This window comes from Streptomyces sp. NPDC046303 (assembly GCF_055588085.1).
On record NZ_JBVJFA010000013.1, the window covers coordinates 1 to 110245 of the forward strand.

The following is a 110245-nucleotide window of genomic DNA, read 5'->3' on the forward strand; positions in this document are numbered from 1 at the left end:
TCCCCCCCCCCCCCACCCCCCCCCCCCCCCCCCCCCCCCCCGCACCCCCCCCCCCCCCCCCCCCCCCCCCCCCCCCCCCCCCCCCCCCCCCCCCCCCCGCCCCCGTGCGTGGGGGGGCGGGTCGTCGTCAGATGTGGGAGGTCTTGATGTCGTCCAGGAAGGGCTCCAGGGCCGCCCGCAGGGCGGCCGGCTGGTCGTAGTGGAGGTAGTGGCCGGCGTCGGGGACTTCGGCGTACTGGCCGGCCGGGAGGACGCGGACCATCTCCTGGGCTTCGGCGCGGCCGAGTTCGCCGTCCAGGCCGCGGACGACCAGGGTGGGGCAGCGGACCTGCGCCAGTTCCTCCCAGTGGGCGTCGTGCACCCACGTCTCGCGGGCCGTCAGCATCTGGCGGCGGGAGAAGATCGGGCGCCAGCCGTCCGGGGCCTCGTGCATGACCTCGGCGAAGAAGGCGCCGCGGCCGGGGTCGGGGCGCTCCACGCGGGGGTCGTCCTCGCCGAACCAGCGGCGGGCGGCGTCCTGGGTGGGGAAGGGCAGCGGCCAGCGGTGGAACCAGTCCGCCCAGTCCTGCTGCGAGGCTTCGCCGAGGGCGGAGGCGCGCATGTCGCAGATGACCACGGCTTCGACCAGGTCGGGGCGCCTGGCCGCGAGCTGCCAGGCGGTGAGGGCGCCCATGGAGTGGCCGATCAGGGTCACGGGGGCGAGGCCGAGCTGCTCGACGACGGCCTCCGCGTCGGCCACGAACGCCTCGCGGCCCAGGGCCGTGTGGAGGGCGGGGCCGTGCGGCGGCCGGTCGCTCTGGCCGTGGCCGCGCTGGTCGAGGGCGATGACGCGGCGGTGCTCGCCGAGCCAGCGGGCGGTGCCGGACCAGTGGAAGGCGCGGCCCATCAGCCCGTGGAGTAAGAGCACCGCGGGGCGCGGGTCGGGCGCGGCCGGCCGGCTCCCGGCCTCGGCCTCGGGGTCCGCCTCGCGGAATTCCCAGGCGGCCAGGCGCACGCCGTCGGCCCCTGTCACATCGATGCGCTGTACCACCGCAGATGCACCCCCTTCGCTCCCGGCCAGACTATCGAACCCGTATTCGAAAACGGGCGTCTCGCCGACAACACCGCTCTTTCGAGTGACCTTGCTCAAGGATTGGCCGCCGCTGCCGATGGAGATCCTTTCACCAGGGAGGCGGGCCGCTCGGGGAAGACGGTCCGAAGGGGACGACCTTGAGAGCTCGAGGCTCCAGGTCACCAGGGGAGGACCGGTCCCGGCGCCGCAAGGCGCCGGGACCGCCCACATCCACACGGCAGTCGACCACAGCTCGAACCTCTACACCACGAACATCGTCCGCACGAACGTCTCTGCACTCACGACCAGGACTACATCACCGATCGCCCGGGCGGTCGGGATCCTGCCGGGATTCACGCCCAGGCGTCAGCGCTTCGCCACGAACACGTGCGAGGCGACCTCCGAGTCCAGCTCGGCGGCCTCGCCGCCGCTGCCGACCAGCACCCCGCCCGGGGACTCGGTCACGCTGACCACCGAGCCGGGCTGCACACCCGCCCGCCGCAGCGTGTACATCAGCTGGGCGTCCGTCTGGATCGGCTCCCCGATCCGCCGCACGACCACGGTCTTGCCGTCGACACCCGGGTCCAGCTCGTTGAGGCTGACCATGCCGTCCTCCAGGAACGGGTCCGCCTCGGCCTTCTCCCCCAGCTCCTCCAGCCCCGGGATCGGGTTCCCGTACGGCGACTCGGTCGGGTGGCGCAGCAGCTCCAGCACACGCCGCTCCACCGCCTCGCTCATCACGTGCTCCCAGCGGCAGGCCTCGGCGTGCACCTGCTCCCACTCCAGGCCGATGACGTCGACGAGGAGGCACTCGGCGAGCCGGTGCTTGCGCATCACGCGCGTCGCCAGCCGCCGCCCCTCCTCCGTCAGTTCCAGGTGCCGGTCGCTGGCGACGGCCACCAGGCCGTCCCGCTCCATCCGCGCCACCGTCTGGCTCACCGTCGGACCGCTCTGGTCGAGCCGTTCGGCGATACGGGCGCGCATGGGGACCACACCTTCCTCTTCCAGCTCAAGGATGGTGCGGAGATACATCTCCGTGGTGTCGATCAGTCCGGACATTCGTGCCCCTCGGATTGCGTGCGCTGGCCCTGCCCCCAATTCTGACGCATCAGGCGGACAACCGTCCCGTACCGAGCGTCAAGCCCTCTCCTGGACATCTCCCCGACGGGGCGTGCGCGCCGAAGACGGAGATCCTCCCCGGAATTGACGTCCGTATTGACACGCCCTTGGTCCAGACCGCACGGTGAGCGGCGGACACGGACCCACCCGCCACCCCATCCCGACCCCGGAAGGCCATCGGCGTATGAGCGAGAGCAAGCTGGCCGGTCAGTTCTTCGACGCCGCCATCGGCCTGCTGGAGCGGGTGCGGGACGAGGAGGCCGCGCGGATCGCCGAGGCCGGCACCCTCGTCGCCGACGCCGTGGCCGGCGGCAACCGGCTCTTCGCCTTCGGTGCCGGGCACTCCTCGCTGCCCGCCCAGGACGTGGTCTACCGGGCCGGCGGACTGGCCCTGATGAACTTCCTCGCCGTACCGGGCACCGCCGGCGTCGACGTCATGCCCGCGACGCTGGGCAGCGCGCTGGAGCGGGTCGACGGCCTCGCCGGCGCCGTCCTGGACAGCAGCCCCGCCTCCGAGGGCGACGTCCTCGTGATCATCTCCCTCTCCGGGCGCAACGCCCTGCCGGTCGAGATGGCGATGAACGCCCGGGCCCTCGGCCTCAAGGTGATCGGCGTGACCTCGGTGGCGTACGCGACCGGCACCAAGTCGCGGCACGTCTCCGGCACCTTCCTGAAGGACCACTGCGACGTCGTCCTCGACAGCAAGATCGCGGTCGGTGACGCCGAGCTGAGCCTCGACGGCATCGACGCGCCCTTCGCTCCCGCCTCCACCGTCGTGACCTGCGCGATCATGCAGGCGGTCATGGCCGCGGCGGCCGGCGAGCTCGCGGGCCGCGGGATCGAGCCGCCGCTGCTGCGCTCGGGCAACGTCGACGGCGGCCACGAGTGGAACGGCCGCGTGATGCGGGAGTACGGCGACCGGATCTTCTTCCGCCACTAGGGGGTGTCTGACGGAGGTCCGTGGCGTCGCGATGCCCGGCACGCACTCTCGCCGCACCGGCCGAAAGCCCGAGTACGTCCAGTACGCGGGCATCCGGCCGGCACGCCGAGAGCACGCACCGGACACCGCTCCTTCACCACGGACCTCCGTCAGACACCCCCTAGCCCCCGGCGGCCCCGCACGTCAGGGGCGGCGGGCCTCCGTCCGCGCCGCCAGGTCCAGATCGGCGGCGATGCGGCCCGCGACCTCCTCCGCGTACGCCGCGTCCGGCCCCTCGAAGGCGGCCCGCGAGGGTCCGCGTACGAACGTCACGGCGCCCAGGGTCCGCCCCCGGCTGCGCAGGACCGTGCACAGCACGTGCGCCGCGCCCTCGGGCCAGTGCCGGGCCCGCGCCCACTCCGGGTCCGCCGCCCCGCGCGGAGCGCTCGTGCGCACCGAGCCGATCCGGTCCAGCGCCTGGAGAGCCGGATGCCCGGCCTCGTACCGTACGGGGATCGCCCCGGGCCCCGGCAGCGCGGGCGGCGAGACGGCGGAGCGTACGAGCCGGCGCCGCTCGGGACCGGCCGAGGGGTCCAGTACGTCCAGCAGCGCGTGCTCGGCGAAGCCCGCGAGCGCGAAGTCCAGGCGTACGGCCGCCGCCTCCGCCGGGTCCTCGCACTCGGCGGCGGCCCGGCCCGCACGGTGCAGCTGGTGCGAGCGGAACCGCAGCTGCGCGGTGTCCAGCTGCGTCTGCCGGGCCTCGGTGACGTCCTGGAACAGCCAGCCGACGCCGAGCGGCACCGGCTCCTCCGCGAGCGGTGAGGCCAGCCTCAGGAACCCGCAGCGCAGACACCGCCGCCGCACCCCCTCCGCCGTCCGCACCGACACCCACAGCTCCACCGGGGCGGGCGGCGCCCCCTCGGCGAGCACGTGCTGCAGGGCGCCCTCCAGCTCCTCGACGCCCTGTACGAGCAGGTCCCCGAGCGGACGGCCCAGCAGCGCGGTGCGCCCGGCCCCCAGGACCCGTGCGGCGTGCGCGTTGACCACGGCGGGCCGCAAGTCGACGTCGACGAGGACGACGCCCCACGCGGCGTCCTCCAGCAGGGCCTCGCTCAGCGCGATGGACCGCTCCAGGTCGATCTGCGCGTGGACCTCGCTGAAGGCGCAGTACACCCCGGCCGGTTTCCCGTCCGCGCCCGGCACCCCGGCGGACTGGGTGCGGACCAGGATGCGACCGCCGTCCTTGGTCAGCAGCGCGAACTCGTGCACCTGCCGGCCGGGCACGTCCTGGGCGGCCATGAGCCGGTCGTGCACGTCCTGTGCGTCGGCGGGCCGGACCGCCCAGCCCTCGAAGCCCTTGCGGCCCACGGCCTCGGCGGCGGACCAGCCCAGGAGCCGCTCGGCCTCGCGGTTCCAGTGGGTGATCACGCCGTCGGAGTCGAACGCGCACAAGGCGGCGTCCATCCCGTCCAGCAGCGCTGCGAGCAGATCGTCGTCGGTGGTCTCGTCACGTCCGGAAGCAGTCACCTGGCACCCCCAGCAGGTGTTCGCGTGTGCGGCACGTCACATCATCCCAGTTTCCCCACGTGCACACCCGGGTTTCGGCCGGTCGGCACAACACATCCGGCGCGGAGCCACGCGGCGGCAGTGCGCCGGTCCGCAATGCTCTGACCTGGACTTGTGTTCGGATCCTGACCGACCCTAGCGTCCGGGGCATGGAGGCAACTTCCGTGAAGCGGGCGTCCAAGTACCGCTTCCATCCGACCGGCGTGCAGGCAGCTGAGCTGTCACGGACGTTCGGGTGCGTGCGGAAGGTCTACAACCTCGCTCTCGCGACCCGCAGTGAGGCCTGGGCGCGTCAGGAACGGGCGGCTCACGCTGGCCAAGATGGCTGAGCCGTTGGACGTCGGGTGGTCGCGTGCGCTGCCGGCAGGTGTGGAGCCGACCACGGTCACAGTCTCCCGCGACAGCGCAGGGCGCTGGTTCGTGTCCCTTCTCTGCGACATCAACCCGAAGCACGAACGACCTCGTCAGCCGGTCACGAAAATATTCGCTTGTGGCCTCCGGGACAGGCTCCTAGGCTCTGACGTACACGAGAAGGGAGGTGGTTCCCGAAATGTACGGAAACCGGACGCGTGAGGTGGCTGCGGGCTAAAGCGCCCGTCGTCGCACGCACCCAGTGCGGTGCCCGGCGGGAACGCCAGGCGCCAATCCCAAGCAGTCACCCGATCCGCGGGCTCGCCGGTACGTCCGGCCGGCTTCTCTCACTGCAGGAGAGAATCCCGAGCCCGCGGGTCGTCTGCGTTTTCAGAGCCTGCCTGCCCGGCCTTGGCCGCGGCCCTTCCCGGGACCGCACGGCTACGGGCAGAGGCGCTCGATGTGCCACTTCTCCGCGTCGCGGACGTACCGCAGGCGGTCGTGGAGGCGGTTCTCGTGCCCCTGCCAGAACTCCATCTCGTGCGGGACGACCCGGTAACCGCCCCACTCCGGCGGCACCGGCACCTGCTCGCCCTCCGGGTAGCGCTGCTCCAGCTCCGCGTAACGGCGGTCCAGCTCGGCGCGGGAGGCGATCACCCGGGACTGGTCGCTCGCCCAGGCGCCCAGCTGCGAGCCGTGCGGGCGGGAGCGGAAGTACGCCGCCGTCTCGTCGCGGCCGACCCGCACGGCCGTGCCGCCGACCATGACCTGGCGGGCGATGGGGTGCCAGGGGAACAGCAGGGCGACGTTCGGGTTCTCGGCGAGTTCACGGCCCTTGCGCGAGCCGTAGTTCGTGTAGAAGACGAACCCCCGCTCGTCGAACTGCTTCAGCAGCACGGTGCGGGAGCTCGGGCGCCCGTCGGCGGTGGCGGTCGAGACGATCATCGCGTTGGGTTCGAAGACGTGGGCGACGGCGGCCTGCTGGAACCATCGCGCGAACTGGTCCATGGGATCGTCGGCGAGGCTCTCCTCGGGCACGATCTCGGAGCGGTACTGCCTGCGCATGAGGGCGGGATCAAGGTCCTGATGGGTCACGCCGGTCATCCTGCCGCAGCACGGCGGCCGGGGGTGTGCCGTATGTCACGCTTCCCCAGTCCATCCGGAACGGACAAAATCTTGGGGCCGGTCCGAGGGTCCCCGCACGGATGACCATCGGCCGAGCCGGGCATCAACGGGGATGACCGCGCCGGACCGCGAATCACGCCGGGAGCCGCGCGTGTTCGCACTATCTGAGGAGCCGCCTGATGTCCGATTTCGTACCCGGGCTCGAAGGGGTCGTCGCGTTCGAGACGGAGATCGCCGAACCCGACAAGGAAGGCGGTGCGCTCCGCTACCGCGGGGTCGACATCGAGGACCTGGTCGGGCACGTCTCCTTCGGGAACGTGTGGGGCCTGCTGGTCGACGGTGCGTTCAACCCCGGGCTGCCCGCCGCCGAGCCCTTCCCGATCCCGGTCCACTCCGGTGACATCCGGGTCGACGTGCAGTCCGCGCTCGCCATGCTCGCCCCCGTGTGGGGCCTGAAACCGCTCCTGGACATCGACGAGCAGACCGCCCGCGACGACCTCGCGCGCGCGGCCGTCATGGCCCTGTCGTACGTCGCCCAGTCCGCTCGCGGCCAGGGCCTGCCCATGGTCCCGCAGCGGGAGATCGACAAGGCCGAGTCCGTCGTCGAGCGGTTCATGATCCGCTGGCGGGGCGAGCCGGACCCGAAGCACGTCAAGGCCGTCGACGCGTACTGGACCTCGGCCGCCGAGCACGGGATGAACGCGTCCACCTTCACCGCGCGCGTCATCGCCTCCACCGGCGCGGACGTGGCGGCGGCCCTGTCGGGTGCCGTCGGCGCCATGTCCGGGCCGCTGCACGGCGGGGCGCCCTCCCGCGTGCTCGGCATGATCGAGGAGATCGAGCGCACCGGCGACGCCGTGGCGTACGTGAAGAAGGCCCTGGACAAGGGCGAGCGCCTGATGGGCTTCGGGCACCGCGTCTACCGCGCCGAGGACCCGCGTGCGCGCGTGCTGCGGCGCACGGCCAAGGAGCTGGACGCGCCGCGCTACGAGGTGGCCGCCGCGCTGGAGAAGGCCGCGCTGGAGGAGCTGCACGCACGCCGTCCCGACCGGGTGCTGGCGACCAACGTGGAGTTCTGGGCCGCGATCATGCTGGACTTCGCGGAGGTCCCGGCGCACATGTTCACCTCCATGTTCAGCTGCGCCCGTACCGCCGGCTGGTCGGCGCACATCCTGGAGCAGAAGCGCACGGGCCGCCTGGTGCGCCCGTCGGCCCGCTACATCGGGCCGGGGCGGCGTGACCCGCGGGACATCGAGGGGTACGCCGACATCGCCGAGACGGCCTGACCGGCACGCCGGCAACGGTGAAGGGCGCCGTACCCCCGTGGCGGGGTGCGGCGCCCTCGCGCTGCCGGGCTCAGCCCAGGGTCGCGTCCAGGATGCGGGCCCACTGGGCGACCACGCGGTCGCGGCGGGCCGTGTCGTCGGTCAGGACGTTGGCCAGGCCGAGGCCTCGGGCCATGTCCAGGAGGCCCTGCACGGTCTCGCGTACGCCCGGGACGGACTCGTCCGCGCCCAGCAGTTCCACGGCGATGCGGTGGGTCTCCCGGCCGACGCGGGCCTCCAGTTCGGTGACCCGGGGGCGCAGCTGCTCCTCGTTGGACGCGGCCACCCAGAGCTGGAGCGCGGCCCGGAACAGGACGCCGGTGTACAGGTCGACGAGCGCCTCGACCACGGCGGGGCGGGCGGCCGGCCCGGCGTGGAAGAGCTCGCGCAGCGCGGTGGAGCGCTCCTCGGCGACGTACTCGACGGCGGCGGTGAACAGGTCCTCGCGGGTGCGGAAGTGGTGCTGGGCCGCGCCGCGGGAGACGCCGGCCCGTTCGGCGACGACGGCGACGGTGGAGCCCGCCCAGCCGTGTTCCGCCAGGCAGGAGACGGCCGCCTCGAGGAGGTGGCGGCGGGTGACGCGGCTGCGGGCCTGCTTGGGGCCGGCCGCGCCGGCCACGCCGGCCGCCGGGCTGGTCACAGTGCCCACGACGGGTCCCGGCGCTCGAAGCGGGCGGTGATGCCCTCGCGGGCCTCGGCGGAGGCGAAGAGTTCCGCGGAGAGCCCGCTCAGGCGGGGGCCGTCGCGGTCCAGGGCCTCGCGTACGGCGGCGGCGGTGAGTGCCTTGGTGGCGGCCAGGCCCTGGGGGGAGGCCTTGCGCAGGCCGGCGAGGACGGGTTCCAGGGCCTTGTCGACGTCGTCCGCGTGGAGGGTGAGCAGGCCGATGCGGGTGGCTTCGGCGGCGTCGAAGGCCTCGGCGGTGAGGAAGTAGCGGGCGGCCGCGCGCGGGTCGAGGCGCGGGAGCAGCGGCATGGAGATCACGGCGGGGGCCAGGCCCAGGTGGGTCTCGGTGAACGCGTACGAGGACTGCGGCCCGGCGGCGGTGATGTCGCAGACGCCGAGCAGGCCGAGGCCGCCGGCCCGGACGTGGCCGGTGACGCGGGCGAGGACGGGCTTGGGCAGTTCGGCGATCTCGCGGAGCAGGGCCAGGAAGTCGGCCGGGGCGCAGGGGGCTTTGAGGTCGGCCCCGGCGCAGAAGGTGGTGCCGGTGTGGGTGAGGAGGATGGCGCGGGTCTCCGGGTCCGCCGCGCTCCGGGCGAGGGCGGCGCGGAGCTCTGCGACGAGGTCGGCGGAGAGGGCGTTGCGGTTGGCCGGGGAGTCGAGCGTGAGGGTGGTGATGCCGGTCGCTCGCGCGGTGTGGACGGGTGGGGCCATGTCTCCTCCGGAGGGGTGTGCGGGGTGGGGCGTGGCCCCGTCGGGGGGAGCGTATGCGGTCCCTGGCCGGGGGCGGGGTGGGGCCGGGGCCGGGGTGGGGTGTTGTCCGGGACTCATGATTTATGGCGCCTTGTCCCGGGCTGCGTTGGCTCAGCTTGCCGACGCGCCAACAAATCACGTTTTACGTCCCGGACAACACCCCACCCCGTCCCCGGCCTGGGCGGCTTCCAGGTCCGGGCCGGCTTTCAGTACGACTTGGGGAGGCCCAGGGTTTGGTGGGAGACGAAGTTGAGGATCATCTCGCGGCTGACCGGGGCGATGCGGGCCACGCGGGAGGCGGTGATGAGGGAGGCCAGTCCGTACTCGCGGGTGAGGCCGTTGCCGCCGAGGGTGTGGACGGACTGGTCCACGGCCCGGACGCAGGCCTCCGCGGCGGCGTACTTCGCCATGTTCGCGGCCTCGCCCGCGCCCATGTCGTCGCCCGCGTCATAGAGGTGGGCCGCCTTCTGCATCATCAGGCGGGCCAGTTCCAGTTCGATGTGGGCCGCGGCGAGGGGGTGGGCCAGGGCCTGGTGGGCGCCGATGGGGTCCTTCCACACCTGGCGGGTCTTGGCGTAGTCGACGGCTTTGGCGAGCGCGTAGCGGCCCATGCCGATGGCGAAGGCGGCGGTCATGATGCGTTCGGGGTTGAGGCCGGCGAAGAGCTGGAGCAGGCCCGCGTCCTCGTCGCCGACGAGGGCGGAGTGGGGCAGGCGTACGTCGTCCAGGGTCAGTTCGAACTGCTTCTCCGCGGCTTGGAGTTCCATGTCGATCACCGAGCGGGAGAAGCCGGGGGCGTCTCGCGGGACGATGAACAGGCAGGGCTTGAGGCGGCCGGAGCGGGCGTCTTCGGTGCGGCCGACGATGAGGGTGGCGTCGGCGATGTCCACGCCGGAGATGAAGACCTTGCGGCCGCTGAGGATCCAGTCGTCGCCGTCGCGGCGGGCCGTGGTGGTGATGCGGTGGGAGTTGGATCCGGCGTCGGGTTCGGTGATGCCGAAGGCCATGGTGCGGCTGCCGTCGGCGAGGCCGGGGAGCCAGGACCGCTTCTGGGCCTCGGTGCCGAAGCGTGCGATGACCGTGCCGCAGATGGCGGGTGAGACCACCATCATCAGGAGGGGGCAGCCGGCGGCGCCGAGTTCCTCGAGGACGAGGGACAGTTCGGCGATGCCGCCGCCTCCGCCGCCGTACTCCTCGGGCAGGTTGACGCCGAGGTAGCCGAGCTTGGCGGCGTTGGCCCACAGTTCGTCGGGGTGGCCGCCCTCGCGGGCGACGCGGGCGAGGTACTCGCGGCCGTACTTCTGCCCCAGGGCGGCGACCGCCGCGCGCAGGGCCTTGTGCTCGGGCGTTTCGATGGTGGCGGAGCTCATGACGTCGTTTCCTCCTGGACTACGGCGAGCAGGGCGCCGAACTCGACCTGCCGGCCCGTGGCGGCGTGGAGCGCGGTGAGCGTGCCGGAGGCGGGAGCGAGGATGCGGTGCTCCATCTTCATGGCCTCCAGCCAGAGCAGGGGCTGCCCGGCGGTGACGGGGACGCCGGGGGCGAGGCCCTCGGCGATGCGGACGACGGTGCCGGGCATAGGGGCGAGGAGGGAGCCCGGTTCGGTGCGGTCCTGGGGGTCCGCGAACCGGGGGACGGGGGTGAGGGTGTGGCTGCCGGTGAGCGCCGAATCGACGTAGACCTCCGGCTTGTTCGAATTTTGTTTCACGTGGAACAGGCGTCGGATTCCCTCGACTTCGAGGGTGACGAGGGTGGGGGTGGCGGACAGGACGCGGACTCCGGGGTGGTCCACCGGCTGGTAGCTCACTTCAAACGCGGTTCCCGCCGCCGTGTAGCGGCGGGTCTGGGGCTGGGAGCGGACGTTGCGCCAGCCGCCGAGCCGGGCGGCCAGGGGGGCGTCCGGGGCGGGGGCGGCTTCGGCGAGGGCGGCGGCCAGTGCGGCCAGGGTGGCGTCCGGGGCGCCTTCGGTGAGGGCGGGGAGGTGGCGCTCGTAGAAGCCGGTATCGAGCCGGCCGGCGGTGAAATCCGGGTGGCGCAGGGAGCGTACGAGGAGTTCGCGGTTGGTGGTGACGCCGTGGATGCGGGCTCCGGCCAGGGCGTGGGCGAGGGTGCGTACGGCCTCGGCGCGGGTCGGGGCGTGGGCGATGACCTTGGCGAGCATGGGGTCGTAGTGGATGCCTACGTCGTCCCCGTCGGCGAAGCCGGTGTCGACGCGGACCGTCCCGGGGACCTCGAGGGTGTGCAGGGTGCCGGTCTGGGGGCGCCAGTCCTGGGCGGGGTCCTCGGCGTAGAGGCGGGCCTCGACGGCGTGGCCGGCGGCCGGTGGCGGGGTCGGGGGCAGGGCCGTGCCCTCGGCGATGCGCAGTTGGAGGGCGACGAGGTCGAGGCCGAAGACGGCTTCGGTGACGGGGTGTTCGACCTGGAGGCGGGTGTTCATCTCCAGGAAGTACGGGCGTCCGTCGGCGGTGACGAGGAACTCGACGGTGCCGGCGCCCTGGTAGGAGACGGCGCGGGCGGCGGCGACGGCGGCCTGGTGGAGGTTCTCGCGCAGGCTTTCGGGCAGGCCGGGGGCCGGTGCCTCCTCGATGACCTTCTGGTGGCGCCGCTGGAGGGAGCAGTCACGGGTGCCCAGCGCCCACACGGTGCCGTGGGCGTCGGCGAGGATCTGCACCTCGACGTGGCGGGCGTGCTCCACGTACGGCTCGGCGAAGACCTCGCCGTCGCCGAAGGCCGAGCGGGCCTCGGCGCGGGCCGCGTCGAGGGCCTCCTGGAGGGCATCGAGGTCGCGGACCACGCGCATTCCGCGGCCGCCGCCCCCGGCGGCGGCCTTGAGGAGCAGGGGCAGGTCGGCGGCGGTGGCGGCGGCCGGGTCGACGGGTTCGAGGAGCGGGACGCCGGCGGCGCGCATCAGCTCCTTGGCGCGGGTCTTGGAGGCCATCGCCTCGATGGCCTCGGGCGGCGGACCGATCCAGGTCAGCCCTGCGGCCCGGACCTCGCGGGCGAAGCCGGCGTTCTCGGAGAGGAAGCCGTAGCCCGGGTGGACGGCGTCGGCCCCGGCGGCGACCGCGGCCTTGATGATCAGGTCGCCGCGCAGGTAGGTGTCGGCGGGAGCCGCGCCGGGCAGGCGTACGGCCGCGTCGGCGTCGCGCACGTGCAGCGCGTGCTCGTCGGGGTCGGAGTGGACCGCGACGGTGGACAGGCCCAGGGCGCGGGCGGTGCGGAAGATCCTCACGGCGATCTCGCCCCGGTTGGCGACGAGCAGGGAGGCGATCGGGGTGGTCGTCTGCTGGGGGGTGCTCTGCTGGGGGGTGCTCTGCTGGGGGGTGTGCTGCTGGGGCATGGGCGGGCTCACATCCGGAAGACGCCGAAGCCGCCGCGGGCGCCCTCGACGGGGGCGTTGTGGACGGCCGACAGGCACAGGCCGAGGACGGTACGGGTGTCGCGCGGGTCGATGACCCCGTCGTCGTACAGCCGCCCGGACAGGAACATCGGCAGGGATTCGGATTCGATCTGCGCCTCGACGAAGGCGCGCATTCCGGCGTCCTGTTCCTCGTCGTACGGGAGGCCCTTCGCGGCGGCGGACTGCCGGGACACGATCGAGAGGACGCCCGCGAGCTGGGCGGGGCCCATGACGGCGGATTTGGCGCTGGGCCAGGCGAAGAGGAAGCGCGGTTCGTAGGCGCGGCCGCACATGCCGTAGTGGCCGGCGCCGTAGCTGGCGCCGATGAGCACGGACAGGTGGGGGACGCGGGAGTTGGAGACCGCGTTGATCATCATCGAGCCGTGCTTGATGATGCCGCCCTGCTCGTACTCCTTGCCGACCATGTAGCCGGTGGTGTTGTGGAGGAAGAGCAGCGGGATGTCGCGCTGGTTGGCGAGCTGGATGAACTGGGCGGCCTTCTGCGACTCGGCGCTGAACAGCACGCCCTGGGCGTTGGCGAGGATGCCGACCGGGTAGCCGTGGAGGGTGGCCCAGCCGGTGACGAGGCTGGTGCCGTAGAGGGGCTTGAACTCGTCGAAGTCGGAGGCGTCGACGATGCGGGCGATGACCTCGCGGGGGTCGAAGGGCGTCTTCAGGTCGGGCGGGACGATCCCGAGGAGCTCTTCGGGGTCGTACGCCGGCTCCTCGGCCGGCGGGGGCTCGGCGTGCGCCGGGCGGTGGTTGAGGCGGGCGACGACGCGGCGGGCCTGGCGGATCGCGTCGTGCTCGTCAAGGGCGTAGTAGTCGGCGAGGCCGGAGGTGCGGGCGTGCATGTCCGCTCCGCCGAGGGACTCGTCGTCGCTCTCCTCGCCGGTGGCCATCTTGACCAGCGGCGGACCGCCGAGGAACACCTTGGAACGGTCCTTGATCATGATGGTGTGGTCGGACATCCCGGGGATGTACGCGCCTCCGGCGGTGGAGTTGCCGAAGACGACGGCGACGGTCGGGATCCCCTCGGCGGAGAGCCGGGTGAGGTCGCGGAAGATCGCGCCGCCCGGGATGAAGATCTCCTTCTGGGAGGGCAGGTCGGCGCCGCCGGACTCCACGAGGCTGATGACGGGCAGGCGGTTCTGCCGGGCGATCTCGTTGGCCCGGAGCGCCTTCTTCAGGGTCCAGGGGTTGCTGGCGCCGCCGCGGACGGTGGGGTCGTTGGCGGTGACCAGGCACGGGACGCCCTCGACCGTGCCGATGCCGGTGACCATGGAGGCGCCGACGGGGTAGTCGCTGCCCCAGGCGGCCAGCGGGGACAGTTCCAGGAACGGGGTGTCCGGGTCGAGGAGCAGTTCGACGCGCTCGCGGGCCAGGAGCTTGCCGCGCTGCTTGTGCCGGGCCGTGTACTTCTCGCCGCCCCCGGACAGGGCCTTGGCGTGCTCGGCGTCGAGCGCGGCGAGGCGTTCCAGTGCGGCGGTACGGGCCTGCGCGTGCTCGGGGGCGTGCGGGTCGACGGTGGTACGGAGGCGGGTCATGAGCCGGTCCCCTCCGGGGATGTGGCGGGCAGCCGTTCGGACAGCAGGTGGGTCGGGATGTCGAGGTGGCGGGCGCGGAGCCATTCGCCGAGGGCCTTGGCCTGGGGGTCGAAGCGGTGGCCGGAGGCGACGCCGTCGCCGAGGATTCCGGGGAGGGTGAAGTTCAGGGCGCGGAGGTTCGGGAGCGGGTGGCGGGTCACGGGCAGGGCCCGTGCTTCGGGCAGCAGCTCCTGCAGCAGCCCGACGGTGAGGGTGTGCTCGAGCCAGTGCCAGGCGGCGTCGGACTCCACCCAGACCCCGATGTTGGCGTCACCGCCCTTGTCGCCGCTGCGGGCCCCGGCCACGGCGCCGAGGGGCGCCCGGGTGGTGGTCCCTGCGGGGCTCCCGAACCTGGGGCTCCGCCCCAGACCCCGCTCCTCAAACGCCGGAGGGGCTGAAAGCACAGCCTCGCCGGCTTTTGGGGCGCGGGGGTACGGGGGCGGGGTGGGGGAAAGGCTCCGCGCAGCCGGCACCGGCAGGCGGGTGCCGTCCGGGAGGACCGCTTCGTGGAGGACCGAATCCGCCGGGACCAGGGCCGAGGTGAAGACCCCGTACGGCTGGGCCGGACCCGGCGGGGAGGTCACGTGGAAGCCCGGGTAGCTGGCCAGGGCCAGCTCGATCGCCGCCGAGGTCAGCTCCCGGCCCACCCGGTCCGCGGCCGCGTCGCGGACGACCAGCCGCAGCAGCGCACTGGCCGTCTCCTCGGTGGCGGCGTCCTCGTGGTCGGTGCGCGCGAGGCTCCACGCGGCGTCGGCCACGCCTTCCAGGGCCTCGGCGAGCTGCGCCCGCACCAGCTCCGCCTTCGCCTCGATGTCCAGTCCGGTCAGGACGAAGACCACCTCGTTGCGCCAGCCGCCGATGCGCGTGACGCCCACTTTGAGGGTGTCCGGCGGCGGTTCGCCGACAACGCCCGAGACGCGGACGCGGTCGGGGCCGTCCTCGGTCAGCCGGACCGTGTCCAGGCGGGCCGTCACGTCCGGGCCGAGGTAGCGGGCGCCCTGGGTCTCGTACAGCAGTTGGGCGGTGACGGTGCCGGGCGTGACGGCTCCGCCCGTGCCCGTGTGCTTGGTGATCACCGCCGAGCCGTCTTCGGAGATTTCCGCGAGCGGGAAGCCCGGGCGGCGGACGTCGTGCGCGGTGAAGAAGGCGTAGTTCCCGCCGGTGGCCTGGGTGCCGCACTCCAGGACGTGGCCCGCGACCACCGCTCCCGCCAGCCGGTCGTAGTCGTCCGGCGCCCAGTCGAACCACCAGGCCGCCGGGCCGCTGACCAGCGCCGCGTCCGTGACCCGGCCGGTCACGACCACGTCCGCGCCCGCCCGCAGGCACGCCGTGATCCCCGCGCCCCCGAGGTAGGCGTTGGCGGTCAGTGCGCCTTCCCCGTAGGGCATCAGGTCGTCGCCCTCGACGTGCGCGACGGTGACGGGGACCCCCGCCCCGGCCGCCAGGGCCCGTACCGCGCCGGCCAGTCCGGCCGGGTTGAGGCCGCCCGCGTTCGCGACGATCCGCACGCCCCGCTCGTGGGCGAGCCCGAGCCCTTCCTCGAGCTGGCGCAGGAAGGTCTTCGCGTAGCCGAGGTCCGGGTTCTTCAGGCGGTCGCGGCCGAGGATGAGCATGGTCAGCTCGGCCAGGTAGTCCCCGGTCACCACGTCCAGCGGGCCGCCGGTCAGCATCTCGCGCAGGGCGTCGAAGCGGTCCCCGTAGAAGCCGGACGCGTTGCCGATGCGCAGCGGCCGCCGGGGACCGGGACTCCGCGGACCGGGACTCCGCGGACCGGGACTCCGCGGACCGGGACTCCGCGGACTGCGGCTCATCGGGAGCCCTCCGGAGCGCGGCCGGGGCCGGCCGGGCCCGCGAAGGCCTGCGCGATGTCGAGCCAGCGGTCCGCGTCGGCTCCGGTGGCCGTCAGGTCCAGGTCGGCGCGGTGCGCCCGCTGGGTCACCAGGAGGCAGAAGTCGAGCGCCGGTCCCGTGATCCGCTGCGGGGCGTCCGGGGGCCCGTACGTCCATGGCCCGGAGCCGTCGGGCGCGGTCAGCTCGACCCGGAACTCCCCGGCGGGGGCGGGCAGTGCGCGTACGGCGTAGGCGTAGTCGCGGGCCCGTACGCCGATGCGGGCCACGTGCCGCAGCCGTGCGGTCGGGGTGCGGCGCACGCCGAGCGCGTCGGCGACGTCCTGGCCGTGCGCCCAGGTCTCCATCAGCCGGGCGCTCGCCATCGAGGCGGCCTTCATCGGCGGGCCGTACCAGGGGAAGCGGGTGGCGGGCGAGGCGGCGGCGAGGGCCTCGCCGAGGTCGGTGCGCCCGGAGCGCCAGCGGGCGAGCAGCTCGGCGGGCGGCAGCTGCGCGCCCTCCTCCGCTCCCTCGTCGACGAAGGACTCGGGGGCCTTGAGGGCCTCCTCGACCATGCGGCCGAAGGCGGGGGCGTCGGTGAGGGAGAGCAGGGCGGCCCGGTCGGTCCAGTGCAGGTGGGCGATCTGGTGGGCGATGCTCCAGCCGGGCGCGGGGGTGGGCCGGGCCCAGTCGCGCGCGGGCAAGGCGCCTACCAGGGCGTCGAGTTCCCGTCCCTCCTCACGCAGGTCGGCGCATACGGCAGCGGTGGCATCGACGGCGGCGGACGGATCGGGCACGGGTGCTCCCCTCTCGGCGTGAGGGGAAGACTGGCAGCCCGTAATAAAACAATCAAGCATGCTTGCATGGTTTTCTCGGCGGGTGGCGCGTTCCCGCCACCGTGCCAACCAGCCGCCCAGGAAGGGGAGTTGCGGAGGCTTCCTGGCCGGCGCCGGTTCGCCGGCGGCACGGCCGCGGGACGCATGGGGGGCGATTCCGGCCGTAACCGGGAAACTCGCGATACGTCACCGGATGTCCCGTCGATACTGGACGTTCCGCTCCGGGCCCGGGCGGGCGCAGCACGTTCATGCACTCGACGCAGACGACGACGAAGAGGATGAACTGACGTGACTCCAGCCGCCCGCATCCCGCGGCCTTCCGCGACCCCTTTCTCGCTCTACCCCGAACTCGACGCGAACGCCCTGAACGCCTTCGTCACCGCCCTGGAGCTCGGTGACGTCACCGGCCTGCCCCCCGCCCGCGCCGCCGAGGTCGCCGAGGTCCGGTCCGTCGCCGTCTTCACGCGCGGCAAGGTGACCGGCGCCGAGGGGGACCTGCTCGACGCCGCGCTCTGGCGCCACAACGGGAACCAGCCGCGCCCGCTGATCGTGATGCCCTCGCCGTGGACCAGCCTGGGCTGGCTCGTGTACGCCGTCCAGGCCACCCTCTTCGCGGCCCGCGGCTACAACGTCCTCGCCTACACCGCCCGCGGCTTCCCGGGCTCCGAGGGCAAGGTGGAGGTGGCGGGCCCGCTCGACGTCGCCGACGGCAGCCGGGCCCTGGACCACCTCATCGAGCGCACCGCAGGCCCGGTGGCGGGCATCGGCTTCCTCGGGGACTCCTACGGCTCGGGCATCAGCCAGCTGGTCGCCGCGCACGACACCCGCGTCGACGCCGTGGTCGCGCTGAGCACCTGGGGCGACCTCGGGGAGGCCTTCTACGAGAACTCCACCCGCCACGTCGCGGCCGTACGGGCCCTGCTCGACGCCGCCGCGAAGGCGCGGCTGAGCCGGCGGACGCAGAGCGTCTTCGACAACGTCCTCGCCAACCGCGACATCCAGGGCACCCTGGCCTGGGCGGAGCCGCGCTCGCCCGTCACGTACATCAAGGAGCTCAACCGCCGCCAGGTGCCGGTCCTCTACGCGCACGCCTGGCACGAGACGCTCTTCCCGGCCAACCAGACGCTGAAGATGTTCAACGAACTGACCGGGCCCAAGCGGATGGTGCTGTCCATAGGCGACCACTCCGGCCCCGAGTCGTCGGGCCTGTTCGGCCTGCCGAACCGGATCTGGACGGACGCCCACCGCTGGTTCGACCACCACCTGCGGGGCATCGGGAACGGCATCGGCGACGAGGGCCAGGTGCTCAGCGAGGTCATGTGGACCAAGACCCTCGAACCCCGTCCGACCTGGCCCTCCCTCACCGAGCACATCCACCGGCTGCACCTGGCGGGCAGCGGGGACCTGGCCGAGGCTCCGGAGGCGGGCTGGACGGCGACCGTGCTGTGCGGGGTGGACACCCCGGCGACCGTCGCCGACGCGGTGGTCCTGTCCGGCTACGCGGAGATGGCCGGCCGGCCGAAGGCCTACCCGACGGCCGGGATCGACCGGTCCGTCGCCGCCGTGTGGACCTCGGCCCCGGTGGAGGAGACCACCCGGCTGCGGGGCACTGCGAAACTGCGCGTCACCTACCGGGCGCCCAACCCGGGCTCCGCGTTCGTCGCGTACCTCCTCGACACGGCGCCCGACGGCACGGCGCACCTCGTCACGCACGCCCCGTACACCGACCTCGACTCGCCGCCGGACAGCCTGATCAGCGCGGACATCGAGCTCCAGGCCACGGCGTACGACGTCCCGCGCGGCAACCGGCTGATGCTGGTGATCGACGCCCGCGACCCCTTCTACGGCGACGCCAACCTGCCGCGCGCGACGCTGGCCTTCACCTCACCGGAGGCGACGCCTTCGTACCTGGACCTGCCGCTCGGCTGATCCGCCCGCGGCCGGTCAGGACGGGCGGTCGCCGGGCGCGTCGTCGCCCTCGACGGCCGCCGCGAACTGAAAGGGCGGCTCGAAGGGGCCCATGACCAGCAGCTGGTCCCGTTCTTCCTGACGGTCGACCAGCCGCTGGTACGAAGCGGCGGGGCTCTTCACCAGGGGCGGCGGAACCTCCTTCCGGTCGACGGTCACGAGCATCACGCGGCCGGCGCTTTCGTCGTGAACGCGGCGACGGAACTCCTCCAGCCAGTCCTCGTGGGGCCCGTTCCGGCCGAAGGCCCTGAGCATGGCGACGGCGGTCTGCTCCGCAGGGAGGTCCGACAGGTCCGGCACCTGCATCCGTGCGAGATCCGCGGCCGCCTTCCGGTAGACCTCTTCGTCCTCGGTTCTGAACATCGGCTCTCCTCTGCAGGGCCTGACCGTGGTGGCTGCGCCGGCGTACGGCGCAGCCACCACGTGGGGCCGGGTCAGGTCAGGACAGGGCCCTGATCAGGGGCGGCAGGCAGTCGGCGGCCACGTTGAGCGCGGCCGAGAGCCAGTCCTTGCGTTCCTCCTCGGACAGGTCCGCGGGGAGCGGAAGGTCGATCTTCCCGCCGTCGTAGGCGTGGGAGTCCTTCTTCCAGTCCTTGGTGAACGCCTCGATGGCCAGCGGCAGCCCGATTCCCACCAGCGTCTCGACGAGCCCGAAGAACTTGTCGTTGCCGCGGAACTCGGACGGGATCTTCTGCGCGATCTCCGCGTGGACGCCCTTCGCGGCGCCACCGCTGGGAGCGGCGCTCTTGGTGAGCTCGTCGATCACCGCCGGGATGAGGATGCTGCCCGCTTCGAAGATCGCGTCCCAGAACTTGGGGTTCCCCAGGTTCTCCCAGTTCTGCAGCTGCGGGCGGACCGCCTTGCCCTGTCCGGGAGGGGGGGCCGCCGCGGCGAGGGCGGGGGCGAAGAGGGCGTTGCACGTCTGCACGTCGGAGTACCAGCCGTCACCGGAGACGAAGTCCTTGCCGGTGGTCTTGGTGCTCGCCTTCTTCAGTTCGTCGAGGAAGGCGTCGACGGCCTTGTCGACCTTGGTGGTGGTCATCGCGGATTTTCCTTTCGTTGTGCTTCCTCCCGATCCGGAGGAGGCGGAGGGGGCCTTCGCTGCGCCCGTCGCGAAGGCTGCCGACTTGAGGAGTTCCTCGACCTTCGCGATCATCTCCTTGGTCACCTCGTCCATGGAGATGAACGTCCGGGCGAGGTGTTCCTCGCGGCCCGACGGGGCGAAGAGGCAAGGCTTCTGGCTCATGTTGAGTGCGGCCAGCCGGTCCGCGGCCCGGGAGACCAGCTCCGTGACGGTGATGGCGCCGTCCACCTCTTGCAGGAGCGCGTAGGTGAACGCCGAGAGCCAGTCGGTCACCGAACTGCCCGCGGCGGCGGTCTGGTCCGCCCGGCAGGCCGTGAGCAGAATGCCGTTCAGTTCACCGGTACCGGGGATGACCCCCTTGGGCACGAACGCCTTGCCCGGTGAATTCGCGAAGTCGAAGAGCAGGGACGACTCGTCACGCACGGCGGGCCGGCCGAACGGCTTCACCGCACGACAGGCCGTCAGCGTGTTCGCCTTGGCGAGGGCCTTTTCCGGGGGTGCCGTGAACACCTTGGTCCGGACGAGGCGGGCGGCCTCGTCGATGAAGAAGGTCTTCTCCATGCCCCCGGAGTGGCAGGCGTCGAGGATCACGGTGAGCACTCCGGGCGGCAACCCCGCCGTGCGCCGCACGAGCTCCGTGTCCTCCAGGAACTCGTCGTAGCAGCAGAGGACTTCCGTCATCACGTCGCCCTGGAGATAGCGGTATCCGTGGGACGACTGGAAGAAGACCCGGTGATCGCCCGGCTGCGCCCCTTGGCAGAGCCAGTCCAGGCCGTCTCTGGTGCGGTCCAGGGTGGCATCGGAGTCGTGCAGAACGCGGATCTCCGAATCGGCGAAGCCGAGCTCGCCCAGCAGTTCCTTGAAGGCCGCCGTGTCGGCGATACAGCTGTTCAGGCGGTTTGCCGGATCCGGGTATTCGTCGATTCCGACGAGCAGTGCCCGATCTGTCATCACTGCCCCTTTCTTCGTCGTGCGGATTGTTTGTCACGGATCCGAAGGAAGAATCGTTTGCTCGCCCCGAGAGAAGCGCGGAATCGATTCTCCCGTGCAACCGGACAGCATCTCTTCGCGTCGGCCGGAGACAAAGGCTCTTGCTGAGCACACCTTCATGTTTCGACCCATCCCGTTGCCCGGCAACATGGAAAGGTCGACTACCGCTGACTTAAGAAAGCCGTTGACAGTTGGACATTTCGAGGGAGGCGACCAGGTGCCACGGGCAGGCCAGTCCCGAAAAGCGGCTGACGACGCACTCACCGATCGCATCTCCGTAGGACTGATCACCCGCGCGTTTCCCCCGGAATTGGTGGACGCCGTTGTCGCCTCGTGCGGGCGCACGGAACTCCGGCAAAGGCTGCTGCCGTCTCGAACCACCGTCTATTTCGTCCTGGCGATATGCCTCTTCACGCAGGAGAGTTACGCACGCGTCGCCGAGCTGCTCACCGACGGGCTGCTCTGGGCCGGAGTGGAGCGCACAGCACGCCGGCTGCCGACGACCGCCGCCATCTCACGCGCGCGGGCCCGCCTGGGACCGGAGCCCCTGGCCGGCCTGTTCGCCGAGGTGACCCGCTCGTCCCGCGCCCGTCCGGCGCCCGAAGACCGGTACCGCCGCTGGCAGGTGGTGGCCGCGGACGCCGCGCAGGTCCCCGTCCCGGAAAGCGACGAGAACCGCTCCTGTTACGGAGGGCAGCACCCTGCGGTACCCGCCCAGGGACGGTCGCCGCACCCCCTGCGCAGCCGCCTTCCCCGCGTGCACGTCCTCGCCCTGGGCGAGCACAGGAGCCACACCATCCGCCGCGCGGTGGTGGCACGTCCGCCCGACCACTCCGCCGGGGCCCTCGCCCGGGAGCTGTACGGCGCCCTGGGAAGCGGCGACCTCCTGCTGGCCGACGACGCCTTCGACGATCCGGCCACCCTGGCGGGCGCCTGGGCCACGGGCGCCGACCTGGTCTGGCGGACACGTCCACACGATTCCCTGCAGACCACCGACCTGCTCCCCGACGGCTCCCACCTCGGTGAACTGGCCGGCTTCCCCGGCACCGTCCGGGTCCTCGGCGCGGCCCCCGGCTCGGGCCTCCCCTTCGCCACCACCGTTCTCGACCACCTGGAGGCGCCCGCCCCGGAGCTGATCGCGCTCCACCGCCGGCGATGGCGGCTGCACGCTTCCCTCGCGTCCCTCGGCACCCTGGCACCCGGCAGGCCGCAAGTCCTGCGCTCCCGCTGGCCCGATGGCGTCGAACAGGAGCTCTGGGGCCACCTCCTGGTCCACCACGCGATCCGCAGCCTGATGCACCCGACCGAGCCGTGACGGTCGGCCCTTAAGTCAGCGATACATCCGATTTCCCTCAAGACGGCTTCGTCGCAAGGACCTTGTTCGATCGTCAACTTCACTGCCCCTCCACCGGCGAGAGACAAAAGGCGCAAATAGTGGCATGGTGGTGATGTGAGGGTGAGGTTGCCCCTCGGTTGGGAGGTCTCCCGATGGTTCCTTTGGATCTGGTCGGACTCACCTCGCTGATGAAGCTCACGAGCGGCGAACGCGAGATCGTGATCGGGCTGCTCGACGGACCCGTCGCCACGGATCACCCCGAACTGGCTGCCGGGAGCATCCGGCAGCTGCCCGGCAGCGGCCCCTGCTCACTGCCGGAGAGTGAGGCCTGCCAACACGGCACGTTCATCGCCGGCATCCTCGTGGCACGCCGCGGGGGAACCGCTCCGGCCATCTGCCCCGGTTGCACGGTGATCGCGCGTCCCGTTTTCGATGAGACGCCGTCTGACGGGCAGCGGCTCCCGAGCGTGACGGCCCCCCGGCTGGCCGAGGCGATCTGCGCATGCGTCGATGCGGGTGCGCGCGTACTGAACCTGAGTGCGGGGATGTCACAGCCCTCCGCCCGGCAGGAGCGGGACCTGCACATGGCCCTGAACCACGCGGCCGCGCGCGGTGTACTCGTGGTCGTGGCGGCAGGCAATCAGGGGACGCTGGGCAGCAGCACGCTCACACGCCATCCCTGGGTGATTCCCGTGGTGGGGTACGGCATGGACGGGCAGCCCATGGCGCGGTCGAACCTCGGAAGCTCGATGGGCAAGCGAGGGCTGGGCGCACCGGGCGAGGGCGTGAGCAGCCTCCGTCCGGACGGCGGGCTGCAGACCCGGAACGGCACCAGCGTCGCGGCCGCGTTCGTCACCGGCGCCATCGCATTGCTGTGGTCATGGTTCCCGAAGGCGGACGTCGCGGAGGTCAAGCGAGCCGTGACGGGTGCCGGCGGGCCTCGGCGCACCAATGTCGTCCCGCCCTTGCTGGACGCCTGGGCGGCTCATCACACCTTGTCGGCCACACAGTGAGCGAGGAGCACACCATGAGCGGACACACGGAATCCCGGTCCGGAAGGACTCACGGCAACCCGCACAAAGTGCGCCTGCCCGGGTTCATCAGCGACGAAGAGATCGGCCTCGGAGACGTCATTCGGAGAGCGACGTCCACGGTGGGGATCAGACCGTGCAGCGGGTGCACCGAGCGCGCCAGGCGGCTCAACGACTGGATGGTCTTCTCCCCGCAGGGTTCCGCCGATTCGTGAAGCAACGGTAGGAGGAGGTTCGTGATGGCACAGGCACCAGAACACGTGAGCAGTACCGACCAGCCCACACCCGCTCCAGCGGATCCGCCCGCGCATCGATGTCCTTCGGCCGGGACGGCCGCCGCTCCGCCGGCGCCGCCTTCCTTCGTCTATGCGGTCGGCCAGGTGGAACCACGGTTTCCGGGTCTGGCGGCGGAACGGGAATTCGCGCAGGCCATGGGCCGGATCGAGACCGCCGGCCAAACCGACCGGCAGGCGCTCAAGTCGGTCCTGGAAGACCGGGCCGGCCGGTACCTGGCCCGCCAGATCTGCTGGGTCTTCACGATCGAAGGGCTGGAGACCTACATCCTGACTCCTCGCGACCCCGCCGATTTCGATCTCCTGATCGAGGCGGTGCGGCCTGATCCCGGCGCGCACGACGTGGACGTGGTCGTGGGCCTGCGCGGCCCGCACGCCCCTCCGGACAAGTGCAACGGGCTGATGGTCCCCATCGTGGCGTTCGACCAGCTGTACTCGTTCGACCGCGACGCCCTGATCCGTGAGATCCCCCGACCACAGGATCAACCGGAGGAGAAGTTCCTGGCCACCGCCGCCGAACTCTTCGACAGCATCGGTCAGGTGGCGGACAACGCGGGGGCGACCGATGAGCACCGGGCCCTCAACTACCTGGCGGTTCGCTATCACGCGATCTACACCAGGGCGGCCGCATCACACGCCGCGGAATCGTCCCTCAGCGGAGTGGAAGTCCGGCCCTCGCGCCTGAGCGGCGCACGGAACATCGTGGACGTCATCTTCTCCTACACGCATCGGCGCACCGATACGACCGAGAAGTACTTCGTCCGCGTGGACGTGACCGAGGAATTCCCCTTCCTGGTCACCAAGCTCTCGCCGTTCTACGAGCGGTGAGGCACACCCGACCCTCCCCCCCCTGCAGTGAAGGAGGCAAAGATGACGAATCCGGGATTCTCTGCAGAAGCAACACTCGAACGAAGATCACGATCGCCACTTCTCCGCAACCCCCGGCTCGAGGTCCGGTGGGCCGACGGAGAAGGCGGCATCGTTCCCCAGTCGTACCCGGCCCAGTGCGCGGGCGCGAACGGATACAGCAAGGCCGAGTGCTACGGCGTGGTGGAGGTGTGCGAGGACTGCTGCCAGCGCTATGACTTCGGGTCCGGATACCACGAAGTCTGCGGCACCCCGTACGTCTGCGGGGCCTGCATCGGCCTCCCCTTCTAGCACCACCGAGGGCTGCGCCCGAGTACGCCCGCCCCGCCGGTCCCTCCCCCGGCTTCCGCCGGGAGACCCCCGTGACCGGCGGGGCGGGCGTACGGTCTCAGGGGCGGCGGGTGAAGTCCATCGTCCAGTTGTGGATCCAGGTGGCGCCCTCGTCGGGCGAGAAGAACTGCTCCCAGCGCGGCGACTCCCCCGGCGCCGTCCCCGACCACACGAAGCGCACGCGGACCGCCTTCCCGTCGTGCGTGTCCTCCCCCTCGAAGACCCCCCGCCCGCCGTCGAACCGCCCGGTCACCGGCGGGAACAGGGTGCCGGTGCGGCGGCTGGACCAGTACAGCGACCACTCCTCGCGCTCCCGGTCGAAGAGGCGCAGCGTCAGACCGCCGAAGCCCTTCGTCGGGAAGTCGATCTCGTCGAAGCTGGCGCCGCCGTCGAAGTGGCGCGAGACGCGGGACACGGCCGGGAACTCCTCCCACGCGCTGTCCGCGTCGAGGAAGTCGGCGCGCCAGCGGTTGGCCACGTCCCAGGTGCCGATGAGGAAGTCGAAATCGTTCATGCGAGGACCGTAGGAGCACTCCGCTGACATCCTGTGTCAGTGAAGTCGAGCCGCTTGCTGTCGATCCTGCTCCTGCTCCAGACCCGGGGCCGGATGACCGCCGCCGAGCTCGCGCGCGAGCTGGAGGTGTCGGTCCGTACGGTCTACCGCGACGCGGAGGCGCTGGCCGCGGCGGGCGTCCCGCTGTACGGGGACGCCGGGCACAGCGGGGGCTACCAGCTGCTCGCCGGCTACCGGACCCGGCTGACGGGGCTCAGTACGGGCGAGGCCGAGGCCCTGTTCCTGACCGGAATGCCGGGACCGGCGGCGGAACTGGGCCTCGGCCGGGCCCTGTCGGCGGCCCAGCTGAAGCTGCGGGCGGCGCTGCCGCCGGAGTTGCGCGCGCAGGCGGACCGGATGCGGCTGCGGTTCCACCTGGACGCGCCGGGCTGGTACGCGGAGCACGAGGAGACCCCGTACCTCGCGCAGGTCGCCGACGCCGTGTGGCGGGGCCGGGTGATCGAGGTCCGCTACCGCCGGTGGAAGGAACCCCAGGAGGTCGACCGGCGCCTCGCCCCGTACGGACTGGTCCTGAAGGCGGGCCGCTGGTACCTGGTCGCGGGCCCGGACGGCGCCCGGACCTACCGGGTGGACCAGATCCTGTCGGTGACGGAGACGACGCAGACCGCGGACCTCCCGGAGGGCTTCGACCTGGCGGCGCACTGGCGCCGGACCCAGGAGGACTTCCACGCGCGGCTGTACCCGCAGGAGGCGGAGGTACGCCTCTCCGCGCGCGCCGCGGCCCGGCTGACGGGCGCGCAGGCCCGCGCCCTGACCGCCACCGGCCACCCGGACCCGGACCTGCCGGGCTGGACCCGCGCGACCCTCCCGATCGAGTCCCACGCGCAGGCGGAGTCCCAGTTCCTGTCCCTGGGCGCGGAGGCGGAGGTGCTCTCCCCACCGGCCCTGCGCGCCCGCATCCAGTCCACCCTGTCGGCGCTGACGACCCGCTACGCCCGGCCGGCGCCCGCGCCCGCCGCCGCCGACCCGGACCGCCCCCGCGACACCGGCCTCAGCCTTTGAGGCCCTTGAAGTCCTTGAGCTCGCCGACGCGGTGGGCCCGGTCGTGCAGGGCCCGCACGGCCCGGACCCTGCCGTAGGAGCGGAGCCGTAGGTTCATGACCTCGAAGTGCTCATCGCCCCGCGCGGACGAGAGCATCTCGTACTCGTCCAGGAACCGGCCCCACGCATCGCACGCGGCCTCCACGTGTCCGATGGACAGCTGGCGCTGGGCGAGAAGCCCGTACGCGTGCATCCGGCCCTGCCGCTCGTTCGCGGGCTGGAACCGGATCGACTCCCGCAGCGTGCGCACCGAACCGGGTACGTCCTTGGTCTCGTTCTGCACGTGAGCGACATGGAACAGATAGGCGGTCCGGTCGTACCCGCCGATCGACTCCCGCCGGTCGTCGGCACGCGCGAGTGCCTCCTCCGCTTCCCGGAGCCGAGCGAAGGCCTGCCGCTTGTCCCCCACCATCGCCGCGCCGTGCGCCTGCTGCCCGCGCAGGAAGGCCACGAGCCGTGGCCCGGCCACCGGAGCCGCCTCCGCCGCCGAGTCGGCCAGCTCCAGGGCACGCCGGCCGTAGCCGAGGTTGGACGCCTGGAGAGACATACCGCGCAGGGTCCGGCAGTAGGTGACGTGTTCCTCCGCCTCCCCGGCCAGCTTCAGCGCGGACAGGTAGTAGTCCTGTCCCAACCGGTGCTGCCGCTCGTACATGGCCATCCACCCCGTGAGGTACGCGAGGTCGGAGGCTGCGGCCAGCATGCTCCGCCGCACGGGAGCAGCCGCCTCTGCCTTCAGCCAGGGCCCCACCGTGTTCACGAGAAACGCCGCCGCCATGGGCCGGGCGTGCCCTGCCCCGAGCTCGTCGAGGATGTCCGCGATCCGGTCCGTCATCGCGTGCACGGTGGCAACCTGCGCCTGGCCCACTCGCGTCGTCGCCTTCCCGGGCCTCACCGGCTCCGGCCCCTGGGCCAGCGCCAGGCCCGGGAACAAGGGAATGGCAAGAGCGGCGGAAAACACACCTGCGGCGATCACGCGCCGCCTGGACGGATCCATGTCGGCCCTCCCGAGGTCTACGAGGTCCCGGACAGTGTCGGCCTCATCGCCGCGACCCGGCGGCGTGAGCCCCGCCTCGGCGTAGGTGACCGGCCGGGCCAGCTTCCGCTCGAACGCCTCGATGATCAGCGCTCTGACCTGCGGCCGCGGCTGGTGACCGGCGATCCACTGGGATACGGCGGGCTGACCGTACGTGAGGGTGAGCCCCGCCTCCGCGCCGACGCGATTGACGATCGACGCGCATTGGCTTCTGGACCATCCGGCCTGCTCAAGGAGCGTCGGCAGACCAGCGTTGGGTGTGCGTGAGCGTCGCGCCATGGGCAACTCCCGACAGGTGCATGGCTTGCATGCTTCTCCGACCCCCCAACGGTACCCGCGGAGAGGTTGCGTGCGGTTACCTCTTCACAACGAGCAGTGATCATCGGCCAGTTGCCCACCGACCGGAGAGTGGACATGTGCAGTCGAATCATCCACAGCAGCGCCCAGGGCGTACGCGGCATCGATATCGCGGAAGCGCCCTGGCCCGAGCCCAGCGAGGACCTCCTGGAACGCGCACTTGCCGGCTGGGAGCGCTTCGTCTTCACCATCCAGGAGCCGTCCGATGGCTGAGCGGTACGCGTACGTGCCCCATCGGCTGCTGCGCCGGCGTGTGCGCGATGTCGCGTCCGGCGTCGAAGGGGAGCTGATGACCGTGATCAACGAGAACGTGTCGGAATCGGTCCACCAGCACTGGATGGAGCTGGCCTATATCCGAACCGCGTCCGGCCGCGAGTTCTCCACCGCCGTGGACAACGTCGAGCCGGCCGGATGACAGCCGCTCGGCGTGGACACCCTGTGGACGCGTACCCGGTCAGCAGACCTTGCCCGGCGGGGCCGAGGCCGTGGCGCGCAGGAGGTCGCGCAGGAGGTCGAAGTCGACCTTGGCGGGGTTGCGGAAGCGGAGGCAGGCCTTGCCCATGTCGTGGGGGGCCAGGCGGTCCGCGAAGGCGTCGCGGATGTCCGTGCGCAGCAGGTAGAAGGAGATGTACTGCTTCTGGTTCGCCCAGGCGATCTCCCCGGCCGGTTCGCCGGGGCGGACGTACACGGGCATGCCGTAGGCGATGACCTCCTCGAAGCCCGGCAGTTCCGACAGGCACAGTTCCCGCAGCCGGGTCAGGGGCTCGCGGCGGGCCTGCGGGACGGCGGCCAGGTAGGCGGCGGCGTCCATCAGGCGGCCTGCTTCGGGGTCTGGGACCGGACCGCGCCCATGCTGGCCGCGATCACCAGCGCGATGGCCAGGGCGTCCAGCGCGGACATGGCCTGGTTCAGGACGAGGAAGCCCGCGGTGGCCGCGATGGCCGGTTCCAGGCTCATCAGGATCGCGAAGGCCGGGGCGGGGAGCCGCCGCAGGGCCAGCAGTTCCAGGGTGTACGGCAGTACGGACGACAGGACGGCCACGCCGAGACCCAGTGCGAGGGTGCTCGGGACGAGCAGGTCGGAGCCGGCTTCGAGGATGCCCAGGGGCAGCGACAGCACGGCGGCCACGGCCATCGCCAGGGCCAGTCCGTCCGCCTGCGGGAAGCGGCGGCCCGTCCGCGCGCTGAACACGATGTACGCCGCCCACATCGCGCCCGCGCCGACCGCGTACGCCGCGCCCACCGGGTCGAGGCCGCCGAAGCCGGCTCCGCCGTGCCCGGCCAGGAGGACGACGCCGGCCAGGGCCAGGCCAGCCCAGAGCAGGTTCACCAGGCGCCGCGAGACGATCACCGACAGGGCCAGCGGGCCGAGCACCTCGAGGGTGACGGCCGGGCCGAGCGGGATGCGGTCGATGGCCTGGTAGAAGAGCCCGTTCATGCCCGCCATGGCCACGCCGAAGGCGACCACCGTGCCCCAGTCGGCGCGGAGGTAGCCGCGCACCTTGGGGCGGCACAGGAGCAGCAGCACGATCGCGGCGGCCGCGAGGCGCAGCGTGACCACTCCGGCCGCCCCCGCCCTCGGCATGATCATGACGGCGAGGGCCGCACCGAACTGCACCGAGATCCCGGCCGAGACCACCAGCGCGACCGGGCCGAAGCGGGATCCCTCGGCGGAGGGCGCGGGCGTGGGGGCGGGCGTGGGGCCGGGGGCGGCGGCGGGCGTCGCCGTCGGGGAAGCGGAGGGTGCGGGCATTTATCCAGATTAGTGGGTCGTAAGGAGTGTCGCCGCGTGGCTTGCCTTACACATGCCTGCCCTGCGCATCCCGTGCGGCTTGTCCGCCGTCCAGGCCTTCGGCCAGGAGTTCCGCCAGGTGGCGGGCCCGGACTCCGCCGCCCAGCTGGGCGATCTGGGTCCGGCAGGAGAAACCGTCGGCCTGGACGACCGCGTCGCGCGGGGCGGCGCGCAGGGACGGCAGGAGCTGCTCCTCCGCGCAGGCCACCGACACCTCGTGGTGGCCCGGCTCGAAGCCGAAGTTGCCGGCCAGGCCGCAGCAGCCGCCGCTGAGCTCGCCGGTGAGCCCGGCCCGCTCGCGCAGCCGCCGGTCGGCGGCGTCCCCGAGCACCGCGTGCTGATGGCAGTGGGTCTGGCCCGCCACGGGCCGGTCGAGGCGGGGCGGCTGCCAGTGCGGGGCGTGCTCCTCGAGGGTCTCGGCGAAGGTGCGGACGGCTGCCGCCAGCCGCTGCGCGCGGGGGTCCTCGGGGAGGAGGGCGGGGAGGTCGGCGCGGAGGGCCGCGGCGCAGCTGGGTTCCAGGACGAGGACGGGGCCGTCGGTGTCGCCGAGGGCGGCCAGGGTGCGGCGCAGTACCGTGCGGGCCCGGTCGAGGCGGCCGGTGGAGAGGTACGTGAGGCCGCAGCACACCGGGCCGGCGGGCACGGACACGCGCAGGCCCGCGGCCTCCAGGACGCGGACCGCCGCGTGGCCGGCCTCCGGGGCGAGGTACTGCGTGAACGTGTCCGGCCAGAGGGTGACAGTCGTGACAGGGGTGGAGGAGGGAGAGGACGAGGAGAACGGGGAGGACGAGGAGGAGGAACGGTGTTCCCGGGTGAACGGCCTCCGGGCCAGGGCCGGCAAGGCCCGTTCGCGCGTCAGGCCGGGGACGGGGAACAGCCGGGTCAGGGCGTTCGCCGCCCGCGCCCCCCGCAGGCGGGCGATCAGGCGGAGCCAGGCCGGGAGGCCGCCCAGGGTGTAGTGGGCGAGCGGGCGGATGCGGCCCGCCCAGTGGTGGTGCAGGAACTCCGCCTTGTACGAGGCCATGTCCACGCCCACCGGGCAGTCGCTGAGGCACCCCTTGCAGCCCAGGCACAGGTCCAGCGCCTCGGCGACCTCCGCCGAGCGCCAGCCGTCCCGTACGACCTCCCCCGCCAGCATCTCGTGCAGCAGCCGGGCCCGGCCCCGCGTGGAGTGCCGTTCCTCCCCCGTGGCCCGGTACGACGGGCACATCACCCCCGGCCCGCCCGCGTCGGCCGAGCGGCACTTCGCGACGCCGACGCACCGGGCGACCTCACCGGCGAAGGGGGTCTGCGGCAGCACGGCGAAGCGGAGGTTCTCGTCGAGGCGCGCCGGCCGGACCAGCATCCCCGGGTTCATGCCGCCCGCCGGGTCCCACACGTCCTTGTACGCGCCGAACAGCCGCACCACGTCCGGCCCGTACATCCTCGGCAGCAGCTCGGCCCGCGCCTGCCCGTCCCCGTGCTCCCCCGACAGCGAACCCCCGTGGGCGAGGACCAGGTCCGCCAGGTCGCCGGAGAAGGCCCGGAAGCGGGCCACGCCCTGCGCCGAGACCAGGTCGAAGTCGATCCGTACGTGGACGCAGCCCTCGCCGAAGTGCCCGTACGGGGTTCCGCGCAGCCCGTGCTGCGCCAGCAGCGCGCGGAACTCCCGCAGGTACGCCCCCAGCCGGGCCGGCGGCACCGCGCAGTCCTCCCATCCCGGCCAGGCCATCCCCCCGTCGGGCATCCGCGTCGCCGTGCCCGCCGCGTCGTCCCGGATCCGCCACAGCGCCCGCTGCCCCGCCGGGTCGGTGACCACCAGCGCGTCGAGCGCGTCAGCGCCCCGTACGAGCTGCCGCGCGGCTCCCTCGTCCCGCATCTCCGCGAACAGCCAGGCTCCGCCCCGCGGCAGTCCGACGGCCCCCCGCACCAGGTCCTGCGCCATCCCCTCCACGGTGAGCGGCCGGTACGGCAGCAGCCCGGCGGCCGCGTCCGCCGCCGCGCTCTCGTCCGCGTACCCCAGGACCGCCAGCACCGGCGCGGACGGCGCCTCCACCAGGCGCACCACCGCCTCGGTGACCACCCCGAGGGTGCCCTCGCTGCCGCAGAACGCCCGCGCGAGCTGCACGCCCCGCTCGGGCAGCAGCGCGTCCAGGCCCCCGTAGCCGGAGATCCGCCGGGAGAAGCCGCCCGCCATCCCGGTGCGCAGGAGTGCCAGGTTTCCCTCGACGAGCTGGCGCAGGCCCGGGGGCGCTCCCGACCAGCCCGTCCCGATCCGGTGGGCGGTGCCCCCGTACGCCGTCACCGCCAGCTCGGCCACGTTGTCCGCGGTGGTCCCCCAGGCGACCGAGTGGGCCCCGCACGCGTTGTTGCCGATCATGCCGCCGAGGGTGCAGCGGGAGTGCGTGGAGGGGTCCGGGCCGAAGGTCAGGCCGTACGGGCGCACCGCGTCGCGCAGCCGGTCCAGGACCAGCCCGGGCTGGACCACGGCGAGGCGTGCGGCCGGGTCGACGGAGACGAGGGCGTTCATGTGCCGGGTCAGGTCGAGCACCACGCCCACGCCGGTGGCCTGGCCCGCGATGGAGGTCCCGCCGCCGCGCGGGACGACGGGCACTGCGGCGGCCGCGCACACGCGCAGCGCGGCCGCCACGTCGTCGGCGTCGCGCGGGGCGACGACGCCGACCGGCACGCGCCGGTAGTTCGAGGCGTCCATGGTCACCAGCGCCCGCGCCGCGGCCCCGAAGTCCACCTCCCCGCGCAGCTCCGCCCGCAAGGTCCGCTCGAGTTCCCCGGGTGTGGTCACGGCGTCTACCCTGCCACCGGCCCGGCGTCCACGTCCGTCCACTCCGCATCCCGGTGCGTCTCATCGGGTGGACGCGCCTCCGGGGCGCGGACCGGGACCCGATACGCTCCGCTCGTGGCCGAGATCCAGATTCCCGCTGACATCAAGCCCGCCGACGGACGCTTCGGCGCGGGCCCCTCCAAGGTGCGGACCGAGGCGCTGGACGCCCTGGCCGCCACCGGTACCTCCCTGCTCGGAACCTCGCACCGCCAGGCCCCGGTCAAGAACCTGGTCGGCTCGGTGCGTCAGGGGCTCCGGGACCTCTTCTCCCTTCCCGACGGGTACGAGGTGATCCTGGGCAACGGCGGCTCCACCGCCTTCTGGGACATCGCGACGCACGGGCTGATCGAGCAGAAGTCCCAGCACCTCACCTTCGGCGAGTTCTCCTCCAAGTTCGCCAAGGCCGCGAAGCTCGCGCCGTGGCTGGACGCGCCGACCGTCATCTCCTCCGAGCCGGGCACGCACCCCGAGCCGCGGGCCGAGGCGGGCGTCGACGTGTACGCGTACACCCACAACGAGACCTCGACGGGCGTCGCGGCGCCGGTCAAGCGCGTCGCGGGTGCGGACGCCGGGTCCCTCGTTCTGGTGGACGCGACCTCGGGCGCCGGCGGTCTGCCGGTGGACATCACCGAGACCGACGTCTACTACTTCGCCCCGCAGAAGTCCTTCGCCTCGGAGGGCGGGCTGTGGCTGGCCGCGTTCTCCCCGGCGGCCCTGGAGCGTGCGCAGCGCGTGCACGACTCCGGCCGGCACATCCCGGAGTTCTTCTCGCTGCCGACGGCGATCGACAACTCGCTGAAGAACCAGACGTACAACACCCCGGCGCTGTCCACTCTGTTCCTGCTGAACGAGCAGCTGGAGTGGATGAACGGCCAGGGCGGCCTGGAGTTCACGACCGGGCGTACGGCGGCCAGCGCGCGCCACCTGTACGGCTGGGCGGAGGCGTCCAAGTACGCGACCCCGTTCGTCGTGGACGCCGACAAGCGCTCCGCGGTCATCGGCACGATCGACTTCTCGGACGACATCGACGCGGCGGCCGTCGCCAAGGTGCTGCGCGCCAACGGCATCGTGGACACCGAGCCGTACCGCAAGCTCGGCCGCAACCAGCTCCGTATCGCGATGTTCCCGGCGATCGACCCGGCGGACGTGCAGGCGCTGACCGCGTGCATCGACTACGTGATCGAGAAGCTCTGACGGCGAGCAGGCACGCACGTACCTGAGTGTGTGAGTGCGTGAGCCCCCGGTGACCTGTGGTCGCCGGGGGCTCCCGTGTGTGGGTAGCCGGTTTCCTGTGTCCGCCCACCTCACGGCCGGACGGCAGGCCCGTACGCGATACCTTCAGGAGTTCGGGGCAGGTTGACGGGCCCGGCAATTCTTGGAGGCAGCGGCGTGAGCGTGCGAGTGACGGCGGCCCAGAGCGGCGTGGACCCCTTCGGCACGGCCCGGCTGCGGCGCGGGGTGCTCGACGCCTGGGGGGCGGGCCCGGCCCGCTTCCGCGAGGACGCCAACGCCGAGGAGGACCTGGCGCTCGGCGGCTACCGGGACCGGCTCGTCGTCGAACTGGCGCAGAACGCCGCCGACGCGGCCGCGCGTGCCGGGGTACCGGGCCGGCTGCGGCTCACCCTGCACACCGGCGAGGGCGGGCCCGGGGTGCTGGCCGTCGCCAACACCGGCGCCCCGCTCGACGCGACGGGCGTGGAGTCGCTGAGCACCCTGCGCGCCTCCGCCAAGCGGGAGTCCGCGGGCGGCGGCTCCGGTGACACGGTGGGCCGCTTCGGCGTCGGTTTCGCGGCCGTCCTCGCGGTGTCCGACGAGCCCGCCGTACTGGGACGGCACGGCGGCGTCCGCTGGTCCCTGGCCGAGGCCCGCGAACTGGCCCGCGACGCGGCCGTCGGCAGCCCCGGCCTCGGCGACGAGCTGCGCCGCCGCGACGGCCACGTCCCGCTGCTGCGGCTCCCGCTGCCCGCCGAGGGCAGCGCCCCCGACGGCTACGACACCGTCGTGGTCCTCCCGCTGCGCGATGCCGTGGCCCAGGACCTGGTCGAGCGGCTGCTGGCGGGCATCGACGACGCCCTGCTGCTCACCCTGCCCGGGCTGGACGAGGTCGTCGTGGAGACCCCGGCGGGCCCCGCCCGCACCCTGTACCGCCGCGACGAGGGCCCGTACGCCGTCATCGAGGACTCCCGGTCGGGCACCAACCGCTGGCGCACCGTCCGCCACGGCGGCGCCATCGAGAAGGCCCTGCTCGCCGACCGGCCCGTGGAGGAACGGCTGCGGCCCTCCTGGTCGGTGTCCTGGGCCGTGCCCGTCGACACGGACGGCGCTCCGCTGCGCCCGGCCACCGCGCCCGTCGTGCACGCGCCGACCCCCACCGACGAACCGCTGGGCATCCCCGCCCTGCTCATCGCGACCCTGCCGCTGGACACCACCCGCCGCCACCCGGCCCCGGGCCCGCTGACCGACTTCCTCGTGGAGCGCGCGGCCGACGCGTACGCCGAACTCCTCGGCTCCTGGGACCCGGTGACCACCGCCCTCGTGGACCTGGTCCCCGGCCCGCTCGGCAAGGGCGAGCTGGACGGGGCCCTGCGCGCCGCCGTGCTGCGGCGGCTGCCCCGTACCGCCTTCCTCGCGCCCGCCGCCCCGCCCGAGCACGCCGAGGAACGGGCCGCGCTGCGCCCCTTCGAGGCCGAGGTGGTGGAGGGCGCGGGCGCCGACACCGTACGGGTCCTCGCCGAGGTGCTGCCGACCCTGCTCCCGGCCGGCCTGGAGCGCCGCGCCGAGCTGCGCACCCTGGGCGTGGGCCGGCTGCCGCTCGGCGACGCCATCGAGCGGATCGCGGGCATCGAGCGGACCCCCGAGTGGTGGCACCGGCTCTACGACTCCCTCGCCGGGGTCGACCCGGACCGGCTGTCCGGGCTGCCCGTGCCGCTCGCCGACGGCCGTACGACGATCGGGCCGCGCCACGTCCTGCTGCCCTACGCGGACACCCCGGCGGACCTGGCCCGGCTGGGCCTGAAGGTGGCCCACCCGGAGGCCGCGCACCCGCTGCTGGAGAAGCTCGGCGCCCTCCCGGCCACCGCACGGGCCGTCCTGACGACCCCGCAGGTGCGGGCCGCCGTGGCGGCCTCGATGGACGCGGGCGAGATCTGGGACGAGGACGCGCTGGACCCGGAGGAACTGGCCGACGTGGTCCTGGGCCTGGTCCGGGACGCCGAACTGGCCCCCGGCGACGAGCCCTGGCTCGGCGCGCTGGCCCTCCCGGACGAGGACGGGGAGCTGAGCCCGGCCGGCGAGCTGCTGCTGCCCGGCTCACCGCTCGCCTCGGTGATCCGCGAGGACGAGGTGCCGTACGTGGACGCCGAACTGGCCGCCCGCTGGGACGCCGACACCCTCACCGCGTGCGGGGTGCTGGCCGTCTTCCAGCTGGTCCGCGCCACCGACGTGGTGCTCGACCCGGACGAACTGGAGCCGCGCGAGGGCGACTACGCCGAGCCGGACGACGCGGGTCTGCTGGACGCGGTGGACGTGTGGTGCGAGGACCTCCTGGACCAGCTGCCGGACACCCCGGTCCCGCCGGTGGCCACGGAACTGGTCGCCGTACGGGACCTGGACCTGGTCGACGACGACTGCTGGCCCCAGGCCCTGGCGATGCTCGCCCAGCCCCCGCTCCGCGACGCCCTCACCCAGCCCGTGCGCGTCCTCCTCCCGGACGGCACCACGCAGTCGGTGCGCCCGTACACCGCCTGGTGGCTGCGCGACCACCCGGTGCTCGACGGCCGCCGCCCGGCGGGCCTGCGCGCGGCGGGCGGCGACCCGCTGCTCGCGGGCCTCTACACCCCGGCGGACGCCACCGGCTTCGAGGACGAGCAGGTCCTGCGGGCCCTGGGCGTACGGACCACCGTGCCGGCCCTCCTGGACGAGCCGGGCGGCGCGGCCGAACTGCTGGGCCGCCTGGCCGACCCGGACCGCGAGGTGACGGACCGCCAGCTGCACGGCCTGTACAACGCGCTGGCGGACCTGGACCCCGAGCAGGTCACCCTGCCGGACGAGCTGCGCGCGGTGGTGGACGGCGAGGTCCTGGTGGTGGACGCGGCGGACGCGGTCATCGCGGACGCCCCCGACCTGCTGCCCCTGACCGGGGGCCTGCCCCTCCTCCCGGTGTCCCCCTCCCGCGCGGCCGACCTGGCGGACCTCCTCCAGGTCCGGCGCCTCTCGGAGACGGTCCCGGCGGAGGTCACGACGCCCGGCGAGGAACACGAGGTCCCGGAACCGGTCCGCATCCTGCTGGGCCCCGCGACCCCGTCCACGTACCTCGAACACGAGGAACTGATCGCGGGCGGCATCGAACTGGACTGGCGCCACACCCCCGACGGCACCCTGCACGCCTCCACCCTGGAAGGCGTGGCCGCGGGCCTGGCCTGGGCAGCGGGCCAATGGCCCCGCCGCTTCGAGGTGGCCGCCCTCCTGGAGGACCCGTCCCGGACGGCGGAACTGGCCCGGGACCGGTGGTTCGACTAGGCGGGCGCGACGACGATCCGCAGTCCGGACAGGAGACGCTGAAGATCGTCGACGTCCGAGGTGAGCACGGTCACCTGGCTGCCGCGTTCCGCCTCTCGCACCGCGACGGCGGCCAGGACCGCGTCGATCGCGTACTTGTGGCCGTGCAGGCCGGCTTCCTTCAGCAAGGAGCGGGCCGCGTCGATGCCCGCGTCGTCGGTGTGGACGACCTGGATCTTCGACATCGCCCAGTCCCAGAGCCGTGCCGCCCTGGCCTGCTGTGGATCCCAGGCCTCCAGGGTCGTGAGCGCCGAGGTGATGACCGAGGTCTTGGACTGCCAGGCCTTGTTGATGCGGGCGAGCATGAGCCGGTCACCGCGGACGGCCTTGGACAGCGCCTCGGAGTCCAGGATGATCACCCTTGACCGGAGGGCCGCCTCGGCTGCGTGTCGGCGCTTCACGCGGCTGCCTTCCCCTGGTCCCGGGCCACCTCGCCTCCATGTCTCATCGCGTCGTGCTTGGCGTCCAGCTCAGCGAGCCATGCGTCGGCGGCGCGGAGCTCGTCCTCGGTGAGCGCGCCGTACTCCTCTTGGAGCAGGGCACTCAGCTCGCCCAGCTTGTCGATCCTGACCTGGTTCTCCACGGCCGCGGTGACGTACGCGGAGACTCCGCGCTCGTCCACGGACGCCTTGATGTACTCCAGCACCTCGTCGGGCAAGGTGATGGTGACCTTCTTGGTTGCCATACTCCAACTATGGACAACCGGGAGGGTGCCTGTCATCACCCGGAAGGGTCAATCCGCGCCCCGCCCGCCTACGCCGGGAAACGGCGGTCCACCCACCGGAACGTGAACTCGATCAGGGTTGCGGCGGACGCGGCGACCGCCACCGCGATCCAGGGCATGGTCACGCCTTCCAGCTTCAGCTGGAAGAACTCCTGGAGCCACGGCACGACCAGGACGATCAGGAAGGCGGCGCCCATCGCGCCGACCAGGCCGACGCGCCACCACGTGTACGGGCGGGCGATGATCGCCAGGACCCACATCGAGGTGAGGAAGAGGGCCAGGGTGGCCGCGCTGGTCTCGGCCTTGAGGGAGTCGGGGCCCGTGTAGTGGGAGCGGGCGATCAGGTACGTGACGAAGGTGGCCGTCGCCGCGACCGCGCCGCCCGGGATCGCGTACCGCATCACCCGTTTCACGAAGTGCGGCTTCGCCCGCTCCTTGTTCGGCGCGAGGGCCAGGAAGAAGGCCGGGATGCCGATGGTGAGGGTGGACAGCAGGGTCAGGTGGCGGGGCAGGAAGGGGTATTCGACCTGGGAGCAGACCACCAGGATGGCCAGCAGCACCGAGTAGACCGTCTTCGTGAGGAAGAGCGTCGCCACGCGGGTGATGTTGCCGATGACCCGGCGGCCCTCGGCGACCACCGAGGGGAGGGTCGAGAAGCTGTTGTTGAGGAGGACGATCTGGGCCACGGCGCGGGTGGCCTCGGAGCCGGAGCCCATGGAGACGCCGATGTCGGCGTCCTTGAGGGCCAGGACGTCGTTGACTCCGTCGCCCGTCATGGCGACCGTGTGGCCCTTGGACTGGAGGGCGCCGACCATGTCCCGCTTCTGCTGCGGGGTCACGCGCCCGAAGACGGAGTGGGCGTCGAGGGCCTGCGCCATGCCGGACTGCTCGGTGGGGAGCTTGCGGGCGTCGATGGTGTTCTCGGCGCCCGGCAGGCCCAGCTTGCCGGCGACGGCGCCGACCGAGACGGCGTTGTCCCCGGAGATGACCTTCGCCCTGACGTCCTGGTCCTCGAAGTAGCGCAGCGTGTCGGCGGCGTCGGGGCGCAGCCGCTGCTCGAGGACGACGAGGGCGGTCGGCCGGACCCCGGTGGCCACGTCCTCGTCGTCGAGTTCGAGGGCGGAGCGGGCCAGCAGCAGGACGCGCAGGCCCTGTTCGTTGAGGTCGTTGATCTCCTCGAGGGCGGGGTCCCCGGTGGGGAGCAGGACGTCGGGGGCGCCCAGCAGCCAGGTGTTGTTCTCGCCGTCGTCCTCGCTGAAGCTGGCGCCGCTGTACTTGCGGGCGGAGGAGAAGGGCAGGGACTCGGTGCAGCGCCACTCCGCGCTGTCGGGGTAGGCGTCGATGATCGCCTGGAGGCTGGCGTTGGGGCGCGGGTCGGACTCGCCGAGGGCCCCGAGCACCTTCTTGACGTACGAGGGGTCCGCGCCGCCGAGCGGGCGGAGCTCGGTGACGTCCATGCCGCCCTCGGTGAGGGTGCCGGTCTTGTCGAGGCAGACCACGTCGACGCGGGCGAGGCCCTCGATGGCGGGCAGCTCCTGGACCAGGCACTGCTTGCGGCCGAGCCGGATGACACCGATCGCGAAGGCCACCGAGGTGAGCAGGACGAGCCCTTCGGGGATCATCGGGACGATGCCGCCGACGGTGCGGGCGATGGAGTCCTTGAGGTTGGTGTCCTTGACGATCAGCTGGCTGATGATGAGGCCGATCGAGGTCGGGATCATCATCCAGGTGACGTACTTGAGGATGGTGGAGATGCCGGAGCGCAGCTCGGAGTGGACGAGGGTGAAGCGGGAGGCCTCTTCCGCCAGCTGGGCGGCGTAGGCCTCGCGGCCGACTTTGGTGGCGGTGAAGGCGCCGCCGCCGGCGACGACGAAGGAGCCGGACATGACCTGGTCGCCGGGCTTCTTCAGGACGGGGTCGGCCTCGCCGGTGAGGAGGGACTCGTCGATCTCCAGGCCGTCGGCCTCGCCGACGGCTCCGTCGACGACGACCTTGTCGCCGGGGCCGAGTTCGATCACGTCGCCGAGGACGATCTCGGAGGTGGAGATCTCCGCGGTGCGGCCGTCGCGGCGGACGCTGGGTTTGGCCTCCCCGATGACGGCGAGGCCGTCGAGGGTCTTCTTGGCGCGCAGTTCCTGGATGATGCCGATGCCGGTGTTCGCGAGGATCACGAAGCCGAAGAGGCTGTCCTGGATCGGCGCGACGAACAGCATGACCACCCAGAGCACGCCGATGATCGCGTTGAAGCGGGTGAAGACGTTGCCGCGGATGATGTCGGCGGTGGAGCGGCTGCTGCGGACGGGTACGTCGTTGACGTCTCCGCGCGCCACGCGTTCGGCGACCTCGGCGGTGGTCAGGCCGCCGGGCTTGAACCGGGGCGCGGGCGGTTGCACCGGGTGCACGGGGTCCAGCTCGGCCCCCGCGTCGATGGCGCCGCCGGCCCGCTCCGGACCGTCCTGATCGATCTTCGCCCGCTGCGTCATGCTTTCGACGGTAAGGGCGGTTCGAACGCTTCACCCGCCGAGAAGTCCGAAGATCCGACTTCGGGATGACCTCAATCCTCCCCTGGTCCCACTGACGGCAGGTGTCAGTGGACGCCTCCTACCGTGCGGGCCATGGACCTCATCGTCGAACTGCGGCAGTACACCCTGCACCCGGGAGCACGGGAGACGCTCATCGAGCTCTTCGAGCGGGAGCTGGTCACCGGACAGGAGGCGGCGGGGATCACCCTCGGCGGCCGGTTCCGGGACCTGGACGATCCGGACCGCTTCGTCTGGCTGCGCGGCTTCCCGGACATGGCGGCGCGCGAGCGGGCGCTCCGCGCCTTCTACGACGGCCCCGTCTGGCGGGCCCACCGCGAGGCCGCGAACGCGACCATGCGGGACTCGGACGACGTGCTGCTCCTGCGCGGGCCGGGATTCACCGCGCCCGGCGCCGAGGGTCCGGTCGTCGCGACCGTCTGCCACCCGCTGGACCCGGAGGCCTTCGCCGGCCACTTCGAGCGGCGCCTGCGGCCGGCGCTCGCCGCCGCCGGATCCGCTCCACTGGCCGTGCACCGCACGGAGCACGCGGAGAACACCTTCCCTTCGCTGCCGGTCCGCACGGGTGAGGACGTCCTCGTGTGGTTCACGGCCGGGGAGGCCGTGCCGGCGCGGCAGCCGGCGGACCTGCCGGACCTGCCGGACCTGCCGGACCTGTCGGACCACCTGCGCAGGCCTCCGCAGCGGCTCCGGCTGGAGCCCGTGCGGTACCGGGGCTAGGGCTAGGGCTGCGGGTGGGGGTCCGTGTCGGCGGTGCGTTCGGCGGCGTGGCGCTTGAGGGCGGCGTCGCGGCCGCGGACGTACCAGATGCCGATCAGGCCGAGGAAGCCGCCGGCCGCGCAGGTCCAGACCCACCACAGCAGCCCGCGGTCGGAGAACCACCCGTAGAAGGGGAGCTGGACGACGAAGAGGACGAACCAGAGGATCGTGCCGCCGGTGATGGTGGCGACGACCGGACCCTCAAGGGGCTCGGGCGCCTCGTGCTGCGGGGTCCATTTCGCCATGCGGCCAAGTCTAGGCGGCTCGCTCCGCGCCCTGCCCCCGCCTGCGGTCTACGCGCGGAGATGGACGCCCCTTCGCTCATGTGTTCATACTGAAACGGTTTGGGCGCGGCCCATTTTCTTCGTATGAACCACCCAATGAGGACCGTATGAGCACCCCTGCCCCGGCCCCCGCCCCCGCAGTCAGCGCCCCGGAACCCGGCCCTCGGGAGACCTCGGTCCTCGACCGCCACTTCCGGATCTCCGAGCGCGGCTCGACCCTCGCCCGCGAGGTGCGCGGCGGCTTCGCCACCTTCTTCGCGATGGCGTACATCATCGTGCTGAACCCGATCATCCTGGGCAGCGCGAAGGACATGTACGGACACCAGCTCGACGGCGGCCAGCTCGTCACCGCCACCGTCCTGACGGCGGCGTTCTCCACGCTCCTGATGGGTGTCATCGGCAACGTCCCGATCGCGCTGGCCGCGGGCCTCGGCGTGAACACGGTCGTCGCGCTCCAGCTCGCCCCGCGCATGAGCTGGGCCGACGCCATGGGCATGGTGGTCCTGGCCGGCTTCGTGGTGATGCTGCTGGTCGCGACGGGCCTGCGCGAGCGCGTCATGAACGCCGTCCCGGTGGGGCTGCGCAAGGGCATCGCGATCGGCATCGGCCTGTTCATCATGCTGATCGGCCTGGTCGACTCGGGCTTCGTCACGCGCATCCCCGACGCCGCGCACACCACCGTCCCGCTCCAGCTCGGCACGGGCGGCCACCTGCACGGCTGGCCCGTACTGATCTTCGTCGTCGGGGTGCTGCTCACCCTCGCCCTGCTGATCCGCAAGACGCCCGGCGCGATCCTGATCTCCATCGTGGTGATGACCGTCGCCGCGGTCGGCGTCCAGCTCGTCGCCGAGCTGCCGGACGGGGCCTGGGGCCTGACCGTCCCCGCCTGGCCGGGCAACCCGGTGGCCGCCCCCGACTTCGGGCTCGTCGGCCAGGTCAGCCTGTTCGGCGGCTTCGAGAAGGTCGGGGTGCTGACCGGCGTCCTGTTCGTCTTCACCGTGCTGCTGTCCTGCTTCTTCGACGCCATGGGCACGATCCTGGGCGTCGGCGACGAGGCGAAGCTGATCGACAAGGAGACCGGCGAGTTCCCCGGCATCAACCGGGTCCTGCTGATCGACGGCCTGGCCGTCGCCTCGGGCGGAGCCACCTCCTCCTCGGCCACCACCTGCTTCGTGGAGTCCACGGCCGGGGTCGGCGAGGGCGCGCGTACCGGGCTGGCGAACGTCGTGACCGGCGGCCTGTTCACCCTGGCCCTGTTCCTGACCCCGCTCGCCACCATGGTCCCGTCCCAGGCGGCCACCCCCGCCCTGGTGGCGGTCGGCTTCCTGATCCTGGCGGGCTCCGTCAAGGACATCGACTGGAACGACTTCACCATCGCCGTCCCGGCCTTCCTGGCCATGGTGACGATGCCCTTCACCTACTCGATCACCAACGGCATCGGCATCGGCTTCGTCAGCTTCTGCGTGCTGCGCGCCGCGACCGGCCGGGGCCGTGAGGTCCCGGTGGCCATGTACGCCGTGTCGGCGGTGTTCGTCTTCTTCTACGCGATGCCGGCCCTCGGCCTCACGTGAGGAGCCGCATGAGGGCTCACGTCAGCCCGTAGAACTTCTCCGTCTCGTCGACGGCCGCCTTGAAGCGTTCGTCGAAGTCGTCGCGAATGAGCGTCCGGACCACATAGTCCTGGACGCTCATTCCGCGTTTGGCGGCATGAGTCCGGAGCCTGTCGAGGAGCTCCCCGTCTATGCGCATGCTGAGCACATGTGTCCCCATGCCGAAAGACTCGGGGCAGAGGGGAGGCGCGCGTGTCACTTTCCGCCGCCGACTCACCCGTACGAGTGACGGCCGATATGCGTTGTTCTTTAGCTAGAGTAATGAGTTACTCTAAAGACATGCGTGACCTTACCCATGGCGACGATGCTGCCGCCGTGAACGACCTCCGCTCCGCCGTCATGCGGCTGGGCCGGCGCCTGAAGCACCAGCGCGTCGACGAATCGCTGAGCCCCACCGAGATGTCGGTCCTCGGCACCCTCGCCCGCTGCGGCCAGGCCACGCCTGGCGAGCTGGCCCGGCGGGAACACGTCCAGCCGCCGTCGATGACGCGCATCGTCGCGTTGCTGGAGGCCAAGGGACTGGTCACGCTGGAACCACATCCCGATGACCGCCGCCAGAAGGTGGTCCGCCAGACGGAGGAGGCCGAAGCGATGCTCGAAGAGAGCCGCCGCAAGCGCAACGCCTTCCTCGCCGGGCTCGTGGAGGAGCTGACCGAGGACGAATGGGCCACGCTGCGCGAGGCCGCGCCCGTCCTGGAGAAGCTCGCACACCTATAGGAACGACGCCAGGAGGCGAACGCTTTTGAGTACGGGAAACGGAGCAGACTCCGCACCCGGCCACATACCCACCCCCGACACCACCCCCGCGGGCAAGACCCCGGGTGCACCTCCCGGCGGCAGCCGGGGGATGTTCAGCTCGCTGAAGATCCGGAACTACCGGCTCTTCGCCACCGGCCAGGTCGTATCGAACACGGGCACCTGGATGCAGCGCATCGCCCAGGACTGGCTGGTCCTCTCCCTGACCGGGTCGGCTTCCGCCGTCGGCATCACCATCGCCCTGCAGTTCCTGCCGATGCTGATGTTCGGGCTCTACGGAGGCGTACTCGCCGACCGGCTGCCCAAACGGCCGCTGCTGCTCACCACCCAGAGCGCGATGGGCCTGACCGGCATCGCACTGGCCGTGCTCACCATCGCGGGACACGTCCAGGTCTGGCACGTCTACCTCGCCGCGTTCCTGCTCGGCATGGTCACCGTCGTCGACAACCCGGCCCGGCAGACCTTCGTGCCCGAGATGGTCGGCAAGGACCAGCTCGCCAACGCCGTCAGTCTGAATTCGGCCAACTTCCAGTCCGCGCGGCTGGTCGGCCCGGCGATCGCCGGTGTGCTGATCACCGCATTCGGCTCCGGCTGGGCCTTCCTGCTGAACGGACTGTCCTTCGCCGCGCCCATCGCCGGCCTGCTGATGATGCGGACGCACGAACTGCGCCCCGCCCCGCCCCGGCCCCGCGCCAAGGGGCAGCTCCGCGAAGGCCTGCGGTACGTCGCCGGGCGGCCGGAGCTGATCTGGCCGATCGTCCTCGTCGGCTTCATCGGCACCTTCGGGTTCAATTTCCCGATCTGGCTGTCGGCGTACGTGAGCGAGGTGTTCCACGGGGACGCGGGCACCTACGGGCTCTTCAACACCCTGATCGCGGCCGGCTCCCTGGCGGGCGCGCTGCTCGCCGCCCGGCGCGGACACTCCCGCCTGCGGCTGCTGGTGGCGGCGGCCGTGCTGTTCTCGGTACTGCTGGTCGTGACCGCCTTCGCGCCCGGCTTCTGGCTGTTCGCGGCGCTGCTCGTGCCGATCGGCCTGTTCGGCCTGACGGTCAACGTGACGGCCAACTCCAGCGTGCAGATGGCGACCGACCCCGAGATGCGGGGGCGGGTCATGGCCCTGTTCATGATGGTCTTCACCGGCGGCACGCCGCTGGGCGCCCCGCTGCTGGGCTGGATCACGGACACGTACGGGGCGCGGATCGGCATGGCTGCCGGCGGCTTGGTGTCGCTGGCCGCCGCCGTTTCCATCGCGGTGGTCCTGGCGCGGGTCGGGAACCTGCGGCTGAGCGTGAACCGCCACGGCGTCACCTTCGTCCCGGCGGTCCGCGACCGCGAACTGGTCCCGGCCGCCTGACCCCCGGCCCGGCCCCCGGAGCCCCGGGAGCCGGGCCGCAGCACTAGGCTCGGCCGTATGAGACTGTTCGCAGCCGTGTTGCCTCCCGAGGCGGCCTTGGACGAGCTGGCGGCGGCCGTGCGGCCGTTGCGGGACGACCGGTTGACCTGGACCGGCGAGCCGGGCTGGCACTTCACGCTCGCCTTCATGGGCGAGGTACGCGACGAGCTGCTCCCCGACCTGCACGCCCGCCTCGCCCGCGCGGCGACCCGCACCGCACCGTTCGCGCTGCGCCTGCACGGCGCCGGACACTTCGGCGAGCGCGCGCTGTGGATGGGCGCCGCCGGGGACATCGACGCGATGCGCCTGCTCGCGGAGCGGGCCGACGCCGCGGCCCGGCGGGCCGGGGTGTCCATGGAGCAGCACCGCCGCTACACCCCGCACCTCACCCTGGCCCGGTCCCGCGAAGGCGGGACCCTGCGGCCCTGCCTCGACGCCCTCGCGGGCTTCGAGGGCACCCCCTGGCGGGTCGACACCCTGTCCCTGGTCCGCAGCAACCTGCCGGTCAGCGGGATCCCCGGCGAGCAGCCCCGCTACGACACCGTCGGAGCCTGGCCCCTGGAGGGTTAGGAGCGCGCACGCGCACGGGAAGCGGCCTGCCCCTCGGGGACAGGCCGCTTCGCGAGCCGGCGGTTACCAGCCGGCGGAACCGATCTCCTTGCGGGCGCCCAGGCCGCCCTGGCCCGTACCCGGGTAGAGGAACAGCTTGCCGGTCGAGTTCTCGACCGCGACCAGGTCATCCGACAGGTTCGAGTTCAGCAGGTCGCCGCCGATCAGGTCGGACATTCCGTTCCAGCCGCCCGAGCCGATCTGGATGCGCGGGCTCAGGTAGCCGTTGGCGCCGGGGTACATGAACAGCTTGCCGGTGGACTTCTCCACGGCCACCAGGTCCTGGCGGCCGGAGTTGTTGAGGTCCATGCCGGTCAGGTTGGACATGCCGTTCCAGCCGCCCGAGCCGATCTCCTTGCGGGCGCCGAGCGCGCCGCCGGACGTACCGGGGTAGAGGTAGAGCTTGCCGGTGGCCTTCTCGACCGCCGCGAGGTCGGCTATCGCGTCGCCGTTCAGGTTGAGCCCCGTCAGGTTGGACATGCCGTTCCAGCCGCCGGTGCCGATCAGGACCCGGGCGCCGCCCGAGGAGATGGTCGAGTCGTCAGCGCCCTTGTACAGCCACAGCTTGCCGGTGGACTCCTCCACCGCCACGATGTCGTCCTTGCCGTCACCGGTGAAGTCGCCGCCGGTCAGGTTGGACATGCCGTTCCAGCCGCCCGAGCCGATCAGGACGCGGGAGCTGCCGCCGGCGATGGCTCCCGTGGAACTGCCCTTGTACAGCCACAGCTTGCCCGTGGAGGCCTCGACCGCGGCGACGTCGATCACGTTGTCGCCGTTCAGGTCGGCGGAGGCCAGGTCGGTCATGCCGGTGCTGCCGGCGGTGCCGTCACCCGGGCCCTCCGGCTTCGGGTCCGGGGTCGCGGTCGCACAGTTCTTGCTGGTCAGCGACTTCTCCCACTCGCCGTAGCCGCTGAACGTGCTGCCGTTGAAGGTGGTGGTCAGGTACGTCGTGTTGTAGCGCTGCTCGTAGTGCAGGTGCGCCCCCGTGGAGTTGCCGGTGCTGCCGACGGCGCCGATCTGCTGGCCCCGCGCCACGGTGGCGCCGCTGGAGACGCTGAAGCTGCTCAGGTGGGCGTACAGCGTGCTGTAGCCGTTGCCGTGGTCGATGACCGCGTACTTGCCGTAGCTCTCGTTGCCCTTGTCCCTGAGCGTCACCCGGCCGCCCTCGCTCGCCACCACCGGCATGCCGTAGGTCGAGCCGCCGTGGGTCCAGTCGATCGCGGCGGGGGTGGGGCTGTGGTGCCCCCGGGAGGCACCCTGCCAGCTCTCGCCGCACCGGAACGGCATCTGGAACAGCGGGCGGTCGCTGGTGGCGGAGAACGCGGAGGCGGTGACCTCACCGTAGGACGCCGGGAGGCCCATCTCCTCCAGGGTCAGCGCGGGCAGGTCGGTGTGCGGGTCCTCCGGGCCGTCGGCGACGGCGCCGCCGGTGGAGAGGGCCACCGCGGTGAGCGTGGCGCAGACCAGACCGGTGGCGATGCGCACGCGCCGGGTCATGAACCGGGAGAGCGCGGAGGAGCGGGCGGAGTCGGCGGAGTGGGCAGAGTTGGCGGAGGAGACAGACATGGGATGCGTCCAAACCGGCACGGGCGTGCCAAGGGAGGGTCGGTGGAGTGAAGGGGTGTCGCGGAGGAGAGGGGTGCGCGGGGGGCGGTACGGGCTACCAGCCCGCGGTGCCGATCTCCTTGCGCGCGCCCAGGCCCGTGCCGGTGCCGGGGTAGAGGTAGAGCTTTCCGGTCGCCTTGTCGGCGGCGATCACGTCGTCGTACCCGTTCGAGGTGAAGTCGCCGCCGGTCAGGTCGTTCATGCCGTTCCAGCCGCCGGAGCCGATCTCCGTACGGGAGTTCAGGCCGGTGCCGTTGCTCTTGTAGAGCCAGAGCTTGCCGGAGGAGCTCTCGGCGGCGACGATGTCGGCCTTGCCGTCGCTGTTGATGTCCATGCCGATCAGGTCGTGCATGCCGTTCCAGCCGCCCGAGCCGATCTCGACGCGGGTGCTGCCGCCGCCGATGGAGCCGGCGCCGTTGCCCTTGTACAGCCAGAGCTTGCCGGTCGTGGTCTCGACGGCCGCGATGTCGGCCTTGCCGTCGCCGGTGAGGTCGCCGCCGACCAGGTCGTGCATGCCGTTCCAGCCGCCGGAGCCGATCTCCTTGCGGGCGTTCAGGCCGGTGCCGTTGCCCGGGTAGAGGTAGAGCTTCCCGGTGGACTCCTCGGTGGCGATGATGTCGTCCCGGCCGTCGCCGGTGAAGTCACCGCCCGCCAGGTTGGACATGCCGTTCCAGCCGCCCGAGCCGATCTCGACGCGAGCGCTGCCGCCGGCGATGGTTCCGGTGGAAGTGCCCTTGTACAGCCAGAGCTTGCCGGTGGAGGCCTCCACGCCGACCACGTCGTCCACGCCGTCGCCGTTGAGGTTGGCCGCGACGAGGTCGGTCATGCCGGTGGGGGCCGGGGGCGGGGTGGTGGTGGCCGGGTCGTCGACGATGTTGGTGTAGCGCACGGGGTAGAACGGGCCGTAGCCCGAGTAGTACGGGTAGTCGTAGACCCGGTAGTGCACGCCGCTCGGGGTGAAGTCGAAGCCGTAGTACTTGGTGTGGTCGCTGTTGGCCCACTTCTCGAAGAGGACGATGTGGCCGTCCGCACCGGCGTCGTTGTCCAGCAGGGCGTCGCCGGCCTTGAGGTCGGCCTTGCCGATGGACCGGACGAGCCCGCGGGGCTCGAAGGAGTCGGTGGTGGGTGAGCCGTCGAGGTCCCAGGCCATCGAGACGTAGCCGGAGCAGTCGGTGCGGTAACCGCCGTACGTGGCCGAGCCCTTGTAGACCAGGCCGGCGTTGACCCACGTCCTGGCGCGGTCGATCACCTTGCTGCGGGTGATGGTCGTGGCGGTCGAGGAGTACGCCGAGGCTCTGAAGTCCCCGTCGAGGCCGATCTCCGGGCCCTGTCCGGTGCTGCCGTAGTCCGGGTCGTCGGTCGTGGTCTCGGCGATGGCGGCGGGTGCGGCGGTGGCCGTCTCCATCGTGACGACCAGGCCGGCGGCGACGGCGCCGGCCAGGACGGTGGCCACGGCAGCGTGGCGGGCATTCCGTATGTTCACGGCATTTCGGGCGGCTCGGGGCATGGCGGGGCTCCGGTGGTGGCTCGTGGGTGGCTGAGAGCGCGCTGCTCGACCAGCGGCAGAGGCGTACGCGGCGGTGCGGTGCAGCGAGCGGCGCGGGGGGACAGCTGCCCTGCAGGTGCAGCGGTCCGGATCCCGTGTCGCGTGTCGGGGGCGGCTTGCGCCCCGGTGACAGGCACTAGATTCGCCGCCGCCCGGAGCGGGCGGAAGGGGAAGCCGCTGGCCCCAACGGGCCATGGCCGGACCAGTCCAGGGCGCCGCGAGGCCCGGACGAAAAGCGCCCGGCCGGATCACGTGGGGTGATCCGGCCGGGCGGACGGGGTGCGGACTATGGGGAGGACGTAAAGGCCGGGGGCCTACACGCGCGCGGGAAGCCAGCCCTGCTGTACCGCGCGGACACCGGCCTCGAAGCGGCTGCGGGCGCCCAGCCGTTCCATCAGCTCGTTGGCGATGCGCCGGGCCGTACGCGAGGACACCCCCAGACGCTTGCCGATCGCCTCGTCCGTGTGGCCCTCCGCCAGCAGCCGGACCGCCGCCGACTGCTGCGCGGTCAGCCCGTGCGGGCCCAGGACCGCCACCTCCGCCAGCGGCTGCGCCGAAGCCCACGTCGACTCGAAGAGCGCGCACAGGGCGACGAGCATCCCGTGCCCGGTGAGGACGACCGCCCCGGCGGAGGAGTCGTCGCTCACCGGGATCAGAGCCGTCCGCCGGTCCACGACGAGCATCCGGGTCGGCAGCGACGGCGCCGTGCGCACCTGGCCGCCCAGCTCCGCGAGCCAGTTCGCGTGCTCGACGGAGGGGCGGTTGTTGCGGACGCTGTCCAGGTACACGGTGCGCATCCGCACCCCCCGCTCCAGCAGCTGCCGGTTGAGCGGGCGGGAGGCGGCGAGGGCGGACGCGCTGAGCGTGGCGTCCGGGGAGAACGCGAGCAGTTCCTCCCGGGTCTCACGGGTCAGCGCGACCAGCCGGTCGCGGACCGCGTCGAGGCCGATGAGCTGCTCCACGCCGGGATGGTTGCTGGCGGGCCGGAGTTCCGAGTACTCGGAGATCAGCCGGGCCGCGGCCGCCCGGGATGCCTCCAACCGCTGCTGCTGGGCGGCGAGTTCGGCCTGCCCGCGGGCCATGAGGATCTCCATGCCGATGTCGGGTGAGACCGCGCGCAGTCGGCCGCTGTCGTCGGCGGACGGCTGGACCAGGGCCAGTTCGCTGAGCAGGTCCAGGGCCTCGCGTACGTCGTCCTGTGTGGACCCCACCGCGGCGGCGAGCGCCGCGACCCCCGACGTGGGCGCCATGAGCATGGCGCGGTAGACGGCCTCGGCTCTGGCGTCGAGCCCGAGTTCGGTCAACATGTGGTCCCCCAACCTCAGTGTGTGACTGTCGCGGTGATCATCTCAGAGGGGTCGCGAGCTGGACAGATGCGGCCACGTCCGCAAGCGGCCGGCCGTGTTGGCGGTTGGGCGGGGCCCGCACGGGTGACCGTAGAAGCATGTACCTCGTCCACGCCCGGCTGTGCACGATTCCCCCGGCCGAAGTCCCCGACGACCTGCGCGAGGCGGCCCGTGCGGGGCTGGCGGCGCGGGACCGGGTCGAGCACCTGGCCGTGCACCCGCAGTCCGCACACCACTTCACCCTGGGTTTCTATCTGCTGTCGGACTCCCTGGAGGAGGCCGAGCAGCGGGCGGAGGCCGTCTGCCGGCGCCTCCTGGGGGCGCGCGTGCTGCCGCCGGCACGGCTCCTGGGGGTGGGCGTACCGCTCATGCCGGTGGGGCTGATCTGAGCGGTGGCCGGCCGGCGTGTGGACGCATCCGTCCAGGGACGGTTTGGGCCAGCCGCAGGCCCTTCTGCGGCGGCGCGGGCCCGGCTTAGCTGTGTCTCACCGGAAAGGACGGCGCCACCGCGGGGCGCGGGACCGGCCGGGACCACCACAGCCGCTTGCCCGAAGGGAACCGGACACCATGAGCATCACCCGCATCGCCCAGGCCGCCGCGGTCGCAGCCCTCGCCCTGGCCCTCGCCACCCCCGCCGCGGCCGCCGCCGCCCTCGCGGCACCGGCGCAGTCCCCGGTCGTCGCGACGACGAACGACATGAGCTGGCAGTAGCAGTAGCCGGCACCGGAAGGCCGCCGGCCCGGCGGCGTGAGCCCCACCACGGCACAGCCCCCGCGTCAGTGATGCGGGGGCTGCCGCGTTAACCTCGAACGGTGGATCCGAAGACCAGAAACCGTGTCATGGCCGGTGTGCTCGTGCTGATGTTCGCCGTCGTCGCCGTGGCGGCCGCCCTGGGCCAGTAGCCCGCCCGCCGCACGCTCGGGCCGGGGCGGCGGCCGCGGCGGCGGCCGCTGCGGCACCGGATCACCAGGCGAAGGCCTCCGGGGACGGACCGGGCCCGGGGAAGATCTCGTCCAGCCCGGCCAGTACCTCCTCGGCGAGCTCCAGTTCCAGCGCGCGCAGCGCGCTCTCCAGCTGCTCCGCCGTACGCGGGCCGACGATGGGGCCCGTCACGCCGGGCCGGGTGAGCAGCCAGGCCAGCGCCGTCTCGCCGGGCTCCAGGCCGTGCTTGTCGAGCAGGTCCTCGTACGCCTGCACCTGGGCCCGTACCGAGCTGTTGGCCAGCGCGTCCGCCGACCGTCCGGAGGCGCGGCGGCCGCCCTCGGCCTCCTTCTTGACGACCCCGCCCAGCAGGCCGCCGTGCAGCGGGGACCAGGGGATGACGCCGAGGCCGTAGTCCTGGGCCGCCGGGATGACCTCCATCTCCGCGCGCCGCTCGGCGAGGTTGTAGAGGCACTGCTCGCTGACGAGTCCGACCATTCCGCGCCGGGCGGCCGTCTCGTTGGCCTGGGCGATCTTGTATCCGGGGAAGTTGGAGGAGCCCGCGTAGAGGATCTTGCCCTGCTGGATCAGTACGTCCACGGCCTGCCAGATCTCCTCGAAGGGGGTCCGGCGGTCGATGTGGTGGAACTGGTAGACGTCGATGTGGTCGGTCTGGAGCCGCTTGAGGCTGGCCTCGACGGCCCGGCGGATGTTCAGCGCCGACAGCCGGTCCTCGTTGGGCCAGGTCTCGCCCTCGCGGGACATGGAGCCGTAGACCTTGGTGGCCAGGACCGTCTTCTCGCGCCGGCTCCCGCCCTGCGCGAACCAGGTGCCGAGGATCTCCTCGGTGCGGCCCTTGTTCGCGCCCCACCCGTACACATTGGCCGTGTCCACGAAATTGAGACCGGCGTCGAGGGCGGCGTCCAGGATCCGGTGGCTGGTCGGTTCGTCTGTCTGCGGACCGAAGTTCATCGTGCCGAGGACGAGTCGGCTGACCTTGAGTCCGGTGCGTCCGAGCTGCGTGTACTTCATGGGGCACAAGCCAACTGCTTCGAGTCCACTCCAGGCAAGGGCCTGCGGGTTGGCTAGGTGGTCGCCGGCCGGTAGGGGCCGCCGATGCCCCAGGCCTGGTGGAGCACCGCCGCGAACTCGCCCGCCAGGCGGTGTTCTCCCGAGGCGTTGGGGTGGGTCCCGTCGTAGGTGTCGCGGTGGATGTCGTACGCGTCCGGGCGGGCGCCCAGCAGGATCGGTGAGGCGGCGGTGGTCAGATCGGCCACGGCCTTCGCCAGGAGCTCGTTGAAACGGGCCACCTCGGCGGCGAAGGGGGCGTCCTCCTCGGCGCGGATGTTCGGTATCACCGGCAGCAGCACCATCCGGATGCCGGGGCGGGCCTCGCGGGCGGCCGCGACGAAGCGGCGCATGGTGGCGGCGGTGTCGTCGGCGCCCGTGTAGAAGCCGAGGTCGATCAGGCCGAGGGAGACCAGCAGGACGTCGGCGCGGCCGGCGCGGGCCGCGGGGCCGATCAGCGGGGCCATGTGCTGCCAGCCCTCGCCCCAGCCGGCCAGGTGCCGGCGGGCGTCCGGCGGGAAGTCCGGGTCGGCGTAGGCGTGGCTGGTGGGCGCGTCGGCGGCGGTGTCGTACAGCTCGGTGCGCGGGCCGACGATCTCGTAGGGCCCGCCGGGGGTGGAGCACAAGTGCTGCCACATCCGGTAGCGCCAGGTCCAGTCACCGGCGCGTCCGATGGTCATGGAGTCGCCGACGAACATGAAACGCATCCGGTCATCATCGCGGATCACCCGACCCGGGCCCCTGTGATGCCGGACACGCCGGGGCCGGAGCGGGCGGGAGCGGGCGGGAGCGGGCGGGAGCAGGCGGGAGCAGGCAGGACCGGAACGGAGCGACCTGCGGCACCGGACACCACGGACCCGGCGTGATCCGACGGACACGGCCCGCGGGCTGGCAGGCTGGGGGGCATGCGCATGCTGCCGTTGACGTCCGCCTCCGCCGCCCTGGTGCTCGCCCTGCTGCTGCCGTCGTCGGCGGCGCTCGCGGCCGAGGCTCCCGGCGTGTCCTCGTTCACCATCACCGACCCGCGGATCAAGGAGTCGAGCGGACTGGCGGCCAGCCGGATCCACCCGGGCGTGTACTGGACGCACAACGACAGCGACGACGGCCCGTACGTCTACGCGGTGGACTCGGCGAGCGGCAAAACGGTGGCGCGGGTCACCCTGACGGGCGTCGGGCGTCCGCGGGACGTCGAGGCGATCTCACTGGGGCCGGACGGGCAGTTGTACGTCGGTGACATCGGGGACAACAAGGACGGCACCTGGGACCACGTGTGGATCTACCGGTTCCCGGAGCCGAAGCAGCTGGGTGATGTCACGGTCAAGGCCGCGCAGTTCACGGTGCGGTACGCGGACGGGCCGCGGAACGCGGAGGCGCTGATGGTGCATCCGGTGACGGGGCGGGTGTACATCGCGAGCAAGCACGAGCGCACGGGCGGGCTGTACGAGGGCCCGGAGCGGCTGTCGGCGGGCGGGGCGAACGTGTTCCGGCGGGTCGCGGACGTGCCGTGGGTGACGGACGGGGCGTTCTCCCCCGACGGGAGCCGGCTGGCCCTGCGGGGCTACTTCGCGGCCCGTACGTACCCGTGGAAGGACGGCCGGCCGGAGGGCGAGGGCGAGCGGGTGGACGCGCCGTGGCAGGGGCAGGCCGAGTCGGCGACGTACACGGCGGACGGCTCGGCGCTGATGTTCGGCGCGGAGGGCGAAGCCAGCCGGGTCGTCGCGGTCCCGCTGGCCGGCGCGTCCGGCGCCCCGTCGGCGTCCCCGCAACCGGGGTCACCGGCGGACGCGGCTCATTTGCCGGAGCCGCCGGGCGGCTTCGGCAAGGGAGCCGCGGTCCTGGCGGCCGCCTTGGTCATCGTCTTCGCCGCCAAGCGGCTGTTGCGCCGCCGGGGACGTGCCGATTAGCAGGCTACGAGTGGCCCAGGTCCGCCGCGGGAAGGTCCGCCGTGGGGACCGAGCCCGTGTCCGGGGACGGGCGCAGCAGGAACTCGTCCGTGGCCATCGAGTCGAGCACCGGCGGCGCCGGCCTCAGCGGCGCCGGCATGACCGCCGCCTCCGAGTGGCCACCGCACCCGTACGAGAGCGAGACCAGCCGCCCGTCGGCCGGGCTGAACTCGTTCGCGCACACGCCGAAGGCCTGCCCCAGCGAGCCGCCGATCGCGACGAGGAAGCCGCAGGAGACACAGGACGCCGGCGCCGCCTGCGCCATCGGGGTCTTCGCGCCGAAGGCCTCGTCCCAGCGGTCGGCCGCGCTGTGCAGCCCGTACCGCGAAAGGACCCGGGCCCGGCGCATGCCGAGTTCCTCGGCGACCGAGGTGATCGAGCCGCGGACCGGGACCACCGTGCGGTCGGTGACGTCCGCGTCCTCCGCCTCGACCAGTTCGGCCATCTCGGTGGAGACCACCGAGTTCGGCGGCGGGGCGTCCTCGCCCGACCAGCCCGGCTCCAGCCGCAGGTCCTCGGCGTCGGTGGGCAGCAGGTCGCCCGGGCCCATGTCGCCGGGGCGCAGCCGCTCGCTCCACGGCACCCATTCGGGGGCGAGCAGCGCGTCCTCGCCGGGGAGCAGCACCGTTTCGTCGAGCGTGACGTTCTTGGCGCGGGAGGCGCGGGTCACGGTGACGGCCCAGCGCCAGCCGCGGTAGCCGGGCTCCTTGGCCTCGAAGAAGTGCGTGACGACGCGGTCACCCTCCGCCACGGCGGAGACGTGCTCTCCCACCACACCGGGGAAAGCGGCTTCCTCGGCCGCCGCACGGGCGAGTTCTACCGCCTCGACGCACAGGCGGTCGGGGGTACGCGGGGTACGGCTTCGCGTCGTCGCAGCACTCACTGGTCTCGTTCTCTCCTACGCCGTCTCACGAGTGCGCCGTCCGTACTGTCGTCCACAACGACCCGTCGGTCCTGTCCGTACGTGGAGCGGGCGGAGCGGACCAGAGGGCCGCGTCGACGTCCGCACCCGATCGGACTCCGGGCGCACCTTTATGCGATCCATTCTGCGGGATCGCGAAGAGGCGCGCGGCCAAGAGCAACCGCCGGTGGCGCGCTACGCACGCTACCTCCTCCGAAGCCCCGGGCCCACATGCAAGGTCCGATTCGCGGAGAAGGCCGCGCGCGGAGGACGCCCGCGACGCGCCGGGAGGGGTCCGGGAGGGACCTGTGGGGCACTATGGCCAGGTGGCACCCGTACGGTCGTCCCGCGACGGCTCGGGACCGGCCAGGCGGGCCGGCCGGGCCCTGGGGCGTGCCCTGCACCTGCCCATCACCGGTACGGCGCGCGGCATCCGGCGCGCCACGCACGCGCACGGGGCCGGCGAATCGGGTCTCGGCAAGCTCATCGAACTGCACGCCATCAACGGCGCCGGCGACATGATGATCACGGTGGCGCTGGCCTCGACGGTGTTCTTCTCCGTCCCCACGGACGAGGCGCGCGGCCGGGTGGCCCTCTACCTGGCGATCACGATGGCCCCCTTCACGCTGCTGGCCCCGGTGATCGGGCCGCTCCTGGACCGGCTGCCGCACGGCCGGCGGGCCTCGATGGCGGCCGCGATGCTCGCGCGGGCGCTGCTGGCGCTGCTGATGTCGGCCGCGGTGGCCACGGGCGGCCTGGAGCTGTATCCGGCGGCGCTGGGCGTGCTGGTCTCGTCGAAGGCGTACGGGGTCGTGCGCAGCGCCGTGGTGCCGCGGCTGCTGCCGCCCGCGTTCTCGCTGGTCAAGGCGAACTCCCGGGTCACGCTGGCCGGGCTGCTGGCCACGGGCGTGGCGGCGCCGGCGGGTGCCGGGCTCCACCAGATCGGCCCGCAGTGGCCGCTGTACGGGGCCTGCGCGATCTTCGTCTGGGGCACCTTCGCGGCGTTCACGCTGCCGCACAAGGTGGACGAGGCCAAGGGCGAGGGGCGGGCCCGGCTGTCCACGCACGAGGCGCACTCGCGGCGGCCGGGGCTGCGGACGGTCAGCCGGTCGGTCCTGTGCGGCCTGCTCGCGAACGCGGCGATGCGCGGACTGTCCGGGTTCTTGATCTTCTTCCTGGCGTTCCTGTTGCGCGAGCATCCCCTGGCGGGGCAGAGCGCGGCGGTGTCGCTGGGCATCGTGGGCGTCTCGGCGGGCGTGGGCAACGCGTGCGGCACGGCGGTGGGGGCGTGGCTGCGGGCCAGGGCGCCGGAGGCGATCATCGCGGCCGTGCTCAGCCTGACCCTCGCGGTCGCGGTGCTGGCGGCGGCGTTCTTCAGCGGGCTGTTCATGGCGGTGCTGGGCGCGACGGCGGGCTTCTGCCAGGCGCTGGCGAAGCTGTCGCTGGACGCGATGATCCAGCGGGACGTGCCGGAGGCGGTCCGTACGTCCGCGTTCGCCCGTTCGGAGACGCTGCTCCAGATGGCGTGGGTGCTGGGCGGGGCGATCGGGATCGCCCTGCCGCTGCACGGGGTCCTGGGCATGTCCGTGGCGGCGGCCGTGGTCGCCGCCGGCACGACCATGGCCTACCGCGGCCTCCTCGGCGCCCCCCGCCACCACCCGGGCACTCCCCGCCCCCGCGTCGCGTAGCCCCGCCCCCCACGGCTGAATGTGCCCGCGAGTGCGCAGGCGCGGCGCCGCCGCCGGGGGCCAGCCCCCGGACCCCCGCGCCTCAAACGCCGGCGGGGCTGACATTGCCCTGCGGGCAATCCAGCCGCCCCTGGCGGCCGGCATCCGCCAAATCCACCCCCGCCGGCGCTTGAGGCGCGGGGTCTCCTTCAGCCTCGCCGGCGTTTGAGGCGCGGGGTCCGGGGCGGAGCCCCGGGAAGCCCCGGCGCAGCCCGGGGCCACTCGCGCCACGGCGCTACACCCAAACCAGCCCCGCCGGCGTTTGAGGCGCGGGGTCCGGGGCGGAGCCCCGGGAAGCCCGGGCGCAGCCCGGGGCCGCTCGCGCGGCGGCGCGGCGCCCGAGACCCCGTACAGCGGCGCAGCCCAGCGGCGCGGCGCCCGGGACCCCGTACAGCGGCGCAGCAACGCCGCACCCGGGACCCCCCGTGCAGCGGCGCAGCCCAGCGGCCCGATAGCCTTCGGCTCATGACCGCACCGCTTTTCTCGGGTAGGGCCCGCCGCAGCGTCGCGGCCCTCGGAGCCGTGTCCGCCGGCCTCCTCCTCCTCTCCGCCTGCGGCGACAAGCCGACACCGCTGGCGACCGTGACGGTCGGCACCTCGTCGGTGTCCGCCGAAGCCGCCTGCCACGAAGGCACCGAGCCGCTGTCCATGGACAAGGTCCAGGACTGTCTCACCAACCTGAAGGACGCCAAGACCGTCGAGTACGCCCGCGGCGACACGCTGCGCCTGGGCGTCGAGCCGGACGTCGTCGAGGACGGCAAGAAGTGGCAGGCGGTCCTGGACGGGCAGCCCATCACCGAGCCCTCCTCGAACACCTACCGCAGCTTCCCGGGCGCCGACGTCTTCGCGACCGGCGGCCAGGGCGAGGCCCCCGCCTCGAAGAAGCTCGCCTTCGTCCAGGTCGGCGAGGACGGCAAGCCGCTCTCCGTCTGGACCTTCAACCTGAAGCTCAAGTAACCGGGCGGCCCCGGTGCGCGCGCTCGTCGTGACCGCGGTGGCGGCGGAGGCAGACTCCGTCGCCGCCGGGCTGACCCCTCATCCGGACGCGCCCGGTCCTGAGCCGCGCACCCTCCCCGGCGGTTATCCCGTCACCCGCCGGGACCTCCCGGGCATCGCCTTCGACGTGCTCGTCGCGGGCGTCGGTCCGGCGGCGGCCGCCGCCGGGACCGCCACCGCCCTGGCCCTCGGCCCGTACGCGCTCGTCGTCTCGGCCGGCATCGGCGGCGGGTTCCAGCCCGCCGCCCCGCCCGGCTCCCTCGTCGTCGCGGACGCGATCGTCGCCGCCGATCTGGGGGCCGAAACCCCCGAGGGCTTCCTGGACGTACGGGCCCTCGGCTTCGGGCACAGCGTGCACCTGCCGCCCGCCGAGCTCGCCGCGCGTGCCGCCGAGGCCACCGGGGCGCTGCTCGCGCCCGTCCTGACCGTCTCCACCGTCACCGGCAGCACCGCCCGGGCCGCCGAACTCGCCGCCCGGCACCCGATGGCCGGGGCCGAGGCGATGGAGGGCTTCGGAGTGGCGGAGGCGGCCGCCGCGCACGGGCTGCCCGTACTGGAGATCCGCGCCGTGTCCAACGCCGTGGGCCCGCGTGACCGTGCCGCCTGGCGGATCGGGGACGCGCTCGCCGCGCTCGCCGACGGCTTCCGCACGCTGGGGCCCGTACTCGCGAACTGGGGAGAACGCCATGAGCACCGGTGAACCGCTGAAGATCGCCTACTCGCCCTGCCCGAACGACACGTTCGTCTTCGACGCCTGGGCGCACGGCCGCGTCCCGGACGCGCCCGCCCTCGACGTCACCTTCGCGGACATCGACCTCACCAACGGCATGGCCGAGCGCGGCGAGCTGGACGTGCTGAAGGTGTCGTACGCCGTGCTGCCCTGGGTGCTCGATGAGTACGCGCTGCTGCCCTGCGGCGGGGCCCTGGGCCGGGGCTTCGGCCCGCTCGTGCTCACGCGTGAGCCGGGCCTCGACCTGGCGGGCAGGACCGTCGCCGTGCCGAGCGAACGCTCCACCGCCTACCTGCTGTTCCGGCTGTGGGCGGCGGACGTGCTCCCGGCCGGGGTCGGCGAGGTGGTCGTACTGCCCTTCAACGAGATCATGCCCGCGGTGCGCGACGGCCGGGTGGACGCCGGACTGGTCATCCACGAGGCCCGGTTCACCTATCAGGACTACGGGCTGCACTGCCTGGCCGACATGGGCGAGCACTGGGAGTCCACGACCGGGCTGCCGATCCCGCTCGGCGCGATCATCGCCAGGCGTTCGCTGGGCGCCGCGACCCTGAAGACGCTGGCCGAGTCCGCCCGTACGTCGGTCCGGATGGCCTGGGATGACCCGGAGGCCTCCCGTCCGTACGTACGGGCCCACGCGCAGGAGCTGGACCCGGCCGTCGCCGACCAGCACATCGGGCTCTACGTCAACGAGTTCACCGCCGAGCTCGGCGACGACGGCTACGCGGCCGTGCGCGGGCTGTTGACGCGGGCGGCGGCGGAGGGGCTGGTACCGGCCATCGCACCCGGCGCCCTGGCCTTCCCCTAGCCCTGCCGCGCCCCTCGGACCGGCCAACATCACAGCGGGACCAGGCCCGTTGACAGTATTCTTCCTGCGCATCGCGCACCAGGACGGCAATGGGGCCGGGCCTGCGGTGGGCACCGGGGGGAGAAGGCGTGACCGGCGGGGACGAGCGGCCGCGGGTGCTGCTGGCCGACGACGACAAGGCGATCACCAGCCAGCTGGCGCCCTTGCTGGAGCGGTCCGGCTTCACCGTGGAGGTGGTTGCCGACGGCGAGGCCGCCCTGCGCGGCGCCCTGGCCGTACCGGGACCGGACCTGGTCGTGCTCGACGTGCAGATGCCCGCGATGGACGGCCGTGAGGTGCTGCGGCGCATCCGCCGGTCCGGGACCTGGGTTCCGGTCGTCCTGCTCACCGAGTTCGGGGAGTCCGCCGAGCGCGCGATGGCGCTGGAAGAGGGCGCGGACGACTACCTCAACAAGCCGTTCGATCCGTACGAGCTGACCGCCCGGCTCCGCGCGGTGCTGCGCCGCTCCCGCCGCGGGCAGCCCCCGCTGGCCGCGGCGCGGACCCTGCGCGCCGGGGAGCTCCGGATGGACCGTACGGCCCGCCGTGCCCGGCTCGGGAACCGGGAACTCGTCCTCACGCCGAAGGCGGGCGCCCTGCTGGACTACCTGGTCACCCACCCCGGCGAGCTGCTCTCCAGGGAACGGCTGCTGGAGGTCCTGTGGGGCTGGGAGACCGCCAGTACCACCCGCGCCGTGGACAACCGGATCGCCGAGCTGCGGCGGGCACTCGGGGACGATCCGGCGGCGCCGGTCTGGATCGAGACCGTCACGGGCCAGGGCTACCGCTTCGTCGCTCCGGTCGAGGGCGGGGCATGACCGGACGGATACCCGGCCGGCTGCCCGCCGCGGCCGTGCTCCTCGCCGCCGGGGCGGCGGTCGCCGTCGCCGCGCTGCTCGTGCGCGGGGTGACGGTGTACGTACGGTTCGCCGCGGTGCTCGGTGTCGTGGTGCTCGCCGCCGCGCTGGCGGCAGCGGCACTGGTCGTCGTCCTGGTGCGCCGGCGTACGGAACGGCTGCGCGCGGCGATGGCGGAGCGGGACCGGGAGCAGCACCGGCGCTTCCTGCGGCGGCTCGACCACGAACTGAAGAACCCTCTGACGGCGATCCGGATCGGGCTCGCCAATCTCTCGGCGGCCGGTCTGGACGGGCCGGCCCGGGCCACGGCGGCACGCGTGGACGAGCAGGTGCTGCGGATGGTGCGGATCACCGGGGACCTGCGCAAGCTGGCGGCCATCGAGGACCAGCCGATGGAGCGGACCCCGGTGCCGCTGGCGGAACTGCTCGAAGCGGCCGGGGAGGCCGCCTCCGAGCTGCCGGGCGGTGCGGACCGCAAGGTCACCGTGTCCGTGCCGGACGTGCCGTGGCCGCTGCCGCGGCCGCCGGGCGACGCGGATCTGCTGGAGCTGGCGTTGCACAACCTGGTGGCGAACGCGGTCAAGTACAGCGGTCCCGGGTCCTCGCTGGTGCTGCGCGCCTTCGAGGAGAGCGAGCACGTCGTGGTGGAGGTGGCCGACAGCGGCCAGGGGATCCCCGCCGACGAACTGCCGTACGTCTGGGGCGAGCTGGTGCGGGGCAGCGAGGTGCGGGACATCCCCGGGAGCGGGGTGGGGCTGGCGCTGGTCCAGGCGGTGGTCTCCCGGCACCACGGCGAATGCGAGATCCGCAGCCGTCCGGGTTCCGGCACGGTGGTCCGGATGCGGCTGCCCCTGGGGTGAAGCGCGGCCGTCCGTACCGCCACCGCCCCCGCCACTCGTACTCGTACTCGTACTCGTACCGGTACGGCATGTCGCAGATCCGGCACACGACGGCCACCCCGGTGCGACAGCCGCTTCCTATCGTTCTTTTCAACGGACTCGGTCAACAGACGTCAACAACACACGGAGTTGGTACTGCAATGCGCATCAACAAGCTGCTGCCCGCCGCCCTCGTCCCCCTGGCGCTGTCGGCCACCGTCGCCTGCGGGGTGGAGACGTCGAATTCGCCCGCGGACAAGCCGGCCGGCCAGACGCAGTCCGCGAAGCCCACGGAGGCGGGCGGCAGCGCGGCCCCCGCGAGCAGCTCCGCCCCCGCCGGCAGCTCCGCTCCCGCCGCCGGCGGCGCCCCGCTGAAGATCGACGGGACGGGCGTCGTCGGCGGTTCCACCGACTGTGCGGGGCGTGATGTGCTCGTCGACGGCCAGGCCGTGGTCGCCGATCTCACCGGCACCTGCGGAAAGCTCACCGTCAAGGGCACGGGCAACGTGGTGAACGTGGAGAAGGTCGCGGCCATCACCGTCAGCGGCACCGCCAACGTCGTGACCTGGGGCTCGGCCCCGGACGGCGGCGAGCCGAAGGTGTCGAACTCCGGAACGGGCAACACCGTCCTGCGCAAGTGACCGCGCGTGCCGGTCGGCCCCGCCGAGCCGATGCTCAGCGGGGCCGACCGGAAAACGGGTGCGGGGGCTCAGACGTCGAGCTGGTCGGCCACCGCGCGCAGCAGGCCGGCGATCTTCGTGCCGTGCACCTTGTCGGGGTAGCGGCCGCGCTCGAGCATCGGCGTGATGTTCTCCAGGAGGGTCGTGAGGTCCTGCACGATCGAGGCGAGCTCGTCGGGCTTGCGGCGCTGGGCGGCCGCCACGGACGGTGCCGGGTCCAGGACCGTCACCGAAAGTGCCTGGTCACCGCGCTGACCGGCGACGACACCGAACTCGACGCGCTGGCCGGGCTTGAGGGAGTCGACCCCGGCAGGGAGCACCGACGAGTGGACGAAGACGTCACCGCCGTCGTCGCGGGAGAGAAAGCCGAAGCCCTTCTCGCTGTTGAACCACTTGACCTTGCCGGTAGGCACGTCCGTCCTCTGTCCTTGTGCTCGTCGGGGTCCGGAGTGCCGTGGAACGGCTCCGGATAACAGTGCAGCGGGTCAACTGTGACCCGCCACCTCAAGGCTAATGGTCGAGGGCCCGGTGACAAGACGTTCCCCGGTCCTTCGCCGTCGGCCACCTCAGGCCAGGGAACTACCCTGGTGGGGTGACTGTTACTCCTCCTGCCGACGAAGCACGGCCCGGCGACGCCCTGGTGAAGGCCGGCGGCATCGTTTTCATCGTGGGCGCCGTGGCCACCCTCGCGACGATGGCTCCGCTGTTCCTGGACGTCGACCCGTTCCCGTCGTACGCGTGGGCCGTGTGCATGCTGATGGGCGTCGGCTTCGCGATCTCCGCGGCGGGTGTGCTCCGCTCGGCCGCGGCGCAGCGCCGGGCGGCCCGGGCCTCGCAGGCGTAGCCGGGGCGAGGGCCCACGGCCACAGCCCGCGGCCACAGCGCTAGGGGGTGGCCGGCTGCCGGGCGGCGACGTACTCCGCGAGCCACTGCGGCAGCTCGGTGAGGTCCGCGAGCACCACGTCCGCCCCCGCCGCGCGCAGTTCCGGCTCGGGGCAGGGCCCGGTCGGCACGACCACGGACAGCGCGCCGGCCGTGCGGGCGCCGCGTACGTCGCCCACGTGGTCGCCGACGTAGACCTGCGCGCCGTACTCGCGCAGCGCCCCGGCCTTGGCCTCGGCCCACAGCCAGCCGATGACGGCGTCCGGCTCGATGCCCAGGTGAGCCAGGTGCAGGCGGGCGTTGGGCTCGTGCTTGGCGGTGACGACGATCGCGCGGCCGCCGAGCGCCTGGACGGCCTCGATCGCCTCGCGGGCGCCCCGCATCGCGGGGGTCGGCTCGATCGCGTATGTGGGATAGATCTCCCGGTAGCGGTCCGACACGGCCGGGATCTCGGCCTCGGGGAACCAGTACGCCAGTTCCTCCTCGAGCGGCGGCCCCAGCCGGGTGATCGCCGCGTCGGCGTCGATGAACGTGCCCGTCTCGGCCGAGAGTGCCTGGTAGGCGGCCTTGATTCCCGGGCGCGAATCGATGAGGGTCATGTCTAGGTCGAAGCCGACGGTGAGGTCCATACCCGCCATTGTGCCGAGGCGGACCGGCACCCGGGCCGACAGCGGGCCGACAACGGGGGAACGTAGACTTAGGTTTGCCTTACAAGATCATGAAATAGGTGACATGTCTGCACCGCCCGCCCTCCGGCGTGCCCTGACGACCCGTCGTATCGGGTGGACGGCAGCCGCCTTCGCCGCGCTGATATGCGCGGTGGTCCTCTCCCTCTCCGTCGGGGCCCGTCCCGTTGCGCCCTCCACGGTGTGGGACGCCCTGGTCCACGGGGCGGGCGGCCCCGATGCCGACGTGGTGCGCAGCCTGCGCGTCCCCCGCACCCTGATCGCCCTGATGGTCGGTGCGGCCCTGGCGCTGGCCGGGACCGCGCTCCAGGGCATCACGCGCAATCCGATCGCCGACCCCGGCATCCTCGGCATCAGCCAGGGAGCCGGGGTCGCGGTCGTCTGCGCCATCGCCTTCGCGGGGGTGCACACGCTGAGCGGGTACGTGTGGTTCGCCTTCGCCGGGGCGGCGGCGGCCTCGGTCGCCGTCTACGCCATCGCCTCCGGCGGGCGCGGGGGCGCGACCCCCGTGAAACTGGCGCTGGGCGGGGCCGCGATCAACGCGCTGCTGGTGTCGGTCACCACGGGGGTGCTGACGACGAAGGCCTCGGCGCTGGACGAGTTCCGCTTCTGGCAGGTCGGCTCGGTGGCCGGACGGGACCTCCAGGTGGTCCACCAGATCTGGCCGTTCCTGCTGGTGGGCGTCGTCCTGGTGGTGTCCGTGGCCCGCGGCCTGGACGCGCTGGCACTCGGCGAGGACGTGGCCAGGGGGCTCGGGCAGAACGTGGCCGCCGTACGGATCGTCGGCGGGCTCGGGGCGACCGTGCTGACCGGGGCCGGGGTCGCGGCCGCCGGGCCGATCGCCTTCATCGGGCTGGCCGTCCCGCACATCGCGCGCGCCGTCGTGGGCGGCGACCACCGCTGGGTGCTGCCCATGGCCGCGCTGATCGGGCCGGTGATGCTGCTCGTCGCGGACGTGACGGGACGGGTCGTCGTGCCCCCGGGCGAGGTCCCCGCCGGGGTGATGACGGCGCTCATCGGGGTGCCGTTCCTGGTCACGCTGGTCCGCCGCAAGGCGGTGGCCGCGTGAGCGCCGTGCCGTTCGGATACACCCTGGTGCGGGCCGGGCGCGGCTCGTTCCTGCTGCACCGCCGGGCCGCGGCCGCGGCGCTGGGCCTGGCCGCCGTGCTGGCGGCCGTCTGCGTCGTGTACCTCTCGGTCGGCGAGTCCTTCACCGCCCCCGGCGAGGTGGTGAAGGTGCTGCTCGGGCAGCCGTCCCCGGACGAGCTGGTCGTCGGCACCCTGCGGCTGCCCCGGATGACGGCCGGGCTGCTCGTCGGCCTGGCCTTCGGCGTCGCGGGCGCGCTGATCCAGACCGTGGCCCGCAACCCGCTGGCCTCCCCCGACATCATCGGCATCAGCCAGGGTGCGGGCGCCGTCACCGTGGCGGCGCTGACCTTCGGGGTGACCTCGTACGCCGTCCTGCCGTACCTGTCGGTGCTCGGCGGTCTCGTCGCCGCCGTCCTCGTCTACCTCTTCGCGTGGCGCGGCGGCCTGCACGCGACCCGCTTCGTCCTGATCGGCATCGGCTTCGCCATCGCGCTGCGGTCGGTGACGACCCTGCTGATGACCAAGGGCGACTACCTGGTCGCCCAGCAGGCGCAGATCTGGATGACCGGCTCCCTCAACGGGCGCGGCTGGGACGTCGCCACGCCGCTGGCCTGGGTGCTGCCGGCGCTGCTGCCGGGCGTGCTGTGGGCGGCGCGGGCGCAGCGCACCGTCTCCCTCGACGACGACACCGCGACGGCGCTCGGGGTGCGGCTGGGGCGGGTCCGGCTCGGGCTCATCGCGCTGGGCGTGGTCCTGGCCTCGGTGGCGACGGGTGCGGCGGGGCCGGTGGACTTCGTGGCGCTGCTCGCGCCGCAGATCGCCCGGCGGATGACCCGTACCGCGCAGATCCCGCTGCTGTGCTCGGCATTGACGGGTGCGGTGATCGTCGTCCTGGGCGACCTCCTCGCTCGCCGGCTGCTGTCCCCGACCGAGCTCCCGGTGGGCGTGCTGACCGCCGCCGTGGGGGCCCCGTACCTGATCTGGCTGATCGTCCGCAGCCGCACCGGAGGCAAGGCATGACCGCGATGAGCCGTCTCTCGGCGAGCGCGCTGACGCTCGCGTACGAGGACCGGGTGGTCGTCGAGGACCTGGACCTGGCCGTCCCCGACGGGAAGGTGACGGTGATCGTCGGCCCGAACGCGTGCGGCAAGTCGACGACGCTGCGGGCGCTCGGGCGGCTGCTGAAGCCGCGCTCGGGTGCGGTGCTGCTGGACGGGGCCGCGCTGTCCTCGCTGCCGACGCGGCAGATCGCGCAGACCATCGGGCTGCTCCCGCAGTCCCCGGTGGCCCCGGAGGCGATCACGGTCGCCGACCTGGTGGCGCGGGGGCGGCAGCCGCACCAGCACTGGTGGCAGCAGTGGTCGGAGGCGGACGAGCGGGCCGTGGTCGACGCGATGGCCCGTACCTCGGTCTCGGACCTGGCGGACCGTTCGGTGGACGCCCTGTCGGGCGGGCAGCGCCAGCGGGTGTGGATCGCGATGGCCCTCGCCCAGGACACCGAACTGCTGCTGCTCGACGAGCCGACCACCTTTCTGGACATCGCCCACCAGGTGGAGGTCCTGGACCTGGTCCGCCGGCTCAACCGGGAGCGCGGCCGCACGGTGGTCGCCGTCCTCCACGACCTCAACCAGGCGGCGCGCTACGCCGACCACCTGGTGGCGATGAGGGCGGGCCGCGTGGTGGCCGAGGGCCCGCCGGCGTCGGTGGTCACCGCCGACCTGGTCCGCGAGGTGTTCGGCCTCGACTCGATCGTCGTCCCGGACCCGGTGACCGGCTCCCCGCTGGTGATCCCGGGAGCCCCGGCCGCGTGAGCGCAGCCTCCGCCGCGTGAGCGCAGCCCCGCCGCGTGAGCACCGGCCCCCGCCGCGCGAGCCCGGCCCCGCCGTCGGGTTCCGCCGCCGGGTTCCGCCGCCGGGTTCCGCGCCGCGGCCTCCGCTGCACACCGGACCGGCCCCGGCGAGTCGCTCAGCGGCGGCGGGCCCGCCACACCAGGTACGCGATGGAGGCCGCGGCGGCGCCCCGCAGCAGCCACGGCCACATGCCGTGCAGCGCACCGCTCAGCTGGTCCTGCGCCAGAGACTCGCCCCACTTGCCGTTCATCCGGCCCCACAGCCACACCAGCGCCCCCGCGAGGACCACGCCGGGCGGTCCGAAGACCGCCCACTTGCGCTCGGCGGGGCCCAGCACCCGCGAGGCGTACGGCAGCAGCCAGCCCACGACGAGGAGCAGCCAGTACCCGGTGACGGCACCGGCGAGGAGGACGGCCGCGGCCAGCAGCAGGAAGGCGTTCGGGCGGGGCCGGGGGCCGGCGGCGGCCTCCGGCTCCGCGGCGGGCGCCGCCTGCGCCGCCGCCTCCTTCTTCGCCCGCCGCCGCTCCCGCAGGAACCGTACGAGGCCCCGTACGCCCGATTCCCGCGGCCCGGCCTGGGCGGCCGGGTCCGGCTCCGGCTCCGGCGTGGCCGCCGCCTCGTCCGGGCCGTCCTCCGGCTCCGGGAACTCGATGCCGCCGGCGAACCCGTCGACCTGCGGCCCCGCCCCGTACGCGCCCGGGCCGACCCGCCACCACTCGGGCTCGGATCCGCCGGAGGGGCCGAGTTCGTCGAGTCCGGCCAGGTGCGGCGGCACGTTGCGCGGCTCCGCGGCCGGCGCCGCCGGCGGCTTCGCACCGCGCGGCCCCCGCTGCGCGGGCACGGCCGGGACGGGCACCACCGGCGCGGACCCCGTACCGGCGGTGGCGTGCCCGGCCAGGACCTCCTCCGGCGTGCCGAGCCGCTGCAGGATGCCGCGCACGGCGGCCGGGGTGTCCGGCTCGTAGCGGGCGCGCCGACGGTCGATCTCGTCCCGCAGCCCCGCCACCAACCGCATCCGGTCCCCGGAGGACAGCTGACGCTGTTGCGCCAAGTCCCCGACGCGGCTCAGATATTCGTAGACCAATTGGTCGCTTTCGATCCCCACGCCCGGCTCCTCCCTTACCGCCTGTCCCGAAGGTAGCGCGTGCGCCCGTGGAGCGGCCGCGGGCTCAGCGGATACCGTTGGCCGGATGGGGACCGGCCGACTGACCGGCCGACGCGACCAGGAGGCGACGACCGTGCCTGAGGCAAGCACCGCAGGGGGCTCCGCGGGAGGCGCCCCGCGCTCCCTCGCCGAGGCGCTGCGCGCCCGCGACGACGCGGCGCTCGCCGCACTGCTGCACGCCCGCCCGGACCTGCTCAGCCCGGTGCCCGGCGATGTGACGCAGCTGGCCACCCGCGCCGGGACCCGCGCCTCGGTCGTGCGGGCGCTGGAGCGGCTCGACCGGTTCGCGCTGCAGACCGCCGAGGCCCTGGCGGTGGCCCCCGACCCGTGCCCGTACCCGGTGCTGGAGTCGCTGCTGACCGGCCAGGAGGGCACCACCGGCCACGACAACGGGGCCCGCGCGGCGCTCCCCGGGGCGCTGGCCACCTTGCGGGACCAGGCCCTGGTGTGGGGTGACGACGAGCGGCTCCGTCTGGTGCGCACCGCCCGCGAGTTGCTCGCGCCCTCCGCACAGCGGCCTTCCCCGACGGGCCTCGGCCCGACCGTCGCCGAGGCCACGGCCGGGATGTCGCCGACGCGGATCCAGGAGATCGTGGCGGCCGTCGGTCTGCCCGCCACGCACGACCCGGTGTCCGCGGTCTCGGCGCTGACCGCGCTGTTCACCGACCCGCGGCGGATGTCGGCGCTGCTGGACGAGGCCCCGGCGGAGGCCCACCAGGTGCTCGGACGGCTCGTGTGGGGGCCTCCGTACGGGGAGGTCACCCCGAATCCGACGGCGCCGGTGCGCTGGCTGCGCGACCGCGGCCTGCTGCTGCCCGCCTCCCCGCGGACGGTGGTCCTGCCCCGCGAGGTGGCGCTGCACCTGCGCGGCGGCCTCGCGCACCGGGACACCGCGCCGCTGCCTCCGCCGGTGACCGCGCACCACGAGCACCGTCCACAGCTTGTGGACGCGAACGCCGCCGGGCAGGCGCTGGCCGCCCTGTCCACCGTCGAGGAGCTGGTGAAGTCCTGGGAGCACGCCGGTCCGCTGGTGCTGCGCGCGGGCGGGCTCGCCGTACGGGACCTGAAGCGGGCCGCTGCCGCCCTGGACACCACCGAGACGGCGGCGGCGTTCTGGATCGAGCTCGCCTACGCGGCCGGTCTGCTGGCCAGCGACGGGGAGGCGGACGAACGGTACGCGCCGACCCCCGCCTTCGACGACTGGTGCGAACTGCCGCCGCCCGAGCGGTGGTCGGCCCTCGCGGCGGCCTGGCTGCCGGCCACCCGGACGTCCGGTCTGGTCGGCGAGCAGGACGGCAAGGGCCGCACCCTGTCCGTGCTCGGCCCCGAGCTCGACCGCTCCGCCGCCCCCGAGGTGCGCAGACGGGTCCTGGAGCTCCTCGCCGCGCTGCCCGAAGGGGCCTCCCCCGCGCCCGAGGCCGTGCTGGACCGGCTCGCGTGGGAGCGTCCCGTCCGCGGTACGAGCGACCTGCGCGCCCGCCTCGCGCGGTGGACGCTGACCGAGGCGGAGGTCCTCGGAGTCACCGGCCGGGGTGCGCTCAGCGCGTTCGGCCGCGCCCTGCTGGAGCACCGCGACCCGGCGCCGCTGCTGGCCCCGCTGCTGCCGGAGCCGGTGGACCACGTGCTGCTGCAGGCCGATCTGACGGCGGTGGCCCCCGGCCCGCTGCGGCGGCCGCTCGGCGACACCCTGGCGGTGCTCGCGGACGTGGAGTCCAAGGGCGGGGCGACGGTGTACCGGTTCACGCCCGGGTCGGTGCGCCGGGCGCTGGACGCCGGGCACGCCGCCGCCGACCTGCACGCCTTCCTCAAGGAACACAGCCGCACGCCGGTGCCGCAGCCGCTGTCCTACCTGATCGACGACGTCGCGCGGCGGCACGGGCACCTGCGGGTCGGTGCGGCGTCCTCGTACGTGCGCTGCGACGACGACGCGATGCTCGGCGAGATCCTCGCCGACAAGCGCTCGGCGGGACTGGGTCTGCGCCGCCTCGCCGACACCGTGCTGGCCGCGCAGGCCGAACCGACCGTGCTGCTGGAGGGGTTGCGGGCGATGGGGTACGCGCCGGCCGCGGAGTCCCTGACCGGTGACGTGCTGGTCGGCCGGGCCGACGCCCGCCGCACGCCGCCGCGCTCGGCGCCCGTACCGGTGCCGGAGGGGCCGCCGGTGCCGGACGACACCCTGCTGGGGGCGGCGGTACGGGCGATCCGCGCGGGCGACCTGGCGGCCACGGCCGTGCGCAAGGAGCCCGCCGCCGCGGTGGGGGCGCCCGGCGAACTCCCCCGTACGAGCGCCGCGGAGACCCTCGCGACGGTGCAGGCGGCCGCGCTGACGGGCTCGGCGGTGTGGATCGGCTACGTGAACGCGGACGGCGCGGCCAGCCAGCGCGTCCTCGCCCCGGTCCGGGTGGAGGGCGGCTTCGTCACCGGCTACGACCACACGGCGGACGAGGTGCGGACGTACGCGCTGCACCGGATCACGGGGGTCGCGGAGCTGGCGGAGGAGCACCTGTAAAACCGCTGGCCGCAGCGGTCCGCGCCACCGCACCCTTGATCCATGCCAGACGTACAGGACGCACCCCGCGTACCGGACCGCCAGATCCGGGCCGCGCACACCGACACCACCCTCACCGTGTACCAGGCCTACGCCCCCCGCCTGGGGGTCCCGGCGGCCCGCGAGGGCCGGTTCCCGCCCGCCTGGAAGCGGGAGCGGATGACGTGGATCAAGCCGTCGTTCCTGTGGATGATGTACCGCTGCGGCTGGGCCACGAAGGCCGACCAGGAGACGGTGCTGGCGATCGACATCACCCGCTCCGGCTTCGACGAGGCGCTCCGCGGGGCCTGCCTGTCCCACTACCGGCCCGGGGTGCACGCGGACCGCGAGGCCTGGCAGCGGTCGCTGCGCGCGGCGCCGGCCCGGGTCCAGTGGGACCCGGAGCGCGACCTCCACCTGAACGCGCTGCCGCACCGCTCGCTCCAGCTGGGCCTGTCCGGGCCGGCGTCGCGCGCCTACGCCGACGAGTGGACGGTCGCCATCCGCGACGTCACCCCGCTGGCCCGGGAGATCCGCTCACTGCTCCGCTCCGGAGACGAGGCGGCGGCGCGCGCCCTTCTCCCGGTGGAAACCCCGTACGCGGCGGGCCCGTTGGCTCACCTCGGCGCGTAGTCGATCCGCGCGGCGTCGAAGGGACCGTCCGGCCCGACCGCTGCCTGGACCCGACCCGCCGGCGCCGCGATACGGCACACTGGAGGTTTGGCCGCCCGCGCCCGGGTGGACCACCCCTGCCGGAAAGGGACGTGCGTGAACGGGCCTCTCATCGTCCAGAGCGACAAGACACTCCTTCTCGAGGTCGACCACGAGCTCGCCGGAGCCGCGCGGCGTGCCATCGCGCCCTTTGCCGAGCTGGAGCGGGCTCCCGAGCACATCCACACCTACCGGATCACCCCGCTCGGGCTGTGGAACGCCCGGGCCGCCGGGCACGACGCCGAGCAGGTCGTCGACGCGCTCGTGGAGTACTCGCGCTACCCCGTTCCGCACGCGCTGCTCGTCGACGTCGCCGAGACGATGGCCCGCTACGGCCGGCTCACGCTCTCCAAGCACCCCGTGCACGGGCTCGTCCTGACCAGCACCGACCGGCCCGTGCTCGAGGAGATCCTGCGGTCCAAGCGGATCACCCCGCTGGTCGGGGCGCGGCTCGACGCCGACACCGTGGCCGTGCACCCGTCCGAGCGCGGGCAGATCAAGCAGACGCTGCTGAAGCTGGGCTGGCCCGCCGAGGACCTCGCCGGGTACGTCGACGGCGAGGCCCACCAGATCGACCTGGCCGAGGACGGCTGGGCGCTGCGCCCGTACCAGCAGCAGGCGGTCGAGGGGTTCTGGCACGGCGGTTCCGGTGTGGTCGTGCTGCCCTGCGGCGCGGGCAAGACGCTGGTGGGCGCCGGGGCCATGGCGAAGGCCAAGGCGACCACGCTGATCCTGGTCACGAACACCGTCTCGGCCCGCCAGTGGAAGCACGAGCTGGTCAAGCGGACCTCGCTGACGGAGGAGGAGATCGGCGAGTACTCCGGCACCCGCAAGGAGATCCGGCCCGTCACGATCGCCACGTACCAGGTCCTGACGACCAAGCGGAAGGGCGTCTACCCGCACCTGGAGCTGTTCGACTCCCGCGACTGGGGCCTGATCGTCTACGACGAGGTGCACCTGCTGCCCGCGCCGGTGTTCAAGTTCACCGCCGACCTGCAGGCCCGCCGGCGCCTCGGCCTGACGGCCACGCTCGTCCGCGAGGACGGGCGCGAGTCGGACGTCTTCTCGCTCATCGGGCCCAAGCGGTTCGACGCGCCGTGGAAGGAGATCGAGGCGCAGGGGTACATCGCGCCCGCCGACTGCGTGGAGGTCCGGGTGAACCTGACCGAGTCGGAGCGCCTCGCGTACGCGACCGCCGAGACCGAGGAGAAGTACCGCTTCTGCGCGACGACGGCGACGAAGCGGAAGGTCACCGAGGCGCTGGTGCGCAAGCACCAGGGCGAGCAGACGCTGGTCATCGGCCAGTACATCGACCAGCTCGACGAGCTGGGCGAGCACCTGGACGCGCCCGTCATCAAGGGCGAGACCTCCAACGCGCAGCGCGAGAAGCTCTTCGACGCGTTCCGCGAGGGCGAGATCAGCGTGCTGGTCGTGTCGAAGGTCGCGAACTTCTCGATCGACCTGCCGGAGGCGACGGTCGCCATCCAGGTGTCGGGGACCTTCGGCTCCCGCCAGGAGGAGGCCCAGCGGCTGGGACGCGTCCTGCGGCCGAAGGCGGACGGGCACGAGGCGCGGTTCTACTCGGTGGTCGCGCGCGACACCATCGACCAGGACTTCGCGGCGCACCGCCAGCGCTTCCTCGCCGAACAGGGCTACGCCTACCGGATCATGGACGCCGACGAGCTGCTGGCGAGCGACTGAGCCGAGCGGAGCGGAGCGGTCAGCGGCGTATGACGCCCGCGTCCTCGGCGTACTCGCCGAGGACGACGACGCTCACGGCGGCCGCGGCGAAGACCTTGGCGGCCCGCAGCAGGCCGCCGAAGCCGTGGCGCGGGTGGACATCGGAGGTGGCGGTGGCGCCGCGAGGGACGCCGCCCTGGACCGGGGTGAAGGTTGCGGTGCTCATGTGTCCATGGTGGGTTTCCGTGGGCGCCGCGGCATCGCCCCGGGGTCGGAACCTCCGGGCCTCCGGGGTCCTCCTTGGGGCTCATGGAACCCCCTAGTGGCTCTGCCCGAAGTCTCACACCCTGAGGTATGACACCCGTTCGGAGGACCGCCGAAATCCATTCGCGCGGCCCGGCCGCGGTGGCTACACTCTCCGCTCTTGCCGCCTCCCGCCGCCTCATCGGGGAGAGCCGCCCACCGGACGGAAACCGGTCGGCATCTGTTCCGTACCAGCAGCTGGAGGCCGTCCCGTGCCCGCGCACGCCCCCGAACCCGTATCCGGACCCGATGCCGGACCCGACCCGAGCGCCGGTCCCCTCGCACGCGAGCGCGCGCACCTCACCGCCTCCCGCGCCGCGCTCCGCGCCATGCGCGAGGACGTCGAGGCCCTCGACATCCGCGACGTCACCGCGAACTGGGTCAACGCGATCGTCCTCCAGGCCCAGATCGACGACCGGATCAAGGCCCTCGCCGACCTCGCCCACACCCCCCTCTTCTTCGGCCGCCTGAACTACCTGCACGCGCCGGGGGCGGAGCTCGCCGAGGGCGCGCAGGGGGAGCAGTTCTACATCGGCCGCCGCCACGTCCACGACGCCGACGGCGATCCGATGGTCATCGACTGGCGGGCGCCCGTCTCCCAGCCGTTCTACCGGGCCTCAAAGGCCGACCCGCAGGACATCGCGCTGCGCCGCCGGTTCGGCTACACCGGCGGCGAGCTCACGGCGTACGAGGACGAGCACCTCTCCGACCCCTCCGAAGCGGCCGCCGTCAGCAAGCTGCTCCAGCAGGAGATCGAGCGCCCGCGCGTCGGTCCCATGCGGGACATCGTCGCGACGATCCAGCCCGAGCAGGACGAGATCGTCCGCTCCGGCCTGTCCGGCTCCGTGTGCGTGCAGGGCGGCCCCGGCACCGGGAAGACGGCGGTCGGCCTGCACCGGGTGGCGTACCTGCTGTACGCGCACCGCGACCGGCTCGCCCGCACCGGCACCCTCGTCATCGGGCCGAACCGTTCCTTCCTGCACTACATCGAGCAGGTCCTGCCCGCCCTGGGCGAGTTGGAGGTCAAGCAGGCCACCGTCGACGACCTGGTGGCGCGCGACGGCCTGGAGGTACGCGGCTCGGACGCGGCCGAAACCGCGGTGGTCAAGGGCGATGCCCGGATGGCGGAGGTGCTGCGCCGCGCGCTCGTCTCGCACGTCACGCAGCCCTCCGAGGCGCTGATGGTGGTGCGCGGTTCGCGCCGATGGCGGGTGCCGGCGTACGAGATCGCCGAGATGGTCGGGGAACTGCAGGAGCGCGACATCCGCTACGGGGCGGCCCGCGAGGCGCTGCCGCAGCGGATCGCGCACGCGGTGCTCGTACGGATGGAGCAGGCGGGCGAGGCGCCGGACGACCGCGTGCAGGACGCGGTGGCACGGAACGCGGCCGTGAAGGCCGCGGTCAAGGAGATCTGGCCGCCGGTCGAACCGGCGAAGCTGGTGCTGCGGCTGCTGTCGGACCCGGATTTCCTCGCGCTGCACGCGGCGGACGTCCTGACGGCGGACGAGCAGAAGCTGCTGCTGTGGCCGAAGCCGTTCCGGAGCGTGAAGTCGGCGAAGTGGTCGGCGGCGGACCTGGTCCTGATCGACGAGGCGGCCGACCTGGTGGAGCGGACGCCGTCGCTGGGCCATGTCGTGGTCGACGAGGCGCAGGACCTGTCGCCGATGCAGTACCGGGCGGTGGGGCGGCGCTGTACGACGGGTTCGGCGACGGTGCTCGGCGACCTGGCGCAGGGCACGACCCCGTGGGCCACGCGCAGCTGGGACGAGGCGCTGGCCCACCTGGGGAAGCCGCAGGCGGTGGTGGAGGAGCTGACGGCGGGCTTCCGCGTGCCGCGCGAGGTGATCGCGTACGCGTCGCGGCTGCTGCCGTCGATCGCGCCGGGGCTGGCTCCGGTCTCCTCGGTGCGCGAGACGCCGGGGTCGCTGCGGATCTCTCCGGTCTCCGGGCCGGACGAGCTGACGGCGTCGGTACTGGCGGCCTGCCGGGGCGCGCTGGCCCACGAGGGCTCGGTCGGGCTGATCGCGGCGGACGCGCGGATCCCGCTCCTGGCGGAGGCCCTGCGGGCGGCGGGCCTCGCCTACCTCGCCCCCGGCGAGGAGACGACGGCGGAGTCCCGCCTGACCCTGGTCCCGGCCTCGTTGGCCAAGGGCCTGGAGTACGACTACGTCGTGCTGGACGAGCCCGCCGCGATCGTGGACGGCGAGCCGGACGAACGGACGGGCCTGCGCCGCCTGTACGTCTGCCTCACCCGAGCCGTCTCGGGCCTGACGGCCCTCCACGCGGCCCCCCTCCCCCCGGCCCTGACCTGACCCCGCGACCCGTCCCCCTGGGGCTCCGCCCCAGACCCCGCGCCTCAAACGCCGGCGAGGCTGAATTTGGCTGATGCCGCCGGCACACCTCAGCCAATCCAGCCCACGGCCAGGCACAACCCAGCCCCGCCGGCGTTTGAGGCGCAGGGGCTCGGGGGCGGCGCCCCCGGCAGCGGCGCCGCACCCGTCCAGCCCACAGCCAGGCACAACCCAGCCCCGCCGGCGTTTGAGGCGCAGGGGCTCGGGGGCGGCGCCCCCGGCAGCGGCGGCGCCGGTTCAGGACAGGGCGGCTCGCCACTCCGCGACGGCTTCCGCCGAGACCGGGTGGTCCCACCCGCCAGGCCGGGCCGCGCCGCCGATGTGGAAGGCGTCGAGGCCCGCCCGGCGCAGCACCGGCAGGTGCGCCAGGGCCAGGCCCCCGCCGACCAGGATCCGCGGCCCGTACCCCGGCTCCCCCCGCCGCGCGGCCTCCGCCTCGGCGATCAGCACCGGCAGGCCCTCGTCGACGCCGGCCGCCGAGCCCGCCGTCAGGTAGGTGTCCAGGCCGGGCAGGTCTGCCACCGCCTTGCGCAGGCCGTCGCGGTCCGCCGCGCGGTCGATCGCCCGGTGGAAGGTCCACCGGCAGCCGTCCAGCTCCGCCACCACCGCCTCGACCGCCGCCAGGTCGGGGGTGCCGTCCGGGTTCAGGAACCCGAGCACGAACTCCTCCGCGCCTTCCGCCCGCAGCTCCCGCGCCGCCGCCACCAGCCCGGAGACCTCGCCCGCCGCGAAGCCGTCCGTCGTGCGGATCATCACCCGGAGCGGGATGTCGACCGCCGCCCTGATCGCCGCGAAGGTCTCGCGCGGCGGCGTGAGCCCGTCCGCGGCCATGTCGGTGACCAGCTCGAGCCGGTCCGCCCCACCGGCCTGGGCCGCGATCGCGTCCTCCGCGTCGAGGGCGATCACCTCCAGGAGCGCACGGTTGCTCATTCGATCCCATCCTTCAGAAATAGGTCTAGTCCAATATCCCAGGGTACGGGGCTCCGCCCTCGCTCCACCAGCACCATCACGCCACCCCCACAATGTGCCCATGGACACAGGCACTCCGCGCACCGACGCCGCGGCCCTCCGCGCCCGCTGGCGGGCGGCCGTCACCGCCGCCGGCGCCCCCGCCGACCGGGACCCCGCCCCCTACGCCGACCGCCTGCTCGCCGCCTGGGCGGAGCCGCAGCGCCGGTACCACACCACCGCGCACCTGGCCGACGTACTGGCACGGATCGACCTCCTGGCGGGGCACGCCGCCGACCCCGCCGCCGTCGAGCTCGCCGCCTGGTTCCACGACGCCGTCTACCGCCCCGACCGCTCCGAGAACGAGGAGCGCAGCGCCGCCCTCGCCGAGCGGGCCCTGCCCGAGCTCGGCATCGACGCCGCCCGCACCGCCGAGGTGGCCCGGCTGGTCCGGCTCACCGTCACCCACGACCCCGCGCCCGGCGACACCAACGGCGAGGTGCTCTGCGACGCCGACCTCGCCGTCCTGGCCGGGGCGCCCGACGCGTACGCCGCCTACGCCGCCGCCGTGCGCGCCGAGTACGGCTTCGTGCCGGACGACGCCTTCACCGCCGGCCGCGCCGACGTGCTCCGGCAGCTGCTCGCCCTGCCGCGGCTCTTCCGCACCCCGTACGGAGCCGCCCACTGGGAGGCCCCGGCACGCGCCAACCTCGCCGCCGAGCTGGCCCGGCTCGGCCCCGGGGGAATGTGATCGCGTGCGCGACGGTTGATGACAGTCATGCCCGCAGATGCCGCACGCCGCCCCCGCATGCCCGTAGCCGTCTACGTACTCGGCCTGTCCGTGTTCGCGCTCGGCACCAGCGAGTTCATGCTCTCCGGGCTGCTGCCGCCGATCGCCGAGGACATGGGCGTCACCATCCCGCAGGCGGGCCTGCTCATCTCCGCGTTCGCGATCGGCATGGTCGTCGGGGCTCCGCTGCTGGCCGTGGCCACGCTGCGCCTCCCGCGCCGCACCACCCTCATCTCGCTCATCAGCCTCTTCGGCCTCGGGCAGGTCGCGGGCGCGCTGGCCCCCTCGTACGAGCTGCTCTTCGCCTCGCGCGTCATCTCCGCCCTCGCCTGCGCCGGATTCTGGGCCGTGGGCGCGGCCGTGGCCATCGCCATGGTCGACGAGGACCAGCGGGCCCGCGCGATGGCCGTCATGATCGGCGGCCTGTCCATCGCGAACGTCCTCGGCGTGCCCGCCGGGGCCTTCCTCGGCGAGCACCTGGGCTGGCGCTCGGCGTTCTGGTCGGTGGGCGCGGCCTCGGCGATCGCCCTCGCCGGGATCCTGGCGCTGATCCCGAAGATCCCGCTGCCCGCCGAGAAGCCCACGCTCGGCCGCGAGCTGCGCATCTACCGCGACCGCCAGGTGTGGCTGTCCATCGGCATCACGGCCCTGGCCGCGGGCGGCGTGTTCTGCGCCTTCAGCTACCTGTCGCCGCTGCTCACGGACGTGGCGGGGCTGGATTCCGGCTGGGTCCCGTGGATCCTCGGCCTCTTCGGGGTGGGCGCGCTGGTCGGCACCACCATCGGCGGCCGGGTCGCGGACGCGCACCTGTTCGGCGTGATGATCTGGGGCATCACCGCCTCGACCGTCTTCCTGGCCGCGCTCGCCCTCCTCGCGTCCGTCCAGGTCGCGGCGATCGGCCTGTCGTTCCTGCTCGGCGTCTCGGCCTTCTTCACCGCCCCCGCGCTCAACGCCCGCATGTTCAACGTGGCCGGCGCGGCCCCGACCCTGGCCGGAGCCACCACCACCGCCGCGTTCAACCTCGGCAACACCGGCGGCCCCTGGCTCGGCGGCACCGTCATCGACGCCGGTCTCGGCTTCGCCGCCACCGCCTGGGCGGGCGCGGCGATGACCCTCACCGCGATCGCCCTCACCGTGATCGCCCTGCGCCTGCACCGCCGCACCCCGCCCCCGGCCACCCGCGTGGTCGCCTCGGGAGGCACCGCCGTCCCGGCCCCCGGACGGGCGCAGGCCGCGGCCCGCGGCTGAACCGGCGCGCAGCGCTCGCTCGCCCCCGGAGGTCAGACCCTCGGCGGGCGGTGCTTCGGCCGGCGCAGACCCGCCTCGGTGAGGCGGCGGACGAGTTCCTTGCTGCCGATCTCCACCGCGCCCGCGCCGACCGCGTCCGCGTAGCGGTGCGAGGGGACGTCGTAGTGGTCCCGTTCGAAGGCGCGGGGCGGGCAGCCGATGGCCGCCGCGAACGCGTGCAGCTCCTCGTACGAGACGTCGCTGATCAGGTGCGACCACATGCGGCCGTGGCCCGGCCAGGTCGGCGGGTCGATGTAGACGGTCACCGGCGCAGGACGGGGCCGAGGCCGCCCACCGCCGCCACTCTCACGCCCGCCTCCGAGCACACCCAGTGCGGGTCGGGTCCGAGTTCCGGCTCCACGTCGAGGGCGTGCGGCTCGCCGTGCGCGCAGACCGGGCACAGCGGCCAGCGCCCGTACTTCTCCAGGAGGGCGTCCTGCACGTCCTGGGCGACGAGTCCGGCAAGGTAGCCGACCCCCTCCGGCCACTGCTCCACCCACCACCGGCGGTGCGTGACCGAGTCCTCGACGAGGGAGACGACATCGGCGTCGGCGACCTCGCCGGCGGCGAGATCGGCGAGAACAAGGGCACGGGCGACGTGCAGCGCCTGCTCCAGGGGGGTCGCGTGGTCCATGGGCCCATTGTGAACCCGTATGGGCGAAGTGGCGAAGGTCCTCTTTCCAAGGGCCACATGGCGCCTTGACGCCCCCCCGGTGCCGAAAATAAATTTCAGAGGTGAGCGAGAATCCGAAGGAAATTTTCAGACGGAGACGTGACACTGCGAGCCCGGCGGCGCCCGAGACGGAGACCGGCCCCCGGACCCGGGCAGCCTCGGCCGAAGGGGGAACCCGGGCCACGGCCCCCGCCCCGCTCACCCCGGCCCCGTCGGCCTCCGCGTTGCGGGCCCGCGTGCGCGGGCTCGCGCCCTCGATGACCCGCTCCATGCAGGCCGTCGCCGAAACCGTCGCCTCCGACCCGGCCGGCTGCTCCCGGCTCACCGTCTCCTCCCTCGCCGCGCGCACCGGCACCAGCGAGGCCACCGTCGTCCGCACCGCCCGCCTCCTGGGCTACCCCGGCTACCGCGACCTGCGGCTCGCGCTCGCCGCGCTCGCCGCGCAGCAGGAGTCCGGCGCCGCCCCCGCCGTCACCGTCGACATAGCCGTCGACGACCCGCTGGCCGACGTCGTCGCCAAACTCGCCCACGAGGAGGCGCAGACCCTCGCCGACACCGCCGCCGGACTCGACCTGACCCAGCTGGCCGCCGCCGTCTCCGCCCTCGCCACCGCCCGCCGCATCGACGTCTACGGCATCGGCGCCTCCGCCCTCGTCGGCCAGGACCTGGCCCAGAAACTGCTGCGCATCGGCCTGGTCGCGCACGCCCACAGCGACCCCCACCTCGCCGTCACCAACGCCGTTCAGCTGCGCCCCGGCGACGTGGCCGTCGCGATCACCCACTCCGGATCCACCGGCGACGTGATCGAGCCGCTCCGTACGGCCTTCGAGCGCGGCGCCACCACCGTCGCCGTCACCGGCCGTCCGAACGCCCCCGTCGCCCACTACGCCGACCTGGTCCTGGTCACCTCCGCCGCCCGCGAGACCCAGCTGCGCCCGGCCGCCATGTCCAGCCGCACCAGCCAGCTCCTCGTCGTCGACTGCCTGTTCGTCGGCGTCGCACAGCAGACGTACGAGACCGCCGCCCCCGCCCTCGCCGCCTCGTACGAGGCCCTCGCCCACCGCCACACCGCCCGCTGAACCGCGCGCTCGCCCGAACGCCTGGAGCCGACCCGTGACCGCGTACGCCGAACTCCGCGCCCAGCTGGAGACGCTGACCACCGAGGCCTTCCGCCCCGAACTCGCCGACATCGACCGGCTGTCCACCCTCGACATCGCCCGCACGATGAACGCCGAGGACGCCACCGTCCCGGCCGCCGTCGCCGCGCAGCTGCCGCGGATCGCCGACGCGATCGACGCGATCGCCGAGCGGATGGCACGCGGCGGCCGGCTGGTCTACGCGGGCGCCGGCACGGCCGGCCGGATGGGCGTCCTGGACGCCAGCGAGTGCCCGCCCACCTTCAACACCGACCCGGCGGACGTCGTCGGCCTCATCGCGGGCGGCCCCTGCGCCATGGTCCGGGCCGTCGAAGGCGCCGAGGACTCCGAGGAGCTGGCCGCCGAGGACCTCACCGCACTGCGGATCGGCCCGGACGACACCGTCATCGGCATCTCCGCCTCCGGCCGCACCCCGTACGCGATCGGCGCCGTCGCGTTCGCCCGTACGCGCGGCGCGCTCACCGTCGGGCTGTCCTGCAACGCGGGCTCCGCGCTCGCCGCGGCCGCCGACCACGGCATCGAGGTCGTCGTCGGTCCCGAACTGCTCACCGGCTCCACCCGGTTGAAGGCGGGCACGGCACAGAAGCTCGTGCTCAACCTCGTCTCGACCATCACCATGATCCGCCTGGGCAAGACCTACGGAAACCTCATGGTCGACATGCGCTCCTCGAACGAGAAGCTGCGCGCCCGCGCCCGCCGCATCGTGGCCCTGGCCACCGGCGCGCCCGACACGGAGATCGAGGCGGCGCTGACCGCCACCGGCGGCGAGGTCAAGCACGCCATCCTCGTCGTCCTCGGCGGCGTCGACGGCCCACGGGCCGCCGAGCTGCTCGCCGCCTCGCAGGGCCACCTCCGCGCGGCCCTCGCCGAGGCCCACGCCCAGACCCGCTGACCCAGACCCGCTGACCCCTCCCCCTACGGCAAGGCGACCCCCACATGTCCACTGACAAGAACCGCGCCACAGCCGCCGCGATCCTTCCTCTGGTCGGCGGCCCGGACAACATCGCTTCCATCGCGCACTGCATGACCCGGCTGCGCATCGGCCTGCTGGACCGCTCGCTGGTCGACGACGGGGCCCTGCGGGCGCTGCCCGCGGTCCTGGGCGTGGTCGAGGACGACACGTACCAGATCGTGCTGGGTCCCGGTACGGTCGCCCGCGTCACCCCGGAGTTCGAGGCGCTGGTCGAGGAAGGCCGCTCCGCCGCCGCCCCGCACCCGGTCACCGCGGACGAACTGGCCGCGCAGGGAGCGGCGTTGAAGGAAGCCCGGAAGGCACGCAACGCGACGCCCTTCAAGCTGCTCCTGCGCCGCATCGCGAACATCTTCGTCCCGCTCATCCCGGCCCTGATCGGGTGCGGCATCATCGCCGGCCTGAACGGCGTCCTGACGAACGCGGGCTGGCTGCCCGGCGTGGTCCCGGCACTGGCCGCCATCGCCTCCGGCTTCATGTCGCTGATCGCCGTCTTCGTCGGCTACAACACCGCCAAGGAGTTCGGCGGTACGCCCGTCCTCGGCGGCGCGGTCGCGGCGATCATCGTCTTCCCCGGCGTCGCGAAGATCACCGCCTTCGGACTGGAACTCAAGCCCGGCCAGGGCGGCGTACTCGGCGCGCTCGCCGCGGCCGTGCTCGCGGTGTACGTGGAGAAGTGGTGCCGTACGTGGGTCCCCGAGGCCCTGGACGTGCTCGTCACCCCCACCCTCACCGTCCTGGTCTCGGGCCTCGTCACGATCTTCGGCCTGATGTTCCTGGCGGGCGAGGCCTCCGCCGCGATCGGTACGTTCGCCAACTGGCTGCTCGCCGGCGGCGGCGCCTTCGCGGGCCTGGTCCTGGGCGGCCTGTTCCTCCCCCTCGTGATGCTGGGCCTGCACCAGGCCCTCATCCCCCTCCACACCACCCTCATCGAACAGTCCGGCTACACGGTTCTGCTGCCCATCCTCGCCATGGCGGGCGCGGGCCAGGTCGGCGCGGCCATCGCCGTCTACTACCGGCTCGCGCGCAACGCCTCGCTGCGCGCCACCATCAAGTCCGCGCTCCCGGCGGGCTTCCTGGGCGTGGGCGAACCGCTGATCTACGGGGTTTCCCTGCCCCTCGGCCGCCCCTTCGTCACCGCGTGCATCGGCGGCGCCGCCGGCGGGGCCTTCGTCGGGCTCTTCCACCAGCTCGGCGTGGCCTTCGGCTCCACCGCCATCGGCCCTTCGGGCTGGGCCCTGTTCCCGCTGCTGAACGGCACGTCGAGGCTGGGCGCCACCCTCGCCATCTACGCGGGCGGCCTGGTCGTCGGCTATGTGGTGGGCTTCCTCGCCACGTACTTCTTCGGCTTCACGCGGCAGATGCTGACGGACCTCAACACCGACCCGCAGCCGGACCCCACGACCAAGCCCACCGACCCGGCGAAGGAACCGGCCCTGGCGTGACGGGACGGGGCCCGCGCCGCCGAGGCGCCGGCGTGTGATCCCGTGCTTCCGCTCCGCGGGCGCGCAATAGGCTGCGCGGCATGGAGATACCCGCCGGGGCGGCAGCCCTCGAAGTCGTCCGCCTCGGCCCCCGCCAGGAGCACCGGTGGGGGCCGATATCCGGCGGCACCTCCGTTGCCGTGTGGACCGGCACCCAGGCCACCGACGCCCTCGCCCTGCTCGAAGCCCTGCCTCCGGGCGAGCGGGGCCGCTGCTTCGTTCCCACCTGGGGCCTCCGCGCGCACGACGCGGAGTTGAACCACCTCTACGACCTGGTCCCCTGCTTCTCCTGCAACATCGTCCTGCTCACCGGCCCGGCCGTCCCCGCGCACCTGGACCGCGGCCACGCCTTCGACGGCGAGAGCCCCGCGGCCACGGCGCTCCTGGCCCGCCTCCGCGCCGCCGAGCAGATCCCCCCGGTCGTACCGGCAGGCCGGATGCGGGATCTGTCCCATCCCGTACTCGCCCTCCCCGACGGGTGGCTGCTGCGGCCCTGGGCCGCGGACGACGCCCCCGCGCTCGTCGAGGCCTGCCTCGACCCGCAGATCCGGCACTGGAACCGGCCCGGCCTGCTCACCCTGGCCGGGGCCGAGGAGCGGATCGCCCGCTGGGAGGCCCGCCGGCAGGCCGAGCAGTCCGTGGTCTGGGCGATCGCCCTCGCCGAAGGCGCCCGCGCCGTCGGCCTGATCGGCCTCGCCGACCTCGATCTCGCGGGCGGCAGCGGCGAGTTCCTCTACTGGCTGCTGCCGGCCGGCCGCGGCAGCCGCGTCATGGTGCCCGCCGTCGGCCGCGTCACCCGCTGGGCCTTCGAAGACCTGGGCCTGCACCGCCTGCGGATCACGCACTCCGTGGCCAACCCGGCCTCCTGCGCCGTCGCCACGAAGGCGGGCTACCCCCTGGAGGGCACCCTGCGCGGCGCCCTCCTCCACGCGGACGGCTGGCACGACGAACACCTCCACGCCCGCCTGCGGACCGACCCCCCGTCGCACGAAACGGCATTCACTGTCGATCGACTCGGCTAGGCCGAACGCGCCGGCTCCACACCGTGTGTGCGACGAGAGCTACGGCGACGACGCAGGCTGCGACGCGAGTCGCGTTCCAGGTCATGGAAAAAACGGGACCCTGGGAGTCCGCCTCTACGTTCAATCGCTGAGTCGCCTCGAAGTAGGCGATCAACGGAACCAGCAGACGGAACGGAAGGCCACCGACTCCGGGCGTTCGCGCTACGTTCCCCACGAGGCCCACAGGCGCACCGAACACGAAAGCCGCTACTCCCCACACGAGGATCTGTCCGCCAGCGGGGTTCACGTCCTTGAAAACGTAGTAGGCGACTACACCGATGGCCAGCCCCAAAGACGCCAGCAATGCCGACTCGACTTTAGATCGCTGGAAATACCCCACCAGCAGCGCAAAGCAGGCCCACGGCCAGCCACTGGAGAAAGCAATACTCACGGCGGCACAAACGGGGTTATCCCATGTTCCGGCGACGGGGCCCGCCAGGCCCAGCAGCAAGCCCGTTCCGAGACACACCATGATCGGCGCAATGCGAGCACGTAAAAAGCGTGTGATTGCTCTTCCCCCCGTCCAGTGGACTGATGCTGCAGATAATACTTGCTGAAATAGGTCACCGTCACACCGCCGGGGTAGGTGGTGCGGTGGGGGGCGGGGTTGCGCCCTTTTCTATCGATCGGGCCTTTTCCAGGAGTTCCGGGTAGGGCGTCTGCGCCATGGAGCCGCGTTCCTGGGAGAGACCGTACCGCTCGATGACCTTTCGGTTCAGGGGCGGCCTGTCGGATTTGAACGTTATCCGCTCGTCCGGCGGGGACACGTCCACAATGACCACAGGCCATACAGGGCGGTCCAACCTCCACACCGTTACGCGCTGCGGGCCGCGGGTCACGTTCAGGATCTCACTGCTGTTCGACATCCCGGTCACGTACTTGTACTTCGGACTGGCCGGATCATCCTTCGTCAAGGATTCTTTGAGCGTCTTCCCCGACACCCTGGACTTCTCGTAGTCCCCGGTCAACTTCATCCTGTCTTTCCTGATCACGTACACCTCGGTCTGAGCGGTGAGAGCCTCGTACTTGTGAGGACTCGGATTCTTTATCTCCACGACCGCATCCTGGGCCACTTCCTCTCCCGGATTCAGCACGTGACCGTCCGGGCTGACGAATTCGCCGTCGTAGATCAATTCGGATTTGTCCGCCTTGTCGACCGCCTTGCTCTTCGCCGGCTCGCCACGGACCCAGTAGGCGCTGCCCAGGACGTACACGGGCACCTCGCCGGCGTTCTTCACGTACAGATGGACCGTCACGTAGAGCTTCGCCGCCCCGGCCTCCAGGTTCGACTCCTTGAACGAGGCCCCCGTCAGGATCAGCGGCGTCGTCACGTAGGGAAGATAGACCTGCGCATACGCCAGGTTCGCACCGGCCAGGAGGGTGGAAATGATCACACCGATGGCAATCTTCCTGGGAATGCGGAGACCTCTCCACGCCTCGCTCTTGAACAGCACGAACAGGGCCACCAGCGACCAGAGGCCGAGGGCTATCCCGATCACCGTGTAATTGGTGAACCTCTCCCCGATCTGCAGCACAAGGAGGGCGACACTGCAGAGGAGGGCTATCACGACTCCGATCAGGACGAGCACGCCCGAATACCGCCACCGCCGCTTGTCCCAGTAGTCGAAGGCGGCCACGATGGACAGCGCCTCCACCACGGCCACGACAAGGATGGTGAGTCCGGCGATCCGTCCGCCGTACGTCAGCGCATCGCCGCTGTCCGACAACCCGATCCGGAACAGCGGCCATGCCGTCACGGCGAGACCGGCGACCATGAACAAGCAGGTGCCTTGCCGCAACCACGCCCGGTCCGGCCAGACGGTGCTGTCCTCACCGAGATAGCTGATCTCGTATCCCGGTGCCACACCGGCACGGTCCAGGATTCTTCGGAGTTCCCTGAGGGATCGGGCCCTGCCCACGCGCTCGCCGTCCACCAGGACCTTCCGCAAGCCGCGTTCATCAGGCGCCCCCACCACTACCTTCGGCGTCTTCGCCATAACTCCAGCCTGCCGCTCGACCGCATGCGGCGCCTCTCGCGCGCCCCCTTGTGCGCCCCCTTCCGACGTGCACCCGCCGCACCACGGAGGGAAGCTGGTCGTGAGACGTGTTGGTGTCACTCGCTCCCGGAGGAGCTCCCATGCGTACCCGAATCCTCGCGTTCACCGCCGCTCTCGTCCTGGCCGCCCTCGGCGCCGCGGTCCCCGTCGCGCAGGCCGCCGTACCGGCCATCCCCGGACCGACGTGCACGGCCGCCAAGGGGACGGTGGAGTACGACTCCTCCACCGGCCAGTGGACGTGCAAAGGCGGCGAGCACGACGGTGAACTCATCACCGAGAAGTGAACTCAGCAGGCCGCCGTACGCAAGAACCGCACCAGGTCATCGGCGCTGTAGCCGAGCTTCGGACCGCGCTCGGCGGCCATCAGCAGCAGCTGGCCCACGAGTTCCGCGCCCCGGCCGTCCGTACCGTCCTGCGACCACTCCCACAGCTTCCCGACACCGAGGTCGGACATGAGCAGCCCGTGCTGCGACCGGATCTCCCGGCAGGTCTCGGCGACGGCGTCCAGCAGCCGCGCACCCGGCCGTTCGCAGCGGAGCCCGAAGTACCCGCCGACGTCCTCGGCCTCGCACCCCTCCGGCGGCCCCGCCCTCAGCCCCTCGTAGCGCGGATCGCCGAACCCGGGATGCTCCCCGACCGGGCAGTGGATCAGCGTGAACCGCTGCCTCCCCGGCGGCGGAGGCGGCATCTCCTCCCGCGCCGCAGGCCGGCGCGCCGGACCGCCACCGCCGAGCGCGGCCTCCAAAGCGCTCAGCTTCCAGCCGAGTTCGAAGGCGAACTCGGCGGCCTGGACCGCGTCCTCGCTCACACCCGCGCCCGCTCGTGCAGTACGGCGGCCAGCCGGAGCGCGGTGTCCACGTTGCAGCGCCCGAGCTCGACCAGCGGGAGGCCGTACGTACCGGCCGCGGAGACGTGGTCCACGTCCAGCGACGGGAAGACCACCCCCACCCCGTCCAGCGCGCCCTTCAGCTGCCGCACGGCCTCCTCGACCGCGAGCATGCGCTCCTTCGCCGTCATCACCATGACATGTCACCTTTTTACTCTGAGTGGTCGGGTTCTGCACTCAGCGTGGCGCCGCCCTGGCTAGCCTTCAAGCAGGCAGATACAGCAACGCGTGCCGTTGTAACAGGAGTTGCCATGCCCGCACCCAAGGACCTCGATCCCTCCTCCTCCCCCCGCGCCCTCCTCGGCGCCGAACTGCGCGTCGCCCGCGAACGCGCGGGCCTCAGCCAGGCGGAACTGGGCGAACCGCTCTTCGTGAGCGGCTCGTACATCGGCCAGATGGAAGCCGGAACCCGCCGCATCACCCTCGAACTCGCCCGGCCGATAGACGAACTGCTCAACACCGGCGGCTTCTTCGTCCGCAACTGCGCGGCGTCGGCCAAGTCCAAGTACCCCGACCACTTCGCTGAGGCCGCCGAGGCCGAGGCGGAGGCGAAGGCCATCCGCGAGTACGCGCCCCTGATCATTCCGGAGCTCCTCCAGACCGAGGCGTACGCCCGCGAGGTCTTCCTCGCATACCAACCGACAGCGATGACCGAGGTCATCGACGACCTGGTCACGAACCGGCTGGCTCGCACGGCCCTCCTCGAAGATCCAACAACACCGCTGTTCTGGGCCGTCCTCGATGAAGCGGTGTTGCGACGGGTGGTCGGCGGCCGGGCGGTGATGGCCGAGGCCATGCGCCACATCGCGACGCTGATCCGAACACGACGGATCATCGTCCAGGTGGTTCCCTTCGCCGCTGGTGCCCACGCCTCCTTGGAGGGCTCGCTCAAGTTGATGTCGTTCGAGGGCGCTCCCCCGCTGGCATATGTACAAGGCCTTGAGACCGGAATGCTGTTGGACGATCCGGCCGCCGTTGCCCGCCACTCACTGACCTACGATCTCCTCACGGCCAGCGCACTGTCGCCCACACAATCACTGGCCTTGATCGAATCCGTGGCGGAGGATTACGCACATGACGAGCGCGCCTGAGTACGACCTCTCGACAGCCACTTGGCACAAGTCCAGCTACAGCGGCGGCAGCGGCGGCGACTGCCTGGAGATGGCCACCTGGCGTAAGTCGACCTACAGCGACGGGAGTGGCGGCAGCTGCCTCGAAGTCGCCGACGGCCACCCCCACCTCGTCCCCGTCCGCGACTCCAAGCAGCCCGAAGGCCCGCACGTGGTGTTCCACGCACGGGCCTGGGCGACCTTCGTCGCGACGCTCTGACGGGTCAGATTCCGCCGGTGAACAGCAGCTGGTTCGGGCTGCCCTTGCTGACGCTGTTCAGGACGTCCTTGGTGGACTCGCTGTCGAGGAACTCGTTGATCTCCGCCGGGTCGGCGGTCGGGTGTGCCTGCTTGTAGAGGGCGGCGACGCCCGCAACGTGCGGGGCGGCCATCGACGTGCCGTCGAGGGCCACGCTGCCGCCGCCGAGCTTCGCCGAGACGATGGCCTGGCCGGGCGCGTAGAGGGACACGCACGGGCCGTAGTTGGAGAAGGAGGTCTCCTCGTCCCACTGGTTGCTCGCCGCGACGGTCAGTACGCGGGCGGCGGACGCGGGCGAGACCTGGCACGCGTCGATCGCGGAGTTGCCCGCCGCGACCACCGGCAGGACACCCGCGTCGGACAGGGCGGTCGCGGCGTTGTTGACCGCGTCCGACCTGTCCCCGCCCAGCGAGCCGTTCAGCACGGCGGGCTGCTTGGCGTTCTTCGCCACCCAGTCCAGGCCCGCGATGATCCCCGACCACGAGCCCCTGCCGTCGCAGCCCAGGACACGGACGCTGACCAGGTTCGCCTTGCGCGCCACACCGTACGTCGCGCCGGCGACCGTGCCCGCGACGTGCGTGCCGTGGCCCTGGCAGTCCTGGCCGTTGCGGCCGTCACCGATCGCGTCGAAGCCGAACGTGGCCCGGCCGCCGAAGTCGGCGTGCTTGTAGTCGATGCCGGTGTCGAGGATGTACGCGGTCACCCCGGCGCCGTTGCCCTGGGTGGTGAAGCTGAAGTCGAGCGGCAGGTTCTTCTGGTCGATCCGGTCCTGGCCCCACGAGTTCGACGGAGCACGCGACGCCCCCGCGGTCGGTACCGGCAGGGCCTGGACCGAGGCGTCCTCCTCCACCTTCTCCACACCCAGGCTGTTGCGGACGAGCGTCAGTTCCGGCGAGGTGAGCGGGACCGCGAATCCGTTCATCGCCGCCGTGTAGACGAACGACGGCTTCAGGCCCAGCTTCCTCGCGACCTTCGCCGCGTCCTGACCCTTCTGCAGGGTCACGATGTACTTGCCGGGCACCGGATTGGGGGCCGTGATCAGCGGGGCCGGGGTCGGCTCCGGGGCGGCGGCGGAGGCCGTGCCGGCCACCGCCGGGGTGACGGTGAGGAGGGCAGCGGTGGCCACACGTGCGAACAGGCGCATGGAGGGAACTTCCTGGGAGGGCGACGATCGGCATGGAGGAGCCGCCCCCGCGAGGACATCGGCCTCAGCGGGTGCGGCCTCCCGTTCCATCGGTGCCACCGGGGCCCGGCTTGAACCGCCGGCCCCGCCCGGCCGAGCGTCCGGCGCACGCGTCAACACGCCTGGTCGCACAAACTGCGGAAAGGGTTATCCCCTTGCGGCGCACCAGCCGGACCCGGACCGAACGGTCCCGGGCCTCCCCGACAAGATCACCCGTACGGTCCGCCCCCACACCGGGGAGCGCACGGCCGGTGCGCCCCCGGTGACCCCGCCACACCCGAGGGAGTCGTTGACCGGCCCCGGCGCACGTGATGGCCTCCCCCCATGCGCACCCGTCTGAGCCGAGCCCTGCCCGTGGCCGTCGCCGTCGCCGCCCTGGCCGCCGTCACCGCCCTGCCCGTCTCCGCGGCCGCGGCCGCGGCCGCCGTGCGCGAGCCCGTCCCGCACGCCGCCCCCGCCGACCACCCGACGTACATCGTCACCGTGCAGCGCGGCGTCGACCCGGCCGTCATCGCGGACGCCTTCGGCATCACGCCCGTCCACGTCTACCGCGAGGTGACGAACGGCTTCGCCGCCCGCCTCTCCCCCGAGCAGGTCGACGCCCTGCGGACGACCGCGGTCGTGGAGTCCGTCGAGGAGGACGGGGGCGCGTCCTCCTTCGGCGTCGCCGTGTGACCGCCGTCCGGCTCCCCTTCGAACCCCTGCCCGACTGCCGATCAGCGCGACCGAGGTGTTCCAGCCGCTGCGGCCGGACGATCCGCACACCGTGGCCGGCTACCGCCTCGCGTCCCGGCTCGGCGCGGGCGGAATGGGCCGCGTCTACCTGTCGCACACCGAGGGCGGCCGTCCGGTGGCCATCAAGGTGGTACGGCCGGAACTGGCCGAGGACCCGGCGTTCCGGCGGCGGTTCCGCCGGGAGGTGGAAGCGGCCCGGCGGATCCGGGGCGCGTCGAAATCCCCGCCCCCGTCGGCATCACCCTCGGCACCGAACCCCTGAAGGACTTCGCCGAGTGAAGCGCGCGGCCAGGGCCGACCTCGCCGAGGCCGCTCAGCGCCGGTACACCCGCAGCTGCGAGACCTCGTACGCGATCTCCGTCACCCCCGGGCCCGGCGATGGGTGGTAGCGGCCGGCCGACACGGACAGGTTCACGATGAGGTACGCCCACCAGGACCGGCCGACGCCCTTGTGGTCGGCGTAGACGCGGGCGCCGTTGACCCACCAGACGACCGAGGTCCTGCCGAACTCGACCTTGAGGTCGACCCAGGCGCCGGGCCGGACCGACGGGTCGCGGTGGTAGCGGTGGGCCTCGCGGACGTGGTTCGACAGCTCCAGCAGGTCCGGGTTGTCGGGGTGGTACTCGAAGACGTCGATCTCCTGGTCGCCGTCCCGCCAGGTCCAGATCGCGGGCCACGCCCCGACCTCCACCGGGAGTTTGACCCGCGCCTCCAGGACGTCGCCAGTGCGCAGCGCGAAGCCCTCCTCGCTGCCCTCGGTGGTGAGCAGGCCGGTGTCCCAGTTGCCGTCGGGACGGGGCGTCGCGCGGAAGACGCCGCTGCGGCTGTAGGCGGGGTCGGCGACGAGGTGGTCGAGCTTGTTGTCGCCCGGGTTGGTGGGGCCGCCGTCGGGATAGGCCCAGGAGCGGCCCGCGACCCACTGGGTCTCGGAGGAGAAGTCGGCGGTGAAGACGAGGGTGCGGGATCGGCGGGGCGAGGGCAGCACCGGTCCGCGGCCGCCCTCACCGCCCGGAGCGAAGCGGCGCGTCAGGCGTCGCAGCCATGCGAGCGTGTCCGTGACCATGGGCTTTTTCTGCCCCCGGGGAAGCAGGCCACACCGAATTTCTCGCACAGAGTAATCATATGAATACGGTCAGCGATCGCCGACCGGTCCGCGCGCCGCCTCGATGAAGGCGCGGATCAGCTCGGGGGACTTCACCCCGCGCTCCCGCTCCACCCCGCTGGAGACGTCCACGCCCCAGGCGCCGGTGGCCTCGACGGCCTCCCGGACGTTGCCGGGGGTGAGCCCGCCCGCGAGCAGCCAGCGCCCCCCGGGCGGGGTGAACTCCGCGGAGCCCCAGTTCCACGGCTTGCCGGAGCCCGGGTCGGGGGCGTCGAGCAGCAGCAGGTCCTCGCCCAGCTCGCCGCAGCGCGCCACGCGTTCGGCGGTGGCCCGGATCAGCGTCCGCCCCGGCGCGCGCAGTTCCTCGTAGTACTCCGGCCCCTCGTCCCCGTGGAGCTGCACGGCACGCACCCCGCTCTCCTCGGTGAGCCGCCGCACCTCGTCGAGCGGCTGCCCGCGGTACACCCCGACGGTGAGCACCCCGGCCGGCACCCGCGCGGCGAGCTCCCGCGCGGTGGCGGCGTCGACGGTACGGGGGCTGCCGGGGGCGAAGACGAACCCGACGGCCTGAGCTCCGGCGCCGACGGCCACGTCGACGTCCTGCGCGGTCCGCAGCCCGCAGATCTTGATGAACGGTTCCGTCATATCGGTAGTGAACCTCAGAATGTCCGGATGGACGACAACGGGGTGGAGATCACCATAGGCGGGCCGGACGCCGGACTCGACGAGCGGCTGAGCAAGGAACTGGACGCCTTCAACCAGGCGGCGACGCCGGGGCAGGAGCAGTCCGAGTTCACCGTACGGATCACGGACGCGGACGGGGCGCTCGTCGCCGGGCTCAGCGGCTGGAGCTGGGGCGACCGCGCCGGCATCGGGATGACCTGGGTGCGGGAGGACAGCAGGGGCGACGGCTGGGGCGGCAAGCTGCTGGCCGCGGCGGAGGCGGAGGCCCGCCGCCGGGGCTGCGCGACCATCCTGGTGTCTTCCTTCACCTTCCAGGCGCCCGCGTTCTACGCCCGGCACGGCTACGTGGAGACGGCCCGCGTCCCCGGTTTCCCGGGCGGCCACGAGGACGTGTACTTCCTGAAGCGGCTCGACTGACCGCATCAGCCTCGCATCGGCCTCGCATCGGCCTCCGACCGGCATCCGACGCCGGAACGCCCGAGGGCGGCACCCCCCGTACCGGGGAGTGCCGCCCTCGTTCGAGAACAGCCGATCAACCAGTGGCCGGAGCCGGGGCCGATCAGAAGTCCATGTCACCGCCCGGCATGCCGCCGCCCGCGGGGGCACCGGCCTTCTCGGGCTTGTCGGCGATGACGGCCTCGGTGGTGAGGAAGAGGGCCGCGATGGACGCCGCGTTCTGCAGGGCGGAACGGGTGACCTTCGCCGGGTCGATGATGCCCTCGGCGATCATGTCGACGTACTCGCCGGTCGCGGCGTTCAGGCCCCAGCCGATCTGCAGGTTGCGGACCTTCTCCACGACGACGCCACCCTCGAGACCACCATTGACGGCGATCTGCTTGAGCGGGGCCTCGAGGGCCAGGCGCACGGCGTTGGCGCCGGTCGCCTCGTCACCGGTCAGCTCGAGCTTCTCGAAGACCGCGGAGGCCTGGAGCAGGGCCACGCCGCCACCGGCGACGATGCCCTCCTCGACGGCCGCCTTCGCGTTGCGAACGGCGTCCTCGATGCGGTGCTTGCGCTCCTTGAGCTCGACCTCGGTCGCGGCGCCGGCCTTGATGACGGCCACGCCGCCGGCCAGCTTCGCGAGGCGCTCCTGGAGCTTCTCGCGGTCGTAGTCCGAGTCGGAGTTCTCGATCTCGGCGCGGATCTGGTTCACGCGACCCTGGACCTGGTCGCTGTCACCGGCACCGTCGACGATGGTGGTCTCGTCCTTGGTGATGACGACCTTGCGGGCGCGGCCGAGCAGGTCGAGACCGGCGTTCTCCAGCTTGAGGCCGACCTCCTCGGAGATGACCGTGCCACCGGTGAGGATGGCGATGTCGCCGAGCATGGCCTTGCGGCGGTCGCCGAAGCCCGGGGCCTTGACGGCGACGGACTTGAAGGTGCCGCGGATCTTGTTGACGACCAGGGTCGACAGGGCCTCGCCCTCGACGTCCTCGGCGATGATCAGCAGCGGCTTGCCGGACTGCATGACCTTCTCCAGGAGCGGCAGCAGGTCCTTGACCGAGCCGATCTTGGAGTTGACGATCAGGATGTACGGGTCGTCGAGCGACGCCTCCATACGCTCCATGTCGGTGGCGAAGTACGCCGAGATGTAGCCCTTGTCGAAGCGCATGCCCTCGGTGAGCTCGAGCTCGAGACCGAAGGTCTGCGACTCCTCGACGGTGATGACGCCTTCCTTGCCGACCTTGTCCATGGCCTCGGCGATGAGCTCGCCGATCTGGGTGTCAGCGGCGGAGATGGAGGCCGTGGAAGCGATCTGCTCCTTGGTCTCGACATCCTTCGCCTGCTCGAGCAGGGCGCCCGAGACGGCCTCGACGGCCTTCTCGATGCCACGCTTGAGGGCCATCGGGTTGGCGCCGGCCGCCACGTTGCGCAGGCCCTCGCGGACGAGCGCCTGGGCGAGCACGGTGGCGGTGGTCGTACCGTCGCCGGCGACGTCGTCCGTCTTCTTGGCGACTTCCTTGACCAGCTCGGCGCCGATCTTCTCGTACGGGTCCTCGAGCTCGATCTCCTTGGCGATGGAAACACCATCGTTGGTGATCGTGGGGGCGCCCCACTTCTTCTCAAGGACGACGTTGCGACCCTTGGGGCCAAGGGTGACCTTGACGGCGTCGGCGAGCTGGTTCATCCCACGCTCGAGACCGCGCCGGGCCTCCTCGTCGAACGCAATGATCTTGGCCATCTGAAGTGGTCCTCCCGGACAGCGGTGGATTGCTCCTGGACCGCGCCCGCGCCCGCGACGGACGGCCTGCGTGCCCGGCGGTTCCTTCCCGCCGGACCCTGCGGGCCTCACCGACCCGGTCCTCGTTCAGTAGCACTCTCACCTGGAGAGTGCTAACGCCAATGATTAGCACTCGACCCCCGCGAGTGCAAGCGGCTTGGGGGAACACCCCGGTGAACACACCGGCAACGCGCGAGGGGCCCACATCCCGTGTCCGGGATGTGGGCCCCTCATGTACGCGTGGGCGGTCGATCGCGCCAGGACTAGCCGAGTGCGAGCTTGACCATGTCCGCCTGCGGACCCTTCTGGCCCTGCGAGATCTCGAACTCGACCCGCTGACCCTCTTCAAGGGTGCGGTACCCGTCCATCTGGATGGCGCTGTAGTGGACGAACACATCCGCACCACCGTCGACCGCGATGAAGCCGTAGCCCTTCTCCGCGTTGAACCACTTGACGGTGCCCTGAGCCATGCCTAACTCCCCTATTACTGGCCCTTGCGCAGGAACGCACTTCGCGGTCCCGGGTCATCACTTGCGTCGGAACGCGTCGACCGAGGCTGAATGTATCCGCGCCAGTGCTGTCTGCAACAGGTCAATCCGACGAGAATTCTGGACACGGGGAAACATGGAAATAGAGTGAAAATCTGGCATATTCCAGGGCAACTCGGGCCCGGCATATCTCGCCAAAGCCCCATACCGCGCTTGCACATTGACCCGATGTCGACCCTCGCGCGACCCGTTCATATGCGGCGGGCAAGAGCAGCGGAGGGGACTTCCCCAACTCTACCGCGCCCAATCAAACAGAATTACCCCCTCCGCTTATTAACGGAGGGGGTAATTACGGTTGGCGCACGTCCGGTCGGTCAGCCTCCGGCGACGGCGGGAATGATCGAGACGCCCGCACCGTCCGGCGTCGCCGCCTGCAGCCCGCCCTCGAAGCGCACGTCGTCGTCGTTGACGTAGACGTTCACGAAGCGGCGCAGCTTGCCCTGGTCGTCGAGGACGCGGGCGGCGATGCCCGGGTGGTTCTTCTCCAGGGACTCGATGACCTCGGCGAGGGTCGCGCCCTCGGCGGGGACCTCGGCCTGACCGCCGGTGTAGGTGCGCAGGATGGTGGGGATGCGGACGTTGACGCTCATGGCGCTACTGCCTTTCCGGTAGGACAGGGGGGAGGGTCAGGCCAGGCCGGCGGCGCGGAACGCGTCCAGGCTCGGGCGGATGGTGGCGGTCTGCCCGCTGTCCGCGGCCACCGCCTCCAGGGTCTTGAGGCCGTCTCCGGTGTTCAGGACGACGGTGGTCAGCGCCGGGTCGAGCTGCCCGTTCTCGATGAGCTTCTTCGTCACGCCGACGGTCACGCCGCCCGCGGTCTCGGCGAAGATGCCCTCGGTCTGCGCGAGGATCTTGATGGCCTCGACGACCTGCTCGTCGGTGACGTCCTCGACGAAGCCGCCGGTGCGCCGCGCGATGTCCAGGACGTACGGGCCGTCCGCCGGGTTGCCGATGGCCAGGGACTTGGCGATGGTGTTCGGCTTCTGCGGGCGGACCACGTCGTGACCGGCCTTGAAGGCGGTCGACACCGGGGAGCAGCCCTCGGCCTGGGCGCCGAAGATCTTGTACGGCTTGTCCTCGACGAGGCCGAGCTTGATCAGCTCCTGCAGGCCCTTGTCGATCTTCGTCAGCTGCGAGCCGGACGCGATCGGGATGACGATCTGGTCGGGCAGCTGCCAGCCGAGCTGCTCGCAGATCTCGTACGCCAGGGTCTTGGAGCCCTCGCCGTAGTACGGGCGCAGGTTGACGTTGACGAAGCCCCAGCCCTCGCCCAGCGGGTCGCCGATGAGCTCGGAGCAGAAGCGGTTCACGTCGTCGTAGTTGCCCTCGATGCCGACGAGGTCGCCACCGTAGACACCGGCCATGACGACCTTGCCCTGCTCCAGGTCGTGCGGGATGAACACGCAGGAGCGGAATCCGGCCCGGGCGGCCGCGGCGCCGACGGCGCCGGCCAGGTTGCCGGTGGAGGAGCAGGACAGGGTGGTGAAGCCGAAGGCGCGGGCCGCCTCGACGGCGATGGCCACCACGCGGTCCTTGAAGGAGTGCGTCGGGTTGCCGGAGTCGTCCTTGACGTAGAGCTTGCCGGTGACGCCGAGCTCCTTGGCCAGGTTCTGCGCGTCCACGAGCTTGGTGAAGCCCGGGTTCAGGCTGGGCTTGGAGGCCACGTCCGCGGGGACCGGCAGCAGCGGCGCGTAACGCCAGATGTTGTTCGGGCCGGCCTCGATCGCGGCGCGCAGGGCCTCGGGGTCACCGGTGGGAAGGTCGTAGGCCACTTCCAGCGGTCCGAAACACTCGGCGCACGCGAAGATCGGGCCGAGTTCGAAGCGGGTACCGCACTCACGGCACGAGAGGCCGGTGGCAGGTCCGAGATCGACAGAGGTGGCAACAGTCTGTGCAGCCATGATGGCGAGGCCCTTTCTCCTCATCTTCCCCATGGCGCACTTCGCCATGAGACGGAATTGGCACCTTCCCTAGCCGGGGCCCCGCGGGATGCTTGTCGCATCGCGAGAACCGACTGGAGGGTTGCCGGGGCTTCAACGGGCCGTGTCCCTCTGCCCCTCTGGATGAGCGGTATGGCACCGGCACACGCGCTCTGTGGCGCGCCGGTGCGTTTGTGCGCGAGGACCCCCGGCATGCGGTGGTCCTTCGCGTTGTTCAAGACTGTAACCGAAGGCCCGGGCGGTTGAGACAGGCGTCCGAACCGCGAGATGGATCACTTTTCGGTCAATCCGACCAAGCCGCAAGGAGTGCTCAGAGTGCTGGAAGAGGTGGAGCGCTGGCTGGCCGACCGCTCCTGGTCCGCCGCCGACCGACCGCTCGACCAGCTGCTGGAGCGGAAACGGGCAGCTGGGACCACGGTCAGCGTGGTGCTGCCGGCGCTCGACGAGGAGGCGACGGTCGGCGCGATCGTCGAGGTGATCCGGCGCGAGCTGATCGAGGGACTGCCGCTTCCCCTGGTGGACGAGCTGATCGTGATCGACTCGGGCTCCAGCGACGCTACGGCGGACGTGGCGGCGAAGGCCGGTGCGCACGTGGTGCACCGCGACGACATCCTGCCGCGGATCCCGGCGCTCCCCGGCAAGGGCGAGGTGCTGTGGCGCTCCCTGCTGGCCGCCACCGGGGACGTCATCTGCTTCGTCGACGCCGATCTGCGGGACTTCTCGGCCGCCTTCGTCTCCGGGATCGTGGGGCCGCTGCTGACCGATCCGGACGTGCAGTTCGTCAAGGCCATGTACGACCGCCCGCTCGGCGACGCCCCCGGGCAGGGCGGCCGGGTCACGGAGCTGGTGGCCCGCCCGCTGCTCAACCTGCACTGGCCGCAGCTGGCCGGCTTCGTCCAGCCGCTGGGCGGCGAGTACGCCGTGCGCCGCTCCCTGCTGGAACGCCTGCCGTTCCCCGTCGGGTACGGCGTCGAGCTCGGCCTGCTGGTGGACGCGCTGCACACGGTCGGGCTGGACGCGCTGGCCCAGGTGGACGTGGGCGTACGGGTCCACCGCCACCAGGACGGGCAGGCGCTGGGCCGGATGGCCGCGGCGATCTACCGCACCGCGCAGCTGCGGCTCTCTCGGGGCCATCTGGTACGGCCGGAGCTGACGCAGTTCGAGCGGGGGCCGGACGGGTTCGTGCCGCACACGTACCCGGTGGACACCGAGGAGAGGCCGCCGATGCTGGGCATCGAGGAGTACGCCCTGCGCCGCGCGGCCTGACGGCTTCGGAAGTTTGCGCGAGGCCGGGCCGGGCTAGGTTCGCGACATGGCTGCATCTCAGGTACTCGTCGCCGCCAACCGCGGCCCGCTCTCGTACTCCCTCGACACCGACGGCACGCTCAGCGCCCGGCGCGGCGGGGGCGGCCTCGTCTCCGGGCTCTCCGCGGCCCTCGCCGAGCAGCCGGAGGCGCTGTGGATCTGCGCGGCCCTGTCGGACGCGGACCGGGAGGCGGTCCGGCGGGGGATCGCGGAGCCAGGCGTCCGGATGCTGGACATCGATCCCACGATGTACGACGACGCGTACAACGGCATCGCGAACTCGGTGCTGTGGTTCACCCACCACCACCTGTACGACGTCCCGCGCGAGCCGGTCTTCGACGCGGAGTTCCGCCGGCGCTGGGCTTCGTACACCGCGTACAACCAGGCCTTCGCGCAGGCCCTGGCCGAGGAGGCGGGGCAGGGGGCGCACGTCCTCGTGCAGGACTACCAGCTGGCGCTGGTCCCGGGTGCGCTGCGCGAGCTGCGGCCCGACCTGCGGATCGGGCACTTCACGCACACGCCGTGGGCGGCGAAGCCGTTCCTGGACATGCTCCCGGACGACGTGCGGGAGCAGCTGCTCCAGGGGATGCTCGGGGCCGACCTGCTGGGCTTCCACACCCGGGCGTGGGCGGACAGCTTCCTGGACGGCGCGGGCCGGGGGAACGTGGCCGTGTTCCCGCTGGGCGTCGACGCGGAGGAGCTGCGGGTGCTGGCCGGGCGGCCGGAGGTGAACGACAAGCTGGCGCAGCTGCGGGCGGAGGTCGGGGGCCTGAAGACGATCGTCCGGGTGGACCGGACGGAGCTGTCGAAGAACATCCTGCGGGGGCTGCTGGCGTACCGGGAGCTGCTGACGGTGCATCCCGAGTGGCGGGGGCGGGTGGTGCACCTGGCCTCGGCGTACCCGTCGCGGCAGGACCTGAAGGTGTACCGGGACTACACGGAGTCGGTGCGGGAGCTGGCGGCGGCCGTGAACGCGGAGTTCGGCACGGCGGACTGGCAGCCGGTGCTGGTGTCCGTGCAGGACGACTTCGCGCGGTCGCTGGCGGCCTATCGCATGGCGGACGTGGCGCTGGTGAATCCCGTGCGGGACGGGATGAACCTGGTGGCGAAGGAGGTGCCGGTGGTGTCGGAGGAGGGGTGCGTGCTGGTGCTGTCGCGGGGGGCGGGGGCGTACGAGGAGCTCCGGCGGGACGCGTTGACGGTGAACCCGTACGACGTCTCGGAGACGGCCGAGGCGTTGCACGCGGCGCTGTCCATGCCGGCGGACGAGCGTGCGGAACGCACGAAACGCCTGGCGGCAGCCGCCACCGCCCTGCCCCCGGCGGCCTGGTTCAGGGCCCAGCTAGCAGCCCTGCACGAAGCCTGAGCTGCGGCCGCGCCTCGATCGCCGGTGCGACTCAAAGCCCGGGGCTCCGCCCCGTACCCCGCGCCTCAAACGCCGGCGGGGCTGGATTTTGGCTGATGCCGTCCGGCGGCAGACGCATTTGAGGCGCGGGGTTTGGGGCGGAGCCCCAACAGCGGCGCCGCACCACATCCAGCCTCGCCGCACCACACCCAGCCCCGCCGGCGTTTGAGGCGCGGGGGTCCGGGGGCGGAGCCCCTGGCAGCGGCGCCGCACCCACATCCAGCCCCGCCGGCGCTTGAGGCGCGGGGGGGCCGGGGGCGGAGCCGCTGGCAGGGGAGCCGGGGTCCGGCCGCCGGGCGGAGTCAGGGGTGGAGGGTGGAGCCCAGCGCGGCGAGGAACGCGACCACCGCCGCCGGTCCGGGCAGGACCAGGTCCGCGCGGGCGGCGAGCTCCGGAACTTCCGCGGAGCCACTGCACACCAGAAGCCCCGGCAGACCCTCGGCCCTCCGCTTCTCGACCGCCGAGTACGCGGCCAGGTCGCCCAGGTCGTCGCCCGCGTACAGGACCGCCTCCGCGTCCGTCTCCGCCAGGAATTCCGTGAGGGCGACGCCCTTGTCCATCCCCGGGGGCCGCAGTTCCAGGACCGCGCGCCCCGGCTCCACCATGAGCCCGTGCCGGGCCGCCAGCTCCGCCAGGGGCTCCCGCAGCGCCGCGAAGGCCGCTTCCGGGTCCGCGGCGCGCCGCGTGTGGACGGCCAGCGCCCGGCCCTTCTCCTCGATCCACGTGCCGCGCCAGGCCCCGATCGAGTCGAGGAAGCCGGGGAGCTCGGCCCGTACCGCCGCGACTCCGGGGTGCTCGGCGGGGGCGTGCACGATCCCGGAGACCGCGTCCCAGCGTTCGGCCCCGTAGTGGCCGAGGACGACCAGGTGTTCCAGGCCGGGGACCCCCGCGAAGCCCCCGTAGCGGACGGCGACGCCCGCCGGCCGGCCGGTGATCACGGCGACGGAGGCCACCTCGGGGGCCAGCGCGGCCAGGGCGGGTACGGCCGCGGGGTGGGCCCGCGCCTGGTCCGGGTCCGGGACGATCTCGGCGAGGGTGCCGTCGAAGTCCAAGGCGACCACGGAACGGCGTGGTGCGCGGAGCAGGGCATCGAGCCCCTCGCGTCCGGCTGCGGTGACGGGCATCGGCAAGTCGTGCGGATGGCTCCCCATACGGACGACCCTAACGGCCGCGCCGGGCGACGGCTATGGCGCGGACCACCCTGCCCGTGCGCTGCCCGTGCGCCCTACCGCCGGGCCCGCTGGGCCTCGCGGATGCGGCGCAGGCGGTTCACGGTGCCCGGTGCGTGGGCCAGCGCGCGCGGGTCGTCCATCAGCGCGTTGAGCAGCTGGTAGTAGCGGACGGGGGTCATCCCCAGCCCTTCCCGTATCGCCCGTTCCTTGGCGCCGGGCCCCGGCCAGGTGCGTCCCTCGTACGCGAGCACCGCGGCCTCCGTGGCCGTCAGCCGCCCGTCGTCCGTCATACCGCCAGATTAACGCCGCCCACCGACACCGGCCGGGGCGGCCCCGCTCAGCCGGACTCGGCCGCCCGCGCCTTCGCGGCGATCTCCTCCAGCACCTTGGCGGGCTGCCCGCCCGGCTGTACGGACGTGCCGATGTGCTGCTTGATGTCCTCGCTGACGCCCGCCCAGGACTGCTTGCCCACCGGGTAGAGCCGCGAGGACGGCAGGGCGTCCAGGAACGTCTTCAGCTGCGGCGCGGTCCCGCCCGTACCGGACTGCGCGGCCCGGTAGCCGGTGGTGGTGACCGGCAGGAGGTCGTACATGCCGGTGAAGGCGGTCACGTTCTTCGCCTCGTACAGGTGGTCCAGGAACTTCCCGGCCTCCGTGCGGTGGCCGTTCTTGAAGGCCATCACCCAGTCGGCGACGCCCATCGCCGAGTGCTCGGTGCCGTCGGAGGTGGGCAGGGTGACCATGCCGAGCCTGACGCCCTTGGCGGCCGCCTGCTTGATCAGCGTCGGGTGGCCGTTGAGCATGCCGACCTCGCCCCGCGTGAAGGCGTCGAAGGCGTCCTGCCGGTTCAGCTTGCCGGGCTCGACGGGCCCGGTCAGGCCCTGGCCCACCATCTTGTCGCGGAGGAATTCCAGCGCCTTGACGTTCTCGGCGGAGTCGAGGGAGTACTGCTCCTCGTTGTCGGTGTAGCCGCCACCGCCCGACAGCATCCACATCATCGTCTCGGCCTGGGCCTCCTCGCGGCCCAGCGGCAGGGCGAAGGGGGTGGGGACGCCCGCGCCCTTGAGCTTCTTGGCGGCGGCCTCCAGCTCCGCCCAGCTCTTGGGCTGCCAGCCGTTCTTGGCGTCCTTGGCGAGGACTCCGGCGTCCGTCAGCAGCTTCTCGTTGTAGAAGAGGAGCCGGGTGCTGGCCACGAAGGGCATCCCGTACTGGACCCGCTTGACCTTGCCCGCGTCGGCGAGCGGCCCGAGGAAGTCGGCTTCGGTCTTGACGGAGAGCAGCTCGTCCGCCGCGTACAGCTTGCCCGCCTCCGCGTAGTCGGCGTACGCGCCGATCTGCGCGATGTCGGGGGCCTTGCCCGCCTTGACCATCTCGGCGACCTTGGCGTCGACCTCGGACCAGGAGTAGACGCTGACCTCGACGTCGATCCCCGGGTTGGTCTTCTCGAAGTCCTCGGCGAGCTTCTTCCAGTAGGTGGCCGACGAGTTCTGCGGATTGTCCCCGTACTCGGCCGCCACGACCCGCAGGGTCACCTCGTTGTCCCCGGTGAGTCCGCCGGCGGCGCCGCAGCCGGTCAGTGTCACGGCCGTCAGACACAGTGCGGCGCCGGACGCGGTCAGGCGCAGGTTTCGGCGGTTCACAGTTCTCGGTCCACCCCTTGTTGTACGTACGATCCACGTAAGGTCTACACCACTTTGGCCGCTGGTCCACATCCGTGACGCCGGATTTGTATGGCCACTCAACAATCCCCCTCAATGGACTAGACCTTTCCCCGTGAAGCACGCGAGACTGTCACCTGTGAAACCCGTGAAACACGTCATCGCCCTCGATGTGGGCGGCACCGGGATGAAGGCCGCCCTGGTCGCCGCCGACGGCACCCTGCTCCACGAAGCGCGCCGCGCCACCGGCCGCGAGCGGGGCCCGGACGCCGTCGTCGAGACGATCCAGGACTTCGCCGCCGAACTGCTCGCCATCGGCCGGGAGCGCTGCGGACGGGCCGCCTCCGCCGCCGGAGTCGCCGTCCCCGGCATCGTCGACGCCGAGCACGGGATCGCCGTCTACGCGGCGAACCTGGGCTGGCGCGACGTACCGATGCGCACCCTGCTCAGCGCCCGCCTCGGCGGCATCCCGGTGGCCCTCGGCCACGACGTGCGCACGGGCGGGCTCGCCGAGGGCCGCATCGGAGCGGGCCGCGGCGCCGACCGCTTCCTCTTCGTGCCGCTGGGCACCGGCATCGCCGGAGCCATCGGCATCGCCGGCCGCATCGAGGCCGGCGCCCACGGCTACGCGGGAGAGATCGGCCACATCGTGGTCCGCCCCGGCGGCCCCGCCTGCGGCTGCGGCCAGTACGGCTGCCTGGAGACCCTCGCCTCCGCCTCCGCCGTCTCCCGTGCCTGGGCCGCCGCCAGCGGCGAGCGGGACGCCGACGCGGCCGACTGCGCCAAGGCCGTCGAATCCGGCGACGAGCGCGCCCGCGGGGTGTGGCTGGCCGCCGTCGACGCCCTCGCCGACGGCCTGGTCACCGCGATCACCCTGCTGGACCCGAGCACGCTGATCATCGGTGGCGGCCTCGCCGAGGCGGGGGAAACCTTGTTCACACCACTACGGACGGCCGTCGAGGAGCGCGTGACGTTCCAGCGGCTGCCCCACATCGTTCCGGCGGCCCTCGGGGACACCGCCGGATGCCTGGGCGCAGGGCTGCTCGCCTGGGACCTACTCGCCACGGAGGTACCTGCCTGATGTCCGGAAGCGCGCACAGCACTGTTCTCTCCGGCGCCAGGGTGGTGCTGCCCACCGGAACCGTGGCCAACGGCCGTGTCATCGTCGACGGCGACCGCATCGCCGGCAGCGCCCGGGAGGGCGCGCGGGTCGTGGACCTGTCCGGGCACTGGATCGTCCCCGGCTTCGTCGACATGCACAACCACGGCGGCGGCGGCGCCTCGTTCACCTCCGGCACCGCCGAGGAGGTCCTCAAGGGCGTCCGCACCCACCGCGAGCACGGCACCACCACCCTGGTCGCCTCCACCGTCACCGGGGACCTGGACGAACTGGCCCGCCGCGCGGGGCTGCTCGCCGAGCTGACCCAGCAGGGCGAGATCGCGGGCATCCACTTCGAGGGGCCGTTCATCAACGCCTGCCGCAAGGGCGCCCACAAGGAGGAACTGCTCCGCGACCCCGACCCGGCCGAGGTCCGCAAGCTGATCGACGCCGCGCACGGCGCCGCCCGCATGTTCACCCTCGCCACCGAACTGCCGGGCGGCCTGGACTCCGTACGGCTGCTGGCCGAACACGGGGTCATCGCCGCGATCGGGCACACCGACGCCACGTACGAGCAGACGCGCGCCGCCATCGACGCGGGCGCGACCGTGGCCACCCACCTCTTCAACGCGATGCCGGGCCTCGCGCACCGCGAACCCGGCCCGATCGCCGCACTGCTGGAGGACGAGCGGATCACCGTCGAGCTCATCAACGACGGCACCCACCTGCACCCGGCGGCCCTCGAACTCGCCTTCCACCACGCGGGCGCGCACCGCGTCGCGCTGATCACCGACGCGATGGACGCGGCCGGCTTCGGCGACGGGACCTACCACCTCGGTCCGCTGGAGGTCGAGGTCAAGGACGGCGTGGCCCGGCTGGTGGAGGGCGGCTCCATCGCCGGCTCCACCCTGACCCTGGACACCGCCTTCAAGCGCTCGGTCACCGTCGACAAGCTGCCCGTGGAGTCCGTGGTCCAGGCGATCTCCGCCAACCCGGCCAAGCTGATCGGCCTCTACGACGAGATCGGCTCGCTGGAGCCCGGCAAGTACGCCGACCTCGTCGTCCTGGACGCCGCCTTCGACGTCCGGGGCGTCATGCGGCGCGGCGAATGGATCGTCAGCCCGCCCGCGCAGGCCCGCACCTGACGGCCAACCGGCTGTAGAGCACGAGCGGTCGGCCCGGAGCACTGGGCCGACCGCCTTCTCTTTGGCATGATCCCGGCAGCAACAGACCCGGGGGAGCCCAATGATCCTGACCGTCACGCTCAACACCGCGCTCGACGTCACCTACCGCGTGCCGCGGCTGCTCCCGCACGCCTCGCACCGGGTGGCCGACGTCACCGAGCGCCCCGGCGGCAAGGGCGTCAACGTGGCCCGTGTGCTGGCGGCCCTCGGCCACACGGTGACCGCGACGGGCTTCGCGGGCGGCCCGGTCGGCGCCGTCGTACGGGAACTGCTCGCGCAGTCCCCGGGCGTGGTGGACGCCCTGGTCCCCTGCGCGGGCACCACGCGGCGCACGGTGGCCGTGGTCGACGAGACCTCCGGCGACACCACGCAGTTCAACGAGCCCGGCCCGCTGATCACGGCTGCGGAGTGGTCCCTGTTCCTGGACCGGTACGAGGACCTGCTGGCGGCCGGGACCCGCGCCGTGGCCCTGTGCGGCAGCCTGCCGCCCGGCGTGCCGGTCGGCGCGTACGCGGTGCTCGTACGGGCCGCCCGCGCGGCCGGGGTGCCGGTCCTGCTGGACACCAGCGGCGAGGCCCTGCGCCGCGGGGTCGCCGCCCGCCCCGAGATCATCAAGCCGAACGCCGCCGAGCTCGCCGAGCTGACCGGATCGCGCGAGCCGCTGCCCGCCACCCGTGACGCCCGCCGCCGGGGCGCCCGCGCCGTGGTCACCTCGCTCGGCCCGGACGGCCTGCTGGCCGCCACCCCCGAGGGCGCCTGGCGGGCGGCCCCGCCGCGCGCCCTGGCCGGCAACCCCACCGGAGCCGGTGACTCCGCCGTCGCCGGCCTGCTGTCGGCCCTGGCGGAGGGCCTGGACTGGCCGGAGCGGCTGACCCGCGCGGTCGCCCTCTCGGCGGCCACGGTGCTCGCCCCGACGGCGGGAGAGTTCGAACCCCGCACCTACGAGGAGGTACGGGGGTCGGTGAAGGTCACCCGGGCCGACTAGCGGGCCCGGGGCTCAGTTCTTCTCGAGCCAGAGCTGGTCGAGGAGGACGTCGCACTGGTTGCCCGCCTCGCACGAGATCTTGATCGTGTTCGAGCCCTGCTTGAGCTCCACGATCGAGTACGTGTTGGTCCAGCCCTTGGCCCAGTCGCCCTCGGCGGCCTTGGAGAAGTTCGCCATGTTGATCGGCCGGGACTGCGGCTCGCCGTTGACCGTCAGCGTGGTCTTGGCGTCCTTGCCCGGCACGCCGTACGTCATCTTCAGCTTGTACGAGCCCGCCTTGGGCACGTCCAGCGTCCACGTCGCCGCGGCGCCGAGCGTGCTCAGGCCGCCCACGTACTGGCCGCCGGCGCTCTTCGCGCCCGGCACGGTGTTCTGCAGCATGGCGCCGCCGGTGAGGGACATGCCGGCGCCCGCGAAGTCCGCCTTCGGCAGCTGGGCCTCGGTGGGCTGCGCGGAGCTGGGGGCGGGGCTCGAAGGGTTCTGCGGGGCGGCCGACTGCTGGTTGCCGCCGCCCGCGGTGTCGCCGGACTTCTCCTTGCCCTTGCCGCCGAAGGCCAGGGCCGCGCCGATGCCGATCGCGACCGCGGCGACCACCGCGACCGCCGCGATGACCACGCCCTTGCGGCTGGAGCCGCCGCCGTGACCGCCGTGACCGCCGTGGCCGCCGGAGTGGGAGATCGCCTGCGTCTGGTGCTGCGGGGGCTGCTGCTGCGGCGGAACGCCGTAGCCGCCCGCCTGGAGTGCCTCCGGGGCCTGGTACTGCGCCTGGTAGGGCTGCTGCTGCCCCGGGCCCGGCTGGTGCGGGACGGGCCCGCGCTGGCCGCCGTACGTCCGCTCACCGACCGTCCGCACCTGGTGGTGGGAGGTACGGGGGACACCCGGCTGCGGGCCGGAATGACCGCCGCCGGCGGGACCCGGGTAGCCGTATCCACCGCCCGACGTGGGCGGGGCGGCTCCGGCCGCCTGGCCGTCCGCGTAGAGATACCCGAACGGATCGTCGTCCTCGGGCTTGTTCGCCCCACCGTGCGGGCCGTTGTTCGCGGGCGTCGTCATCGCAGGTCACTCCTTTCGACCCCCGGGAGCCTACCCCGAACAGGTGCGCCCACGAGCTTCCGACCGCCTCAGCCGGCCCGGCGGTGCGCCTTGGAGCGCGACCGCTTCTCGATGTACATCCGCTGGTCGGCGGAGCGCAGCACCTCGTCCGCCGACATGCCGCAGCTGGCCCAGCCGATGCCGAAACTGGCCCCGACACGCACCGCGCGGCCGTCGACCCGGATCGGCGGGATGATCGCGTTGCGCAGCCGGACGGCGAGATCGGCGGCGTCGGCGGCTCCGAGCCCGTCGGCGAGGACGACGAACTCGTCACCACCCAGCCGGGCGACGGTGTCACCGTCCCTGACGCCGGTCGTCAGCCGCCGGGCCACCTCGATCAGGACCGCGTCACCGGTGTGGTGCCCGAACCGGTCGTTGATCGACTTGAAGCCGTCGAGGTCGCAGAAGAGCACCGCGAGCCCCTTCGTCCCGTCGTCGACGTCGCTCGCGGGCGCCACCGTGTGCACGTGGTGGTCGTAGGGGCCGTCCGCCTGGGCGGGCACCGCCCCCGGGTACTCGAAGGAGTCGGGGGCGCCGTACCGGTCGGGGCCGGGCCCGCGGCCGGGATCGTGCCCGGCGCCGGGGCCGTCGGGCCGAAACCCGTGCTCGCCGCCACCCCCCGCCCCCACCCGCACCTCGTGCCCGTCGCGCCCCTCGTAGGCCGCGTCCAGGGCCTCGACCGCGGTGGCCCGTACGGACTGGGGTCTGCGGCACAGCCGCGCGCCCAGCCGGGACCGCAGCTCGGCGCTGTTGGGCAGGCCGGTCAGCGAGTCGTGGCTGGCCCGGTGGGCGAGCTGGAGCTCGTGGCGCTTGCGCTCCTCGATGTCCTCGACGTGGGTGAGCAGGAACCGCGGCCCGTCGGCGGCGTCGGCGACGACGGAGTTGCGCAGCGACACCCATACGTACGTGCCGTCGCGCCGGCCCAGGCGCAGCTCGGCGCGCCCGCCCTCGGCGGAGGTCCGCAGCAGGGTGCCGATGTCCTCGGGGTGGACCAGGTCGGAGAAGGAGTAGCGGCGCAGGACGGAGGCGGGCCGGCCCAGCAGCCGGCACAGCGCGTCGTTGGTCCGCAGCAGCCGGCCGTGCTGGTCCCCGCCCATCTCGGCGATGGCCATGCCGCTGGGTGCGTATTCGAAGGCCTGCCGGAAGGACTCCTCGCTGGCGCGCAGCGCCTGCTGTTCGCGTTCCAGCCGGACGAGGGCCCGCTGCATGTTCGCGCGGAGCCTCGCATTGCTGATCGCAATCGCCGCCTGGAAGGCGTACATCTGCAGCGCTTCGCGGCCCCAGGCGCCCGGCCGGCGCCCGTTGCGCGGTCTGTCCACCGAAATGACACCCAGAAGTTCCCCGCCGGACGCATACATGGGGGCGTAGAGCCGGTCCTCGGGGTGCCACTCGTCCTGGAACCGCGGTTCGGGGCCGTCCGTGTGCCACTGGGGGACGTCGTCCTCCATGAGGATCCAGCCCTCGGTGTGCGGGATGAAGCGGAGCCCGTCCCAGTTCTCACCCATCGTCAGGCGGCGTTCCCAGGAGGCGCGGGAGCCGACGCGGCCGGTGATGAGGGCCTCCGCGGCGGGGTCGCCGGCGAAGGCGGCGACGACGAGATCACCGTCCGGGCGTACGAGGTTGACACAGGCGAGTTCGTAGCCGAGGCCCACGACGATGCCGTCCACGACGGTCTGCAGAGTGTCCGCCAGGCTCCGGGCCGTATTGAGCTCGGCCACCACCCGGTGCAGCTGCCGCAGGGTCGCAAGACGGACGTACGGCTCCGACTCGGTCTCCATTGCTCGCTCTCCCCGAGACCTCGACAGCAACTCCAGGTTTGTCATCGGCGTTTCGTTGCGGTGTCCCGTCCACTGAATCACAGTGAGCTGTGCCGCAGGTACACAGGGTCAACAAATCTTGCCCTCTGTGACTCAAGTCACATGAGATGAACAAGGGCGCCTGCGAGGGCGGGCGGCGGCTGGGAGCGCTCCCCTCCCTTCCCGCGAGCAAACGATACGCCCGGGGCCTAGGACAAGGGGCGGGGACGCGACTCGGACCAGGGCCCGATGTGCGCGCCGGGAGGCGAGATTAGCGTTCGGGGCGTGCTGAAGACGACCCCTGGAACCACCCCTGTACACGCCCCGGCCGATGCCAGCCCCCATGCTGAGGGAGTGAGCAACGATGAGTTCCGGGCCGCCATGTCCCGGCTGGCGGCGGGCGTGTGCCTGATCACCGCGCAGGAGACCCCCCTGACGGCGGACGGGCCGCGCGGCGAGGACGTCGGCATGACGGCGACGGCCTTCATGTCGGTGTCCCTGGACCCGCCGCTGGTGCTGGTCAGCCTGCGCGAGGGGTCGCGCATGGACGACCTGCTGGCGGAGCAGCCGCTGTGGGCGGTCTCGCTCCTCGCCGACCACCAGCTCCAGGTCGCCGGCCGGTTCGCGATGAAGGGCCGGATCAGCGACCGGCTGCTCTTCGCCGACCTGCCGTGCGTACGCGGCGAGGCGTCCGGCGCCCCGCTGCTGAGCGGCGCCCTGGCCACCCTCGAATGCCGTACGGAGAACCGCGTCGAGGCGGGCGACCACACGCTGGTGATCGGCCGCGTCCTGACCGCCGCCCTGCCCTCCCCCGACGGGCAGCCGCTGACGTACTTCCGCGGGCGCTACCGGCACCTGGGGCAGTGAGGCGCTCGCCGGGGCCGCGCGACGCCGCCGGGGCCGGGGCCGGCCGGGCGTCAGCGCGGCGGGGGCGTCACCAGTCGCGGCCGGTGCGGCCGCGCTTGGTCTCGGCCCGCGCCTTCTTCTCGCGCAGCCGCCGCTCGTTGATCCCGCGCGGGATCTTCGTCGCCCGGCGCGGCTTCGGCGGCGGCGCCGTCGCCTCGGCCAGCAGCGAAGCCAGCCGGACCAGGGCCATCTCCCGGTTGCGGAACTGCGAGCGGTGCTCGGAGGCCCGTACGGTCACCACTCCGTCCACCAGCCGGGACGCGAGCCGCTCCAGCGCCCGCTCCTTCCACACCTCGGGCAGCGCCTTGGTCGCCGCCACGTCGAACAGCAGCTCCACGCGCGAGTCCGAGGTGTTCACGTGTTGTCCGCCGGGTCCCGAGGACCGCGAGAAACGCCAGGCGAGCTCGCCCTCGGGGAGCACGACCGAACCGCGGATGACATAGGGACCAGGCATGCCCCCTATGATCCGCGCCGGTCCGCGCCGCGTCACCTCCATTAAGCGACGTGAGCGGCTTCGGGATTTCACCCGGGAACCTGACCGCCCTCTCGTGGCGTTAGAGGGGTGAGCGGTAATTTGGCCGCCTGTACGTGCATGTCGGATGAGGAAAGGGACATTCCCATGGCTGTCAGCCTGTCCAAGGGCGGCAACGTCTCGCTCACGAAGGAGGCCCCGGGCCTCGCTGCCGTCACGGTCGGCCTCGGCTGGGACGTCCGTACGACCACCGGTGTCGACTTCGACCTCGACGCCTCGGCCATCGCGGTCAACCCGACCGGAAAGGTCGTCTCGGACGGCCACTTCGTCTTCTTCAACAACAAGTCCACCCCGGACCAGACCATCGTCCACACCGGTGACAACCGCACCGGCGAGGGCGCCGGCGACGACGAGGCCATCAACGTCAACCTCGCCGGGCTCCCCGCCGACGTCGACAAGATCGTCTTCCCGGTCTCCATCTACGACGCCGAGGCCCGCAGCCAGAACTTCGGCCAGGTCCGCAACGCGTACATCCGCGTCGTGAACCAGGCCGGCGGCGCGGAGATCGCCCGCTACGACCTCTCCGAGGACGCGGCGACCGAGACCGCCATGGTCTTCGGCGAGCTGTACCGCAACGGCGCGGAGTGGAAGTTCCGCGCGGTCGGCCAGGGCTACGCCTCCGGCCTCACCGGCATCGCGCAGGACTTCGGCGTCAACGTCTGATCGTCAACGTGAAGGCCTGACCCGACGGTCCGAGACCGGCGGATTTGCGGTGAAGCCCCCTCCCGGCCGTCCGGGGAGGGGGCTTCGCTACCGTTCGACGGGTGATCCTTCAACCGCTCGTCCCCGTGGACGGCGCCCTGCCCGGTCCGGTCCTCACCGAGATCGCCGCCCTGTACGCGACGAACCACGCGTTCTTCGAACTCAGCGGCGACTTCCCCGACCCGGACCGCATCACGGTCGAGCAGGTCGCGGCCTCGCTCGCCGACGAACTCGCCCATGACGGCGCCGAGGTCCTCCTCGCCCGCTCCGCCGGCCGCCTCGTCGGCCTGGCCGCCACCCTGACCCAGACGCCCGACCCTGCTTCCGGCGACCCTGCTTCCGGAGACCCGGCCGCCGAGGACCCGGACCCGTGGATCGGCCTGCTGCTCATTGACGCCACCGCGCACCGCGAGGGGTACGGCCGCGCCGTGGCCGGCCTGGTCGAGGACCGCTTCCGCGCCGCGGGACGGACGGGCGTACGGCTCGCCGTACTGGCCGACAACCCCAAGGCGCTCGCGTTCTGGCAGGCCCAGGGCTACCGGTTCGTACGCCGGGCCGCGGACCGCGAACGGGGCCGCGACTGCACGGTGCTGCGCAAGCCGCTGGTGCCCGAACTGCCTTAGCGGGGGCGCGCCTTCCCGTACAGCCACACGTCCCAGACCTTCTTCAGGTCGTGGCCGGTCTGCTCCTCGGCGTACGCGGTGAAGTCGGCCGTACTCGCGTTCCCGTGCCGGTGCGCGGCGGCCCAGCCCCGCACCAGGG

The 110245-nt window shown here is 72.6% G+C and carries 108 protein-coding genes, 2 pseudogenes and 1 riboswitch (1 of these 111 cut by a window edge); of the genes and pseudogenes, 56 read left to right on the forward strand and 54 right to left on the reverse strand.

The annotated features are described in order from the left end of the window. Positions 1-127: 127 nt before the first annotated feature. Both ACZ6I1_RS15415 and ACZ6I1_RS15420 read right to left on the reverse strand, forming a co-directional pair. Entirely contained in the window at positions 128-1030 is a 903-nt protein-coding gene (locus ACZ6I1_RS15415; RefSeq protein ID WP_469287322.1) for an alpha/beta fold hydrolase, read from the reverse strand. A 387-nt stretch (positions 1031-1417) separates the two neighbouring features. Further along, entirely contained in the window at positions 1418-2110 is a 693-nt protein-coding gene (locus ACZ6I1_RS15420; RefSeq protein ID WP_469287323.1) for a metal-dependent transcriptional regulator, read from the reverse strand. Positions 2111-2354: 244 nt separating this feature from the next. On the opposite strand from ACZ6I1_RS15420, the gene ACZ6I1_RS15425 reads away from it, so the two are divergent. Continuing rightward, positions 2355-3110 carry an SIS domain-containing protein gene (locus ACZ6I1_RS15425; RefSeq protein ID WP_469287324.1) on the forward strand — a complete coding sequence of 252 codons (756 nt, stop codon included), beginning with the start codon at positions 2355-2357 and terminating at the stop codon, positions 3108-3110. Positions 3111-3293: 183 nt separating this feature from the next. Here ACZ6I1_RS15425 and ACZ6I1_RS15430 read toward each other — a convergent pair whose 3' ends face one another. Then, a complete protein-coding gene (locus ACZ6I1_RS15430) occupies positions 3294-4616 on the reverse strand; it encodes a PAS domain-containing protein (RefSeq protein ID WP_469287326.1) in 1323 nt (440 codons plus the stop codon). Between the two features lie 188 nt (positions 4617-4804). On the opposite strand from ACZ6I1_RS15430, the pseudogene ACZ6I1_RS15435 reads away from it, so the two are divergent. Continuing rightward, positions 4805-5093 (forward strand): annotated as a pseudogene (locus ACZ6I1_RS15435) (helix-turn-helix domain-containing protein); the annotation flags it as partial. A gap of 354 nt (positions 5094-5447) precedes the next feature. Here the strand turns inward: ACZ6I1_RS15435 and pdxH are convergent. Then, complete coding sequence (gene pdxH / locus ACZ6I1_RS15440) at positions 5448-6110, reverse strand: pyridoxamine 5'-phosphate oxidase (RefSeq protein WP_469287327.1); 663 nt, start codon at positions 6108-6110, stop codon at positions 5448-5450. Between the two features lie 200 nt (positions 6111-6310). Between pdxH and ACZ6I1_RS15445 the strand changes: the two genes are divergently transcribed. Then, positions 6311-7417 carry a citrate synthase 2 gene (locus ACZ6I1_RS15445; RefSeq protein WP_446592496.1) on the forward strand — a complete coding sequence of 369 codons (1107 nt, stop codon included), beginning with the start codon at positions 6311-6313 and terminating at the stop codon, positions 7415-7417. Positions 7418-7487: 70 nt separating this feature from the next. Here the strand turns inward: ACZ6I1_RS15445 and ACZ6I1_RS15450 are convergent, their stop codons facing one another. The 7 genes from ACZ6I1_RS15450 to ACZ6I1_RS15480 form a co-directional block, all read right to left on the reverse strand. Then, on the reverse strand, positions 7488-8105 hold the full coding sequence (locus tag ACZ6I1_RS15450) for a TetR/AcrR family transcriptional regulator (RefSeq protein ID WP_469287329.1): 618 nt from the start codon (positions 8103-8105) through the stop codon (positions 7488-7490). Continuing rightward, positions 8093-8830 carry an enoyl-CoA hydratase family protein gene (locus tag ACZ6I1_RS15455; protein ID WP_469287331.1) on the reverse strand — a complete coding sequence of 246 codons (738 nt, stop codon included), beginning with the start codon at positions 8828-8830 and terminating at the stop codon, positions 8093-8095. Before ACZ6I1_RS15455 ends, ACZ6I1_RS15450 begins: the two co-directional genes overlap by 13 nt. 245 nt (positions 8831-9075) lie before the next feature. Continuing rightward, entirely contained in the window at positions 9076-10239 is a 1164-nt protein-coding gene (locus tag ACZ6I1_RS15460) for an acyl-CoA dehydrogenase family protein (RefSeq protein WP_469287333.1), read from the reverse strand. Then, positions 10236-12209: an acetyl/propionyl/methylcrotonyl-CoA carboxylase subunit alpha gene (locus tag ACZ6I1_RS15465; RefSeq protein ID WP_469287334.1), complete on the reverse strand. Its 1974-nt coding sequence runs from the start codon at positions 12207-12209 to the stop codon at positions 10236-10238. The genes ACZ6I1_RS15460 and ACZ6I1_RS15465 overlap by 4 nt, the downstream gene beginning before the upstream one ends. Positions 12210-12217: 8 nt before the next feature. Then, on the reverse strand, positions 12218-13816 hold the full coding sequence (locus tag ACZ6I1_RS15470) for an acyl-CoA carboxylase subunit beta (protein ID WP_469287336.1): 1599 nt from the start codon (positions 13814-13816) through the stop codon (positions 12218-12220). After that, a complete protein-coding gene (locus ACZ6I1_RS15475) occupies positions 13813-15525 on the reverse strand; it encodes an acyclic terpene utilization AtuA family protein (RefSeq protein ID WP_469287631.1) in 1713 nt (570 codons plus the stop codon). The genes ACZ6I1_RS15470 and ACZ6I1_RS15475 overlap by 4 nt, the downstream gene beginning before the upstream one ends. Before the next feature lie 137 nt (positions 15526-15662). Further along, entirely contained in the window at positions 15663-16478 is an 816-nt protein-coding gene (locus tag ACZ6I1_RS15480) for a TIGR03084 family metal-binding protein (RefSeq protein ID WP_469287338.1), read from the reverse strand. A gap of 327 nt (positions 16479-16805) precedes the next feature. Between ACZ6I1_RS15480 and ACZ6I1_RS15485 the strand changes: the two genes are divergently transcribed. Continuing rightward, entirely contained in the window at positions 16806-18446 is a 1641-nt protein-coding gene (locus ACZ6I1_RS15485; protein WP_469287340.1) for a CocE/NonD family hydrolase, read from the forward strand. Positions 18447-18461: 15 nt separating this feature from the next. Here ACZ6I1_RS15485 and ACZ6I1_RS15490 read toward each other — a convergent pair whose 3' ends face one another. After that, positions 18462-18848 carry a hypothetical protein gene (locus ACZ6I1_RS15490; protein WP_469287341.1) on the reverse strand — a complete coding sequence of 129 codons (387 nt, stop codon included), beginning with the start codon at positions 18846-18848 and terminating at the stop codon, positions 18462-18464. A 76-nt stretch (positions 18849-18924) separates the two neighbouring features. Then, entirely contained in the window at positions 18925-20520 is a 1596-nt protein-coding gene (locus ACZ6I1_RS15495) for a caspase family protein (RefSeq protein WP_469287343.1), read from the reverse strand. 187 nt (positions 20521-20707) lie between these two features. Here ACZ6I1_RS15495 and ACZ6I1_RS15500 point away from each other — a divergent pair, with 187 nt between their 5' ends. The 4 genes from ACZ6I1_RS15500 to ACZ6I1_RS15515 all read left to right on the forward strand — a co-directional run bounded on the left by ACZ6I1_RS15500 (position 20708) and on the right by ACZ6I1_RS15515 (position 24377). Then, entirely contained in the window at positions 20708-21874 is a 1167-nt protein-coding gene (locus ACZ6I1_RS15500; RefSeq protein WP_469287633.1) for a transposase domain-containing protein, read from the forward strand. Positions 21875-22047: 173 nt separating this feature from the next. Continuing rightward, the gene (locus tag ACZ6I1_RS15505; RefSeq protein WP_469287344.1) at positions 22048-22908 is read left to right on the forward strand and encodes a S8 family peptidase; all 861 of its coding nucleotides are present in this window, start codon (positions 22048-22050) and stop codon (positions 22906-22908) included. Positions 22909-23165: 257 nt separating this feature from the next. Then, complete coding sequence (locus ACZ6I1_RS15510; RefSeq protein WP_469287635.1) at positions 23166-24047, forward strand: cyanobactin maturation protease PatG family protein; 882 nt, start codon at positions 23166-23168, stop codon at positions 24045-24047. A 42-nt stretch (positions 24048-24089) separates the two neighbouring features. Then, complete coding sequence (locus tag ACZ6I1_RS15515) at positions 24090-24377, forward strand: hypothetical protein (protein ID WP_469287346.1); 288 nt, start codon at positions 24090-24092, stop codon at positions 24375-24377. A 97-nt stretch (positions 24378-24474) separates the two neighbouring features. Here ACZ6I1_RS15515 and ACZ6I1_RS15520 read toward each other — a convergent pair whose 3' ends face one another. Continuing rightward, entirely contained in the window at positions 24475-24930 is a 456-nt protein-coding gene (locus tag ACZ6I1_RS15520) for a hypothetical protein (protein ID WP_469287348.1), read from the reverse strand. Positions 24931-24969: 39 nt separating this feature from the next. Between ACZ6I1_RS15520 and ACZ6I1_RS15525 the strand changes: the two genes are divergently transcribed. Further along, positions 24970-25992: a helix-turn-helix transcriptional regulator gene (locus tag ACZ6I1_RS15525; RefSeq protein WP_469287350.1), complete on the forward strand. Its 1023-nt coding sequence runs from the start codon at positions 24970-24972 to the stop codon at positions 25990-25992. On the opposite strand, the gene ACZ6I1_RS15530 is transcribed toward ACZ6I1_RS15525, so the two are convergent. Next, positions 25982-27343 (reverse strand): hypothetical protein, encoded by a 1362-nt coding sequence (locus ACZ6I1_RS15530; protein WP_469287352.1) that lies wholly within the window; start codon positions 27341-27343, stop codon positions 25982-25984. The two genes, ACZ6I1_RS15525 and ACZ6I1_RS15530, sit on opposite strands and share 11 nt — an antisense overlap. A gap of 135 nt (positions 27344-27478) precedes the next feature. Between ACZ6I1_RS15530 and ACZ6I1_RS15535 the strand changes: the two genes are divergently transcribed. Continuing rightward, on the forward strand, positions 27479-27634 hold the full coding sequence (locus tag ACZ6I1_RS15535; protein ID WP_469287353.1) for a hypothetical protein: 156 nt from the start codon (positions 27479-27481) through the stop codon (positions 27632-27634). Further along, positions 27627-27836 carry a hypothetical protein gene (locus tag ACZ6I1_RS15540; RefSeq protein WP_469287355.1) on the forward strand — a complete coding sequence of 70 codons (210 nt, stop codon included), beginning with the start codon at positions 27627-27629 and terminating at the stop codon, positions 27834-27836. The genes ACZ6I1_RS15535 and ACZ6I1_RS15540 overlap by 8 nt, the downstream gene beginning before the upstream one ends. Positions 27837-27875: 39 nt before the next feature. Here the strand turns inward: ACZ6I1_RS15540 and ACZ6I1_RS15545 are convergent, their stop codons facing one another. The 3 genes from ACZ6I1_RS15545 to ACZ6I1_RS15555 are packed head-to-tail and all read right to left on the reverse strand — an operon-like array spanning position 27876 to position 31994. After that, a complete protein-coding gene (locus ACZ6I1_RS15545; protein ID WP_469287356.1) occupies positions 27876-28232 on the reverse strand; it encodes a DUF1801 domain-containing protein in 357 nt (118 codons plus the stop codon). Further along, the gene (locus tag ACZ6I1_RS15550; RefSeq protein ID WP_469287358.1) at positions 28232-29173 is read right to left on the reverse strand and encodes an EamA family transporter; all 942 of its coding nucleotides are present in this window, start codon (positions 29171-29173) and stop codon (positions 28232-28234) included. The genes ACZ6I1_RS15545 and ACZ6I1_RS15550 overlap by 1 nt, the downstream gene beginning before the upstream one ends. A gap of 46 nt (positions 29174-29219) precedes the next feature. Further along, complete coding sequence (locus ACZ6I1_RS15555) at positions 29220-31994, reverse strand: FAD-binding and (Fe-S)-binding domain-containing protein (protein WP_469287361.1); 2775 nt, start codon at positions 31992-31994, stop codon at positions 29220-29222. Positions 31995-32108: 114 nt separating this feature from the next. Here ACZ6I1_RS15555 and serC point away from each other — a divergent pair, with 114 nt between their 5' ends. Together serC and ACZ6I1_RS15565 are read left to right on the forward strand one after the other, a co-directional pair. Beyond that, on the forward strand, positions 32109-33227 hold the full coding sequence (serC, locus tag ACZ6I1_RS15560; protein ID WP_469287363.1) for a phosphoserine transaminase: 1119 nt from the start codon (positions 32109-32111) through the stop codon (positions 33225-33227). Between the two features lie 201 nt (positions 33228-33428). After that, positions 33429-36551: a sacsin N-terminal ATP-binding-like domain-containing protein gene (locus ACZ6I1_RS15565; protein ID WP_469287637.1), complete on the forward strand. Its 3123-nt coding sequence runs from the start codon at positions 33429-33431 to the stop codon at positions 36549-36551. Here the strand turns inward: ACZ6I1_RS15565 and ACZ6I1_RS15570 are convergent. The 3 genes from ACZ6I1_RS15570 to ACZ6I1_RS15580 form a co-directional block, all read right to left on the reverse strand. Then, positions 36548-36991: a hypothetical protein gene (locus tag ACZ6I1_RS15570; protein ID WP_469287365.1), complete on the reverse strand. Its 444-nt coding sequence runs from the start codon at positions 36989-36991 to the stop codon at positions 36548-36550. The two genes, ACZ6I1_RS15565 and ACZ6I1_RS15570, sit on opposite strands and share 4 nt — an antisense overlap. Beyond that, complete coding sequence (locus tag ACZ6I1_RS15575; RefSeq protein WP_469287367.1) at positions 36988-37275, reverse strand: hypothetical protein; 288 nt, start codon at positions 37273-37275, stop codon at positions 36988-36990. The genes ACZ6I1_RS15570 and ACZ6I1_RS15575 overlap by 4 nt, the downstream gene beginning before the upstream one ends. Positions 37276-37343: 68 nt before the next feature. Beyond that, entirely contained in the window at positions 37344-39797 is a 2454-nt protein-coding gene (locus ACZ6I1_RS15580; protein ID WP_469287369.1) for a cation-translocating P-type ATPase, read from the reverse strand. A gap of 132 nt (positions 39798-39929) precedes the next feature. Here ACZ6I1_RS15580 and ACZ6I1_RS15585 point away from each other — a divergent pair, with 132 nt between their 5' ends. Further along, positions 39930-40574 carry an NIPSNAP family protein gene (locus tag ACZ6I1_RS15585; RefSeq protein WP_469287371.1) on the forward strand — a complete coding sequence of 215 codons (645 nt, stop codon included), beginning with the start codon at positions 39930-39932 and terminating at the stop codon, positions 40572-40574. A gap of 2 nt (positions 40575-40576) precedes the next feature. Here ACZ6I1_RS15585 and ACZ6I1_RS15590 read toward each other — a convergent pair whose 3' ends face one another. Further along, entirely contained in the window at positions 40577-40858 is a 282-nt protein-coding gene (locus ACZ6I1_RS15590; RefSeq protein WP_469287373.1) for a DUF2530 domain-containing protein, read from the reverse strand. A 146-nt stretch (positions 40859-41004) separates the two neighbouring features. On the opposite strand from ACZ6I1_RS15590, the gene ACZ6I1_RS15595 reads away from it, so the two are divergent. Next, complete coding sequence (locus tag ACZ6I1_RS15595; RefSeq protein ID WP_469287374.1) at positions 41005-42468, forward strand: NCS2 family permease; 1464 nt, start codon at positions 41005-41007, stop codon at positions 42466-42468. A gap of 16 nt (positions 42469-42484) precedes the next feature. Here ACZ6I1_RS15595 and ACZ6I1_RS15600 read toward each other — a convergent pair whose 3' ends face one another. Continuing rightward, positions 42485-42667, reverse strand: a complete 183-nt coding sequence (locus ACZ6I1_RS15600) for a hypothetical protein (RefSeq protein ID WP_030156886.1) — start codon at positions 42665-42667, stop codon at positions 42485-42487. 119 nt (positions 42668-42786) lie between these two features. Between ACZ6I1_RS15600 and ACZ6I1_RS15605 the strand changes: the two genes are divergently transcribed. The 3 genes from ACZ6I1_RS15605 to thpR are packed head-to-tail and all read left to right on the forward strand — an operon-like array spanning position 42787 to position 45226. Next, positions 42787-43224, forward strand: coding sequence for a MarR family winged helix-turn-helix transcriptional regulator (locus ACZ6I1_RS15605; protein WP_469287376.1), 438 nt, complete (start codon positions 42787-42789; stop codon positions 43222-43224). A gap of 25 nt (positions 43225-43249) precedes the next feature. Next, complete coding sequence (locus ACZ6I1_RS15610) at positions 43250-44617, forward strand: MFS transporter (protein WP_469287377.1); 1368 nt, start codon at positions 43250-43252, stop codon at positions 44615-44617. Between the two features lie 57 nt (positions 44618-44674). Continuing rightward, positions 44675-45226, forward strand: coding sequence for an RNA 2',3'-cyclic phosphodiesterase (gene thpR / locus ACZ6I1_RS15615; RefSeq protein ID WP_469287379.1), 552 nt, complete (start codon positions 44675-44677; stop codon positions 45224-45226). A 63-nt stretch (positions 45227-45289) separates the two neighbouring features. Here the strand turns inward: thpR and ACZ6I1_RS15620 are convergent, their stop codons facing one another. The 3 genes from ACZ6I1_RS15620 to ACZ6I1_RS15630 form a co-directional block, all read right to left on the reverse strand. Further along, a complete protein-coding gene (locus ACZ6I1_RS15620) occupies positions 45290-46831 on the reverse strand; it encodes a peptidoglycan DD-metalloendopeptidase family protein (protein WP_469287381.1) in 1542 nt (513 codons plus the stop codon). 94 nt (positions 46832-46925) lie between these two features. Further along, the gene (locus tag ACZ6I1_RS15625; protein ID WP_469287382.1) at positions 46926-48353 is read right to left on the reverse strand and encodes a C40 family peptidase; all 1428 of its coding nucleotides are present in this window, start codon (positions 48351-48353) and stop codon (positions 46926-46928) included. A gap of 377 nt (positions 48354-48730) precedes the next feature. Continuing rightward, positions 48731-49723 carry a helix-turn-helix domain-containing protein gene (locus ACZ6I1_RS15630; RefSeq protein ID WP_469287383.1) on the reverse strand — a complete coding sequence of 331 codons (993 nt, stop codon included), beginning with the start codon at positions 49721-49723 and terminating at the stop codon, positions 48731-48733. Between the two features lie 137 nt (positions 49724-49860). On the opposite strand from ACZ6I1_RS15630, the gene ACZ6I1_RS15635 reads away from it, so the two are divergent. Both ACZ6I1_RS15635 and ACZ6I1_RS15640 read left to right on the forward strand, forming a co-directional pair. Beyond that, positions 49861-50151, forward strand: a complete 291-nt coding sequence (locus tag ACZ6I1_RS15635) for a hypothetical protein (protein ID WP_469287385.1) — start codon at positions 49861-49863, stop codon at positions 50149-50151. Positions 50152-50329: 178 nt separating this feature from the next. Beyond that, positions 50330-50473 carry a hypothetical protein gene (locus ACZ6I1_RS15640; protein WP_469287387.1) on the forward strand — a complete coding sequence of 48 codons (144 nt, stop codon included), beginning with the start codon at positions 50330-50332 and terminating at the stop codon, positions 50471-50473. A 252-nt stretch (positions 50474-50725) separates the two neighbouring features. Here the strand turns inward: ACZ6I1_RS15640 and ACZ6I1_RS15645 are convergent, their stop codons facing one another. Beyond that, a complete protein-coding gene (locus tag ACZ6I1_RS15645; protein ID WP_469287389.1) occupies positions 50726-51715 on the reverse strand; it encodes an aldo/keto reductase in 990 nt (329 codons plus the stop codon). 53 nt (positions 51716-51768) lie between these two features. Further along, positions 51769-52458: a GDSL-type esterase/lipase family protein gene (locus ACZ6I1_RS15650; protein ID WP_469287391.1), complete on the reverse strand. Its 690-nt coding sequence runs from the start codon at positions 52456-52458 to the stop codon at positions 51769-51771. Positions 52459-52656: 198 nt separating this feature from the next. On the opposite strand from ACZ6I1_RS15650, the gene ACZ6I1_RS15655 reads away from it, so the two are divergent. Then, positions 52657-53655, forward strand: a complete 999-nt coding sequence (locus ACZ6I1_RS15655) for a WD40 repeat domain-containing protein (RefSeq protein WP_469287393.1) — start codon at positions 52657-52659, stop codon at positions 53653-53655. Positions 53656-53659: 4 nt separating this feature from the next. Here ACZ6I1_RS15655 and ACZ6I1_RS15660 read toward each other — a convergent pair whose 3' ends face one another. Continuing rightward, entirely contained in the window at positions 53660-54577 is a 918-nt protein-coding gene (locus tag ACZ6I1_RS15660; RefSeq protein ID WP_469287395.1) for a DUF3027 domain-containing protein, read from the reverse strand. A 326-nt stretch (positions 54578-54903) separates the two neighbouring features. Between ACZ6I1_RS15660 and ACZ6I1_RS15665 the strand changes: the two genes are divergently transcribed. From ACZ6I1_RS15665 to ACZ6I1_RS15695, 7 genes are all read left to right on the forward strand, one after another. Next, the gene (locus tag ACZ6I1_RS15665; protein WP_469287397.1) at positions 54904-56283 is read left to right on the forward strand and encodes an MFS transporter; all 1380 of its coding nucleotides are present in this window, start codon (positions 54904-54906) and stop codon (positions 56281-56283) included. Between the two features lie 504 nt (positions 56284-56787). After that, positions 56788-57279, forward strand: a complete 492-nt coding sequence (locus tag ACZ6I1_RS15670) for a DUF2771 domain-containing protein (RefSeq protein WP_469287399.1) — start codon at positions 56788-56790, stop codon at positions 57277-57279. Positions 57280-57292: 13 nt separating this feature from the next. Beyond that, complete coding sequence (locus tag ACZ6I1_RS15675; RefSeq protein WP_469287401.1) at positions 57293-58018, forward strand: futalosine hydrolase; 726 nt, start codon at positions 57293-57295, stop codon at positions 58016-58018. After that, complete coding sequence (locus ACZ6I1_RS15680) at positions 58005-58856, forward strand: 1,4-dihydroxy-6-naphthoate synthase (RefSeq protein WP_469287403.1); 852 nt, start codon at positions 58005-58007, stop codon at positions 58854-58856. The genes ACZ6I1_RS15675 and ACZ6I1_RS15680 overlap by 14 nt, the downstream gene beginning before the upstream one ends. A 128-nt stretch (positions 58857-58984) precedes the next feature. Then, positions 58985-59713, forward strand: a complete 729-nt coding sequence (locus tag ACZ6I1_RS15685) for a response regulator transcription factor (protein ID WP_469287405.1) — start codon at positions 58985-58987, stop codon at positions 59711-59713. Continuing rightward, complete coding sequence (locus ACZ6I1_RS15690; RefSeq protein ID WP_469287407.1) at positions 59710-60612, forward strand: sensor histidine kinase; 903 nt, start codon at positions 59710-59712, stop codon at positions 60610-60612. Before ACZ6I1_RS15685 ends, ACZ6I1_RS15690 begins: the two co-directional genes overlap by 4 nt. A 179-nt stretch (positions 60613-60791) precedes the next feature. Next, complete coding sequence (locus tag ACZ6I1_RS15695) at positions 60792-61271, forward strand: DUF3060 domain-containing protein (RefSeq protein WP_469287409.1); 480 nt, start codon at positions 60792-60794, stop codon at positions 61269-61271. 68 nt (positions 61272-61339) lie between these two features. Here ACZ6I1_RS15695 and ACZ6I1_RS15700 read toward each other — a convergent pair whose 3' ends face one another. Next, positions 61340-61723: a cold-shock protein gene (locus ACZ6I1_RS15700; RefSeq protein ID WP_322975534.1), complete on the reverse strand. Its 384-nt coding sequence runs from the start codon at positions 61721-61723 to the stop codon at positions 61340-61342. Between the two features lie 179 nt (positions 61724-61902). Between ACZ6I1_RS15700 and ACZ6I1_RS15705 the strand changes: the two genes are divergently transcribed. After that, entirely contained in the window at positions 61903-62154 is a 252-nt protein-coding gene (locus ACZ6I1_RS15705; RefSeq protein ID WP_446592461.1) for a hypothetical protein, read from the forward strand. Between the two features lie 40 nt (positions 62155-62194). On the opposite strand, the gene ACZ6I1_RS15710 is transcribed toward ACZ6I1_RS15705, so the two are convergent. Then, positions 62195-62830, reverse strand: a complete 636-nt coding sequence (locus tag ACZ6I1_RS15710) for an HAD family hydrolase (RefSeq protein WP_469287412.1) — start codon at positions 62828-62830, stop codon at positions 62195-62197. Positions 62831-62924: 94 nt separating this feature from the next. Between ACZ6I1_RS15710 and ACZ6I1_RS15715 the strand changes: the two genes are divergently transcribed. From ACZ6I1_RS15715 to ACZ6I1_RS15725, 3 genes are read left to right on the forward strand one after another with little or no spacing between them, the layout of a single operon-like run. After that, positions 62925-63947 carry a FecCD family ABC transporter permease gene (locus ACZ6I1_RS15715; RefSeq protein WP_469287414.1) on the forward strand — a complete coding sequence of 341 codons (1023 nt, stop codon included), beginning with the start codon at positions 62925-62927 and terminating at the stop codon, positions 63945-63947. Then, positions 63944-64987: a FecCD family ABC transporter permease gene (locus ACZ6I1_RS15720; protein WP_469287416.1), complete on the forward strand. Its 1044-nt coding sequence runs from the start codon at positions 63944-63946 to the stop codon at positions 64985-64987. Before ACZ6I1_RS15715 ends, ACZ6I1_RS15720 begins: the two co-directional genes overlap by 4 nt. A 5-nt stretch (positions 64988-64992) precedes the next feature. After that, on the forward strand, positions 64993-65778 hold the full coding sequence (locus ACZ6I1_RS15725) for an ABC transporter ATP-binding protein (protein ID WP_469287639.1): 786 nt from the start codon (positions 64993-64995) through the stop codon (positions 65776-65778). 154 nt (positions 65779-65932) lie between these two features. On the opposite strand, the gene ACZ6I1_RS15730 is transcribed toward ACZ6I1_RS15725, so the two are convergent. Continuing rightward, positions 65933-66922, reverse strand: a complete 990-nt coding sequence (locus ACZ6I1_RS15730) for a hypothetical protein (protein ID WP_469287418.1) — start codon at positions 66920-66922, stop codon at positions 65933-65935. A gap of 85 nt (positions 66923-67007) precedes the next feature. On the opposite strand from ACZ6I1_RS15730, the gene ACZ6I1_RS15735 reads away from it, so the two are divergent. The 3 genes from ACZ6I1_RS15735 to ACZ6I1_RS15745 all read left to right on the forward strand — a co-directional run bounded on the left by ACZ6I1_RS15735 (position 67008) and on the right by ACZ6I1_RS15745 (position 71921). Next, a complete protein-coding gene (locus ACZ6I1_RS15735) occupies positions 67008-69491 on the forward strand; it encodes a helicase-associated domain-containing protein (RefSeq protein ID WP_469287419.1) in 2484 nt (827 codons plus the stop codon). Positions 69492-69533: 42 nt separating this feature from the next. Beyond that, positions 69534-70142, forward strand: coding sequence for a DUF4291 domain-containing protein (locus ACZ6I1_RS15740; RefSeq protein ID WP_469287421.1), 609 nt, complete (start codon positions 69534-69536; stop codon positions 70140-70142). 135 nt (positions 70143-70277) lie between these two features. Further along, on the forward strand, positions 70278-71921 hold the full coding sequence (locus ACZ6I1_RS15745; RefSeq protein ID WP_469287422.1) for a DNA repair helicase XPB: 1644 nt from the start codon (positions 70278-70280) through the stop codon (positions 71919-71921). Positions 71922-71940: 19 nt separating this feature from the next. On the opposite strand, the gene ACZ6I1_RS15750 is transcribed toward ACZ6I1_RS15745, so the two are convergent. Further along, entirely contained in the window at positions 71941-72126 is a 186-nt protein-coding gene (locus ACZ6I1_RS15750; protein WP_469287424.1) for a hypothetical protein, read from the reverse strand. 289 nt (positions 72127-72415) lie between these two features. On the opposite strand from ACZ6I1_RS15750, the gene ACZ6I1_RS15755 reads away from it, so the two are divergent. After that, positions 72416-74515, forward strand: coding sequence for a HelD family protein (locus ACZ6I1_RS15755; protein ID WP_469287425.1), 2100 nt, complete (start codon positions 72416-72418; stop codon positions 74513-74515). A 276-nt stretch (positions 74516-74791) separates the two neighbouring features. On the opposite strand, the gene ACZ6I1_RS15760 is transcribed toward ACZ6I1_RS15755, so the two are convergent. Next, positions 74792-75484: a copper homeostasis protein CutC gene (locus ACZ6I1_RS15760; protein ID WP_469287427.1), complete on the reverse strand. Its 693-nt coding sequence runs from the start codon at positions 75482-75484 to the stop codon at positions 74792-74794. 100 nt (positions 75485-75584) lie between these two features. On the opposite strand from ACZ6I1_RS15760, the gene ACZ6I1_RS15765 reads away from it, so the two are divergent. Further along, a complete protein-coding gene (locus ACZ6I1_RS15765) occupies positions 75585-76253 on the forward strand; it encodes an HD domain-containing protein (RefSeq protein ID WP_469287429.1) in 669 nt (222 codons plus the stop codon). Between the two features lie 57 nt (positions 76254-76310). Beyond that, on the forward strand, positions 76311-77540 hold the full coding sequence (locus ACZ6I1_RS15770) for a Cmx/CmrA family chloramphenicol efflux MFS transporter (protein ID WP_469287430.1): 1230 nt from the start codon (positions 76311-76313) through the stop codon (positions 77538-77540). 32 nt (positions 77541-77572) lie between these two features. On the opposite strand, the gene ACZ6I1_RS15775 is transcribed toward ACZ6I1_RS15770, so the two are convergent. Then, the gene (locus tag ACZ6I1_RS15775) at positions 77573-77845 is read right to left on the reverse strand and encodes a DUF4031 domain-containing protein (protein WP_469287431.1); all 273 of its coding nucleotides are present in this window, start codon (positions 77843-77845) and stop codon (positions 77573-77575) included. Next, positions 77842-78213: a hypothetical protein gene (locus tag ACZ6I1_RS15780; protein WP_469287433.1), complete on the reverse strand. Its 372-nt coding sequence runs from the start codon at positions 78211-78213 to the stop codon at positions 77842-77844. The genes ACZ6I1_RS15775 and ACZ6I1_RS15780 overlap by 4 nt, the downstream gene beginning before the upstream one ends. Before the next feature lie 263 nt (positions 78214-78476). On the opposite strand from ACZ6I1_RS15780, the gene ACZ6I1_RS15785 reads away from it, so the two are divergent. The 4 genes from ACZ6I1_RS15785 to ACZ6I1_RS15800 all read left to right on the forward strand — a co-directional run bounded on the left by ACZ6I1_RS15785 (position 78477) and on the right by ACZ6I1_RS15800 (position 82885). Further along, positions 78477-79331: a MurR/RpiR family transcriptional regulator gene (locus ACZ6I1_RS15785; protein WP_469287641.1), complete on the forward strand. Its 855-nt coding sequence runs from the start codon at positions 78477-78479 to the stop codon at positions 79329-79331. A 34-nt stretch (positions 79332-79365) separates the two neighbouring features. After that, the gene (gene murQ / locus ACZ6I1_RS15790; protein WP_469287435.1) at positions 79366-80301 is read left to right on the forward strand and encodes an N-acetylmuramic acid 6-phosphate etherase; all 936 of its coding nucleotides are present in this window, start codon (positions 79366-79368) and stop codon (positions 80299-80301) included. Positions 80302-80345: 44 nt separating this feature from the next. Continuing rightward, positions 80346-81824: a PTS transporter subunit EIIC gene (locus ACZ6I1_RS15795; protein ID WP_469287437.1), complete on the forward strand. Its 1479-nt coding sequence runs from the start codon at positions 80346-80348 to the stop codon at positions 81822-81824. A gap of 80 nt (positions 81825-81904) precedes the next feature. Continuing rightward, a complete protein-coding gene (locus ACZ6I1_RS15800; protein ID WP_469287439.1) occupies positions 81905-82885 on the forward strand; it encodes a GNAT family N-acetyltransferase in 981 nt (326 codons plus the stop codon). Here the strand turns inward: ACZ6I1_RS15800 and ACZ6I1_RS15805 are convergent. Together ACZ6I1_RS15805 and ACZ6I1_RS15810 are read right to left on the reverse strand one after the other, a co-directional pair. After that, entirely contained in the window at positions 82863-83432 is a 570-nt protein-coding gene (locus tag ACZ6I1_RS15805; protein ID WP_469287643.1) for a DUF6518 family protein, read from the reverse strand. The two genes, ACZ6I1_RS15800 and ACZ6I1_RS15805, sit on opposite strands and share 23 nt — an antisense overlap. A gap of 61 nt (positions 83433-83493) precedes the next feature. Beyond that, positions 83494-84921, reverse strand: coding sequence for a hypothetical protein (locus tag ACZ6I1_RS15810; RefSeq protein ID WP_469287441.1), 1428 nt, complete (start codon positions 84919-84921; stop codon positions 83494-83496). Between the two features lie 140 nt (positions 84922-85061). Between ACZ6I1_RS15810 and ACZ6I1_RS15815 the strand changes: the two genes are divergently transcribed. Further along, positions 85062-85265 (forward strand): hypothetical protein, encoded by a 204-nt coding sequence (locus tag ACZ6I1_RS15815; protein WP_469287443.1) that lies wholly within the window; start codon positions 85062-85064, stop codon positions 85263-85265. Positions 85266-85267: 2 nt separating this feature from the next. Here the strand turns inward: ACZ6I1_RS15815 and ACZ6I1_RS15820 are convergent, their stop codons facing one another. Beyond that, positions 85268-85789: an amidase gene (locus ACZ6I1_RS15820; RefSeq protein WP_469287445.1), complete on the reverse strand. Its 522-nt coding sequence runs from the start codon at positions 85787-85789 to the stop codon at positions 85268-85270. Continuing rightward, on the reverse strand, positions 85786-86004 hold the full coding sequence (locus ACZ6I1_RS15825) for a hypothetical protein (RefSeq protein ID WP_469287447.1): 219 nt from the start codon (positions 86002-86004) through the stop codon (positions 85786-85788). Before ACZ6I1_RS15825 ends, ACZ6I1_RS15820 begins: the two co-directional genes overlap by 4 nt. 114 nt (positions 86005-86118) lie before the next feature. On the opposite strand from ACZ6I1_RS15825, the gene ACZ6I1_RS15830 reads away from it, so the two are divergent. Further along, on the forward strand, positions 86119-86958 hold the full coding sequence (locus tag ACZ6I1_RS15830) for a helix-turn-helix domain-containing protein (RefSeq protein WP_469287449.1): 840 nt from the start codon (positions 86119-86121) through the stop codon (positions 86956-86958). Then, on the forward strand, positions 86942-87196 hold the full coding sequence (locus ACZ6I1_RS15835; RefSeq protein ID WP_469287450.1) for a DUF397 domain-containing protein: 255 nt from the start codon (positions 86942-86944) through the stop codon (positions 87194-87196). The genes ACZ6I1_RS15830 and ACZ6I1_RS15835 overlap by 17 nt, the downstream gene beginning before the upstream one ends. A 4-nt stretch (positions 87197-87200) precedes the next feature. Here the strand turns inward: ACZ6I1_RS15835 and ACZ6I1_RS15840 are convergent, their stop codons facing one another. Further along, the gene (locus ACZ6I1_RS15840; RefSeq protein ID WP_469287452.1) at positions 87201-88379 is read right to left on the reverse strand and encodes a S8 family peptidase; all 1179 of its coding nucleotides are present in this window, start codon (positions 88377-88379) and stop codon (positions 87201-87203) included. 363 nt (positions 88380-88742) lie between these two features. Between ACZ6I1_RS15840 and ACZ6I1_RS15845 the strand changes: the two genes are divergently transcribed. Both ACZ6I1_RS15845 and ACZ6I1_RS15850 read left to right on the forward strand, forming a co-directional pair. Then, positions 88743-89093: a protease inhibitor I9 family protein gene (locus tag ACZ6I1_RS15845; RefSeq protein ID WP_469287455.1), complete on the forward strand. Its 351-nt coding sequence runs from the start codon at positions 88743-88745 to the stop codon at positions 89091-89093. A gap of 40 nt (positions 89094-89133) precedes the next feature. Then, positions 89134-89367 (forward strand): annotated as a pseudogene (locus ACZ6I1_RS15850) (serine/threonine-protein kinase); the annotation flags it as partial. 99 nt (positions 89368-89466) lie between these two features. On the opposite strand, the gene ACZ6I1_RS15855 reads toward ACZ6I1_RS15850, so the two are convergent. Both ACZ6I1_RS15855 and ACZ6I1_RS15860 read right to left on the reverse strand, forming a co-directional pair. After that, entirely contained in the window at positions 89467-90216 is a 750-nt protein-coding gene (locus tag ACZ6I1_RS15855; RefSeq protein WP_469287456.1) for a beta-glucanase, read from the reverse strand. 69 nt (positions 90217-90285) lie between these two features. After that, on the reverse strand, positions 90286-90900 hold the full coding sequence (locus tag ACZ6I1_RS15860; protein WP_469287458.1) for a phosphoribosylanthranilate isomerase: 615 nt from the start codon (positions 90898-90900) through the stop codon (positions 90286-90288). 27 nt (positions 90901-90927) lie between these two features. On the opposite strand from ACZ6I1_RS15860, the gene ACZ6I1_RS15865 reads away from it, so the two are divergent. Next, positions 90928-91356 carry a GNAT family N-acetyltransferase gene (locus tag ACZ6I1_RS15865; protein WP_469287460.1) on the forward strand — a complete coding sequence of 143 codons (429 nt, stop codon included), beginning with the start codon at positions 90928-90930 and terminating at the stop codon, positions 91354-91356. Positions 91357-91498: 142 nt separating this feature from the next. On the opposite strand, the gene groL is transcribed toward ACZ6I1_RS15865, so the two are convergent. The 4 genes from groL to thrC form a co-directional block, all read right to left on the reverse strand. Then, complete coding sequence (groL, locus tag ACZ6I1_RS15870) at positions 91499-93121, reverse strand: chaperonin GroEL (RefSeq protein ID WP_069921331.1); 1623 nt, start codon at positions 93119-93121, stop codon at positions 91499-91501. A gap of 302 nt (positions 93122-93423) precedes the next feature. Then, a complete protein-coding gene (locus tag ACZ6I1_RS15875; RefSeq protein WP_030009783.1) occupies positions 93424-93630 on the reverse strand; it encodes a cold-shock protein in 207 nt (68 codons plus the stop codon). Positions 93631-94022: 392 nt separating this feature from the next. Then, entirely contained in the window at positions 94023-94298 is a 276-nt protein-coding gene (locus ACZ6I1_RS15880; protein ID WP_069921330.1) for a MoaD/ThiS family protein, read from the reverse strand. A 36-nt stretch (positions 94299-94334) separates the two neighbouring features. Beyond that, positions 94335-95633, reverse strand: coding sequence for a threonine synthase (gene thrC / locus ACZ6I1_RS15885; protein ID WP_469287462.1), 1299 nt, complete (start codon positions 95631-95633; stop codon positions 94335-94337). Then, positions 95627-95778: riboswitch (SAM riboswitch) on the reverse strand. (Overlaps the previous gene by 7 nt.) A gap of 185 nt (positions 95779-95963) precedes the next feature. Here thrC and ACZ6I1_RS15890 point away from each other — a divergent pair. Then, positions 95964-96914, forward strand: coding sequence for a glucosyl-3-phosphoglycerate synthase (locus tag ACZ6I1_RS15890; protein ID WP_469287464.1), 951 nt, complete (start codon positions 95964-95966; stop codon positions 96912-96914). Between the two features lie 46 nt (positions 96915-96960). Beyond that, positions 96961-98319 (forward strand): alpha,alpha-trehalose-phosphate synthase (UDP-forming), encoded by a 1359-nt coding sequence (locus ACZ6I1_RS15895; protein ID WP_469287466.1) that lies wholly within the window; start codon positions 96961-96963, stop codon positions 98317-98319. 341 nt (positions 98320-98660) lie between these two features. Here the strand turns inward: ACZ6I1_RS15895 and otsB are convergent, their stop codons facing one another. The 3 genes from otsB to ACZ6I1_RS15910 form a co-directional block, all read right to left on the reverse strand. Then, positions 98661-99509: a trehalose-phosphatase gene (otsB, locus tag ACZ6I1_RS15900; RefSeq protein ID WP_469287468.1), complete on the reverse strand. Its 849-nt coding sequence runs from the start codon at positions 99507-99509 to the stop codon at positions 98661-98663. Between the two features lie 74 nt (positions 99510-99583). Then, on the reverse strand, positions 99584-99820 hold the full coding sequence (locus tag ACZ6I1_RS15905; RefSeq protein WP_362590037.1) for a DUF3263 domain-containing protein: 237 nt from the start codon (positions 99818-99820) through the stop codon (positions 99584-99586). A 47-nt stretch (positions 99821-99867) separates the two neighbouring features. Next, complete coding sequence (locus ACZ6I1_RS15910; protein ID WP_469287470.1) at positions 99868-101169, reverse strand: ABC transporter substrate-binding protein; 1302 nt, start codon at positions 101167-101169, stop codon at positions 99868-99870. A gap of 166 nt (positions 101170-101335) precedes the next feature. Between ACZ6I1_RS15910 and ACZ6I1_RS15915 the strand changes: the two genes are divergently transcribed. The 3 genes from ACZ6I1_RS15915 (at position 101336) to ACZ6I1_RS15925 (ending at position 104455) form a co-directional block, all read left to right on the forward strand. Then, positions 101336-102268 carry an ROK family protein gene (locus ACZ6I1_RS15915; protein ID WP_469287645.1) on the forward strand — a complete coding sequence of 311 codons (933 nt, stop codon included), beginning with the start codon at positions 101336-101338 and terminating at the stop codon, positions 102266-102268. Continuing rightward, positions 102268-103431 (forward strand): N-acetylglucosamine-6-phosphate deacetylase, encoded by a 1164-nt coding sequence (gene nagA, locus ACZ6I1_RS15920; protein WP_469287471.1) that lies wholly within the window; start codon positions 102268-102270, stop codon positions 103429-103431. The genes ACZ6I1_RS15915 and nagA overlap by 1 nt, the downstream gene beginning before the upstream one ends. A gap of 100 nt (positions 103432-103531) precedes the next feature. Next, the gene (locus ACZ6I1_RS15925; protein ID WP_469287473.1) at positions 103532-104455 is read left to right on the forward strand and encodes a 1-phosphofructokinase family hexose kinase; all 924 of its coding nucleotides are present in this window, start codon (positions 103532-103534) and stop codon (positions 104453-104455) included. Between the two features lie 12 nt (positions 104456-104467). On the opposite strand, the gene ACZ6I1_RS15930 is transcribed toward ACZ6I1_RS15925, so the two are convergent. Both ACZ6I1_RS15930 and cdgB read right to left on the reverse strand, forming a co-directional pair. Further along, positions 104468-105508 (reverse strand): CBM35 domain-containing protein, encoded by a 1041-nt coding sequence (locus ACZ6I1_RS15930; RefSeq protein WP_469287474.1) that lies wholly within the window; start codon positions 105506-105508, stop codon positions 104468-104470. Between the two features lie 68 nt (positions 105509-105576). Continuing rightward, positions 105577-107325, reverse strand: a complete 1749-nt coding sequence (gene cdgB / locus ACZ6I1_RS15935; RefSeq protein ID WP_469287476.1) for a diguanylate cyclase CdgB — start codon at positions 107323-107325, stop codon at positions 105577-105579. Positions 107326-107724: 399 nt separating this feature from the next. Here cdgB and ACZ6I1_RS15940 point away from each other — a divergent pair, with 399 nt between their 5' ends. Next, a complete protein-coding gene (locus ACZ6I1_RS15940; RefSeq protein ID WP_469287647.1) occupies positions 107725-108210 on the forward strand; it encodes a flavin reductase family protein in 486 nt (161 codons plus the stop codon). Positions 108211-108277: 67 nt separating this feature from the next. Here ACZ6I1_RS15940 and arfB read toward each other — a convergent pair whose 3' ends face one another. Then, positions 108278-108703 (reverse strand): alternative ribosome rescue aminoacyl-tRNA hydrolase ArfB, encoded by a 426-nt coding sequence (gene arfB, locus ACZ6I1_RS15945; RefSeq protein WP_469287478.1) that lies wholly within the window; start codon positions 108701-108703, stop codon positions 108278-108280. Positions 108704-108868: 165 nt separating this feature from the next. Here arfB and ACZ6I1_RS15950 point away from each other — a divergent pair, with 165 nt between their 5' ends. Further along, positions 108869-109444 (forward strand): TerD family protein, encoded by a 576-nt coding sequence (locus ACZ6I1_RS15950; RefSeq protein ID WP_030718836.1) that lies wholly within the window; start codon positions 108869-108871, stop codon positions 109442-109444. A 101-nt stretch (positions 109445-109545) separates the two neighbouring features. Further along, on the forward strand, positions 109546-110106 hold the full coding sequence (locus tag ACZ6I1_RS15955; protein ID WP_469287479.1) for a GNAT family N-acetyltransferase: 561 nt from the start codon (positions 109546-109548) through the stop codon (positions 110104-110106). Here ACZ6I1_RS15955 and ACZ6I1_RS15960 read toward each other — a convergent pair. Continuing rightward, a protein-coding gene (locus ACZ6I1_RS15960) for a M1 family metallopeptidase (RefSeq protein ID WP_469287481.1) crosses the window boundary here: on the reverse strand, positions 110103-110245 show its 3' end. 1270 nt of this gene lie beyond the right edge of the window; only the last 143 of its 1413 coding nucleotides appear in the window; the start codon falls outside the window, past its right edge; it ends in the stop codon at positions 110103-110105. The genes ACZ6I1_RS15955 and ACZ6I1_RS15960 overlap by 4 nt on opposite strands.

Bases quoted from the DNA above. Each gene is read 5' to 3' on its own strand.
- ACZ6I1_RS15545 (WP_469287356.1), bottom strand. From the start codon at position 28,232: ATGGACGCCGCCGCCTACCTGGCCGCCGTCCCGCAGGCCCGCCGCGAG.
- ACZ6I1_RS15520 (WP_469287348.1), bottom strand. From the start codon at position 24,930: ATGAACGATTTCGACTTCCTCATCGGCACCTGGGACGTGGCCAACCGC.
- ACZ6I1_RS15580 (WP_469287369.1), bottom strand. From the start codon at position 39,797: ATGACGCAGCGGGCGAAGATCGATCAGGACGGTCCGGAGCGGGCCGGC.
- ACZ6I1_RS15875 (WP_030009783.1), bottom strand. From the start codon at position 93,630: ATGGCTCAGGGCACCGTCAAGTGGTTCAACGCGGAGAAGGGCTACGGC.
- ACZ6I1_RS15470 (WP_469287336.1), bottom strand. From the start codon at position 13,816: ATGACCCGCCTCCGTACCACCGTCGACCCGCACGCCCCCGAGCACGCG.
- pdxH (WP_469287327.1), bottom strand. From the start codon at position 6,110: ATGACCGGCGTGACCCATCAGGACCTTGATCCCGCCCTCATGCGCAGG.
- ACZ6I1_RS15645 (WP_469287389.1), bottom strand. From the start codon at position 51,715: ATGAAGTACACGCAGCTCGGACGCACCGGACTCAAGGTCAGCCGACTC.
- ACZ6I1_RS15540 (WP_469287355.1), top strand. From the start codon at position 27,627: ATGGCTGAGCGGTACGCGTACGTGCCCCATCGGCTGCTGCGCCGGCGT.
- ACZ6I1_RS15865 (WP_469287460.1), top strand. From the start codon at position 90,928: ATGGACGACAACGGGGTGGAGATCACCATAGGCGGGCCGGACGCCGGA.
- ACZ6I1_RS15635 (WP_469287385.1), top strand. From the start codon at position 49,861: ATGTACCTCGTCCACGCCCGGCTGTGCACGATTCCCCCGGCCGAAGTC.
- groL (WP_069921331.1), bottom strand. From the start codon at position 93,121: ATGGCCAAGATCATTGCGTTCGACGAGGAGGCCCGGCGCGGTCTCGAG.
- ACZ6I1_RS15590 (WP_469287373.1), bottom strand. From the start codon at position 40,858: ATGGCGAAATGGACCCCGCAGCACGAGGCGCCCGAGCCCCTTGAGGGT.
- ACZ6I1_RS15585 (WP_469287371.1), top strand. From the start codon at position 39,930: ATGGACCTCATCGTCGAACTGCGGCAGTACACCCTGCACCCGGGAGCA.
- ACZ6I1_RS15930 (WP_469287474.1), bottom strand. From the start codon at position 105,508: ATGACGACGCCCGCGAACAACGGCCCGCACGGTGGGGCGAACAAGCCC.
- ACZ6I1_RS15475 (WP_469287631.1), bottom strand. From the start codon at position 15,525: ATGCTGACCGGCGGCCCGCTGGACGTGGTGACCGGGGACTACCTGGCC.
- thrC (WP_469287462.1), bottom strand. From the start codon at position 95,633: ATGAGGAGAAAGGGCCTCGCCATCATGGCTGCACAGACTGTTGCCACC.
- ACZ6I1_RS15950 (WP_030718836.1), top strand. From the start codon at position 108,869: ATGGCTGTCAGCCTGTCCAAGGGCGGCAACGTCTCGCTCACGAAGGAG.
- ACZ6I1_RS15690 (WP_469287407.1), top strand. From the start codon at position 59,710: ATGACCGGACGGATACCCGGCCGGCTGCCCGCCGCGGCCGTGCTCCTC.
- ACZ6I1_RS15835 (WP_469287450.1), top strand. From the start codon at position 86,942: ATGACGAGCGCGCCTGAGTACGACCTCTCGACAGCCACTTGGCACAAG.
- ACZ6I1_RS15650 (WP_469287391.1), bottom strand. From the start codon at position 52,458: ATGCGTTTCATGTTCGTCGGCGACTCCATGACCATCGGACGCGCCGGT.
- arfB (WP_469287478.1), bottom strand. From the start codon at position 108,703: ATGCCTGGTCCCTATGTCATCCGCGGTTCGGTCGTGCTCCCCGAGGGC.
- ACZ6I1_RS15860 (WP_469287458.1), bottom strand. From the start codon at position 90,900: ATGACGGAACCGTTCATCAAGATCTGCGGGCTGCGGACCGCGCAGGAC.
- ACZ6I1_RS15780 (WP_469287433.1), bottom strand. From the start codon at position 78,213: ATGGACCACGCGACCCCCCTGGAGCAGGCGCTGCACGTCGCCCGTGCC.
- ACZ6I1_RS15670 (WP_469287399.1), top strand. From the start codon at position 56,788: ATGACCGCACCGCTTTTCTCGGGTAGGGCCCGCCGCAGCGTCGCGGCC.
- ACZ6I1_RS15840 (WP_469287452.1), bottom strand. From the start codon at position 88,379: ATGCGCCTGTTCGCACGTGTGGCCACCGCTGCCCTCCTCACCGTCACC.
- ACZ6I1_RS15880 (WP_069921330.1), bottom strand. From the start codon at position 94,298: ATGAGCGTCAACGTCCGCATCCCCACCATCCTGCGCACCTACACCGGC.
- ACZ6I1_RS15465 (WP_469287334.1), bottom strand. From the start codon at position 12,209: ATGCCCCAGCAGCACACCCCCCAGCAGAGCACCCCCCAGCAGAGCACC.
- ACZ6I1_RS15725 (WP_469287639.1), top strand. From the start codon at position 64,993: ATGAGCCGTCTCTCGGCGAGCGCGCTGACGCTCGCGTACGAGGACCGG.
- ACZ6I1_RS15495 (WP_469287343.1), bottom strand. From the start codon at position 20,520: ATGACAGATCGGGCACTGCTCGTCGGAATCGACGAATACCCGGATCCG.
- thpR (WP_469287379.1), top strand. From the start codon at position 44,675: ATGAGACTGTTCGCAGCCGTGTTGCCTCCCGAGGCGGCCTTGGACGAG.
- ACZ6I1_RS15795 (WP_469287437.1), top strand. From the start codon at position 80,346: ATGTCCACTGACAAGAACCGCGCCACAGCCGCCGCGATCCTTCCTCTG.
- ACZ6I1_RS15655 (WP_469287393.1), top strand. From the start codon at position 52,657: ATGCGCATGCTGCCGTTGACGTCCGCCTCCGCCGCCCTGGTGCTCGCC.
- ACZ6I1_RS15895 (WP_469287466.1), top strand. From the start codon at position 96,961: ATGGCTGCATCTCAGGTACTCGTCGCCGCCAACCGCGGCCCGCTCTCG.
- ACZ6I1_RS15810 (WP_469287441.1), bottom strand. From the start codon at position 84,921: ATGGCGAAGACGCCGAAGGTAGTGGTGGGGGCGCCTGATGAACGCGGC.
- ACZ6I1_RS15695 (WP_469287409.1), top strand. From the start codon at position 60,792: ATGCGCATCAACAAGCTGCTGCCCGCCGCCCTCGTCCCCCTGGCGCTG.
- ACZ6I1_RS15490 (WP_469287341.1), bottom strand. From the start codon at position 18,848: ATGTTCAGAACCGAGGACGAAGAGGTCTACCGGAAGGCGGCCGCGGAT.
- ACZ6I1_RS15455 (WP_469287331.1), bottom strand. From the start codon at position 8,830: ATGGCCCCACCCGTCCACACCGCGCGAGCGACCGGCATCACCACCCTC.
- ACZ6I1_RS15425 (WP_469287324.1), top strand. From the start codon at position 2,355: ATGAGCGAGAGCAAGCTGGCCGGTCAGTTCTTCGACGCCGCCATCGGC.
- ACZ6I1_RS15535 (WP_469287353.1), top strand. From the start codon at position 27,479: ATGTGCAGTCGAATCATCCACAGCAGCGCCCAGGGCGTACGCGGCATC.
- ACZ6I1_RS15600 (WP_030156886.1), bottom strand. From the start codon at position 42,667: ATGGGGACACATGTGCTCAGCATGCGCATAGACGGGGAGCTCCTCGAC.
- nagA (WP_469287471.1), top strand. From the start codon at position 102,268: ATGTCCGGAAGCGCGCACAGCACTGTTCTCTCCGGCGCCAGGGTGGTG.
- ACZ6I1_RS15500 (WP_469287633.1), top strand. From the start codon at position 20,708: ATGGAAAGGTCGACTACCGCTGACTTAAGAAAGCCGTTGACAGTTGGA.
- ACZ6I1_RS15825 (WP_469287447.1), bottom strand. From the start codon at position 86,004: ATGGTGATGACGGCGAAGGAGCGCATGCTCGCGGTCGAGGAGGCCGTG.
- ACZ6I1_RS15680 (WP_469287403.1), top strand. From the start codon at position 58,005: ATGAGCACCGGTGAACCGCTGAAGATCGCCTACTCGCCCTGCCCGAAC.
- ACZ6I1_RS15940 (WP_469287647.1), top strand. From the start codon at position 107,725: ATGTCCCGGCTGGCGGCGGGCGTGTGCCTGATCACCGCGCAGGAGACC.
- ACZ6I1_RS15740 (WP_469287421.1), top strand. From the start codon at position 69,534: ATGCCAGACGTACAGGACGCACCCCGCGTACCGGACCGCCAGATCCGG.
- ACZ6I1_RS15750 (WP_469287424.1), bottom strand. From the start codon at position 72,126: ATGAGCACCGCAACCTTCACCCCGGTCCAGGGCGGCGTCCCTCGCGGC.
- ACZ6I1_RS15845 (WP_469287455.1), top strand. From the start codon at position 88,743: ATGCGCACCCGTCTGAGCCGAGCCCTGCCCGTGGCCGTCGCCGTCGCC.
- ACZ6I1_RS15735 (WP_469287419.1), top strand. From the start codon at position 67,008: ATGGGGACCGGCCGACTGACCGGCCGACGCGACCAGGAGGCGACGACC.
- ACZ6I1_RS15800 (WP_469287439.1), top strand. From the start codon at position 81,905: ATGGAGATACCCGCCGGGGCGGCAGCCCTCGAAGTCGTCCGCCTCGGC.
- ACZ6I1_RS15770 (WP_469287430.1), top strand. From the start codon at position 76,311: ATGCCCGTAGCCGTCTACGTACTCGGCCTGTCCGTGTTCGCGCTCGGC.
- ACZ6I1_RS15420 (WP_469287323.1), bottom strand. From the start codon at position 2,110: ATGTCCGGACTGATCGACACCACGGAGATGTATCTCCGCACCATCCTT.
- ACZ6I1_RS15550 (WP_469287358.1), bottom strand. From the start codon at position 29,173: ATGCCCGCACCCTCCGCTTCCCCGACGGCGACGCCCGCCGCCGCCCCC.
- ACZ6I1_RS15445 (WP_446592496.1), top strand. From the start codon at position 6,311: ATGTCCGATTTCGTACCCGGGCTCGAAGGGGTCGTCGCGTTCGAGACG.
- ACZ6I1_RS15530 (WP_469287352.1), bottom strand. From the start codon at position 27,343: ATGGCGCGACGCTCACGCACACCCAACGCTGGTCTGCCGACGCTCCTT.
- ACZ6I1_RS15760 (WP_469287427.1), bottom strand. From the start codon at position 75,484: ATGAGCAACCGTGCGCTCCTGGAGGTGATCGCCCTCGACGCGGAGGAC.
- ACZ6I1_RS15595 (WP_469287374.1), top strand. From the start codon at position 41,005: ATGAGCACCCCTGCCCCGGCCCCCGCCCCCGCAGTCAGCGCCCCGGAA.
- ACZ6I1_RS15630 (WP_469287383.1), bottom strand. From the start codon at position 49,723: ATGTTGACCGAACTCGGGCTCGACGCCAGAGCCGAGGCCGTCTACCGC.
- ACZ6I1_RS15620 (WP_469287381.1), bottom strand. From the start codon at position 46,831: ATGTCTGTCTCCTCCGCCAACTCTGCCCACTCCGCCGACTCCGCCCGC.
- ACZ6I1_RS15715 (WP_469287414.1), top strand. From the start codon at position 62,925: ATGTCTGCACCGCCCGCCCTCCGGCGTGCCCTGACGACCCGTCGTATC.
- ACZ6I1_RS15830 (WP_469287449.1), top strand. From the start codon at position 86,119: ATGCCCGCACCCAAGGACCTCGATCCCTCCTCCTCCCCCCGCGCCCTC.
- cdgB (WP_469287476.1), bottom strand. From the start codon at position 107,325: ATGGAGACCGAGTCGGAGCCGTACGTCCGTCTTGCGACCCTGCGGCAG.
- ACZ6I1_RS15605 (WP_469287376.1), top strand. From the start codon at position 42,787: ATGCGTGACCTTACCCATGGCGACGATGCTGCCGCCGTGAACGACCTC.
- ACZ6I1_RS15510 (WP_469287635.1), top strand. From the start codon at position 23,166: ATGGCACAGGCACCAGAACACGTGAGCAGTACCGACCAGCCCACACCC.
- ACZ6I1_RS15925 (WP_469287473.1), top strand. From the start codon at position 103,532: ATGATCCTGACCGTCACGCTCAACACCGCGCTCGACGTCACCTACCGC.
- ACZ6I1_RS15710 (WP_469287412.1), bottom strand. From the start codon at position 62,830: ATGGCGGGTATGGACCTCACCGTCGGCTTCGACCTAGACATGACCCTC.
- ACZ6I1_RS15765 (WP_469287429.1), top strand. From the start codon at position 75,585: ATGGACACAGGCACTCCGCGCACCGACGCCGCGGCCCTCCGCGCCCGC.
- ACZ6I1_RS15460 (WP_469287333.1), bottom strand. From the start codon at position 10,239: ATGAGCTCCGCCACCATCGAAACGCCCGAGCACAAGGCCCTGCGCGCG.
- ACZ6I1_RS15575 (WP_469287367.1), bottom strand. From the start codon at position 37,275: ATGGCAACCAAGAAGGTCACCATCACCTTGCCCGACGAGGTGCTGGAG.
- ACZ6I1_RS15505 (WP_469287344.1), top strand. From the start codon at position 22,048: ATGGTTCCTTTGGATCTGGTCGGACTCACCTCGCTGATGAAGCTCACG.
- ACZ6I1_RS15905 (WP_362590037.1), bottom strand. From the start codon at position 99,820: ATGACGGACGACGGGCGGCTGACGGCCACGGAGGCCGCGGTGCTCGCG.
- ACZ6I1_RS15815 (WP_469287443.1), top strand. From the start codon at position 85,062: ATGCGTACCCGAATCCTCGCGTTCACCGCCGCTCTCGTCCTGGCCGCC.
- ACZ6I1_RS15640 (WP_469287387.1), top strand. From the start codon at position 50,330: ATGAGCATCACCCGCATCGCCCAGGCCGCCGCGGTCGCAGCCCTCGCC.
- ACZ6I1_RS15515 (WP_469287346.1), top strand. From the start codon at position 24,090: ATGACGAATCCGGGATTCTCTGCAGAAGCAACACTCGAACGAAGATCA.
- otsB (WP_469287468.1), bottom strand. From the start codon at position 99,509: ATGGGGAGCCATCCGCACGACTTGCCGATGCCCGTCACCGCAGCCGGA.
- ACZ6I1_RS15855 (WP_469287456.1), bottom strand. From the start codon at position 90,216: ATGGTCACGGACACGCTCGCATGGCTGCGACGCCTGACGCGCCGCTTC.